General features: G+C 55.4%; 100 protein-coding genes (2 of these 100 only partly in view). 62 read left to right on the top strand and 38 right to left on the bottom strand.

Annotated features, from left to right (window positions below; all coding sequences use genetic code 11):
* Positions 1-302, bottom strand: the 5' portion of a protein-coding gene (zur, locus tag ACN0VL_RS00765; protein WP_417614151.1) for a zinc uptake transcriptional repressor Zur. Its footprint begins 133 nt before the window's first position; only the first 302 of its 435 coding nucleotides appear in the window; its start codon is at positions 300-302; its stop codon lies off the left edge, out of view.
* A 133-nt stretch (positions 303-435) separates the two neighbouring features.
* Between zur and dusA the strand changes: the two genes are divergently transcribed.
* From dusA to oxyR, 3 genes are all read left to right on the top strand, one after another.
* Complete coding sequence (gene dusA / locus ACN0VL_RS00760; RefSeq protein WP_417614150.1) at positions 436-1,419, top strand: tRNA dihydrouridine(20/20a) synthase DusA; 984 nt, start codon at positions 436-438, stop codon at positions 1,417-1,419.
* A gap of 351 nt (positions 1,420-1,770) precedes the next feature.
* Positions 1,771-2,499 (top strand): glutathione peroxidase, encoded by a 729-nt coding sequence (locus tag ACN0VL_RS00755; protein ID WP_417614149.1) that lies wholly within the window; start codon positions 1,771-1,773, stop codon positions 2,497-2,499.
* Positions 2,500-2,751: 252 nt separating this feature from the next.
* Entirely contained in the window at positions 2,752-3,651 is a 900-nt protein-coding gene (gene oxyR, locus ACN0VL_RS00750; RefSeq protein WP_417614148.1) for a DNA-binding transcriptional regulator OxyR, read from the top strand.
* A gap of 88 nt (positions 3,652-3,739) precedes the next feature.
* Here the strand turns inward: oxyR and ACN0VL_RS00745 are convergent, their stop codons facing one another.
* Positions 3,740-6,121: a penicillin-binding protein 1A gene (locus tag ACN0VL_RS00745; RefSeq protein ID WP_417614146.1), complete on the bottom strand. Its 2,382-nt coding sequence runs from the start codon at positions 6,119-6,121 to the stop codon at positions 3,740-3,742.
* A gap of 160 nt (positions 6,122-6,281) precedes the next feature.
* Between ACN0VL_RS00745 and pilM the strand changes: the two genes are divergently transcribed.
* The 8 genes from pilM (at position 6,282) to ACN0VL_RS00705 (ending at position 13,396) form a co-directional block, all read left to right on the top strand.
* On the top strand, positions 6,282-7,286 hold the full coding sequence (gene pilM / locus ACN0VL_RS00740) for a type IV pilus biogenesis protein PilM (RefSeq protein WP_417614144.1): 1,005 nt from the start codon (positions 6,282-6,284) through the stop codon (positions 7,284-7,286).
* Positions 7,274-7,864 (top strand): PilN domain-containing protein, encoded by a 591-nt coding sequence (locus ACN0VL_RS00735; RefSeq protein WP_417614142.1) that lies wholly within the window; start codon positions 7,274-7,276, stop codon positions 7,862-7,864. Before pilM ends, ACN0VL_RS00735 begins: the two co-directional genes overlap by 13 nt.
* A complete protein-coding gene (locus ACN0VL_RS00730; RefSeq protein ID WP_417614140.1) occupies positions 7,861-8,463 on the top strand; it encodes a type 4a pilus biogenesis protein PilO in 603 nt (200 codons plus the stop codon). The genes ACN0VL_RS00735 and ACN0VL_RS00730 overlap by 4 nt, the downstream gene beginning before the upstream one ends.
* Entirely contained in the window at positions 8,460-9,038 is a 579-nt protein-coding gene (locus tag ACN0VL_RS00725; RefSeq protein ID WP_417614138.1) for a pilus assembly protein PilP, read from the top strand. The genes ACN0VL_RS00730 and ACN0VL_RS00725 overlap by 4 nt, the downstream gene beginning before the upstream one ends.
* Positions 9,039-9,467: 429 nt before the next feature.
* Positions 9,468-9,986 carry a shikimate kinase AroK gene (gene aroK, locus ACN0VL_RS00720; RefSeq protein ID WP_417614136.1) on the top strand — a complete coding sequence of 173 codons (519 nt, stop codon included), beginning with the start codon at positions 9,468-9,470 and terminating at the stop codon, positions 9,984-9,986.
* Between the two features lie 14 nt (positions 9,987-10,000).
* Complete coding sequence (aroB, locus tag ACN0VL_RS00715; protein WP_417614134.1) at positions 10,001-11,080, top strand: 3-dehydroquinate synthase; 1,080 nt, start codon at positions 10,001-10,003, stop codon at positions 11,078-11,080.
* Positions 11,077-12,462: an SPOR domain-containing protein gene (locus tag ACN0VL_RS00710; RefSeq protein ID WP_417614132.1), complete on the top strand. Its 1,386-nt coding sequence runs from the start codon at positions 11,077-11,079 to the stop codon at positions 12,460-12,462. Before aroB ends, ACN0VL_RS00710 begins: the two co-directional genes overlap by 4 nt.
* Positions 12,463-12,523: 61 nt before the next feature.
* Positions 12,524-13,396 (top strand): Dam family site-specific DNA-(adenine-N6)-methyltransferase, encoded by an 873-nt coding sequence (locus ACN0VL_RS00705; protein ID WP_417614130.1) that lies wholly within the window; start codon positions 12,524-12,526, stop codon positions 13,394-13,396.
* Here ACN0VL_RS00705 and ACN0VL_RS00700 read toward each other — a convergent pair.
* Positions 13,359-13,535: a DUF2970 domain-containing protein gene (locus tag ACN0VL_RS00700; protein WP_417614128.1), complete on the bottom strand. Its 177-nt coding sequence runs from the start codon at positions 13,533-13,535 to the stop codon at positions 13,359-13,361. The genes ACN0VL_RS00705 and ACN0VL_RS00700 overlap by 38 nt on opposite strands.
* A gap of 343 nt (positions 13,536-13,878) precedes the next feature.
* Here ACN0VL_RS00700 and rpe point away from each other — a divergent pair, with 343 nt between their 5' ends.
* From rpe to bfr (ACN0VL_RS00665), 7 genes are all read left to right on the top strand, one after another.
* A complete protein-coding gene (rpe, locus tag ACN0VL_RS00695; RefSeq protein ID WP_417614126.1) occupies positions 13,879-14,553 on the top strand; it encodes a ribulose-phosphate 3-epimerase in 675 nt (224 codons plus the stop codon).
* Complete coding sequence (locus tag ACN0VL_RS00690) at positions 14,546-15,256, top strand: phosphoglycolate phosphatase (RefSeq protein ID WP_417614124.1); 711 nt, start codon at positions 14,546-14,548, stop codon at positions 15,254-15,256. Before rpe ends, ACN0VL_RS00690 begins: the two co-directional genes overlap by 8 nt.
* On the top strand, positions 15,249-16,280 hold the full coding sequence (trpS, locus tag ACN0VL_RS00685; RefSeq protein WP_417614122.1) for a tryptophan--tRNA ligase: 1,032 nt from the start codon (positions 15,249-15,251) through the stop codon (positions 16,278-16,280). Before ACN0VL_RS00690 ends, trpS begins: the two co-directional genes overlap by 8 nt.
* Before the next feature lie 56 nt (positions 16,281-16,336).
* On the top strand, positions 16,337-16,549 hold the full coding sequence (locus ACN0VL_RS00680; protein ID WP_417614120.1) for a hypothetical protein: 213 nt from the start codon (positions 16,337-16,339) through the stop codon (positions 16,547-16,549).
* 492 nt (positions 16,550-17,041) lie between these two features.
* Positions 17,042-18,232, top strand: a complete 1,191-nt coding sequence (locus ACN0VL_RS00675) for a hypothetical protein (protein ID WP_417614118.1) — start codon at positions 17,042-17,044, stop codon at positions 18,230-18,232.
* 391 nt (positions 18,233-18,623) lie between these two features.
* On the top strand, positions 18,624-19,088 hold the full coding sequence (gene bfr / locus ACN0VL_RS00670; RefSeq protein WP_417614116.1) for a bacterioferritin: 465 nt from the start codon (positions 18,624-18,626) through the stop codon (positions 19,086-19,088).
* Positions 19,089-19,100: 12 nt separating this feature from the next.
* The gene (gene bfr, locus ACN0VL_RS00665) at positions 19,101-19,568 is read left to right on the top strand and encodes a bacterioferritin (protein WP_417614114.1); all 468 of its coding nucleotides are present in this window, start codon (positions 19,101-19,103) and stop codon (positions 19,566-19,568) included.
* A 122-nt stretch (positions 19,569-19,690) separates the two neighbouring features.
* On the opposite strand, the gene putP is transcribed toward bfr (ACN0VL_RS00665), so the two are convergent.
* Positions 19,691-21,184: a sodium/proline symporter PutP gene (gene putP / locus ACN0VL_RS00660; RefSeq protein ID WP_417614112.1), complete on the bottom strand. Its 1,494-nt coding sequence runs from the start codon at positions 21,182-21,184 to the stop codon at positions 19,691-19,693.
* 324 nt (positions 21,185-21,508) lie between these two features.
* Here putP and ACN0VL_RS00655 point away from each other — a divergent pair, with 324 nt between their 5' ends.
* From ACN0VL_RS00655 to ACN0VL_RS00630, 6 genes are all read left to right on the top strand, one after another.
* The gene (locus ACN0VL_RS00655; RefSeq protein WP_417614315.1) at positions 21,509-22,627 is read left to right on the top strand and encodes an S-(hydroxymethyl)glutathione dehydrogenase/class III alcohol dehydrogenase; all 1,119 of its coding nucleotides are present in this window, start codon (positions 21,509-21,511) and stop codon (positions 22,625-22,627) included.
* Positions 22,628-22,827: 200 nt separating this feature from the next.
* Entirely contained in the window at positions 22,828-23,664 is an 837-nt protein-coding gene (gene fghA, locus ACN0VL_RS00650) for an S-formylglutathione hydrolase (RefSeq protein ID WP_417614110.1), read from the top strand.
* 1,014 nt (positions 23,665-24,678) lie between these two features.
* On the top strand, positions 24,679-27,234 hold the full coding sequence (locus tag ACN0VL_RS00645) for a beta-glucosidase family protein (protein ID WP_417614108.1): 2,556 nt from the start codon (positions 24,679-24,681) through the stop codon (positions 27,232-27,234).
* 216 nt (positions 27,235-27,450) lie between these two features.
* Positions 27,451-28,413, top strand: a complete 963-nt coding sequence (locus ACN0VL_RS00640; protein ID WP_417614106.1) for an HlyD family secretion protein — start codon at positions 27,451-27,453, stop codon at positions 28,411-28,413.
* Entirely contained in the window at positions 28,406-29,356 is a 951-nt protein-coding gene (locus tag ACN0VL_RS00635; protein WP_417614104.1) for an ATP-binding cassette domain-containing protein, read from the top strand. Before ACN0VL_RS00640 ends, ACN0VL_RS00635 begins: the two co-directional genes overlap by 8 nt.
* Positions 29,353-30,438 carry an ABC transporter permease gene (locus tag ACN0VL_RS00630; protein ID WP_417614102.1) on the top strand — a complete coding sequence of 362 codons (1,086 nt, stop codon included), beginning with the start codon at positions 29,353-29,355 and terminating at the stop codon, positions 30,436-30,438. The genes ACN0VL_RS00635 and ACN0VL_RS00630 overlap by 4 nt, the downstream gene beginning before the upstream one ends.
* On the opposite strand, the gene yjeH is transcribed toward ACN0VL_RS00630, so the two are convergent.
* Complete coding sequence (gene yjeH, locus ACN0VL_RS00625; RefSeq protein ID WP_417614100.1) at positions 30,388-31,647, bottom strand: L-methionine/branched-chain amino acid transporter; 1,260 nt, start codon at positions 31,645-31,647, stop codon at positions 30,388-30,390. The genes ACN0VL_RS00630 and yjeH overlap by 51 nt on opposite strands.
* A 383-nt stretch (positions 31,648-32,030) precedes the next feature.
* On the opposite strand from yjeH, the gene ACN0VL_RS00620 reads away from it, so the two are divergent.
* The 4 genes from ACN0VL_RS00620 (at position 32,031) to ACN0VL_RS00605 (ending at position 37,419) form a co-directional block, all read left to right on the top strand.
* A complete protein-coding gene (locus ACN0VL_RS00620; RefSeq protein WP_417614098.1) occupies positions 32,031-32,456 on the top strand; it encodes an Lrp/AsnC family transcriptional regulator in 426 nt (141 codons plus the stop codon).
* A gap of 31 nt (positions 32,457-32,487) precedes the next feature.
* Positions 32,488-34,503: a UvrD-helicase domain-containing protein gene (locus ACN0VL_RS00615; protein ID WP_417614096.1), complete on the top strand. Its 2,016-nt coding sequence runs from the start codon at positions 32,488-32,490 to the stop codon at positions 34,501-34,503.
* Positions 34,504-34,831: 328 nt separating this feature from the next.
* Positions 34,832-35,887, top strand: coding sequence for a 4-hydroxyphenylpyruvate dioxygenase (gene hppD / locus ACN0VL_RS00610; protein ID WP_417614314.1), 1,056 nt, complete (start codon positions 34,832-34,834; stop codon positions 35,885-35,887).
* Positions 35,888-36,051: 164 nt separating this feature from the next.
* Entirely contained in the window at positions 36,052-37,419 is a 1,368-nt protein-coding gene (locus ACN0VL_RS00605) for a sodium-dependent transporter (RefSeq protein ID WP_417614094.1), read from the top strand.
* A gap of 221 nt (positions 37,420-37,640) precedes the next feature.
* On the opposite strand, the gene ACN0VL_RS00600 is transcribed toward ACN0VL_RS00605, so the two are convergent.
* The 3 genes from ACN0VL_RS00600 to ACN0VL_RS00590 all read right to left on the bottom strand — a co-directional run bounded on the left by ACN0VL_RS00600 (position 37,641) and on the right by ACN0VL_RS00590 (position 41,690).
* Positions 37,641-38,252, bottom strand: a complete 612-nt coding sequence (locus ACN0VL_RS00600; RefSeq protein WP_417614092.1) for a LysE family translocator — start codon at positions 38,250-38,252, stop codon at positions 37,641-37,643.
* A gap of 208 nt (positions 38,253-38,460) precedes the next feature.
* Positions 38,461-39,831 carry a sigma-54-dependent transcriptional regulator gene (locus ACN0VL_RS00595; RefSeq protein ID WP_417614090.1) on the bottom strand — a complete coding sequence of 457 codons (1,371 nt, stop codon included), beginning with the start codon at positions 39,829-39,831 and terminating at the stop codon, positions 38,461-38,463.
* Positions 39,828-41,690, bottom strand: a complete 1,863-nt coding sequence (locus ACN0VL_RS00590) for an ATP-binding protein (RefSeq protein WP_417614088.1) — start codon at positions 41,688-41,690, stop codon at positions 39,828-39,830. The genes ACN0VL_RS00595 and ACN0VL_RS00590 overlap by 4 nt, the downstream gene beginning before the upstream one ends.
* 346 nt (positions 41,691-42,036) lie before the next feature.
* Here ACN0VL_RS00590 and ACN0VL_RS00585 point away from each other — a divergent pair, with 346 nt between their 5' ends.
* Together ACN0VL_RS00585 and cydB are read left to right on the top strand one after the other, a co-directional pair.
* On the top strand, positions 42,037-43,443 hold the full coding sequence (locus ACN0VL_RS00585) for a cytochrome ubiquinol oxidase subunit I (protein WP_417614086.1): 1,407 nt from the start codon (positions 42,037-42,039) through the stop codon (positions 43,441-43,443).
* Between the two features lies 1 nt (position 43,444).
* Positions 43,445-44,434 carry a cytochrome d ubiquinol oxidase subunit II gene (gene cydB, locus ACN0VL_RS00580; protein WP_417614084.1) on the top strand — a complete coding sequence of 330 codons (990 nt, stop codon included), beginning with the start codon at positions 43,445-43,447 and terminating at the stop codon, positions 44,432-44,434.
* Positions 44,435-44,590: 156 nt separating this feature from the next.
* Here the strand turns inward: cydB and ACN0VL_RS00575 are convergent, their stop codons facing one another.
* A complete protein-coding gene (locus tag ACN0VL_RS00575) occupies positions 44,591-46,072 on the bottom strand; it encodes a Na+/H+ antiporter NhaC family protein (RefSeq protein ID WP_417614082.1) in 1,482 nt (493 codons plus the stop codon).
* 130 nt (positions 46,073-46,202) lie between these two features.
* Positions 46,203-47,627, bottom strand: coding sequence for a glutamine synthetase family protein (locus ACN0VL_RS00570; protein WP_417614080.1), 1,425 nt, complete (start codon positions 47,625-47,627; stop codon positions 46,203-46,205).
* 187 nt (positions 47,628-47,814) lie between these two features.
* Between ACN0VL_RS00570 and puuD the strand changes: the two genes are divergently transcribed.
* The 6 genes from puuD (at position 47,815) to ACN0VL_RS00540 (ending at position 55,255) form a co-directional block, all read left to right on the top strand.
* Positions 47,815-48,579, top strand: a complete 765-nt coding sequence (gene puuD / locus ACN0VL_RS00565) for a gamma-glutamyl-gamma-aminobutyrate hydrolase (protein WP_417614078.1) — start codon at positions 47,815-47,817, stop codon at positions 48,577-48,579.
* Positions 48,576-49,142 (top strand): HTH-type transcriptional regulator PuuR, encoded by a 567-nt coding sequence (gene puuR / locus ACN0VL_RS00560; RefSeq protein WP_417614076.1) that lies wholly within the window; start codon positions 48,576-48,578, stop codon positions 49,140-49,142. The genes puuD and puuR overlap by 4 nt, the downstream gene beginning before the upstream one ends.
* Before the next feature lie 17 nt (positions 49,143-49,159).
* Positions 49,160-50,644, top strand: a complete 1,485-nt coding sequence (locus ACN0VL_RS00555; protein ID WP_417614074.1) for an aldehyde dehydrogenase family protein — start codon at positions 49,160-49,162, stop codon at positions 50,642-50,644.
* A gap of 10 nt (positions 50,645-50,654) precedes the next feature.
* Positions 50,655-51,929 (top strand): NAD(P)/FAD-dependent oxidoreductase, encoded by a 1,275-nt coding sequence (locus ACN0VL_RS00550; RefSeq protein ID WP_417614072.1) that lies wholly within the window; start codon positions 50,655-50,657, stop codon positions 51,927-51,929.
* A gap of 228 nt (positions 51,930-52,157) precedes the next feature.
* The gene (locus tag ACN0VL_RS00545) at positions 52,158-53,642 is read left to right on the top strand and encodes an aldehyde dehydrogenase (protein ID WP_417614313.1); all 1,485 of its coding nucleotides are present in this window, start codon (positions 52,158-52,160) and stop codon (positions 53,640-53,642) included.
* Positions 53,643-54,265: 623 nt separating this feature from the next.
* On the top strand, positions 54,266-55,255 hold the full coding sequence (locus tag ACN0VL_RS00540; protein ID WP_417614070.1) for an META domain-containing protein: 990 nt from the start codon (positions 54,266-54,268) through the stop codon (positions 55,253-55,255).
* Between the two features lie 95 nt (positions 55,256-55,350).
* Here the strand turns inward: ACN0VL_RS00540 and ACN0VL_RS00535 are convergent, their stop codons facing one another.
* The 4 genes from ACN0VL_RS00535 to ACN0VL_RS00520 all read right to left on the bottom strand — a co-directional run bounded on the left by ACN0VL_RS00535 (position 55,351) and on the right by ACN0VL_RS00520 (position 58,476).
* The gene (locus tag ACN0VL_RS00535; RefSeq protein ID WP_417614068.1) at positions 55,351-55,692 is read right to left on the bottom strand and encodes a 4a-hydroxytetrahydrobiopterin dehydratase; all 342 of its coding nucleotides are present in this window, start codon (positions 55,690-55,692) and stop codon (positions 55,351-55,353) included.
* A gap of 10 nt (positions 55,693-55,702) precedes the next feature.
* A complete protein-coding gene (phhA, locus tag ACN0VL_RS00530; RefSeq protein ID WP_417614066.1) occupies positions 55,703-56,497 on the bottom strand; it encodes a phenylalanine 4-monooxygenase in 795 nt (264 codons plus the stop codon).
* Positions 56,498-56,633: 136 nt separating this feature from the next.
* On the bottom strand, positions 56,634-57,836 hold the full coding sequence (pncB, locus tag ACN0VL_RS00525) for a nicotinate phosphoribosyltransferase (RefSeq protein ID WP_417614064.1): 1,203 nt from the start codon (positions 57,834-57,836) through the stop codon (positions 56,634-56,636).
* Positions 57,829-58,476, bottom strand: a complete 648-nt coding sequence (locus ACN0VL_RS00520) for an isochorismatase family protein (protein WP_417614062.1) — start codon at positions 58,474-58,476, stop codon at positions 57,829-57,831. Before ACN0VL_RS00520 ends, pncB begins: the two co-directional genes overlap by 8 nt.
* Positions 58,477-58,622: 146 nt before the next feature.
* On the opposite strand from ACN0VL_RS00520, the gene ACN0VL_RS00515 reads away from it, so the two are divergent.
* Entirely contained in the window at positions 58,623-58,964 is a 342-nt protein-coding gene (locus ACN0VL_RS00515; protein ID WP_417614060.1) for a DUF2750 domain-containing protein, read from the top strand.
* 318 nt (positions 58,965-59,282) lie between these two features.
* Positions 59,283-60,416 (top strand): cell division protein ZapE, encoded by a 1,134-nt coding sequence (gene zapE / locus ACN0VL_RS00510; RefSeq protein ID WP_417614058.1) that lies wholly within the window; start codon positions 59,283-59,285, stop codon positions 60,414-60,416.
* A gap of 28 nt (positions 60,417-60,444) precedes the next feature.
* Here the strand turns inward: zapE and ACN0VL_RS00505 are convergent, their stop codons facing one another.
* Positions 60,445-60,894 (bottom strand): DeoR family transcriptional regulator, encoded by a 450-nt coding sequence (locus ACN0VL_RS00505; protein ID WP_417614056.1) that lies wholly within the window; start codon positions 60,892-60,894, stop codon positions 60,445-60,447.
* Between the two features lie 166 nt (positions 60,895-61,060).
* On the opposite strand from ACN0VL_RS00505, the gene ACN0VL_RS00500 reads away from it, so the two are divergent.
* The 7 genes from ACN0VL_RS00500 (at position 61,061) to ACN0VL_RS00470 (ending at position 70,914) form a co-directional block, all read left to right on the top strand.
* Complete coding sequence (locus ACN0VL_RS00500; RefSeq protein WP_417614054.1) at positions 61,061-62,113, top strand: efflux RND transporter periplasmic adaptor subunit; 1,053 nt, start codon at positions 61,061-61,063, stop codon at positions 62,111-62,113.
* Between the two features lie 81 nt (positions 62,114-62,194).
* Positions 62,195-65,248, top strand: coding sequence for an efflux RND transporter permease subunit (locus tag ACN0VL_RS00495; protein WP_417614052.1), 3,054 nt, complete (start codon positions 62,195-62,197; stop codon positions 65,246-65,248).
* A gap of 215 nt (positions 65,249-65,463) precedes the next feature.
* Complete coding sequence (locus tag ACN0VL_RS00490; RefSeq protein WP_417614050.1) at positions 65,464-66,045, top strand: anthranilate synthase component II; 582 nt, start codon at positions 65,464-65,466, stop codon at positions 66,043-66,045.
* Between the two features lie 248 nt (positions 66,046-66,293).
* Positions 66,294-67,508 carry an aspartate aminotransferase family protein gene (locus ACN0VL_RS00485; protein ID WP_417614049.1) on the top strand — a complete coding sequence of 405 codons (1,215 nt, stop codon included), beginning with the start codon at positions 66,294-66,296 and terminating at the stop codon, positions 67,506-67,508.
* A gap of 76 nt (positions 67,509-67,584) precedes the next feature.
* The gene (gene astA, locus ACN0VL_RS00480; RefSeq protein ID WP_417614047.1) at positions 67,585-68,601 is read left to right on the top strand and encodes an arginine N-succinyltransferase; all 1,017 of its coding nucleotides are present in this window, start codon (positions 67,585-67,587) and stop codon (positions 68,599-68,601) included.
* Positions 68,602-70,089, top strand: a complete 1,488-nt coding sequence (gene astD / locus ACN0VL_RS00475) for a succinylglutamate-semialdehyde dehydrogenase (protein WP_417614045.1) — start codon at positions 68,602-68,604, stop codon at positions 70,087-70,089. It begins immediately after the preceding gene.
* Between the two features lie 225 nt (positions 70,090-70,314).
* Entirely contained in the window at positions 70,315-70,914 is a 600-nt protein-coding gene (locus ACN0VL_RS00470) for a DUF938 domain-containing protein (protein WP_417614043.1), read from the top strand.
* Positions 70,915-71,216: 302 nt separating this feature from the next.
* On the opposite strand, the gene ACN0VL_RS00465 is transcribed toward ACN0VL_RS00470, so the two are convergent.
* On the bottom strand, positions 71,217-72,365 hold the full coding sequence (locus ACN0VL_RS00465) for a GNAT family N-acetyltransferase (RefSeq protein ID WP_417614041.1): 1,149 nt from the start codon (positions 72,363-72,365) through the stop codon (positions 71,217-71,219).
* Positions 72,366-72,610: 245 nt separating this feature from the next.
* Here ACN0VL_RS00465 and ACN0VL_RS00460 point away from each other — a divergent pair, with 245 nt between their 5' ends.
* The 4 genes from ACN0VL_RS00460 to ACN0VL_RS00445 all read left to right on the top strand — a co-directional run bounded on the left by ACN0VL_RS00460 (position 72,611) and on the right by ACN0VL_RS00445 (position 75,024).
* Positions 72,611-73,474 carry an NAD(P)-dependent oxidoreductase gene (locus ACN0VL_RS00460; RefSeq protein ID WP_417614039.1) on the top strand — a complete coding sequence of 288 codons (864 nt, stop codon included), beginning with the start codon at positions 72,611-72,613 and terminating at the stop codon, positions 73,472-73,474.
* 386 nt (positions 73,475-73,860) lie between these two features.
* Positions 73,861-74,133, top strand: coding sequence for a nucleoid-associated protein HU-alpha (gene hupA / locus ACN0VL_RS00455; protein ID WP_188628235.1), 273 nt, complete (start codon positions 73,861-73,863; stop codon positions 74,131-74,133).
* Between the two features lie 107 nt (positions 74,134-74,240).
* A complete protein-coding gene (locus ACN0VL_RS00450; RefSeq protein WP_417614037.1) occupies positions 74,241-74,666 on the top strand; it encodes a hypothetical protein in 426 nt (141 codons plus the stop codon).
* Position 74,667: 1 nt separating this feature from the next.
* On the top strand, positions 74,668-75,024 hold the full coding sequence (locus tag ACN0VL_RS00445; protein ID WP_417614035.1) for a sirohydrochlorin chelatase: 357 nt from the start codon (positions 74,668-74,670) through the stop codon (positions 75,022-75,024).
* 53 nt (positions 75,025-75,077) lie between these two features.
* Here ACN0VL_RS00445 and ACN0VL_RS00440 read toward each other — a convergent pair whose 3' ends face one another.
* The 3 genes from ACN0VL_RS00440 to purH form a co-directional block, all read right to left on the bottom strand.
* Positions 75,078-75,446, bottom strand: a complete 369-nt coding sequence (locus tag ACN0VL_RS00440) for a hypothetical protein (protein WP_417614033.1) — start codon at positions 75,444-75,446, stop codon at positions 75,078-75,080.
* A gap of 548 nt (positions 75,447-75,994) precedes the next feature.
* Entirely contained in the window at positions 75,995-77,284 is a 1,290-nt protein-coding gene (gene purD / locus ACN0VL_RS00435; RefSeq protein ID WP_417614031.1) for a phosphoribosylamine--glycine ligase, read from the bottom strand.
* 222 nt (positions 77,285-77,506) lie between these two features.
* Positions 77,507-79,090, bottom strand: coding sequence for a bifunctional phosphoribosylaminoimidazolecarboxamide formyltransferase/IMP cyclohydrolase (purH, locus tag ACN0VL_RS00430; RefSeq protein ID WP_417614029.1), 1,584 nt, complete (start codon positions 79,088-79,090; stop codon positions 77,507-77,509).
* A gap of 207 nt (positions 79,091-79,297) precedes the next feature.
* Here purH and zntR point away from each other — a divergent pair, with 207 nt between their 5' ends.
* The 5 genes from zntR (at position 79,298) to ACN0VL_RS00405 (ending at position 84,619) form a co-directional block, all read left to right on the top strand.
* Entirely contained in the window at positions 79,298-79,726 is a 429-nt protein-coding gene (gene zntR, locus ACN0VL_RS00425) for a Zn(2+)-responsive transcriptional regulator (protein WP_417614027.1), read from the top strand.
* 40 nt (positions 79,727-79,766) lie between these two features.
* Positions 79,767-81,050: a purine/pyrimidine permease gene (locus tag ACN0VL_RS00420; RefSeq protein ID WP_417614025.1), complete on the top strand. Its 1,284-nt coding sequence runs from the start codon at positions 79,767-79,769 to the stop codon at positions 81,048-81,050.
* 87 nt (positions 81,051-81,137) lie between these two features.
* Positions 81,138-81,338: a heavy-metal-associated domain-containing protein gene (locus ACN0VL_RS00415; protein WP_417614023.1), complete on the top strand. Its 201-nt coding sequence runs from the start codon at positions 81,138-81,140 to the stop codon at positions 81,336-81,338.
* Positions 81,339-81,585: 247 nt separating this feature from the next.
* A complete protein-coding gene (cueR, locus tag ACN0VL_RS00410; protein ID WP_417614021.1) occupies positions 81,586-81,990 on the top strand; it encodes a Cu(I)-responsive transcriptional regulator in 405 nt (134 codons plus the stop codon).
* Positions 81,991-82,144: 154 nt separating this feature from the next.
* Positions 82,145-84,619: a heavy metal translocating P-type ATPase gene (locus ACN0VL_RS00405; protein WP_417614019.1), complete on the top strand. Its 2,475-nt coding sequence runs from the start codon at positions 82,145-82,147 to the stop codon at positions 84,617-84,619.
* Between the two features lie 122 nt (positions 84,620-84,741).
* On the opposite strand, the gene chrA is transcribed toward ACN0VL_RS00405, so the two are convergent.
* A complete protein-coding gene (gene chrA / locus ACN0VL_RS00400) occupies positions 84,742-85,887 on the bottom strand; it encodes a chromate efflux transporter (protein ID WP_417614017.1) in 1,146 nt (381 codons plus the stop codon).
* Between the two features lie 330 nt (positions 85,888-86,217).
* Here chrA and ACN0VL_RS00395 point away from each other — a divergent pair, with 330 nt between their 5' ends.
* From ACN0VL_RS00395 to ACN0VL_RS00380, 4 genes are all read left to right on the top strand, one after another.
* Positions 86,218-90,576 (top strand): ATP-binding protein, encoded by a 4,359-nt coding sequence (locus tag ACN0VL_RS00395; RefSeq protein ID WP_417614015.1) that lies wholly within the window; start codon positions 86,218-86,220, stop codon positions 90,574-90,576.
* Positions 90,577-90,591: 15 nt separating this feature from the next.
* A complete protein-coding gene (locus ACN0VL_RS00390; protein ID WP_417614013.1) occupies positions 90,592-91,809 on the top strand; it encodes an EAL domain-containing protein in 1,218 nt (405 codons plus the stop codon).
* Positions 91,752-92,954, top strand: a complete 1,203-nt coding sequence (locus ACN0VL_RS00385; RefSeq protein ID WP_417614012.1) for a response regulator — start codon at positions 91,752-91,754, stop codon at positions 92,952-92,954. The genes ACN0VL_RS00390 and ACN0VL_RS00385 overlap by 58 nt, the downstream gene beginning before the upstream one ends.
* Before the next feature lie 148 nt (positions 92,955-93,102).
* Positions 93,103-93,246 carry an entericidin A/B family lipoprotein gene (locus tag ACN0VL_RS00380; RefSeq protein ID WP_417614010.1) on the top strand — a complete coding sequence of 48 codons (144 nt, stop codon included), beginning with the start codon at positions 93,103-93,105 and terminating at the stop codon, positions 93,244-93,246.
* A gap of 96 nt (positions 93,247-93,342) precedes the next feature.
* On the opposite strand, the gene ACN0VL_RS00375 is transcribed toward ACN0VL_RS00380, so the two are convergent.
* From ACN0VL_RS00375 to ACN0VL_RS00335, 9 genes are all read right to left on the bottom strand, one after another.
* A complete protein-coding gene (locus ACN0VL_RS00375; protein WP_417614008.1) occupies positions 93,343-93,708 on the bottom strand; it encodes a glutathione S-transferase N-terminal domain-containing protein in 366 nt (121 codons plus the stop codon).
* An 88-nt stretch (positions 93,709-93,796) separates the two neighbouring features.
* Entirely contained in the window at positions 93,797-94,639 is an 843-nt protein-coding gene (locus tag ACN0VL_RS00370) for an HpcH/HpaI aldolase/citrate lyase family protein (protein ID WP_417614006.1), read from the bottom strand.
* A 351-nt stretch (positions 94,640-94,990) separates the two neighbouring features.
* Entirely contained in the window at positions 94,991-95,923 is a 933-nt protein-coding gene (gene catA / locus ACN0VL_RS00365) for a catechol 1,2-dioxygenase (protein ID WP_417614004.1), read from the bottom strand.
* Between the two features lie 95 nt (positions 95,924-96,018).
* Positions 96,019-97,080 (bottom strand): NADH:ubiquinone reductase (Na(+)-transporting) subunit F, encoded by a 1,062-nt coding sequence (locus ACN0VL_RS00360; RefSeq protein ID WP_417614002.1) that lies wholly within the window; start codon positions 97,078-97,080, stop codon positions 96,019-96,021.
* 9 nt (positions 97,081-97,089) lie between these two features.
* Positions 97,090-97,452, bottom strand: coding sequence for a phenol hydroxylase subunit P4 (locus ACN0VL_RS00355; RefSeq protein WP_417614000.1), 363 nt, complete (start codon positions 97,450-97,452; stop codon positions 97,090-97,092).
* Between the two features lie 58 nt (positions 97,453-97,510).
* Positions 97,511-99,016 (bottom strand): aromatic/alkene/methane monooxygenase hydroxylase/oxygenase subunit alpha, encoded by a 1,506-nt coding sequence (locus tag ACN0VL_RS00350; protein ID WP_417613998.1) that lies wholly within the window; start codon positions 99,014-99,016, stop codon positions 97,511-97,513.
* Positions 99,017-99,031: 15 nt separating this feature from the next.
* Positions 99,032-99,301, bottom strand: a complete 270-nt coding sequence (locus ACN0VL_RS00345) for an MmoB/DmpM family protein (RefSeq protein WP_417613996.1) — start codon at positions 99,299-99,301, stop codon at positions 99,032-99,034.
* A gap of 12 nt (positions 99,302-99,313) precedes the next feature.
* Positions 99,314-100,300 (bottom strand): aromatic/alkene monooxygenase hydroxylase subunit beta, encoded by a 987-nt coding sequence (locus tag ACN0VL_RS00340; RefSeq protein WP_417613994.1) that lies wholly within the window; start codon positions 100,298-100,300, stop codon positions 99,314-99,316.
* Between the two features lie 24 nt (positions 100,301-100,324).
* On the bottom strand, positions 100,325-100,627 hold the full coding sequence (locus ACN0VL_RS00335; protein WP_417613992.1) for a phenol hydroxylase subunit: 303 nt from the start codon (positions 100,625-100,627) through the stop codon (positions 100,325-100,327).
* Between the two features lie 360 nt (positions 100,628-100,987).
* On the opposite strand from ACN0VL_RS00335, the gene ACN0VL_RS00330 reads away from it, so the two are divergent.
* On the top strand, positions 100,988-102,691 hold the full coding sequence (locus tag ACN0VL_RS00330) for a sigma 54-interacting transcriptional regulator (protein WP_417613990.1): 1,704 nt from the start codon (positions 100,988-100,990) through the stop codon (positions 102,689-102,691).
* Between the two features lie 45 nt (positions 102,692-102,736).
* On the opposite strand, the gene ACN0VL_RS00325 is transcribed toward ACN0VL_RS00330, so the two are convergent.
* Positions 102,737-103,642, bottom strand: a complete 906-nt coding sequence (locus ACN0VL_RS00325) for a SphA family protein (RefSeq protein ID WP_417613988.1) — start codon at positions 103,640-103,642, stop codon at positions 102,737-102,739.
* A 272-nt stretch (positions 103,643-103,914) separates the two neighbouring features.
* Positions 103,915-105,111: an NO-inducible flavohemoprotein gene (hmpA, locus tag ACN0VL_RS00320; RefSeq protein WP_417613986.1), complete on the bottom strand. Its 1,197-nt coding sequence runs from the start codon at positions 105,109-105,111 to the stop codon at positions 103,915-103,917.
* A 190-nt stretch (positions 105,112-105,301) separates the two neighbouring features.
* Between hmpA and ACN0VL_RS00315 the strand changes: the two genes are divergently transcribed.
* Together ACN0VL_RS00315 and ACN0VL_RS00310 are read left to right on the top strand one after the other, a co-directional pair.
* Positions 105,302-105,889: a DUF4202 domain-containing protein gene (locus tag ACN0VL_RS00315; RefSeq protein WP_417613984.1), complete on the top strand. Its 588-nt coding sequence runs from the start codon at positions 105,302-105,304 to the stop codon at positions 105,887-105,889.
* Positions 105,890-106,344: 455 nt separating this feature from the next.
* Positions 106,345-107,685, top strand: coding sequence for a Na+/H+ antiporter family protein (locus ACN0VL_RS00310; protein WP_417613982.1), 1,341 nt, complete (start codon positions 106,345-106,347; stop codon positions 107,683-107,685).
* Positions 107,686-107,758: 73 nt separating this feature from the next.
* On the opposite strand, the gene ACN0VL_RS00305 is transcribed toward ACN0VL_RS00310, so the two are convergent.
* Entirely contained in the window at positions 107,759-108,664 is a 906-nt protein-coding gene (locus tag ACN0VL_RS00305; protein WP_417613980.1) for a LysR substrate-binding domain-containing protein, read from the bottom strand.
* Positions 108,665-108,756: 92 nt separating this feature from the next.
* Here ACN0VL_RS00305 and ACN0VL_RS00300 point away from each other — a divergent pair, with 92 nt between their 5' ends.
* The gene (locus ACN0VL_RS00300) at positions 108,757-109,572 is read left to right on the top strand and encodes a phytanoyl-CoA dioxygenase family protein (RefSeq protein WP_417613978.1); all 816 of its coding nucleotides are present in this window, start codon (positions 108,757-108,759) and stop codon (positions 109,570-109,572) included.
* Between the two features lie 329 nt (positions 109,573-109,901).
* On the opposite strand, the gene ACN0VL_RS00295 is transcribed toward ACN0VL_RS00300, so the two are convergent.
* From ACN0VL_RS00295 to ACN0VL_RS00270, 6 genes are all read right to left on the bottom strand, one after another.
* Positions 109,902-110,219, bottom strand: a complete 318-nt coding sequence (locus ACN0VL_RS00295) for an AzlD family protein (RefSeq protein ID WP_417613976.1) — start codon at positions 110,217-110,219, stop codon at positions 109,902-109,904.
* Positions 110,216-110,926 (bottom strand): AzlC family ABC transporter permease, encoded by a 711-nt coding sequence (locus ACN0VL_RS00290; protein ID WP_417613974.1) that lies wholly within the window; start codon positions 110,924-110,926, stop codon positions 110,216-110,218. Before ACN0VL_RS00290 ends, ACN0VL_RS00295 begins: the two co-directional genes overlap by 4 nt.
* A 109-nt stretch (positions 110,927-111,035) precedes the next feature.
* A complete protein-coding gene (locus tag ACN0VL_RS00285; RefSeq protein ID WP_417613972.1) occupies positions 111,036-111,395 on the bottom strand; it encodes a lysozyme inhibitor LprI family protein in 360 nt (119 codons plus the stop codon).
* A 100-nt stretch (positions 111,396-111,495) separates the two neighbouring features.
* Positions 111,496-113,163 (bottom strand): energy-dependent translational throttle protein EttA, encoded by a 1,668-nt coding sequence (gene ettA / locus ACN0VL_RS00280; protein WP_417613970.1) that lies wholly within the window; start codon positions 113,161-113,163, stop codon positions 111,496-111,498.
* Positions 113,164-113,359: 196 nt separating this feature from the next.
* Entirely contained in the window at positions 113,360-114,136 is a 777-nt protein-coding gene (locus ACN0VL_RS00275; RefSeq protein ID WP_417613968.1) for a heme ABC transporter ATP-binding protein, read from the bottom strand.
* Positions 114,133-114,928, bottom strand: the 3' portion of a protein-coding gene (locus ACN0VL_RS00270) for a FecCD family ABC transporter permease (protein ID WP_417613966.1). 221 nt of this gene lie beyond the right edge of the window; only the last 796 of its 1,017 coding nucleotides appear in the window; the start codon falls outside the window, past its right edge; the stop codon is at positions 114,133-114,135. Before ACN0VL_RS00270 ends, ACN0VL_RS00275 begins: the two co-directional genes overlap by 4 nt.

Below are 114,928 nucleotides of genomic sequence, written 5' to 3'. Positions count from 1 at the left end.
TGATTACAGATCAACAGCTGCATGGGATGATGTTCGTCGAAGTGTTCGCAGAATAAAAAGGCGTTTAACGACTCTACCTTGTGTATAAAACCCTGAGCCAGTAAAAAGTCCAGTGCCCGATACACAGTGGGGGGCTTGGCATTGGGTTCCAGCTCTTTGAGCCTATCCAGTAAATCATATGCGCTCACGGCGCCCTGATACCCAGCAATCAGCGTAAACACATTACGACGAGTAGGAGTAAAGCGTACGCCGCGCTGTTTGCACAGCAAATCGGCACGCTCAAGCTGATGTTGAATGGACATAAACGACGATGACCCTCTATGGTTACTGGCTGCATGTTAACACAGAGGTATTTAGCGTCACCTAAACAAGCTTGGGTGTGTGGGTGGGCTTGGGTATAATGCCCGTCCTTGTGTTCAAAAAGTCATCGTTTATATGAATCATTACCCCAGTGCCCGTTTTTCCGTCGCTCCGATGTTGGATTGGACCGATCGTCATTGCCGCTACTTTCATCGGCTGATGAGCCGACATGCCCAGCTGTATACCGAAATGGTGACCACGGGGGCCATTTTGTACGGCAAGGGCGATTACCTTGGTTTTAGCGAGCCGGAGCAGCCACTGGTGTTGCAACTGGGCGGAAGTGATCCTCAGGCGCTGGCTGCTTGTGCCGTGCTGGCCGAGCAGCGCGGCTACAATGAAATCAACCTCAATGTCGGTTGTCCGTCGGACAGAGTACAGAACGGCATGTTCGGTGCCTGTTTGATGGCAGAGCCACAGCGCGTGGCAGACAGCATAGCCGCCATGAAAGCCGCGGTGTCGATACCGGTGACGGTGAAAACCCGCATTGGTATCGATGAACAAGATAGCTATGAGTTTCTTTGCACCCTGGTCGATGGCTTGGTGGAAGTCGGCGTAGATGCGTTAATCGTGCATGCGCGCAAGGCCTGGCTCAAGGGCCTGAGCCCGAAGGAAAACCGCGAAATTCCCCCGCTGGATTACGAGCGCGTTTACCAGCTCAAGCGTGATTACCCGCAGCTGATCATGGCCGTAAACGGGGGTATCAAGACCCTGGATGAGGCCAAGCAACACCTGACCCAGCTCGATGGCGTCATGGTGGGCCGCGAAGCCTATCAAAACCCCTATATACTGGCCGAGGTGGATGCCGAGCTGTTTGGCGATCACTACCAAGTACCGAGTCGACATGAAGTGATCCGCCGGCTGTTGCCCTATATAGAGCAGCAACTGAGCCAGGGCACTTATCTGGGCAATGTGACTCGCCATACACTGGGTATTTTTCAAGGCTTGCCCGGTGCCCGCGCCTGGCGACGCCATTTAAGTGAAAACGCCCACAAAGCCGGCGCCGGCCCCGAGGTGGTGGAAGCCGCCATGGCCAAAGTCCCCGAGTTTTGTTACGTCTGATAGCAAAGCAGTGCTCGTATCAAGATAAAGAAGGATGCTTTGCTGGCACAGGGTTGGCCTTTTTCAGCTGAGCCCTGTAGTAGCTGCTTTGGCTGCTAAATCCGGCGACGCCGGATCTGATGCACGGGTTCCACCTTTGGCTACCCAATGTTGTGCGCAGAAGTAAGCAACAGGGTGCGATATCGGGCATCGGAGCATAGATGCCGCCTTGTGGTACTGTCTGTGGGTTAACCAGGAACTGTTGATAGCTTTCAACTATTGATGTGATAGATATTAACGGTTTAACTAATCAGCTGAGCTGGAGCATACTGAACCTATTAAAACAGAGCACACTCAATAAGGGGTTAGTTTATGTTGCAGGATAAAACCGGTCAGTCAGTTCCTCAGGTTACCTTTAGAACCCGTCGGGGCGAGCAGTGGATTGATGTCAGCACAGACGAGATTTTTAAAGGCAAAACCGTGGTGGTGTTTTCGTTACCCGGCGCCTTCACACCGACCTGTTCTTCTACCCACTTGCCGCGGTATAACGAACTGGCCTCGGTATTCGCCGAAAATGGCGTAGACGATATTGTGTGTTTAAGTGTGAACGACACCTTCGTCATGAACGCCTGGCTGGCCGATCAGGAAGCCGAGCATATTCATGTTCTACCCGATGGTAACGGTGAGTTCACCGACGGCATGGGCATGCTGGTCGACAAACAGGATCTGGGCTTTGGCAAGCGCTCCTGGCGTTACTCCATGCTGGTAAAAGACGGCATAATCGAAAAAATGTTTATCGAGCCCAACAAGCCTGGTGACCCCTTTGAAGTCTCAGACGCCGACACCATGCTGGCCTATATCAACCCGAAGGCAGCCAAACCGTCAGCCATTACCCTGTTCAGCAAGCCGGGCTGCCCTTTCTGTGAGCGTGCCAAGCACATGCTGCAGGAGCAAAACCTGGGTTACGAAGAGGTGGTACTGGGCAAAGGTGCGACCAGCACAACCCTGAAGGCCGTATCGGGTCGCAGCACAGTGCCGCAGATATTTATCGATGGTCGTCACATAGGTGGCAGCGAAGAGCTGGCAGAATATTTGGCATAACGACAGCTGTCTTCACAAGATTAATTTACAGCGCCGGTTAACAGCCGGCGCTGTGCTGTTATACAGGCAGCTATTGTTTGCTCTGCCTCGTTATTTGCCCATTCTTGTGCTGTCTTGATACCCGGTTAAAATGGGGTACCATCATAGAAGATCGCCCTATGGAATGCAGAGTAGTCACCCCCACATCGGCAATTTTGGTGTGTTGCACCTCACTCCTTATCTTTCTTCCTGTTGGCATGGATTAAGGAATATATGAATTTACGGGATTTGGAATATTTAGTGGCGCTCTCTCAAGAACGCCATTTTCGCAAGGCCGCTGAAAAGTGCTTTGTCAGTCAGCCCACGCTCAGTGGTCAGCTACGCAAGCTGGAAGAAGAACTGGGAATACTGCTGATAGAGCGCACCTCTCGCAAGGTCTTGTTTACGCCGGCGGGGGATGCCATTACCGCACAGGCGAAGCGCATACTGGCCGAAACCAAAGAGCTGCGGGATATTGCCCGTACCTTTACCGAGCCCATGTCGGGCGAGCTGCATATTGGCTTGATCCCAACGGTGGGGCCGTATCTGTTGCCGCACATTATTCCGGTGCTCAAGCAGCACTTTCCCGAGTTACAGCTTTATTTATACGAGGCGCAAACCCAGACACTGCTCAAGCAACTGGCCGACGGAGAGCTGGACTGCCTGATCCTGGCTCAGCTGGATCAGATGGACGACTTTGGCTCCTTGCCGCTATACGATGAGCCCATGGTGCTGGCTCTGCCCAGCGACCATGCCTGGGCGGGGCGCAAGCAGGTAGCCTTAAGCGAGCTGAAAGGAGAAAAGCTGCTAATGCTGGAAGATGGCCATTGCTTGCGTGATCAGGCGATGGGGTTTTGTTTTGCCGCCGGGATCTTTGAGGATCAGCACTTTAAAGGCACCAGCCTGGAAACCCTGCGCAACATGGTCGCCGCCGGCTCCGGCCTGACCCTGATGCCGCAGCTGGCCATTGGCTCGCCGCAGAGTGATCACGGCGTCCGTTATGTTCCCGTCACCGATCCCGAACCCAGTCGAACCATTACCCTGCTGCATCGGGTTCATTCGGTGCGCCGCCCCTGCTTCAACGAAATGGCCAAGGTGATCAAAAAAATAGCCATCAGCAGCTTGCTACAGTGAGGAGTAAGGCGAAAAGCGGGAAGCGACACTACCCTCTGCAAATTCGCTGTGTTACGCCTCACTCCTTACCGTTCACGCTTCACGTACTTTAAAACAGCTCATCGGTCACACTCACGCCACCAAACTGCTGCCGGGTACTGGGCGAGGCGTGGCGTCTGGGCTCGGTGCCTTTAACAAAAAACTCCGTCATGCCTTCGCCTCGGCTAAGCAGGCCGCTGCCGGTATCTATGGAAGCGGTCGTTATATTGTCGGGCACGGGGCGCTTTTGTTCGGGAAAGTCCTTCAACGCCACCTTCATGTAATCAGACCAGATGGGCAGAGCGGTACTGCCGCCAAACTCGCCGCCGGCCACCTGATTGTTGCCCAGATTGGGGTTATGGGCGGTGCGCCCCAGGGGCCGGCCAAAGTCATCAAACCCTACCCAGGCGGTGGCCACCCGATTCGGGTTAAAGCCGGAAAACCAGGCGTCGCGAGAATCGTTAGTGGTGCCGGTCTTGCCCGCAATGTCGCGACGATTCAGCGCGCGGCCAGCCCGCCAGCCGGTGCCATTCCAGCGGCGACCATTGCTGGTGCCCCCAAAAATAGCCGAATTCAAGGCTTCGCTGATTAAGAAGGAGGTTTCTTCACTGAGCACGGGGGTGATCTCGGGCTTGGCCTCGTACAGCACCACACCCTGGCTGTCTTCTATGCGTTGCACTACAAAGGGGGTGACCTTGTTGCCGCCATTGGCAAAGGCCGCAAAGCCGGTTGCCATTTGTAACGGCGTGGCAGAAGGGGAGCCCAGCGCCAGGCTGTCGGTTGCCGGAATATTATGGGTATCAAATCCCAGATCATTGAGTCGCTGCATTGCCGCGGGAATACCGGCATCGCGCAGCAAACGAATGGACACCACGTTCTTGGAGCGAGCCAGGGCTTCACGCACCCGAATCGGGCCATCGTACACATTGGGTGAATTGCGGGGTTTCCAGCTACTGCCGCTACCCGCATCCCAGTGATTGATGGGCGCGTCATTGACCATACTGGCCAGCGTAAAGCCGTTATCCAGGGCTGCCGAGTAGATAAAGGGCTTTATATTCGAACCCATCTGTCGCTGAGCCTGCTGCACCCGGTTAAACTTGTTCAGGCTGAAGTTAAAGCCGCCCACCAGGGCCGTCACGGCGCCATTGCCGGGATCCAGAGCCACCAGGGCACCGTTGATCTCGGGGATCTGTGCCAGCATCCAGTGATCGCCCTGGGGGCGGACCCAGATTTGCTCGCCGGACTTCAGTGCTTCGCTGGCTGTGCGCAGGGCTCTGCCCTGGCGGTTATCGGCAATATAACGGCGTGCCCACTTTATGCCGTCCCAATCCAGCCGGGCTTCACCCACGCCCTTGATGAACACCGTAGCGCTGCGCTCGGTCACCTGCTTCACCACGGCGGGCTCCAATGGCCAATAGCTGGGCAGTTGTGCCAGGTGCTGTTCAATTTGCTCCTGATCCCAGGCGGCGTTGCCTTGCCACAGCTGTGCTGCCGGACCGCGATAGCCATGGCGCAAATCATAAGCCAGCAAACCGTCAACCAGGGCGGTATTGGCTGCTTGCTGCTCTGCAGACTGCACTGTGGTATAGACATTCAATCCCTTGGTGTAGGCCTCGTCACCAAACATGGTCCGTGCAAACTGGTGTGCCATTTCCGCCAGGTAAGGGGCGCTCAGGGTAATTTCTGCGCCGTGATAGCGGGCGGCCACCGGCTCCGCCATGGCCTCACTGTATTGTTCCTGACTGATCTTGCCGGTATCCAGCATGCGACCCAGCACCAGGGCCCGACGTTCGGCGGCGCGTTTCGGGTTACTGATGGGGTTGAGTACGGAAGGCCCCTGGGGCAAGCCGGCAATCATCGCCATTTCAGCCAGGGTCAGATCGCTGACTTCCTTGCCGTAATAGACTTGCGCCGCGGCACCCACCCCATGAGAACGGTGGCCCAACGGGATCTTGTTGAGATACAGGGACAATATTTCATCTTTGCTGAGCAAGGACTCGATATGCAGGGCGATAAATATTTCTTTTATCTTGCGGGTAACGGTTTTTTCGCGGGTTAAAAAGAAGTTTCTGGCCACCTGCTGGGTAATGGTACTGGCTCCCTGGCGTTTTTCACCCGTAGTAAACCAGACGATGGCCGCACGGCTAATGCCAATGGGATCTATGCCCGGGTGTTCATAAAAGCGCGCATCTTCGGTGGCCAGAAAGGCATCAATCAACAGCGGGGGCATTTGCTCAATGGCAAGGGGAGTGCGGCGTTGCTCACCATATTGCGAAATCAACTCGCCATCCTGGCTCAGCACCCGCATGGGGGTTTCCAGGCGAATATCTTTAAGTTCGGATACATCGGGTAGCTCGGGCTTTACCTGCTGATAAAGCACAAATACGGCAGCCATGCCGCTTATGGCCAGGAACAGGCCGAATAAAAATAGACGAATTAGCCATTTAAGCATGAAGCATTAACCCAAAATCATTTATTACTGAATGAAACGCAAGTATATCCTGTGTCCATACCCTTATTCGAGCGCTTTATTTTTAAACAGCCGCCCCGGCGCCAGCTGCTCGTAAGCAGTCTATGCTGAGTAAGACTCTTCACAATAAAGCACGGATGATATGTTGAGCTTCAAAAGGCGCAGTCATGGCCAGGGGGTGATCGGCATTGATTTTGGCAACCACAGTATCAAGGCGCTGGCATTAAGCGGCACCCCCCAGAATTATCGTCTTGCCGCCATGGCCAGCGTTCCTACGCCGGGGGGCAGCATCCTTGAGCACCAGCTGCAAGACATACCCCAAGTGGTTGGTGCGCTCAAGCAGTTGCGGCGCCTGCTTGGTTGTCGCTATACCCGGGTTGCCACCGCCGTCACCGGCAGCAGTGTGACCACTAAAATCATAGCGGTGCCCAATACGCTGACCTCTGACGTATTAGCGCTCCACATTGAGCAGGAAGCGACGCAACACATTCCCTTTCCTCTGGATGAAATCAGCCTGGATTTTGAAGTTATCGGCCCCAGTGCGCGGTATCCAGAGCGAAACAAGGTGTTGCTCAGTGCGGCTCGTACCGACAACATCAATGCACGAGTCGACGCCTTGCAGCAGGCGGGGTGGCAAACACGAGTGGTTGATATCGGCAGTCATGCCCTGGCACGGGCGGTTTCCACTTTTTTAACGACACAGCCTCACCCTGCGCTTGCCCGGTCACAGCAAGCGACTCCCCACTTGCTGGCGGTAGTCGATATTGGCGCCCGGAGTCTCACCTTTATGGTGATGGCCGGCCACGAAGTCATTCACACCCGTTTGCAGCACCTGGCCGGTGAAGAGGCCTCGGCCAAGGCGGATCATGCAGATGGGGTCCCGCAAATAGTCGGCTACATACAGAGTAATCTGCAGCTGTTTTGCAGCAGCTCCGGCCATCCAGCCCCCGCGTTACTGTGTGTCTGTGGTGGCGGTAGTCTGTTGCCCGGGCTGACAGCTGCTTTGACCCAGGCATTAAGCCTGGCCGTGGTGCAGCCCGATTTTAGCGCCGTATTCGGAGGTGCCCCCGGAGATTACCCGGACGCAGCCGTCTATGGAACTGCGCTGGGGCTGGCCTTGCGGAGGTTTTCATCATGTCCAACATAAATCTGTTGCCCTGGCGCGAGCACGTGAAAGCCAGGCAGAAAAAGCAGTTTATGCAGCAAGTGGGCCTGGTGTGCGTGCTGACGGTGGTGGTGATCACCGGCGTCTATGGTTTTATCAGGCAGCAGCATCACTCCCAGCAGCAGCGTAATATGCAACTGGAGCGGGCCAGCGCCCGGCTGGTCCAAGACTTGCGGACCATTGAAATAGTTCGCCAGCGGCGCAATCAATTGCAGGCCCGAATGGACTTGATTGAGGAGTTTCAGCAGCGGCGCCCGCTGGCGGTACAGCTCTTTAATCAGCTGCCAGGCTGGATTCCTTCCGGTGTGTATGTCGAACGTATTCAGTTGGCCGGCCAGCAGCTGGAAATAAAAGGCCAGGCAACCGCCTATGGGCAGCTGGCGCTCATGGTGCAACAGATAGAGCACAGTGGCTGGCTGACGCAACCCCGGCTGCACGCCATGGCGGATCCTGACACCAGCCTGCCGCCGTCAAACCGGTTTTCATTGCAGCTTGCTCTGCAAGAGACGTCACTCCCGTTACCGCCGGGTCGGGCGCAGTCACAGGGGGGAGCACCATGAACTGGTCACTGCACGAGCTGGATCTTGAGCTGGTAGAGCAATGGCCAGCAACGGCCAGAATCATGCTCTTTGTTTTGCTATCGGGGGTGTTGTGTCTGGCAGGAGGGTATGTCTTTCTTGCCGATCACTGGACCCAGTGGCAGCAAAGCCGCCAGCAAGAGATCGAGTTAAAACGCATCTTCATACAAAAATCCCAAATGGCGGCGAGCTTGCCTGCCTACCAGCATCAGGTAGAGCAATTGCAAGAGCAGCTGCAAACGGGTTTACAGCAGCTGCCCAGCCAGCGAGATGCCGCCCGGGTGCTCAAGGATCTTAGCGAGTTGGCAGAGCGCAATGGCTTGAGTCTGGGCGGCTTTCAGTGGGAAGCGGAGCAGCAGTTAGACCTTGCTACCGAGCTACCGCTGCGTATCAAGGCCCGGGGCCAGTACCATCAGTTGGGGCATTTTATTGCCCAGGTGTCGGCACTGCCACGTATCGTGATCATTGACGGCATAGAGTTAACCCGTCCCGACACCCCAATATCGGCAGAAGGGCTGCACATGACGCTGTTAGCCAAAACCTATGCCTACAGGGCAGGGGAGGCATCCACAACACCATGAGTTTGCGTCGCGTAATATTATGTATCCGTCACGGGTGGTTATTGAGTGTCTGGCTGGCCCTTGCCGCCTGTGGCGAGCGCGAGCCGATTGAGGACTTTATTGTCGAGGTCACCGCCAGGCCCGGTAATATGCTCGAGCCTTTGCCGCCTTTGACCCCTTATCAATCGGTGTCCTATCAGGCCAGCATGCAGCGAAGTCCCTTTATGGCGTTCGCCGACGGGCTCTTGCACCCGGAGCAGGCGCCCCGGGCTGAGCCCGAGCAGTCACCTGATTGTCACCAGGGCGTGGCTGGGCCCGAGTCGCCAGAAAACCAGATGCTGCCAGCCCTGTCTTTACAGGCGACCTTTATCGGCAGTCACCGTGGTGGCAGCGCGGCTTCGGCTTTGATCCTGGTGGCGGGCGCCGACACGCAACTCGTGACGATAGGGCAGCAACTCGAGTTCGAGTCCGGCGAAGAAGCGGAAAATCAACTGGAAGTGATCGATATTAGCGCGCAACAGCTCACCCTGAGACAGCGCCTGGTTCAGGCTCAGGGGTGCGAGCAAGTCCACACCACCACATTGCAGCTGTATTAGGCGCGGGAGGTGCGATAAAGAGGAGCGATAAAAAGCCGGGCTGGCCGAGGTGTATTTTTATTACCGGAGTTTTCCGTTACGGAGCAAATATTTAAAATTCAGCGTGACAACAATCGCAAGCGCGAGTTGATTATCTTCGTCACCCACCGTATTGTGCACGGTAGTAGTTGAATTTCCAATATCCTTGGCACTGTCATAACAGTGACCAAGTCGACATCAAACAGACCGAAAACGGGAAGGCGGACGCGAAGCAAAGTAGCGAATAAAGTCTCGCTCAAGGCTTCTTTGACCCCTTGACGGGTGTTGTCCTTGCCAGCGACTGGCTCAGTTGCGATAATCCGGCGTCCAATTTCAGAAAGTTAAGGTTAGGTTCATCGTCGACCCTGCGGTGTTCGTGGGGCGCATTTGTTTGTGAGAATTTCGTGTAACATGGCTGAGAAACGCAATATCTTCCTTGTAGGGCCTATGGGTGCGGGCAAGAGCACCATTGGTAAATACCTGGCGCAGCAACTGCATATGGAGTTTTATGACTCCGATCATGAAATCGAGCGCCGCACCGGTGCCGATATCAGCTGGGTATTTGATGTCGAAGGCGAAGAAGGCTTCCGCCAACGCGAAGAAAAAGTAATCAACGACCTGAGCGAGCTGCAGGGCATAGTGTTGGCGACTGGCGGTGGTTCCATCAAGAGCAAAGAAAGCCGCAACCGGCTATCGGCCCGTGGCATAGTGGTCTATTTGGAAACGCCAGTAGAGAAACAACTGGCCCGGGTACAAAAAGACAAGCGTCGTCCGCTGCTGCAAACCGAAGAAGCACCCGAAGATGTACTGCAACGGCTGGCAGCCGAGCGCAACGAACTGTACCAGGAAATAGCCGACTATGTCGTACGTACCGACGAGCAAGGCGCCAAGCTGGTGGCTAATCAAATAGCCGAGTTGATCGGCCTGTAACGGACAGGAGACCCATGGAAAGGTTAACCGTTGATCTGGGTGAGCGCAGCTACCCCATTATTATTGCCGAACAACTGCTGGCGCAGGGCGACCTGCTGCGTAATGCGGTAAAGGGCAGCAAGGTATTGGTGGTCACCAACGAGGTGGTCGCGCCTTTGTATCTCAATACGCTGCTGGCCGCCCTGGCGCCGCTGCAGGTTGAGTCTTTGGTGCTGTCCGATGGCGAGCAGTTCAAGAATCTGGATACCTTTAACCAGATAATGGGTACCCTGCTGGCGGGCAATCATGGCCGAGACACCACCCTCATCGCCTTGGGGGGCGGCGTGATTGGCGATCTGACCGGCTTTGCCGCGGCTTGCTACCAGCGCGGGGTGCCGTTTATTCAGGTACCCACCACCTTGCTGGCTCAGGTTGACTCATCGGTCGGCGGCAAGACAGCGGTTAACCATCCCCTGGGTAAAAACATGATAGGGGCCTTCTATCAGCCGCAGCTGGTGCTGATAGACACCCTTTGTTTGCACACCCTGCCCGAGCGTGAGTTTGCGGCCGGCCTGGCCGAGGTCATTAAATATGGCATCATCTGGGACGCCGACTTTTTTGCCTGGTTAGAGCAAAATGTGTCACGGCTGCAGCAGCTGGACAGTGTCGCCTTGAGCTACGCCATCCGCCGTTGCTGCGAAATCAAAGCAGAGATGGTGGCTTGTGATGAGCGTGAGCACGGCGTGCGCGCCTTGCTTAACCTGGGCCATACCTTTGGTCATGCCATCGAGGCCGAAATGGGTTACGGTAACTGGCTGCACGGCGAAGCCGTGGCCGCCGGCACCATGCAAGCCTGCTATATGGCCAGGTTGCGTGGCGAGATGTCGGACGCCGATGTCTCCCGGGTTGAAAGCCTGCTGATCAAGGCGCATCTGCCGGTGCAGGGGCCTGATACCATGACGCTGAGTCAATACCTGCCGCACATGATGCGCGATAAAAAAGTGTTGGCTGGCCAGCTGCGGCTGGTGTTGCCCATGGGCATTGGCCGCGCGCAGGTCGTCAGTGATGTGACCGAACAACAGCTGGCTCAGGTGGTGTCGGAATCCACCCCGTGAGCCAAACGGTTAATCTGCCTTTTACTTCTCAGCAGCAGCTGCTGGCGCGGTTGCTGCACCTTTCCCGTCTCGATACCGATTTTATCCTTCTGACTGGTCCGCAAGGAGCAGGCAAGTCCCACCTGGGCAAGCTGTTGGTTGAGCAGTCCACCTTGATGCTGCCTGTCATGCTGGACGCGAAGGCGCTCGACAGTCATACCCGTTTTCGCGATGCCCTGTTTGGGCACTGGTTTCCCGATGCCATCTTCGATGCAGAAGACTCCCTCATCGACACCATGACGCGATTGTTGCCGGCCAGCCTGCATAAGCGCCTGCTGGTGGTGGACAATAGCGCCTGGTTAACCGATATTCAGCTGCAGGAACTGGTGCAGCTGTACGTCACCTTGCCTGCCGCCATTCGTCCATTTATGCTGCTCCTGGGAACGGCGGAATGGGCAGGGCAGGTTCGCCAGCAGCTGGATGATGCCATGCTGGCGAACCTGCTGGAGGTGGAAATACCGCCATTAACGGAGGCAGACAAGCGGCAATTATGGCAAGCGCTCGAGTTTCAGCCCTCTTTGGATGCCAGTCGGGATATCCAGTATCCTGGTGAGGTGATCGACACAATGGAGCCACAGATGAATACACAAGGTTATCGCCAGCTGTTAGAGCAAAAGTCGGTCAAAATATTGCTGACCACGCTAATCGTCGTGTTATTGCTCATTGTTATCGTCAGTCTGGTCGGTGGGCCCGACAAGACGGGAGCCGAGTTGACCCAGTCGAACCGCCAGGAGCAGGCCGCACTGCCGGCACCGATCCCGGACGGAGCCACTATATCAGGGGGGCAGTCAGCTGTGGCCTCGTCAGAAGCGGGGTCTGCTGTCGTGCAGGAGTGGCCAGCAGAAAGCTTGCCGGCAACGCCGGTCATCACCGCCACGGATACCCAGACTGCGGATGACAGTGATAAAGAGCGGGTGATCATAGAAGATGACGTGGTGACCCAGTTGATGCAGCGTGAATCACAGGCCCAGCAGCCCGCAGCACAGCCACAGCGGCCTGTTGAGGCGACGCCCCCCGAGCCCGCCACGCCAGTGACGGAGGCCACCGCGAATTTGGGGTCGGTAGAGAGCCTGATGCAGAAATCATCACAGCGTTACACGCTGCAGCTGATGGCCGGTCGTAACAGGAGTGTTCTGGAGGCCCTGGTGGCCAAGCACAACTTGAGCCCAGCCTGGATCTATCCTCGCAGTATTAACGGGCAACCCTGGTTCGTATTGGTGCAGGGCGACTACTTGTCGGCCGGCCTGGCGCGCAATGCCATCAGCGGCTTGGCGTCGGAGTTGCAGGCGGCCAAGCCCTGGCCCAAGCCGTTCTCCCAGGTGCAAAAAGAAGTCCAACCATAGCCATGACATCGGCTTACGGTTACAATGCGCGCCCTTTATCGGTTCGGCTTTAATGACAACAATGACTAAAACTCGGGCATTTTTAAAATGGGCAGGTGGAAAGTACGGCCTGGTAGAGAGTATTAATCAGCGTTTGCCCGAAGGTCGTGAGCTGGTAGAGCCCTTTATGGGGGCGGGATCGGTGTTTTTGAATTCCAACTTCGAGTCCTATTTGCTCGCCGACATTAACGCCGATCTGATTCATCTTTATCAGATACTCAAAACCAAGCCGGATCGGTTTATCCGTGAGGCGGCTGCCTTTTTTACCGCGGCCAATAACGATAAAGCTGCCTACTACGACCATAGGGTGGCCTTTAATCAGGAGCGGGATCGCTTTCGGCGCGCCTTGTTGTTCCTGTACCTGAACCGTCATGGTTACAACGGCCTGTGTCGTTATAACAAGAGCGGGGGCTTCAACGTGCCGTTTGGTGCCTATAAAAAGCCCTATTTTCCCGAGCGGGAGCTGTGGTTTTTTGCCGAAAAAGCCCAAAAAGCCACCTTCGTCTGCCAGGGGTACGATCAGATATTTGCGCAGGCCAAACCCGATCAGGTGTTTTACTGTGATCCGCCTTATGCTCCCCTGTCGACCACGGCCAGCTTTACCACCTATGCCGCCAACGGTTTTACTCTGGACGATCAGGCCATTCTCGCTCGCCTGGCCCGGGAAACCGCCGCCGCCGGCGTGCCGGTACTGGTCAGCAATCATGATATTCCACTGACCCGCGAATTGTATCGGGGAGCCGATCTGGAAGTGGTGTCCGTCAAGCGCACCATCAGCCGCCATGCCCATAATCGCAAGAAAGTCGATGAGCTGTTGGCGCTCTTTACCAAGGCGAGTCTGAGCGAGTCTTGCATGGTTACATCAGCACCAGCCGAACCACCTGCAGTAAAATAAGCACAAACAGCACAATGGCCGCCACGCCTATCAGCAGGTAGGGCCAGGGGCTGCCGCTAAACTGCAACTGCCGGTTCTTGTGCGACTGCACCCCAAACAAGGCTGCCGCCACCGCCTGTAGCCTGTGTTTCCAGTTCATGGTCAATCCTGATGTGCTGAATCCATACAACGAAGTAAAGCACAACCGGCAAACCCCGCCGGGCACAAAGCGCCTTTGTAGACACTGCTGTCGGCGCAGCTTCAGCTGCGCAATATCGCAGGGCGATATCCTGCAATGCCGCAACGCGGCATCTCAGCACCGATATTTCATGTCTCGTCGTATTACCAGATCCTGCTGCGCAGGATTTAGCAGCTAAAGCAGCGACTACATTCGTGCTGTATGCTGGCTGCCGTGCAATGCCGCAGCGCGGCATCTCAACATTTAGCGCTTGGCGCAGATCTGAGGTAGAATCGAACGGTTTTTTGCGTTTAAGGGAACCCCGATGACCGACTACCTGATTGCCCCCTCTATTCTGTCTGCCGACTTTGCCCGCTTGGGGGAAGAAGTAGACCGAGTGCTACAGGCGGGAGCCGACGTAGTGCACTTTGACGTAATGGATAACCATTATGTCCCCAACCTGACCATAGGGCCCATGGTGTGCAAGGCGTTGCGCGACTACGGCATTCAGGCCCCCATAGATGTGCATCTTATGGTGAAGCCCGTAGACAGCCTGGTACCGCAGTTTGCCGACGCCGGTGCCTCTATTATCACCTTTCACCCCGAAGCCTCCGATCATGTTGACCGCACCCTGAGTCTGATCAAGGAGCAGGGCTGTCAGGCCGGCCTGGTGTTCAATCCCGCCACGCCGCTCAGCCACCTCGATTACGTCATGGACAAGGTGGATGTCATCCTGCTGATGTCGGTCAACCCCGGCTTTGGTGGCCAGTCCTTTATTGACGGCACGCTCGACAAGTTGCGTGAGGCCCGCCGCCGCATCAACGACAGTGGCCGTGATATCCGCCTGGAAATTGATGGTGGCGTCAAGGTCGATAACATCCGCGCCATTGCCGAAGCCGGTGCCGATATGTTTGTGGCCGGCTCGGCCATCTTCAATCAGCCCGACTACAAGGCAGTCATCGACCAAATGCGCAGTGAACTGGCCCAAGCCAATGTGTAACATCGACTTGAGTCAGGTTCAGCTCATTCAGTTTGATCTGGACGGCACCCTCATCGACAGCGTGCCACAGCTGGGGCAGGCCGTTAATCAGATGCTGGTTGAATCCGGGCATCCGCCTGCCGATGAGCAGTTGGTGCGACACTGGGTGGGTAACGGTGCCGATATGCTGGTGCAGCGAGCCCTGACTCATGCTCTGGGTCGGGGGCCCAATGCTGCCGAGCAACAAGCCGCACGCCAGCTGTTCGACGCCGCCTACGAAGGGGTTGCCACCCATGAAACGGTGCTTTACCCCGGTGCCACCGACACGATTCGCCAGCTCTACCAGGCCGGCAAGACGCTGGCGCTGGTGACCAACAAGCCGTATCGCTTTGTGCCGGGTATTCTGGCGGCAACCGGCCTGGATGAGTATTTTTCACTGGTACTGGGTGGCGATAGTCTGGAGCAGAAAAAACCCCATCCAGCTCCTTTATTGCATGTGTGTACGACGCTCGACATAGCGCCGACGAACAGCATCATGGTGGGCGACTCCGAAAACGACGTCTTGTCCGCCAAGGCCGCAGGCATGGCGGTGGTGGGGCTGACTTATGGCTACAACTACGGCAAGGACATTGCCGATAGCCAGCCAGACTGGGTAATGAGCAACATCAGTGGCCTGCTTGAGCTACTGCTACCAATTGAACAAAAGGAACACCTCGATGGTTGAACAAGGGGCCAACACCACGGCCAAACCAATTGTATTCAGCGGCGCCCAGCCATCCGGGCAGCTGACTATCGGCAACTACATGGGCGCACTGCGTCAATGGGTGAAAATGCAACAGGATTATGACTGCCTGTACTGCATTGTCGACATGCACGCCATTACCGTGCGCCAGGATCCCAAGGCGCTGCGGGCTGCCTGCCTCGATGCTGCCGCCCTGTATATGGCCATAGGTCTGGATCCGGCCGAAAGTACTATTTTTATTCAATCTCACGTGCCAGAGCATGCCGAACTGGCCTGGGTCTTGAACTGTTATACCCAGTTTGGCGAACTGTCACGTATGACCCAGTTTAAAGACAAGTCCAGCCGTTATGCCGAAAACATCAACGCCGGTCTGTTTACCTACCCGGCGCTGATGGCGGCGGATATCTTGCTGTATCAAACCAGCCAGGTTCCCGTGGGCAACGATCAAAAGCAGCACCTGGAATTGTCCCGTGATGTGGCATATCGCTTTAACCAGTTGTATGGCGACGTGTTTACCGTGCCCGAACCCTTTATTCCAGCCGACGGCGCTCGCATCATGAGCCTGCAGGAGCCGACCAAGAAAATGTCGAAGTCGGACGATAACGTGAATAACTTTATCGGCTTGCTGGAAGACCCTAAAGTAATTGGCAAAAAGCTCAAGCGCGCCATGACCGACTCCGAAGATCCACCGGTCGTGCGATTCGACGTGGAAAACAAGCCGGGTGTCTCTAACCTGCTGACTCTGATGTCCGGTGCCAGTGGCCACAGCATTAAAGAGCTGGAGCAGCACTTTGAAGGCAAGATGTACGGTCACCTTAAAACCGAAACCGCCGATGCGGTACTGACCATGCTGGAGCCGATTCAGGCTCGCTTCCACGAGTTGCGCGCCGACGAGGCCGAGCTGGGCAAAGTGCTGACGCTGGGTGCCGATAAGGCACGCCAGAAAGCTGCGCAGACCCTGAAAAATGTATATGATGTGATTGGCTTTGTTCCCAGAAGTCGTTAACACCTAAGGGGCCGGCAGGCCCCTTTAACATTATCTATTTGGACTCATACCCTTTGATGAACGACAAACAACCCCTTGAAGGTGAACTCACCGACAAGTTGTACTGGTTGCGCAAGTTTCGCATGGCCAAAAATGAAAAAACCCTGGAGCTGATGGTATCCAAGGTCATTGATGATTATCACACCGACGCCGCCGTTGTCGCCGCTATTTATCTGGCCGAGTGTCAACGCGAACGCGAGCTTGCCCAGGGGCGCCTCCTCGGAAATTAACGTTTCTAGGCCAATCGCTATATTTATTTATCCTTTCAATTAATCGACTGTCAGCAGCCGATCGACTTCCTGTAGCTATCTGTAGGCACAGCTGAAGCAGTGCAATATTGCGCAGCGATATCCAGCCATGTCGTCGTTTCAGTTTTGCTGCGCAAAATCAGCCAGCTAAAGCAGACTTCTACAAGTGCGGTGGTATTTGTAAGCACGGTGACCGGATCTGGTTGAAAAGTGAACAGGTGCGACTCGGTTCGTCGCGCCGAGTGCAAGGTGACATGCTTGAAAACTTGTGTGGCAGATCCTGCTGCGCAGCACTTGGCAGCTAACGCCGCTACTACAGAATGGCACTTTATGCCGACACAGCGTTAACCGTGCAATATGGGTGTGTATTAAGCATTAAAAATTAAACATTGCCGTTTTCGGCTAAGCTTGAGTTCTGGTTAATAGCTGTCAGAATTCTAGTCTTAACGTCGTTTTTTACTCAGGGTTTCTAACATGCGCTTTTATAAAACGGGCCTGTCGCTGCTGGCCGCCATGGTGTTGTCAGCTTGCTCATCCAACACTGCACGAATTCCCACCCAAATTGAAGTGGCGCATGGCCCTACTCACATAGCGGGCGGCAATGCCCAGAGCGCTGACGATCTTACCGTGACCACACCGTACTTTGCCTTTGCCTTGTCGCAAGGCGAGCTGGTGGATCTGGCGATGATGGAAGACGGCGTATTCAGTAAAGACCTGATCAGGTCGGTTGATTTTGTGCCTGGTGAAGGGAAGCTGACGCTGGAAAAAACCGAAATCGTTACGCAAACCGCCAACGAACTGGTGATTGAAGTCACCCGCAGCTGGAACGGGCACCGCCTGTTAAGCCGTTACCAGGTCAACAAGGACTATCCCGGCATCAAGCTGACTACCCGGGTGCTGGATCCGGTAACAGACACCCTGTTTGCCGGCTATCGCCTGGAGCGTAACCAGCCTGTCAATCAGGATGTGGTCAGCTATAACGACATGACGCGCATGGTGCACAGCCATTGGACCTCGGGCCAGTTACAGAACAACCTCAGCGAATTATACGAAACCGACGATCTGCGCCGCTCCTATTCGGGTAAAGACAACGAATTTACTGCCTGGCTGAGCGCCGGGTCACTGGGGCGCCTGCACTCCGATACCCAGATGTACACCACCGCCAGTCCTCAGGCCGAACTGGGGTTGTTTGATCTTAAACCCGTCAGCGGTAACTTCGAAAACTACTTGTCGGTGATGCGCCAGCGCTGGAGCCGGGGAGAGCGGGTGTATCTGAACGCCGGGCCCATGCTGAAAGATGCCAGGCACAACAGCGGAAAAATCTACGCCTATACCCCCAAGGGGCGCATTACCGCCGACTTCGCTCGTGCCGCCGCTCGCGGCCACAGCTTTGTCAGCTTTGGCCCCGAGGTCTATCCCATTACCACCAACTTCGGGGGTGAAGCCACTCCCTATAACGAAACCCAGGTTGAGTTTCGCTCCGACATTGGCCTGGCAAAAGCCGAGGTGTGGCTGGATGGCAAACAGGTGGCCGGCTGGAAAATCAACGGTGCCAAGTGGTTTAGAACCGGTGTACCCGTGCCTCCCAACCGCACCTGGATGCAGTGGGTAGTTGAAGATCAGCAAGGCAATCGAGCCTATTCCAACCCGATCTGGATTAAATAAGCGCTGCGCGCAATGCTTAATTTTTAATGTTGAATAAAAAGCCGCTGCTGCGGCTTTTTTTATAGAAGCCTGCTGTAGGCGCTGCTTCAGCTGCGCAATGTGGCGAAGCCACATCTCAACACCGATATTTCATACCTCGCCGTATTATCTGAACCAATGCACCCATTCGGTGGCAAGGGGTGGAGCCTGTGCATCAGATCCTGCTGCGCAGGATTTAGCAGCTAAAGCAGCTACTACATCCGTGCCGTATGCTGGCTACAGTCTTGCTAATGATACTTGCTCTTATTAACACTACCTTATCCAAGTAAAATCAATAACTTATATTGAGTTTAGGTTTGTAAAAAAAGCGATTGTCGACTATGCTTATGGCCATTATTCAGAGGAGGAAGTTATGAAAGGCGATAAAAAAGTCATCGAGTACCTGAATCAGGTGCTGAGCATAGAGCTCACCTCCATCAATCAGTATTTTCTGCACGCCCGCATGTTTAAAAACTGGGGCCTGCACCAGTTAGACGAACGTGAATACAAGAAATCCATTAAAGACATGAAACAGGCCGACAAGCTGATAGAGCGAATCCTGTTTCTGGAAGGCCTGCCCAACCTGCAGCACCTGAACCGTCTGCGCATCGGTGAAAACACCGAAGAAATGCTGCAATGCGATAAACAGCAGGTAGAAGAGCAGCTGCAGGTGTTGAAGGATGCCATTACGTATTGCGAGTCGGTGCAGGAATACGTGTCTCGCGAGTTGTTAAGCGACATTGAAGAATACGAAGAAGCCCATCTCGACTGGATTGATAGCCAATTAGACCTGATTACTAGTGTCGGTCTGGAAAACTATCAGCAGTCGCAAATGTAAGGGAAGCCCAACATGAAAGGTAATGCAAAGGTAATAGCAGCATTGAACGAGCTGCTGGCGGGTGAACTGAGCGCCATGGATCAATACTTTATCCACTCTCGCATGTATGACGACTGGGGATTCAAAAAACTGTTCGAGCGTATCGATCACGAGTTTGAAGACGAAAAAGGCCATGCTTCGCAGTTGATCGAACGTATCCTGTTTTTGGGTGGCACCCCGGACATGGTGACGCGGGTACCGCTGAACATCGGCAAAGATGTGCCAGCCATGCTGAAAAGCGATCTGGATCTGGAATACAAGGTCATTGAAGATCTGCGCAACGTGATGGCCTTGTGCGAACAGGTACGCGACTATCAAACCCGCAAGATGTTGCAAGTCTTGCTGGAAGATACCGAAAACGACCACACCTACTGGCTGGAGCAACAGCTGGGGTTGATCGACCTGATTGGTCTGCCCAACTATCTGCAATCGCAGATGTAACCTGCTGTACTATGGGTCATCTTGAATAAAAAGCCGCCGCAGCGGCTTTTTTTATACCTGCGCTTTGTGCAATGCTTTGGCCTTTCATTCACCATTGCGCTCAGCGCCGGTCTGCTATGGGGCTAGTCCAGGGTATCCAGACTTTTCCGGTAGTGTTCGAAGGTTTTGACGACCGAGGCTTTGGCGCCGCCGGTCAGTTTGCTGACCAGCACGATGGCGATGGAGGCGAAGATGAAGCCGGGCACAATTTCATACAGGTCGAAAATGCCGCCGGTAAGCTGTTTCCAGATCACCACTGTGATGCCGCCAATCAGCACACCCGCCAGAGCGCCGTTGCGGTTCATGTTGCGCCAGTACAGGCTGAACAACAGGGCAGGACCAAAGGCGGCACCAAAGCCGGCCCAGGCGTAAGACACCAGCCCCAGTACGGTACTGTCCGGGTTCATCGCCAGCATCAGTGCCACCAGCGACAGGGCAACCACCGCAAAGCGACCTATGTTGACCAGGCTTCTGGCGCTGGTGTTGGGGAACATCTGTTTGTAGAAATCTTCGGCCAGCGCAGAAGATGACACCAGCAACTGGGAGTCGGCGGTACTCATGATGGCGGCAAGAATGGCGGCCAGCAGAATACCGGCAACCACAGGATGAAACACGGCGTTAACCAGCACCATGAAGATGGTTTCCGCATCGGCCAGTTCGCCACCCATATTGTTCTGCACATAGAGCAGACCGACCAGCCCGACCATAAGGGCGCCGGCCATGGACAGGAAGCTCCAGGTGACCGCGATGCGACGGGCGCTGGTGATGTCCCTGTTGCTGCGGGTGGCATTGAAGCGCGCCAGAATATGGGGCTGGCCAAAGTAGCCCAGCCCCCAGGCGGCCAGCGAAACAATGGCAATCACGGACAGCGGCTCGCCATCCATGTTGTGCCACAGGCTCAGCAGTTCGGGGTTAAGAGCGTGCAAATCGCTTTTCAGCTGGCCGAAACCGCCTTCCATCGCCGCAATCGGCACTATCATCAGGGCGGCGGCCATCATCAGGCCCTGCACCAGATCGGTCCAGGAGACCGCCAGAAAGCCGCCGAACATGGTGTAGGAGACTATGCAGAGGGTACCCAGCACCACGGCAATCTGGTAATCCAGGCCGAACACGGTTTCAAACAGCTTGCCACCGGCCACCAGGCCAGAGCTGGTATAGAACAAAAAGAACAGCAGTATCATCAGGGCAGAAATAATCTGCAGCAGCTTGGACTTGTCTTCGAAACGGCGAGACAGGTAGGCTGGTATCGTGATGGCGTTATCCACTTCCAGGGTGTAGGTGCGCAGGCGTTTGGCACAGAACAGCCAGTTGGCCCAGGTACCCAGCAACAGGCCGCCGGCCAGCCAGAAGGACTCGAAACCGGCGGCATAGGCGAAGCCGGGCAGCCCCAGCAGCAGCCAGCCACTCATGTCCGATGCACCGGCGGAGATGGCGGCGGGCCAGGGCCCCAGGGAACGGCCTCCCAGAAAGTAGTCGGCCGAGTTGGCGGTGCGTTTATAGGCGTAGTAGCCAATGGCCATCATGCCCACAAGATACACCAGAAAGGTGCCGGTAATCGCATAATTGGACTCAACCATTTTTTGTTACTCCTGTGAGGAACCCAGCCGGTAGCAAACGAGCATCATCTACCCAATTGTTCAAAGCATGGTTAAAGTTTGTTCGTTTAACAAATGCAGACGCAAGATTAACGGACTAAAGACGTTCCCGGTGTCGCTAATGAGGAAGATTGTTACCTTGTGGTAAAAATCATTTGCATTTTAGGTTGTTGTTACTTTCCAATGGTGTAATACAATGGATGCCATAAAAGTAGCGTCTGGTGCTTGCTTGAAACGCACCAAGCTTGTCATGCTGCTACTCCCTATTTTTACGACCCGTTATTTAACAGGAGCAAACAAATGGACATGATCAAAACTCGTGCTGCCGTCGCCTGGGAAGCTGGCAAACCGCTTTCTATTGAAGAAGTGGATCTCATGCCGCCACAAAAAGGCGAAGTGCTGGTACGCATTGTAGCCACTGGTGTGTGTCATACCGATGCCTTTACCCTGTCTGGTGACGATCCTGAAGGTATCTTCCCGGCCATTCTGGGCCACGAAGGTGGCGGTATTGTTGAGGCCGTCGGCGAAGGTGTGACCACGCTGGAAGTGGGCGATCATGTTATTCCGCTGTACACCGCCGAATGTGGCGAGTGCAAGTTCTGTACTTCTGGCAAAACCAACCTGTGCCAGGCCGTGCGCGTCACCCAGGGTCAGGGCTTGATGCCTGATGGCACCACCCGTTTCTTTAAAGACGGCAAGCCTATTTTCCACTACATGGGTTGCTCCACCTTTGCCGAGCGCACCGTAGTACCAGAAATTGCGCTGGCCAAAATCAGCAAAGAAGCCCCGCTGGAAAAAGTCTGTCTGCTGGGTTGTGGTGTCACCACCGGCATGGGCGCGGTTAAGAATACCGCCAATGTACAAGAAGGCGATACCGTTGCGGTATTTGGCCTGGGTGGCATCGGTCTGGCCGTGATCATCGGCGCCGTTATGGCCAAAGCCAGCCGTATCATTGCCATCGATATCAATGAAGATAAATTTGAAATCGCCAAGCAGCTGGGTGCTACCGATTGCATCAACCCCAACAACTTCGACAAGCCCATTCAGGATGTCATCGTTGAGATGACAGATGGCGGCGTCGATTTCTCTTTCGAGTGTATCGGCAGCGTTAAAGTCATGCGTTCCGCACTGGAAGCCTGTCATAAAGGGTGGGGCGAGTCGGTCATTATCGGTGTAGCCGGAGCCGGCCAGGAAATCTCTACCCGTCCGTTCCAGCTGGTAACCGGTCGCGTATGGAAAGGTTCTGCCTTTGGTGGCGTAAAAGGCCGCTCTCAGCTGCCAGGTATTGTTGAACAGTACCTGAACGGCGAGTTCGAGCTGGACACCTTTATCACCCACACCATGGGTCTGGAAGACATCAACCACGCCTTCGATCTGATGCACGAAGGCAAGTCGATCCGTTCCGTGATCCATTACGACAAGTAACATAGACAAAGCCTTAAGCCGCAAGCTGTAAGCGAACAGCTAGAGAGAAAGACCTGCAGCGGTGTCGATGTTTATATATGGCACGAATGTAGGCACTGCTTTAGCTGTGCAATCCGGCGCAGCCGGATCGGGTTAATGTGTTTATCTGACAGCTGAAAGCGTATCGCTGACAGCTGTCTTTTTTGTTTAAAGGAGCTTCCATGCAAATTGTTCAAGAGCAAAAATGCTTTGGTGGTCGTCAAATTCGCTACCAGCACGACTCCAATGTGCTCAATTGCAGCATGCAGTTTTCGGTGTTTCTGCCAGCCCAGGCAGAGCAGGGCCCGGTTCCAGCCGTGTACTGGCTGTCGGGCCTGACCTGTAGCGATGAAAACTTTTCCAGCAAGGCCGGTGCCCAGCGCGTCGCAGCAGAACTGGGACTGGCGCTGATCATCCCGGATACCAGTCCGCGTGGTGAAGGCGTAGCCGACGATGAAAACGCGGCGTACGACCTGGGACTGGGTGCCGGCTTTTACGTCAACGCCACCCAGGAGCCCTGGAAGCAGCACTACCAGATGTACGACTATGTGCTGAGCGAGTTGCCGACACTGGTTGAGGCCGAATTGCCACTCAATGGCAAACGCGCCATCAGCGGTCACTCTATGGGTGGTCATGGTGCTCTGGTGCTGGCCGTGCGTAATCCCGAGCGCTTCGTGTCGGTCTCGGCTTTCTCGCCGATTACCAACCCGAGCAATTGCCCTTGGGGTCACAAGGCATTGGGTGCCTACCTGGGGAACGATCGCCAGGCCTGGGCACAATACGATGCCAGCCTGCTGCTGAAAGAGCACGGCTGCACACTGCCGATACTGGTCGATCAGGGTGAGTCCGACAACTTCTTGAGCGAGCAGCTCAAACCGGAAGTGTTGGCTCAAGCCGCCGAACAGGCTGGTGCCAATCTGACCCTGCGCATGCAAGCCGGGTACGATCACAGCTACTACTTCATTGCCAGCTTCATCGAAGACCACCTGCGTTTTCATGCCGAGCACCTGGCCGGGTAACAGCACCGGTTTAATGTGTTTTCGTTCCCACGCGTCGCGTGGGAACTTCTCCTTTCTCCGTGTCAATCCAGATGTACTATTGAGCCTCGGTGTTTGCTGGCCCTTTCTGGTCGGCGGGTGCCGGACGCGAATCAGGCCCTTTGTCCGACGTTTACTCGAAAGTGAAATAGAGTATTTGTTTAATGGGATTGGTATAACCAGGTATTCGCTGGGAAATATATGATATGGAAACCATGAAAAATATTAATATGAATGTATTTATCGTCAAGCCGAAAGAAAAGAGCGGTCGATGCACCTGAGGGTGGGTTAATATCCGGTCGCCATGCGGCGACTTAAATGATGAAGGTTGTTTGTCTTGTATTCGTTGTCGTCGTCAGTCATTACTCTGGCAGAGCAGGGTAGAATGGAGCCGGTCATTATTGGGAAGTCTGTCAAGGCGGCAAAAACATTCATATTATATTTAGTTTCTTATAAATTATCATTATTCCTTTTTGTTTCTAATACCTTTATAACTGCTTGAGTTATAAGGGAGGGTGTTGCATTTCACACTGGAATAAATAAAACGCCCTGTTTATTTAAGTTGTAAATGCCATCCCACAAGCTGCCATTGGTTGATTCTGCTCGCGACCATAGTCTATTTTTATAAAGCTACATGTTAGAGAGGGCGGGGTGCCGGCGTAGCATTAACTACTATTCCGTCATGAGTCCCCCTCCACAATAATTTCTGCTCATGCTCCTGACGAGCATATAGGAGTGGGAGTTTAGGTCGTTCATAAATCGCCTCACCTCATGTACGAGCAAAAACAAGGTACAAGTAAAGAGGCTTTTTACGCTTTGTTTCATTGACGAGATCTCGGAAACCACCAAGTTTCAATGTGAAACTGACTGTATTACAAGATACTTTACTGCTACGGCCAGCAACCAGAAACTTCAGGTTTGATGTGCAACATGCTCAAACAGATTCGAGAGAGCAACAAGGAGGTTATCCGAAGCCTATATAGATAGGAGATCGTGATGAACCACCACATGTTAATATCGGCGATTGCGGCAGTGGTACTGCCCGTCGCGCTGGTCGCTCAGGAGGGCGGCCCCAGTCCGAACGAGAGTGCCGCCGATGCCTTGCTTGGCTCGATGACGCTCGAACAGAAAATCCAGCAGATCGGTAACCTGCCCAGAGAATCGGATCTGCCCAGTGGTCAATATCGTGCCGATGGCGGTGGAGTCCAGGATTGTGGCTTCTCGTTCGTGGGGCGAAGCATTCCAGGCATACCCGAGCTGGGTATTCCTACCATTCGCGAAATCAACGGCGGTAACGGTATTCGCGGCGGCTCCTGTACCCCCGAACCCGTGATGACCGCCGGCCCTTCCATGACGCTTGCTGCTGCCAGCTTTGACCCTGCACTGGTCGAAGGCTGGGGTGAAGTGGTGGGAGTCGAGGCTTTTGCCATGGCCAGCCAGGTATTGCTGGGTCCGGCGCTGAACCTTATCCGTACGCCTTATGCCGGTCGAGCTCAGGAATACCCTGGCGAGGACCCCTATCTGGCCGGTGTGATGGGGGCCGCACAGGTGCGGGGCATCCAGTCTCAGGGGGTGCAGAGTCAGATAAAACACTTCGTGGGTAATGAGCACGAATTTCAGTTCGAACGCTGGACTGCAGGGGTGCGCATTCCCAGTCGGGCGATGCACGAGCTGTATTTGCTGCCCTTCGAAATGGCGATCAAGGATGGAGGGGCCGCTTCCATCATGTGTGCCTTTCCCTACCTGAATGACACCGACTATATCTGTGACAACCATGAGGTACTGGTCAAGACCCTGCGTGAGCGCTGGGGCTTTGATGGCTGGATAGAGAGTGATCGCCGAGCGATGCACAATACCGTGCCTCCCCTGCTCGCGGGTGTGGGTTGGGAACTCGATTTTCAGCCCAAGTACTACACCGAAGCCAGGATCATGGCGGCCATCGAGAACGGTGATATTACGGAGGCTGATATAGATGCCGTGCTCAGACCTCGCTACATCAAGATGTACGAGTTCGGTCAGTTTGAGGACCAGTTCGATATGATCATCAATATTGATGAGGAACCCGCTATCGATCGAGTCGTCAACGCCCAAAAGGCGCGCGCTCTGGCCGAAGGCGGCATTACGCTGCTGAAGAACGAGGGAAACATGCTGCCCCTGGGCTCCGATGTCCAATCGATCGCCCTGATTGGCCATCCCTGGTTCGCGGGCTCCGCGAGCATAGCGCCGCGTAACGGAGATCCGGCGGCACTGGCCACCGTTGTGGCAGCCCCCGAGTTCACCGTGACCCCCGAACAAGGTCTGGCGGCATTTGTTTCTGAGGTGACATATAACGACGGCACCGACATCGCCGCGGCCGTTGAGCTGGCAGAAAATGCCGATGTCGTTATCCTGATGGTGGGCACCACCCCGCGGGAGAGCCGGGATCTGCTGGATATCAGGCTGCCCTCGATCTGTACCGATGTCACGGGCGGGGTCTGTGTTGAGCAGGACGAGCTTGTGAGCCAGGTCGCTGCGGCAAATCCCAGTACGGTAGTGGTATTGTACAGCGGTGCCGGCATAGTCATGGACTGGCTTGATCAGGTGCCGGCTCTGGTGGCAGCCTGGTTCCCCGGTCAGGAAGACGGCGCCATCATGGCCGATATACTGTTTGGTGAAATCAATCCGTCGGGCAAGCTGCCGGTGACCTTTCCCGCGAGTGACAGCGAGGCGGCATTTGCCACCGAGGCCCAGTATCCGGGTCTGCGTGAAGATACCGGGCAGCCCGGCGGCCCCGGCTTTCCCGGCGTCACCGTGGGTGATTGGGAAGACCTGGACGAAGACCAGCTGATCAGTAACTATACCGAGAACCTGGAGATGGGTTACCGCTGGTACGAGGCAAACGGTGTGACCCCGGTATTTCCGTTTGGTCACGGCCTGTCCTACACCAGCTTCGAATACAGCAACTTGAGGCTCCACAGATCGTTTCGGAAAGAGTTCACTCAGGTGCCTATTCCCGGCCTTGAAGCACTCCCGAATAGCCTGGTATCCATACGCTCCTTTCCTGCGCTCAAGAAATTGGTGCCGGTACTCACGGTCGAGTACACAGTCACCAATACGGGGGCCGTTGCAGGTGCCGAGGCCACACAGGTCTATCTGAAGCTGCCTCGACAGGCTGAGCAGCCTTCCAAACGTCTTGTGGGCTTCGATAAAGTCTATCTTGAACCGGGCGAGAGTACACGGGTTTCGGTCCAGATAGACGCCGGCGCCTCCAACCACCCATTCTCTTACTTCGTACCGGATAATCCGGACGATCTGGCTACCTGGGCAGATGGTGAATGGGCATCGGCAACTGGCCGGTACCGGGTGTATGTGGGCGGCTCATCGGCCGATACCCCTCTTGTTGGGCGTATTAATATGGTATTCCCGCGCGTCGGCAAGCATCACCACAGGTTTGTCCCAAGGCTCGGAGATCGCATAGGAGACACCATCAATAATAGTCTGAGTCTGGCTTTCCCGTTCTTCGGCAACCGTTTCGGTATTGCTTTGCCTGGGTTCGGCAGTCGGCAAAACTAGTCCGGACATTAGCGCCGGTTAACCAGGGTGCCTGGTCACTGCACACGAGCCGCAGTGGTCAGGCCCATCCATCGGTAACAAGCTCGGCGACATCCTGTCGCCGAGCAATCCTCGCCATCGGGGCGAAACCGCCACCATCTTTACTCAAAATCCATCACCACCTTTTCTCTTCGCACTTCGGCTAAGCTGAACTTATCAGTTCAATTGGATACCACTATGCCGAATGTTTTCCGCATGAGTGTGCTGCTCTGCTGCATCTGGCTGAGCGGCTGCGAACCTTCGCCGAGTGATCGCTGGCTGGGAACCCTGGAAAGGGATCGCATCCAGTTGACTGCCACCGCCGCCGAGTTGGTGCTGGAACAACCGCTAGCCGAGGGTGAACGGGTGGCGCAAGGGGCTTTGCTGGTGCGTTTGGATGATGCCAGACAACAGCTGGAAGTCAGCCGTCAGCGGGCCCGGTTGCGCCAGGCCGAAGCCGAGCTGGCACTCTTGCTGGCGGGGGCACGCGCCGAAGACATTAGTGCTGCCCGGGCCGATGTGACCCGGTTGCAGACATTACTGGCGGAAGCAAAACGCAATCTGAACCGTATTCGAACACTGGCATCCCGGCAGCTGGTCAGCCAGGCCGAACGGGATCGAGTACAGGCCGATCACGATCAACTGCAGGCACAGGCAGAAGCTGCTCGGCAAAGGCTGGCCAAAGCCACGGCGGGTAACCGAGTCGAGGACATAGATGCCGCCCAGGCTGCCCGGGATGCGGCGCAGGCAGAGCTGGCGATGGCACGTTATCGGCTGGATGAGCTGGCCATTCATGCCAGCCGGTCCGGCATGCTGGAAACGCTACCTTACCAGCCCGGCGACAGGGTAGCTCGGGGCGCAGTGGTCGCTGTGTTGCAGGCAGAAGGAGCGCCTTATGCACGTATTTATGTGCCAGCCAGCGCCCGAGTCGGGCTGAGCATAGGCGATCCGCTGCGGGTCTGGGTCGACGGTATCAAGGCGCCTTATGCCGGCCGTTTACGCTGGATTGCCACAGAACCAGCCTTTACGCCTTATTACGCGCTAACCGAAGGGGAGCGCAGTCGATTGATGTATCTGGCCAAGGTGCAGCTTCCCGACGCGGCGTTGGCGCTGCCATCGGGTGTGCCTGCTCAGGCGTTGCCGGAGGCAAGCCATGACTGAACTGGCCATAGTCACCAGAGGGCTGAGTCGCAACTTCGGCGAGCTGGTAGCGGTTAACCAGCTGGATCTGGCCATTCCCGCCGGTACTATCTATGGCTTTCTCGGACCCAATGGCAGCGGTAAATCCACCTGTATTCGCATGTTCACCGGCCTCTTGCTGCCCAGTGCCGGCGAAATGAGGGTGCTTGGGCTGGCGATCCCCGAGCAGGCCGAGGCGCTGCGCCGGCGGGTTGGCTACATGACGCAGACATTCTCTTTGTATGAGGATCTGTCGGTGCGCGAAAACCTGGAGTTTATCGCCCAAATCTACGGCCTGGATGCGAAACAGACACGGGATAGGCTGCGGGAACTCCTGGGGATCTATGAGCTGAATACCTTTGCCCATCGCTTTGCCGCCACCTTGAGTGGAGGGCAGAGACAGCGGCTGGCACTGGCCGCGGCCACCTTGCACCAACCGGACTTGTTGTTTCTCGACGAACCGACCTCGGCGGTGGATCCGGAAAATCGACGAGACTTTTGGGAGAAACTGTTTGATTTGTGCGAGGCGGGCACCAGCATACTGGTCAGCACCCACTACATGGACGAGGCGGAACGCTGTCACGGTCTGGCGATACTGGAAAACGGCATCAAGCGTGCCGACGGCTCGCCGGAGCAATTAATGAACGACATGGGCGCCACCGTGCTGGAAGTGTCTGCGCCCAACCTGCGGCAACTGAAAACCCGCTTGCTGGCGCTGGACTCGGTACGCTCGGCCGCCCAGCTGGGCATGCGATTGCGGGTGTTGGTGGACGGTGATATCGCCGACCCGGTCACCTGGTTGCGCCAGAGCTTGCCGGAGCTGGCCAGCGCAGCCGACATCAACCGGGTGCGGCCCAATCTGGAAGATGTGTTTGTCAGCTGTACGGGCACAGCGACCGCCCTGAATGGCAGCAGGCAACCATGAACAGCCTGCGCCGCATACGAGCCATCATGCTCAAGGAATTTCGCCAGCTGGCGCGGGACAGGCTCACCTTTGCCATGGTAGTGATGGTGCCGCTGCTTCAGTTGCTGCTGTTCGGTTATGCCATCAATACCAAGGTGCGGGATATTCCGGTGGCTTTGGTGGATCAGGCGGCGACCAGTCAGAGCCGAGATCTGGTGGCGAGGCTGGGGGCCAGCCAGCTGGTGGTGTTCAGCGAGCGCTTTACCCACCCTCATGAAGCCGAGGCCGCCATTATTGCCGGTCGGGTGCGGGCTGCGCTGATCCTGCCTGCAGATCTGGAACGGCGTCGCCAGGATGGCCGACCCAGAGGCCAGTGGCTGGTGGATGGCACCGACACCCTGATCGCCAGCACCATACTGCAACTGGCCTGCTTGCCGGACGATCCCGAGATAAACCGGCCGCAGGGCAACTTCGAGGTGGCGCTGTTTTTCAATCCCCAGCGCCGGGCGGCGGTCAATACCATTCCTGGCCTGATCGGGATTATTCTGACCATGACCATGGTGCTCTTTACCTCATCGGCGATAGTGCGCGAGCGGGAACGAGGCAATCTGGAGCTGTTGATCACCACGCCGGTCAGGCCGATGGAGCTGATGCTGGGCAAAATAGTGCCCTATGTGTTTGCCGGGCTGGTGCAGCTGGTGATTATCCTGAGCCTGGGGGTGCTCATCTTCGCGGTGCCGATCAATGGCAGTCTGCTGCAGCTGCTGCTGGTTACCCTGTTGTTTATCGCCGCCAGCCTGGTGTTGGGGCTGGTGATCTCCACCCTGGCTAAAAGCCAGCTGCAAGCCACCCAGATGGCGGTATTTGTGCTGATCCCCTCGATCTTGCTGTCCGGCTTTATGTTCCCTTACGAAGGTATGCCGGTGGCGGCCCAGTGGTTGGCCGAGGGGTTGCCCGCCACGCACTATATGCGCCTGTCTCGGGGCATACTGCTGCGCGATGCCAACTTGCAGGCACTGGCCCCCGACGTACTCTGGCTCGCCGTTTTTACCTTACTCGGTCTGGCCCTGGCGGCTCGGCGCTTCAGAAAGCGGCTGGATTAGCGTGCGGCTGAGTTTGGCTTTGCGCCAGTGGCGCCAACCGATAAAGGCCGCGCCCAGTACCAGCGCATAACCCGCTTCCAGCCCCAGTGAGATAAACACGCCCAGACAGAGCAGGCTGGCCAGGGCGGCTAACCAGCGGTGGCCGCCGTTCAGCAGTTTAACGCCGGCCACCATGGCGAGCAGATACACCAGAATAAAGTTGCCGTTGGCGTAGCGCATCAAGGTTTCCAGTGGCAGCCGGAACAACCAGGCGGCGAGGACGCACAGGGCGCTGGCGGCGACAACCCAACACAAGGCACGAAAGGGCGCACCCTTGCGGTTCAGCCTGGCCAAAGATGAAGGCAGCTTGCCTTCGTCGGCCATGCTCCACAGCAGGCGGGCAAAACCCTGCACATAGAGATTCAAACCGGCAAAGCAGGCTAGATACCCCACTATGGCCGCGGCCCAGCGACCCGGTTCACCAAACAGAGTGGCCATCATCACCGGAAACGAAGTGGTATTGGCCACTTCATTACCAAATACGCCGAACTTGACCACGGCGACGGCGTAGGCCAGATAAATCAGGCCCGCCAACAAGACGCCAAACAGCAGTGCCAGCGGAAAATCCCGCTCGGGGCGTTTGAACTCCTCCCCCATGTGGGTAAAGGCCTCCAGCCCCACAAAGCACCAGAACATCACCGCCAGGGTCGCGGGCAGGGCCTGCCACTGCACGCTGTGCACCGACGGAATAGCGCTTAAACCCGTGTTGACCAAATCCCCGCGTAACCAGACTGCGGCCAGCAGGCCGATAATAGCCAGAGCAATCAGCAGCTGGATCAAACCCGAAGCGCCACTGTTGCGGCTGCCCAGTACGAGCGCCAGCCCCAGGGTGCCCAGCTGTATCAACAGGTCGCCGTTGGGGCCAAGGGCAAACAGGGCATGCCAAAACCCCGTGGTTAGCGTTAGCATGGCGGGCAGGCCAACTGGCAGTACCGCCAAAAACAGAAAGGCCGCCAGTTTTTCCATGGGCGCCCCCAGGGCGCGCCCAATCAAGTGCGGTGCCCCGCCAGCATGAGGAAAGGCTCGGCCGAGGCGAGCGAAGGTAAAGGCGATGGGCAGCACCAATATCATCAGCAATAGCCAGGCCCATAAAGAATCGGCTCCGGCCAGGCTGGCCGCCACCGCAGGCACCACAAAAATACCACTGCCCAATAACGAGGTGGCCATCATGGCGGTGCCATAGCCTACCCCAGTTGTTTATGTAAACGGCCCATTTTGTTTTAATTCTCCCTGTTCGCGCTGTGCGTTTTTGTAGGCTCTGCTGTAGGCGCTGCGACCGCTGCGCAATATCGCGCAGCGATATCTCAACACCTATGTATCATGTATCGCCACATAACCTTGAACCTGTGCATCAGATCCGGCGTTGCCGGATTTAGCAGCTAAAGCAGCTACTACAAGTTCGGTGCTTTTGATTCAAGATTCCGCGTAGCTGATAGCAATTCTGATATATTAGCGCCTTATAAAGAGAAGTAGGCGTGCCACTCTGCCGCTTGAGCACGGCAAAGCGTCGTATTTGGCCGACGTTTGGTGGGTGGCGATAAAAAGGGGATGCAGTGGACAAGTTTGACCAAAAAATACTGGCGTTATTAACCGCGAACGCACGCATGGCGGTGGCCAGCATAGCGCGCGAGGTAAACCTGTCGCGCTCGGCGGTATCGGAACGCATTAAAAGCCTGGAAGAGCGCGGGATTATTCAAGGCTATCACGCACGAGTGGGACACGCTCCCGCCTTGGTGCGCGCCTATTTTGCTCTTTGTTATCATGTACGCCAGTGTGAGCAATATGCCGAGTCGTTACGCAGCGTGCCGGAAATAAAGCTTTGCTATACCATTAGTGGCGAAACCGACATGCTGGTATATGTTGAAGCGGCCTCCATGGAGCGCCTGGATGCCATTCGTCACCTAATTGAGCACACGCCCCATATTAAAACCGTGCGTACCCACATGATATTGGGCGAAGTGATCAACACCCTTGCTTGAGGCCACTATGCAGATCTTTAGGGCGCACTGGATGGCGCCTTGGTTCAATCACCCTTTTTTAGCCAGCGAACTCAACGCCAATGGACTGGTGCTACACCTTAAACGTGAGCGTTATTTGCTGGCATGGCAAGAGCTGAGTGCCCCCCCAAAGCTGGTTCAGGGGCGGCGCTTGTATCGGCTGCATTTATATTGTGCCCAGGGTGATATTGAGCTGGGTTGGCTACCCAGAGCCGTGGCTGAGTCATTACATGAAGCTGCCACCCTGGCCTGGTTTCGCTTTCAGGCGGCACGAATTTTGCCGCTGGCCGAATCGTGCTTGAAGGTGCTGGAGTCGGGCTACTTGCGACAGTCACGCTGGCAGCAACTAAAGCAGCTACTGGCTGAGGCGTGTCAGCCTGAGCCAAATCGCGAGGGCATAGACTGGACCGCGTTAACGCCACCGTCAGGCTTAAGTGATCGGGAAGCCGCCGCCATTGGCCTGGTGACCACCCTGATGGCGGCCGACGACACCTGGCGAGAGCAATGCTGCGATGAGTATTGCCAGCAAATGCTGACGGAGTTTAGCGCGCTGTTTGACTCGCTGGAGGCGCATCCGCTCACCGAGGCTCAACGGCTGGCCTGTGTGGTGGATGAAGATCATAACCTGGTACTGGCCGGTGCCGGCTGTGGTAAAACCAGCGTGATGACGGCGCGCGCCGCATTTTTGGTGGCCTCCCGGCAGGCCGCTCCCGATGAACTGCTGCTGCTGGCCTTTGGTAACGAGGCCGCCACCGAAATGGCCGAGCGGCTGGCCGCGCAGCCCCACACGGCGGCGGTGAAAACCAGTACCTTTCATGCACTGGGTTTGATGATCCTGACCAGGGTGAACGGCAGGGCACCTGTGCTTAGCCCGCTGGCACAGCAAGAAAGTGCGCGTATTCAGGCTCTGGCCCAGTGGCTCGAGCAGCTGGCCACCGAAGATGATGTTTACTGCCAGCAACTGCACGACTGGCTGCGCCATCATCGCTTTCAGGTGGTGCCGCAGCCGGATTATCGCCGGGTGGCCCGGGAATGGGCGCCCCTGGTGGCGGCGCTCAAGCTGTATGGCGAGCCCGATCCCGCTGACGTCACGCCGGCGCTTGCCGAACAGCTAACCCTGGTACTGCCGTTATTGCACCGTTATCAGCATGCCCTGGCCGAACAGGGCCAGATTGATTTTGACGACATGATAGAGCAGGCCACCGAGCTGGTGCGCCAGGGGCGCTTTGTGGTGCCCTGGCGTTATATTCTGGTGGACGAATTCCAGGATATTTCGGCGCCGCGCGCCGCCTTGTTGCAGGCACTGCGAGACGCCAGCCCCGGGCTGTCGTTGTTTTGTGTGGGCGACGACTGGCAGGCCATTTATCGCTTCAGCGGTGCCGACGTGACCCTGACCACCCGCTTTGCCGACTACTTTGGTGCCAGCCGCATCACTCGGCTTGACAAGACCTTTCGCTTTAATAACCAGATTGAGCAGGTCGCCAGCCGCTTTGTACAGCGTAATCCGGAGCAGTTGCCCAAAACCCTGGCTACCCATTTGCGCAGCAGTTCGCCCTGTGTGCATGTGTTGCCGATAGACAGCAACAGTCAGGTGGATGCCATTAGCCGCTTATTGGGGCAAATTGCCGCCGAACAGCCTGACGCCTCTGTCTATGTGCTGGCGCGGTTCCGTTTTAGCTTGCCCGATAACGCTCAGCTGGCTGCCTGGCATAAGCGTTTTCCGGCCCTGAATATTGCCGTGCAAACCTTGCACGGTGCCAAGGGCAAAGAAGCGGATCATGTGATCATGCTGGGCTTGAGTCGCGGTAAATACGGCTTTCCGCCCGAGCAAAACACCACCGCCTTGCTGGATCTGCTGCTGCCAGAAGCCGAGCACTTCCCCCACGCCGAAGAGCGCCGCCTGTTTTACGTGGGCCTGACCCGCGCCCGCCGGCAAGTCTTTCTGTTGGCCGACCAGCAGATCCCCTCGGTCTTCATCAAGGAGCTGCTCGAAGGCGGTTACCCGGGTGTCAGCCGCTGGGTGGGGTAAGCGCCGCGCGCTACATCGCAGCGGCTACAGGATGCGATGTTTTTTGTAGGCGCTGCTTTAGCTGCGCAATACCGCGCAGCGGTATTCTGAACCTGTGCATCAGATCCTGCTGTACAGGATTTAGCAGCTAAAGCAGCTACTACAGATTGATGTCCGAGGATTCATTCAACGTTACGCACCGCGGGTGATTTTGGCGCTGCCTCCGCTGTTTTTCCCCTATGCTCAATAGAGGTCGCATAAGTGCGATGCCAGCGAATAGGGGGAGATCATGGCCAACATTCGTTCTACCAACTTATCATCAACGACTTCACCCACCACAGACGCACCAATGTGGGATAACCCGCTGAATACAGATGGTTTTGAGTTTGTGGAATATGCCTCTCACCAGCCGGAGCAGCTGGCCGATCTGTTTGAGCGGCTGGGCTTTGTCGCCATTGCGCGCCACCGCAGTAAAAACGTGACTCTGTATCGTCAGGGGGACATTAACTTTATTTTAAATGCCGAGCCCAACAGCCAGGCGGCAGCGTTTTCTCGCCTCCATGGTCCCTGTGCCAACGCCATGGCCTTCAGGGTGAAAGATGCGGCGGCGGCCATTAGCCAGCTGGCAGACAAGGGGGCCAAGGTGGTGATGGCGGGAGCGGGCCCCATGGAACTGCAAATCCCGGCCATAGAAGGCATTGGCGGTTCGCTGATTTATCTGGTGGATCGCTATGGCGATCACAGCATTTATGATGTGGACTTCAAGCCCGTTCCCTGTGTGTATCAGTACCCCAAGGGGGTGGGGCTGACCTACATCGATCATTTAACCCATAACGTCGCCAGGGGCAACATGGATCTGTGGGCCGGATTCTACGAGCGCTTGTTCAACTTTCGGGAGATCCGCTACTTCGATATCGAGGGCAAGCTTACCGGCCTTAAATCCCGGGCCATGACCAGCCCCTGCGGCAAAATACGCATTCCCATTAACGAGTCGTCCGACGATAAAAGCCAGATTGAGGAGTTTTTGCGCCAGTATCAGGGGGAGGGCATTCAGCATATTGCGCTGGGCACGGCCGATATTTTTGCCACGGTGGAAACCCTGCGTGACGGCGGCATGAGCTTTATGGTCACCCCCGACACCTATTATGAGCAGCTGGACGCACGTCTACCCGGCCATGGTGAAGATGTGGTCCGGCTGCAAAAAAACAATATCCTGATCGACGGCGCGCCCACTCAGGGTCAGGGAATCTTGCTGCAAATTTTTACCGACACCGTGATTGGACCTATTTTCTTCGAAATTATTCAGCGCAAGGGCAACGAGGGCTTTGGTGAAGGTAACTTTCAGGCACTTTTTGAATCCATTGAGGAAGATCAAATCCGCCGAGGTGTATTAAAACGAGAGTGATAACCCACAAAACTGGGCTTAAAACTGACATTTTTACTGGCTGCCATTTTTTATTTTAGCCATTAGTGGCAAAATAGCAGGACATGCTGTCAGCTATCCTTTACACCTGTCGTTCAGGGGATGGCTGACATTTTTTATGGCCAGTAACAGGAGTAGCAGTTTCCGTGGCGGAGAATCATCAGCAGGCGGGCAACCCGGCCCTATGGTCCAGTCGTTTTGTGTTTATTATGGCGGCGGTCGGCTCGGCCGTGGGCCTGGGCAATATCTGGAAATTCCCCTACATAACCGGCGAAAACGGCGGTGGCGCCTTCGTGCTGGTGTATCTGGCCTGTATTGCCATTATTGGCCTGCCGCTGATGATGTCGGAAGTCATGCTGGGCCGGCGTGGCGGCAAGAGCCCCATTGCCACCATGGCGGCAGTAGCGGCAGCAGAAGGGCGGAGTAAAAGCTGGGTAGGCGTGGGCATCATCGCTACCCTGGCGGCATTCTTGATTTTGTCGTTTTACAGTGTGATTGCCGGCTGGACCATGCCTTATATCGTATCGGCGGTAAGTGGCGGCTTTAACGACATTAGCGCCGAACACTCCGGTGACCTGTTTGGCCAATTGCTGGCCTCTCCCGGCCAATTGTTATTGTGGCATTCCATCTTTATGGGCCTGACCGTACTGGTGTCGGCCGGTGGTGTGCGCCATGGACTAGAGCGTGCCGTCACCAAGCTGATGCCGGCGTTGTTCATCTTGCTGCTGATCCTGGTGGGGTATGCCACCACCACAGGTTACTTTGGTCAGGCGGTCAGCTTTCTGTTGAAGCCGAATTTTTCCGCGCTCACCGCCGAAGCGATTCTGACTGCCCTGGGCCATGCCTTCTTTACCCTGAGTCTGGCCAGTGGTGCCATGATGGCCTACGGGGCCTATTTGCCCAAACATGTTTCCATTGCCCGCACCGCCGTGGTGATCGCGGTCATGGATACCGGCGTCGCCTTGCTGGCGGGGCTGGCGATCTTTCCCATCGTATTTGCGCACGGCCTGGCCGCCGGTGAAGGCCCCGGCTTGATCTTTGTCACCCTGCCGGTGGCCTTTGGTCAGATGGCCGGCGGCGGCTTTTTTGCCACCCTGTTTTTTGTGCTGCTGTTGTTTGCCGCCTGGACTTCTTCCATCTCCATGCTGGAGTCTTTGGTGAGCTACCTGAACGAGAAGGGCGTCAGCCGAGTCAAAGCCGCCATTGGCGGTGGCTTCGCCGCCTGGCTGCTGGGCATTACCACCTTGCTGTCACTGAACCTGTGGGCCGACTTTACCCCGCTGGACATGTTTGCCCGTTTTGAAGGCAAAACCCTGTTCGACTTATACGACTATGCCACCGCCAACATCATGATGCCGGTCGTGGCCCTGCTGATTGCGCTGTTTGTGGGCTGGAAGATGAAGCCGGAACACTCGGCCAGCGAACTGGGAGCCTGTCACAAGCTGTGGTTCCCCGTTGTTCGCTACCTGTCACCCATCGCCCTGCTGATCGTGTTTTATTTCAACCTGAAATAAACATCGGCACCGAGCACCAATAAAACACACCCACACCCCAAACATCCATGCAGCAGCGTGGATGTTTGGTTTTGTAGGCACTGCGACCGCTGTGCAATGTAGCACAGCTACATCCCGCAATGCCGCGGAGCGATATCTTGAGCCCGTGCACCAGATCCTGCTGCGCAGGATTTAGCAGCTAAAGCAGCTACTACAGGGGGCGATGGGTTTACTCTGCGGGCTTAACGAGCCAGGGGCAGCCAGCCGCCGAGCAGCACGAACATGCTGGCGCAAATGCGGTTGAAGCGCTTTCCGCTACGGGCCAGCCAGGTGCGGGTGCGCTGGGCGAAGCTGGCAATCAGCACTTCGGTCACAAATTCGGTCAGCGCGAAGGTGGCCGCCATTACCACAAACTGGATCAACAGCTCGCGCTCCGGGTCGATGAACTGGGGCAGAAAGGCGGCGAAAAACAGTACCGCCTTGGGGTTGGTCAACGCAGACAGCAAGCCCTGACGAAACAAAGAGCCGCCGCTGCGAACACCGGCCTGCTCACCGGTATCGGCGCTGGGAGCCGGGGCCCGCCACAGCTGAATACCGAGCCAGACCAGATAGCCGCCGCCGATGATTTTGAGCGCCATAAACAGGGTGGTGGACGCCTGTAGCAGGGCACCGATGCCGAACAGCGACAGGGCGATGACGATGGCAAATCCGATGGCGCCGCCGGCCACGGTAAACAGGGTCTTGCGTCGGCCATAAAGGGCGCCGTGGGTCAGTGCCAGCAGGCTGTTGGGGCCGGGAGTGAGCGACAGACCAATCATGGCCGCCAGATAGATAAGCCAGGTGTCCAGTGCCATCTGTGGTTCTCCTTAGGATGGAAGGTGGTGCAATCATAAGAAACACTGCAAAATTAATGTGAATTCTGGGGCCAGTTTGCCTTTAAAGGCAAACGGCTGCTATCGCCACGACGCTTGGCAGTGAGAAGCACAGGCTCTAATAAATAGCATCTGCAGGCAGAGAAGCACAGTGCGGTGTTTTGGTTTTTCTTACAGCTTACCGCTTTGTTCAAATCCCATACCTCTCTATCTTCTTCAGCAGTCCCTGGCGGGATAAGCCCAGGGCTTGGGCGGCGTGGGTTCGGTTGTTGTCGTGTTGGGCCAGGGCCTGGCTGATCAGGGTGATCTCGAGGGCCCGAACCTGGGCGTCCAGACTTTGGCCGCTATGAGTGACCGCCGGGTTGCCTGCCTGGCTGCTGGTTTGCGCATCTGGGTAGAGCAGGGCGATGTCGTCTAGCGTGATCACGCCGTTGCGGGCGATGGCGGCCACGCTGTCGAGGGCGCTTTTCAGTTCGCGCACATTGCCGGGCCAGCGGCGCTGAATAAACCAGTTAAAAGCCTGGCTGTCAGGATGCTGGGGCGCTTGCTGAGCGGCTTTGGCCTGCAGTGCCAAAAAGTGGTTGATCAGTAAAGGAATGTCTTCGGGGCGATCGTCCAGCGGCCGGGTTTCTATGTTGACGCCCTTGATGCGGTAATAGAGATCTTCACGAAATTCACCCAGTCGTACTTTTTCTGCCAAATCTGCATTGGTCGCCGACACCAGCCGCACGTCTATGGTTTCCAGGCTGCGCCCCCCTACCGGATAAAAGCTGCCTTCTTGCAATACCCGCAGCAGCTTTACCTGCATGGCCAGAGGCATGTCGCCAATTTCATCCAGAAACAGGGTGCCGCCGTCGGCCAGTTTCAGCAGACCGTCGCGGGCCTTGTCGGCGCCGGTAAAGGCCCCCTTGGTGTGACCAAACAGCTCACTTTCCAGCAGATCGGCCGGAATGGCCCCGCAATGTACCGAAATAAAGGGCCGGTCGGCACGGTTGCTCAAGTCGTGAATGGCACGAGAAATCACTTCTTTACCGGTACCCGAGGGCCCGGTGACCAGCACCCGCACATCGGTGGGGGCAATGCGCTGCACCAAAGCGCGAATGGTGTCCATTGAGGCCGAAGCACCGATCAAGGTACTCACCGCCTGTTTGCTGCCCAGGTTGCTCTTGAGGCTGTTCAACTCGCGGACCAGTTGATGCTTGGTCAGCGCTCGCTTCACCACGACCGCCAGCATATCGGGATCTATGGGTTTGGCTAAAAAATCCCAGGCCCCCTGACGCAGCGCTTCCAGTGCCAGCTCGCGCTCGCCGTGGCCGGTCAGGATGATCACCGGGCGATCAATAAACTGCGGCAAGGCCGCCAGCGTGTGTTGCGGATCGAAATGCGGTGGCAGTGACAAATCGAGCAGAATCAAATCGGCATCAAACTCGCCGAGTCGGGCGCCAAGCTCGTCCAGGCTGGCGCCGGTCTGCACCAGATAGCCTTCGCTGGTCAGCCATTGCTGGCTTAAGGTACGAAAGGCCGGCTCGTCATCTATCAACAGAATACGGGGTTGGGTCATGATGGTTCCTCAGGAAAATACAGCTCGAAGGTGACGGGCCAGCCCAGGTCGTTGCGATGGGTAATGTGCCCACCGTGTGCATCCATAATGCGCCTGACGATGGACAGGCCCAGCCCGCAGCCGCCACTGCGTTTGCTGACGAAGGGGCGAAATAAATGCGCCAGCATGTCCGGGGGAATGGCCGGGCCGTTGTTGTGCACTCTCAGGGTGCCATTAGCGCCGGCTTCTATGCATATTTTCCCCTCGGGCTGGTTGCGTACAAACGACAGGGCATTGTCCAGCAGGTTAATCAGCACTTGCTGCAGTCGATAGGTATCCGCATAAAGGGTCGCTGTATCATCCAGCTGACAATCAAACTGGACACCTTGCCAGTCGAACTGCGGACGCAAGCTGTTGAGCAGTGACGGTAACGGCACCGGTTGGCACTGTATGCTGATGTTGCCCGAGTAGGTCAGCATGTCGGAAATCAGCCGGTCGGCGCGCTTGAGCTGGCTCTGGATCATGTCCTTGCGTTCGGCGGTCAGCCCCGCCGAAGCCATGGATATAATATTGAGAGGGTTGCGCAGCTCATGGGCCATGGCGGCCGACAGGCCACCCAGTTCCACCAGGTGTTGTTCGGACAAGCGCTTGCGTTCGGCTTCGGCCAGCTGCAATGAACGCTCGAGCAGGCTGCAGCGGGTAGTCAGCAGCGAGGCAAAGACTTCTGCCGCCAGTCGTACACTGGGGGTAACATCGTCAAATCCTTGCAGGTGCGATTGCCAGCCGCTCGGCTGATAATGGCAAATGATACAGGGGCCGGGTACGGGGTAGGCAACCTGCAGAACGGGCAGCAGCCGTACTCGAATGCTTTGCCCCATCTGGTCACTGAGCAACTGCTCGGCAATGGCACCCAGCTCGGGCCAGTCTCGCGCCTCGGCCAGGTGATGCAGCCAGCCGTCCAGCCGTTGTTCGTTCAGCTGGCTGCCGGGGTAAATCAGTCTGGCGACCAGACGGCAGACCGGCTGATACAGCGCCAGTGCCAGCGTCAGCAACAACATGGAGTACAGCCACAGTTGCCAGTTAGGCACGTTGGCCAGCGCCTGCATGCCAAACTGGCCAGCCACCGAACTCAGCAGGGCGATCAGGCCCAGTACCAGCAGTGTCATTAAAATCCACAGCAGGGCACGATTGGCCCAGGCGTTGACTTCCAGCATTTGATAACGCACTACACCGTACACCAGCAGCACCACATAGCTGGGCAACAGCAGCATGGGCCAGGGATACCAATACAGCCCCAGCGAGGGGAAAATAAAACTGCTGGCCAGCAACAGCCCCCAGGCACCGGCGGCAAACATGGCCGCTATGGAGCGGCGCCGGTTGCCGCTGTGAATGTGCCAGCCCCACAACAGCAGGGCATGGGCCAGCACACCAATGACGATGGTATAGGCAATGTTAAACCAGCCACTGCCGCTGAACACAAAGTAGTGGCTGAAGGGGCCGAACGAGATAATCTGGCCGCCATCGCCCATCAGGCTGATCCCCAGCACCAATAATGCGGCCAGATACAAGAACAGGCGCTGTCTGGCCAAACGATCCAGCCAGGGGCGTCGGCCTGGTCCCTGATTGACGAAGCCGATGGCAAAGTCGAGAAAAAAGGTCGGCATGAGCGGGTTGGCCAAAATGAGCATTGTGCCGAGCCGCTCCCATCCGTAAAACACCGACACATGGCCGCAGCACCACAGCGCCATCATGATGCCAAAGCCCGCCAGCGACTTCATGCTGCGCCGGCGACGGGCGCGCCAGAACAGCCAGGCCGAGACCAGTAATGCGCAGCCTGCGGTCAGCAGCATCATGAGTTCAAAGGCGAGATCGAGCGCCATGCAGTATCCTTGGGTCTGTGGGTGTCGTAGGGGTCAGGAAAACAGTCTCGCTGTCAACAAGGTTGACAGCCGGAGTGCGGAAAACTGTAAACCTTGTTGTCGGTTGGGGCAACTATTAGCGTGTAATTTGATCCAAGCCAAGGTAACTGCAGGTTTTTTTGTTTGTGGCACGCTTCATGCTTTGTTGAGGGCATTGTTTGATTGCATCCTTTGATCACATCACCCGGAGAGCTTTTTATGAGCATGACCACCTTAATACTTGAATTTTCTGCCATCTTTATTGTTCTACTCTTGGCTACTCTGCCTGCGGCAGTTAACCGTTTGCAACGCGCATAAAGGAGGAAATATGGACTTGGATGCGGCCATACTGTCGAGGATTCAATTCGCCTTTACCATCAGCTTTCATATTATTTTTCCGGCCATCACCATAGGTCTGGCGACCGCCATTGCCATCTGGGAAGGCCTGTGGCTGAAAACCCGTAACCCGGTTTACTTTCAGCTGGCCAAATTCTGGATCAAGCCCTTTGCCATTACCTTCGGCATGGGGGTGGTTAGCGGTATCGTGCTGTCTTACGAGTTTGGTACCAACTTTTCCAGGTTTTCCGAATTGGTGGGCCCGGTCCTGGGGCCCCTGCTGGCCTATGAAGTGCTGACCGCTTTCTTCCTGGAAGCCGGTTTCCTCGGCATCATGCTGTTTGGCTGGCAACGGGTGGGCGAAAAGCTGCACTATTTTGCGACCTGCGTGGTCGCCATCGGTACCTGGATCTCCTCTTTCTGGATTATTGCCGCCAACTCCTGGATGCAAACCCCCGCCGGTCACAAAATAGTGGATGGTCGCTTTGAAGTAGAAAGCTGGATGGAGGTTATTTTCAATCCCTCCATGCCCTACCGTCTGGCGCACATGCTGCTGGCCGCCATGCTGACGGCCACCTTCGTGATTGGTGGCGTCAGTGCCTGGTATTTGCGCAAGAATCGCGATGTAGCCTTTGCCCGCAAGGGCTTGTCGATGGCCCTGTGGGCGGCCTTGATACTGGCGCCCTTGCAGCTGGTGGTGGGTGACTTTCATGGCCTGAACGTGAAAGAGCATCAGCCCATTAAAGTGGCGGCCATGGAAGGTATCTGGCCGGCTCGGGAGGCCGGTGCCCCCTTGCTGCTGTTTGCCATCCCGGACATGGAAGCTGAAACCAACCACTTTGAAATAAAAGTCCCCAAGGTGGCTTCGCTGATTTTAACCCACTCGCTGGACGGTGAGTTGCAGGGCCTGAAGTCGGTGCCGGCGGACGAACGTCCCTATGTGCCTTTGGTGTTTTTCTCGTTTCGGATCATGGTGGGCCTGGGCATGATGATGATCGCCGCCGCCGCCTGGGGCTTGTGGCTGCGCCGCAAGGGCAGCCGCTTTGAAAGCAGGCCCTTCCTGTTGCTGATGAACATGATGATACCGGCGGGGGTGATCTCTACCCTGGCCGGTTGGTACGTGGCCGAGGTGGGGCGTCAGCCCTGGCTGGTACACGGGCTGGTGCGCACCATGGAGGTGGTAACGCCGTTGCCGGCCGAGCGAGTGCTGTTTTCACTCACGCTGTTTGTGCTCACTTACAGCACCCTGCTGCTGGTTTACCTGTACTTTATGGCCAAGCTGGTGCGCAAGGGGCCGCCGGATCTGGAGCGACTGGAGCAATACATGATTGGCGTGAATGCGCCCAGTTTTGCCCTGGAGTGGGTGAAGAAACTGCAACGCGACGTGGTGGAGGATTAACATGGATCTGGCGCTGTTTTATTATTTATTGCTGGGCTTTGCGGTGCTCATGTATGTGGTGCTGGATGGCTTCGATCTTGGCCTCGGCATCCTGTACCCCTGGTTTAAAAGCGAGGCCGAGCGTGACCACATGATGCGTTCTATCTCTCATGTGTGGGATGGCAACGAAACCTGGCTGGTGTTTGGCGGTGTGGTGCTGTTTGCCGCCTTTCCCGCCGCCTATGCGGGTATTCTGTCCACCATGTATACGCCCATTATCATCATGCTGATTGGGCTTATTTTTCGCGGGGTGGCCTTTGAATATCGCTTCAAGGCGCATCGCTCCAAGCCGTGGTGGGATTGGTCGTTCTTTCTGGGCTCGGCGGTGGCGACCTTTTGCCAGGGCACCATTCTGGGTGCCGTGGTACAGGGAGTCAAAGCCGGCGAGCAGGGCGCGCTGGACTGGCTGACGCCTTTTAGTATCTTTACCGGTTTTGCGCTGATGACGGCTTATGCCTTGCTGGCCTGCTGCTATCTGGTGATGAAGAGCCGGGGCGAGATAATGGCGCGCTCCGCTCACCTGGGGCGCAAACTGGTGATCACCCTGATGGTGATTCTGGTGATAGTGAGCCTGTGGACCCTGTATGCCAATACCGAAGTGCGTGCTCGCTGGTTTGACGGCATCAACTTTATTCTGCTGTTGCCGTTACCTCTGCTGAGTGCCCTGTTCGGCTGGTTGCTGTATCGGGATCTGGACGGCAAGCCCCACGAAACCCGGCCGTTCTGGCTGGCGACAGGCCTGTTTATTCTCGGCTTTGCCGGCCTGGTGGTGGGTTTGTTCCCTTATCTTATCCCCCATCAGTTAACCCTGTGGCAGGCTCAAGCGCCGGATAGCAGCCTGAAGTTCTTGCTGCCGGGCATTTTCATTTTCCTGCCGTTGATTTGTGCCTACACCTTATGGGGCTATCGCATTTTCTCGGGCAAGGTCGAGGACTTTGAAGAGGGTTACTGATTCATGGCCAACAAGAAAAGCTGGCTGTGGTTTGTGGCCATCTACCTGGGCGGCGTGCTGCTGCTGACCCTGGTGGGTGGCGCCATTAAGCTGCTGCTAACGGGGTTGTAATAAAAAAAGGCTTCCGAGGAAGCCTTTTTTACGTTGGACATGGGGTTAGACAAACAGGAAGCCGGCTACCAGCAGGCCAATGGTGGTGATGGCACCGCCAATCAGCGTATAAGGTAACTGGGTCATAGCGTGATCCATGGTGTCGCAACCCGCTCCCTGGGCCGACAATACCGTTGAATCACTGAAGAAACAGGCATGGCTGCCAAACGCGGAGGCAGACATGAGTGCGCCTACTGCCAATGGCATGGGGACGTCCATCGCTTGTGCCAACGGAATGACGATGGGCAGGGAAATTACAAACACCCCCCAGCTGGAGGCCGTGCTGAAGACCACTGCGGCCATCACCAAGAAGACTACGGCGGGTAATAAAGCCGGTGTCAGTATGGGGGTCACGGTATCAATTATGTAGCCGGTCATACCCAGTTGATCGTTGACCTCTTTCAGTATAAAGCCGGCACACACAGTCGCGATGGGGTACAGCATGACTTTAAACCCATCCAGAGTGGCCTCTACCTGGTCCTTGAAGGACAGCAGTTGCTGTACCGAATACAACAGCATGGTAAAGCATAACGCGACCAGAACGCCCTTGAGCAAGTCTATTTCGTAATACACGCTGGCAAACACCAGCACGAGCATCGGGAGAAGAAAGTTCATCAGACCAAGCCAGGCGGGGGTGTTGCTGGTTGACGTTGGCTCTGCGGGATCTTCCCAACCCGTGGGGATGGGTTGGCCTGCCTGGGCGCGCTGTTCTGCTTTTTTCATGGCGCCCAGATCCGGGAGCTTTCTGGAAGCCACCAGGGCGACGACCAACAAGGCTGCCCAGCCATAGAGCATATAAGGAATGCTGCTGATATAGAGCGACATCCCCTTGCCGGATGTAGTGGCTCCTGCATCTTCCAGTAATGAAGCAAAGTAAACCGCCCAGGTAGAGACGGGCACCAGAATACAGATAGGCGCGGCGGTGGAGTCGACAATATAAGCCAGTTTTTCGCGCGAAATCAAATAGGTGTCGGTGATCTTCTTCATTGAAGATGATACGGCCAGCGAGTTCAAATAATCGTCAATGAAGACTACCAGTCCCAACCCTACCGTGCCCATCATGGCGCCCCTGGGCGAGGTGATGATGCGAGTCATTACATTGCCAAAACTGAGCACACTCCCGCCGCGGGCCAGCAAGTTAATCAGGCCCCCCATCATGCCGCACACCAGAATGAGCCAGGCAATGGTTTCATTCATCATGACAGCCAGAGAAATATCAGCCAGTGGCGTGACGATATTACCGGGATCGATGAGCAGCAAACCGAGCAGGCTTCCCGCAAGCAGTGACTCTATGGTTTTACGAGTCACCACCGCCATGGTGATCACCAGTGCCGCGGGCAGCAAGCTGAGCGCGCCATAACTGGTGCCCGCTTCGTGGGTAAACCCTAGCCAGGCAAAGCACAATGCCGCGATCATGCTGACTATCAGCCCCCGTACTAACGGTGGCCATTTCTCCGTGTTATTCATTGCTAACGCGTTGTCTTTCATCGTCACTATCCTTAGTCGTCGGGGGACAAGCCCTTATACTCGGCGGCCAATACCGCACGGGGTGAGTGTGATGCTGCGGGGTAAATACGGGTTACCGGCCAGCAGCATCAAACCGGGTGTGATTGCCAGATCAGGCATTTTTCAGCATCCATTCCAATTCGATATCGGATACCTGGCGCTCGAAGGCCAGGAGTTCGTCGTATTTGCAGATACGATAGACATCGATAAATTCTTCACCCAGGTAGTGCTTCAACCGCTCGGAGTTCGCCAAGGCCTGCAGCGCTTCACTCTGTCTGGTAGGAAAAGCCACGCCTTCTTGTTCCATGCCGTTACCGATCACCGGATTAGGCAGGGGGATACTGTTATCCAGACCATGCAATAAACCGGCAAGCAGGGTGGCCATAATCAAATAGGGGTTGGCGTCTGCGCCGGCCACCCGGTATTCGATCCGTCTTGCGTCTGCATCACCACAGGGAATGCGCAGCGCGACGGTGCGGTTGTTGTGTCCCCAGGAGGCTTGAGTCGGCACAAACATACCCGGCTGAAAACGTCGAAACGAGTTCATGTTCGGTGCCAGCAGCGCCATGCTTTCCGGCATTAAATCCAGCATGCCCGATAGCGCACTGTGCAGCAGTGCAGAGTCATCGCCACCTGCGTTGGCAAACAAATTGTTATTCTGCTCATCCACCACACTGATGTGTACATGCAAGCCACTGCCGGCGTGCTCCTCATACGGCTTGGCCATAAAGGTCGCATCCATTTCGTGCTTTTCTGCCACCAGCTTGATGAGTCGCTTGAGTGCCAGCGCCTGATCACAGGCGGCCAATACATCGTCGGTATGAGTGAGGTTGATTTCAAACTGGCCCGGGGCAGCTTCGGCTACGGCGCCATCGGCAGGCAGGCCTTGCTGTACGGCCAGGTTGTCTATATCGGCCAGAATATCGGCAAAGTTGTTTAAGTTATCAACGGAGTAAACCTGGCTATAGGTGTCGCGCTTTTGAGTCAGAGGAGAGCGGGGAGGTTGCAGATAGCCTGCCTCATCTCGCTCTCGGTCAACCAGGTAGAATTCCACTTCCAGCGCCACGACCGGAGTCAGGCCTCTGGCTTTCACTTGCTCCCAGACCCGGGTCAGCACATTACGTGGCTCCAGCGGGAAAGGGGTGCCATCTTCCATCACCATGGTCAGTAATAACTGGGCCACGGTTTCCGGATCGCTCGCCGACGGCACCAGCGTATTGGGAATGGGGAAGCAGGGCAGATCGGGCTCACCTATATCCTGGCCGACACCGGTTTCTTCAACTACGTTACCGCGAAAATCCATGGCGAAGACAGAACCGGGGAAGAAGCAACCCGCTTCAAGCTTGTCGAGGGCACTGACCGGTAAGCGCTTGCCCCGGAAAATACCATTTAGATCAGTGAGTAATACATCCAGATACTGAGTGTCCGGGTACTTGGCCAGATATGCCGCTACTTCCTGGGCGAAGGGGCTGTCCGTGCTTTCGGGTGATGCCAGGTCCGTCACCGACAGAAATGAATTTAATGCTTCTGCTTCCATGAGATTATCGCCTTATGCTTGTTAAAAATATTCAACATCGATAAATGTAGATATGTTCATTATGTTTTGCAAGCGTTAAATATACATTCCAATATTGCGGTTTACTGGCGCTTTTGTTAGATTTTTATTACATGACGTCACATTGTTGGACGATTTATTGAACGTAACGCATCAGGGAGAAAGTTGCATGGTGAGTATTATCAACAAGCCGGTGGTGGGGGTCATCATGTGTGAGCAAGTGATTGGCGCACATCCAGTGATGACCTTGCAGCAGAAATATTTGAATGCCGTATGGGATGCAGGTGGCTTGCCTTTTCCTCTGGTGCATCGCGTGGCCGAAGATACGGCGGCCTTGCAGCAAACCTTGTCGCTGCTCGATGGCCTCTTGCTAACCGGTAGCCCGAGCAATATAGAGCCCCATCATTATGGGGCAGGCGGCAATGAGCCCGATGCGGATCCCGGCCGCGATGCCTTGAGTCTGACGCTGGTAACCCTGGCGCAACAACGACAACTGCCTTTATTGGGGATTTGTCGTGGCTTTCAGGAAATGGTGGTGGCCAGTGGCGGCAGCTTGTATCCGCGACTGCATGACACCGGTTTGTTTGATGAGCATAGAGAAGATAAATCTCAGCCCATCGCTCGGCAATACGGGCCTGCCCACTCTATTACCCCGACTGAAGATGGCTTGTTAAGTCAGCTGGCCGGGCCCGAGGTGCAATCGGTCAACTCTTTGCATACCCAGGGCGCGCATCTATTAGGGGCCGGCGTACGCATTGAGGCCACCGCCGCAGATGGGCTGGTTGAGGCCATCAGCTTTGTCGAGCATCCGTTTGCGCTGGGGGTGCAGTGGCATCCGGAGTGGCAGAGTCGGGATAACCCGCTGTCCCGCGCCTTGTTTGATGGTTTTATCCGGGCTTGTGGTCACTATCAGCAGCAGAAGGTCATGTCATGAAGACGTCCCCATACCAGGAAGTGGCGCCGGGTCGCCAGTTGGCGTTATTGCGTCAGCAAGCCGGTTTGAGTCAGCGCAAGGTCGCCGAGCTGGCAGGCCTTACCCACAGTGCCATTTGCACCATAGAGCAGGATAAAGTCAGCCCTGCAGTCAGTACCCTGCAAAAAATACTCAAGGTATATAACCGATCCTTATCCGAGTTTTTTACCGAGCTGGTGCCGGCACCTCGTCATCAGGTGGTGATCAACCCGGAAGAGTTAATCGAGATAGGCAGCCAGGGGGTGTCTTTCAAGCTGGTACATAACGGCAATAACCAGCGCTCTCTGGGTTTTTTGATTGAACACTATGCGCCAGGCACCACCACCGGCGGCCACATCAAGCACCAGGGTGAAGAAGTGGGCACAGTGCTGGAGGGAGAAATCGAGCTGATAGTGGATGGCGAACAGTACTGGCTCAAGGCCGGGCAAAGCTACGTTATTGATACCGGCTTGCCTCACACCTTTACCAATCATTCCGAGCAAGAGTGCCGCATCGTCAGTGCGCACACCCCTGCCAACTTTTAATGCACACGGAGCGCGATATGGACTACAAAAGCATCGACTACTGGCAGAGCCTGGCTCATGGCCTGACCCTGGAAACGCGACTGTTTATTGCCGGAGAGTATCAAGCTGCCGAACATGGTGCGTCATTTGCCAGCTATAACCCGGCAACCGGAGAGCAGCTCGCCGACATCAGCCGGGCGCAAGCCGCCGACGTCAATAAAGCAGTGCGTTCGGCCCGTGACTGTTTTGAGGCGGGTGACTGGTCTTTGGCCTCACCGGCGGAACGTAAATCGGTCTTGCTGCGCTTTGCCGAGCTCATTGAAGCGCATCGGGAAGAGCTGGCGCTATTGGAAACACTGGATACCGGCAAGCCGATCCGCCATAGCCTGCGTGATGATATTCCCGGGGCGGCGCGAGCCTTGCGCTGGTATGGCGAAGCCATCGACAAGGTATACGGTGAAATTGCCCCCACGGCGCACAATGCACTGGCACTGATCAGTAAAGAACCGGTAGGGGTGGTCGCGGCCATAGTCCCCTGGAACTTCCCGCTGTTATTAACCTGCTGGAAACTCGGTCCGGCGCTTGCGGCGGGTAACTCCGTTATTCTCAAGCCTTCGGAGAAATCTCCTTTAACTGCCATTCGACTGGGGGCCCTTGCCAACGAAGCCGGTTTACCCAAGGGGGCACTGCAGATTTTACCCGGTTTGGGCACAGAGGCCGGCGAAGCACTGGCCTTGCATAACGATGTTGACTGCTTGACCTTTACTGGCTCGACCGGCGTTGGTAAGCGGCTGCTGGAGTACGCAGGTCAGTCCAACATGAAGCGCGTGTGGCTGGAAGCGGGGGGCAAGAGCGCCAATATTATTTTTGCGGACTGCCCCGATCTGGTGAAAGCCGCCCGGGCGTCGGCGGCAGCCATTTTTTACAACCAGGGGCAAGTCTGTATAGCGGGCACCCGACTATTGGTAGAAGAGAGTATTAAGGCGCCTTTTCTTGCGGAGCTGAAAAAAGCGGCCGCGGCCTTCAAACCCAGGGATCCTCTGGATCCGGATTCGATCATGGGCACCCTGGTCGATGGCGAACATCACGCCACCGTCTCTCGAACTATTGAAGTGGCATTGGCCGAAGGGGCTGAACTCTATCTGGATGGTCGAGAGCAGGGCAGTAACTTTATGGGCCCGGTTGTACTGGACAAGGTCGAGCCGCAGATGAAAGTGGCTAAAGAAGAAATTTTTGGTCCCGTACTGGCCGTGTTCTCTTTTACGGATGAAGCTCAGGCGCTGAATCTGGCCAATGACAGTGAGTATGGCCTGGGAGCCGGCGTCTGGACACGGGACTTGGCGCGGGCGCACCGCTTGGCACGACAGCTGAAAGCGGGCTCGGTGTTTATTAACAACTATAACGATGGCGATATGACGGTGCCCTTTGGTGGCGTCAAGCAAAGTGGTAATGGCCGGGACAAATCCCTGCACGCCTTCGATAAATTCACGGAACTCAAAACCACCTGGCTGGCACTGGATTAAGGAGAATCAGATGCAACATGTAAACAGTTATTACGCGGCATCCGCAAACAAGCACCCGGCATGGCCACAACTGAACGAAGACATACAGTGTGATGTGTGCGTGGTGGGCGGCGGTTATACCGGCTTGTCGAGCGCCCTTTTTCTGGTGGAAGCCGGCTTTGATGTGGTGTTGCTGGAAGCCAGTCAGATTGGCTTTGGCGCCAGCGGCCGTAACGGTGGGCAAATCGTTAACTCCTATAGCCGTGATATCGATGTGATCGAATCCCGCTACAGCACGGACACTGCCCGTATGCTGGGCAGCATGATGTTTGAAGGGGGCGATATTATTCGCAGCCGTATCGAACAATATAATATTGACTGTGACTTTCGCCCGGGTGGCGTATTTGCGGCGTTGAATGGGCGGCAAATGGCCGCGCTCGATGAGCAAAAAGCCGGTTGGGAGCGTTATGGCCATCAGCATCTGGAACTGTTGGATGCCGGTCAGATACGTCAGGAAGTAGAAACCGAGGCCTATGTGGGCGGCTTGCTGGATCACAGGGGCGGTCATCTGCATCCCCTGAACCTGGCACTGGGTGAGGCGGAAGCCATTCGCCAACAGGGAGGCCGTATTTTTGAGCACTCGGCGGTGCTTGATATTCAGCACGGTGATCCCGCGACCGTCGTTACGGCCAAAGGGAAGGTTAAAGCGAATTTTGTGGTAATGGCCGGTAATGCCTATCTGGGCAACCTGGAGCCCAAGCTGGCCGCCAAAGCCATGCCGTGTGGTACTCAGGTGATTACGACCGAGCCGTTAAGCGAAGAGCAAGCAAATAGACTGATCCCCAAAAACTATTGTGTTGAAGACAGTAACTATCTGCTGGATTATTTTCGTTTAACCGCAGACCGACGGCTAATCTATGGCGGCGGTGTGGTGTATGGCGCACGGGATCCCGATGATATTGAACGCCTGGTGATGCCCAAACTTCTGAAAACCTTTCCGCAATTAAAAGGGGTCAAGGTCGATTATCGTTGGAGTGGTAACTTCTTGTTAACCTTGTCCCGGCTGCCTCAGTTCGGCCGACTGGAACCCAATGTCTACTATATGCAGGGGTATAGCGGCCATGGCGTAACCTGTACCCATCTGGCTGGCAAGTTGCTGTCGGAAGTATTGAAAGGCCAGGCCGAGCGTTTTGATGCCTTTGCCAACTTGCCGCATTTGCCATTTTTTGGCGGCCGCCGCTTCCAGGTCCCCTTTAGTGCCATGGGCGCCGTTTACTATAGCCTGCGTGATAAGTTGGGCGTGTAAAAATAACGGGCGCTTTGTATGTTGGACACGGCGCGTTTTTGTAGGTGCTGCTTTAGCTGCGCAATGTGGCGAAGCCACATCCTGCAATATTGCGCAGTGAGCCCAGGGTGGCAAAGTTCAGACAATGCACTATCTTGCAGTTTATTCGCTGTTTTTCAGCGGCTGGTATGCCATCTCGGGTTGGAGGTGAAGGCTTCTGAATCAGTCTGTGACAGGGAGAGGGTCATGATGGAATATAAAGACAAGGCGTATTGGCAAACACTGGCAGGCAAACTGACCCTGGAGCATAGATTGTTTATTGCCGGTAAATACCAGAAGGCACAGGCGAGTGAGAGTTTCAGTTGTATCAATCCGGCAACGGATCACCCGCTTGCCGAGGTCAGCCGAGCCCGGGAAGCGGATGTAAATAAAGCGGTCATGGCCGCCAGAAGCAGCTTTGAGTCGGGGGTGTGGTCTGAGGCATCTCCTGCCGAGCGCAAGGCAGTACTGCTACGTTTGGCGACACTGATAGAAAAGCATCAAGAAGAGCTGGCATTACTGGAAACCCTGAATACCGGCAAGCCGATTCGCCATAGCCTGCGTGATGATATTCCCGGTGCCGCACGAGCCATACGCTGGTATGCGGAGGCGATCGACAAGATTTACGGTGAAATTGCGCCCACTGCAAGCAATGCACTGGCATTAATCAGTCGCGAGCCGGTTGGTGTGGTGGCGGCGATTGTCCCCTGGAATTTCCCGCTGTTACTGGCGTGCTGGAAGCTGGGGCCGGCCCTGGCGGCGGGCAACTCTGTGGTGCTTAAACCCTCGGAAAAGTCGCCATTAAGCGCCATTCGCCTGGGCGCGCTGGCCAAAAAGGCGGGGCTGCCAGATGGTGTCTTGAATATTCTGCCCGGTTTGGGTCTGGAAGCCGGTAAGGCGTTGGGCTTGCATCCTGATGTGGATTGCCTGACCTTTACCGGATCGACCGGGGTAGGGCGGCGGTTACTGGAGTACGCAGGCAGCTCCAACATGAAGCGGGTATGGATTGAAGCCGGGGGCAAAAGCGCCAATATCGTATTTGCCGACTGCCCGGATCTGGGCAAAGCCGCAGCAAGCTGTGCCGCCGCTATTTTTTATAACCAGGGGGAGGTGTGCATTGCCGGTACCCGCTTGCTGGTGGAAGCGAGTATAAAAGATGCCTTCATGGCTGAATTCATCAAGGCCGCCGCCGTCTTTACCCCCATGGATCCGCTCGATCCCGATGCCATTATGGGTAGCCTGGTAGATCAAAGCCACCATGCCAGCGTCTGTCGCTACATCAAGCTGGGGCTGGAAGAAGGAGCTCAGCTAACCCTGGACGGTCGTGATCACGCGGGAAACTTCTTGGGGCCGACCGTACTGGAGCAGGTTACCCCGCACATGCGCATCGCCAACGAAGAAATATTCGGGCCCGTATTGGCGGTCACTCCCTTTAGCAGTGAAGAAGAAGCCTTGCACCTGGCCAACAGCAGTAAATACGGCCTGGGCGCCGGGGTGTGGACCTCCAACCTGCAGCGAGCGCACCGGTTGGCGCGCAAGCTCAAAGTAGGCACGGTATTTATTAATAACTATAACGAGGGTGACATGACGGTGCCGTTTGGCGGCGTGAAAAAAAGTGGCAACGGCCGGGACAAATCATTACACGCCTTCGACAAGTTTACCGAGTTGAAAACCACCTGGCTGGCCCTGGATTGAGCACACCTGCTTTGCGGAATGTTGAATGTTGAATGTTGAATGTTGAATGTTGAATGTTGAATGTTGAATTTTTAATGGTGAATGAAGAGCAAAGAGTGGCGTTGTAATTATGTTTTGTAGGCGCTGCGACCGCTGCGCAATGTGGCGGAGCCACATCTCAGCACCAGTGTTTCATACCTCACCGTATTGTCTCGAACCTGTGCCTCTATTCGGTGGAAAAGGGTGGGGCTGTGCATCAGATCCGGCGTTGCCGGATTTAGCAGCTAAAGCAGCTACTACAGGGGAGGTATATTCCCATTCCCCATTCCCCATTCCCCATTCCCATTTCCCGGTATTTTATTGGTTTTGTAGGCACTGGCTTCAGCTGTGCAATGTGGCGTAGCCACATCTCAACACAGATATTTCATATGTCGCCGTAATGCTTTGAACCTGTGCTCGTGGCAGTTTGTGTCGCAATGGCGGTGATTTGTGGGCGTGAGAGCGGGCTGAGAATGTTAGCGAGTGCTTTTATTTATAAAGCTCGCTACAGTTATTGTGCTTTTACTCTAACTCAACTCTTGGGACGCAAGCGGATGTGCTCTTATGTTCAGGGATGATAAAACCTTATTACTCGAGGTATTTTAATGAATCAACTGACTTCCCTTGCACTAACCTCCGTCGTTGCCATAACCGCGCTTAGCGGCTGTGTGGGGCAAAATGATGTTACCCAGCAGCACCAGATAACCGGTAGCTTGTCTTACTTGTCGCGCATTGCGCTGGCACCGAACAGCGTGGCCGAAGTCACGGTACGGGATACCAGCGTGGCCAACGGTGCCATTATTGCCCAGCAGCAGATCGATCTGGATAAACAGGGGCTGCCCGTTCCGTTTAATGTGACCCTTGATACCCGGGAGTTGAACGCAGGAGCCTACAGCTTGAGTGCGGTCATTAAAGAGCAGGGGCTCGAGAGCTGGCGCAGTGCCCCCATTGGGGTGTCCGCCGAGCCGGGCCTGACCGATTTGGGCAACTTGCAATTGCAGCAGGTAACCGACTACCAGTCGCTCAGTGTCATGCAATGTGGTGATCAGCGTATTCAGGTGAAATTTGCTGATGATCAGGCTCATTTGCAGCTTAACGATCAGACGCTGACTCTGGACTTGGTCAAGTCAGCCTCTGGCGCTCGCTTTCAGTTGGCCAACGACAGCAGTACCGAATTTTGGAGCAAGGCAGACTGGGCTCTGCTAACCGTAAACGGCAAGACCTACCCCGAGTGTGTGTCCGACCCCGTGGCTTTGCTGCAGAGCCGAGCATGGCAGGTGACCAACCTGAACGGTGAAGACGTCTCCGTGCCTGCAGGGGCTGCGGCGGATGCCGAAGCCAGCCTGCGCTTTGGTGACGACGGTCGCTTGTACGGCCGGGCGTTTTGCAACAGCTTTAATGGCAGCTATCAGTTGCAGGGCGACAAGTTAAGCGCCTCCGAACTGGCCAGTACCATGATGATGTGTACCGATCAGCAAATGCAGCACGAGCGCACCATGCTGACTGTGTTGGGGCATGCCCAGCGAATAGAGTGGAATACCAGCGGTGGCCTGGTTATTTTTGCCGAAGATGGCAAAACCTTAACGGCTCACTAGGCAATAAGATAATAGGGGTTAGGGGGTTCGAATCCCTTCCCCCCCTCTTTTTTACCCCTCACACCTCACACCTTACCCCTCACACCTCACACCTACTACGCAGTCAGCAGCTGGTCGGTTCTGGCGGCCATGATAAAGTCGTTGCGGTGCAGGCCGTTAATGGCGTGGGTCCACCAGGTGACGGTCACCTTGCCCCACTCCAGGGTAATGGTGGGATGGTGAAATTCGCTTTCTGCCAGCTCGGCCACCTTGTTGGCAAAGGCCCAGGCAAGTTTGAAGTTTTTAAAGGTAAACTCCCGCTCTAACTGCAGCACCCCCTCCCGGGCCATGGGCGTCCAGTCGGGTAGCGATTTCATGAAATCAGCCAGCTCGGCGTCGCTGACTTTAGGGGCGCCGGCCTGGCAGGCTTCACACTGTTGTTGGGCTAGTTCGGTCATCTTGATTCCTTTAACTGGCATTTTGTTTAGCAGCAAATGTAGGGGCAAACAGCCCCATACTGCGGGCTTGTTGTATGTTGGCCATTATGTCCATGTCGGCAATGGCAAACAGATCGTCGAGGGAGTCGAGCACGTAATAAATGGGTTGCATGATATCGATGCGATACGGAGTACGCAGCACATCCAGCATGTTAAAGGGCCGAAACTCGGGAATGTCGGACTCAAAAACGTGTTGTGTTTCACCGGGTGAAGACAGGATGCCGCCGCCGTAAATACGCCGGCCCTCGGGGCCGTTCAGCAGGCCAAACTCGACGGTAAACCAGTACAAGCGGGCGAGAAAACCACGATCTCCGGGGCTGGCATTCAGGCCAAGCTGACCGTAAGTATGGGTAAAACGGGCAAAGGCGGGATTGGTGAGCAGGGCGCAGTGGCCAAATAGCTCGTGGAATATATCCGGCTCTTGCAGGTAGTCCAGCTCGTCCTTGCGGCGAATAAAGGTAGCCACCGGGAACTGTCGATTGGCCAATAGCTCAAAAAAGTGATCGAACGAGATCAACGCCGGTACACGACGGACTTGCCAGCCCGTGGCTGGTTGCAGCACCTGATTGATGTCGTCCAGCTGAGGAATATGCCGATGAGGCAACGCCAGTTGCTCCAGGCCTGTCAGGTATTCGTTACAGGCTCGCCCTTTTATGCAGGCCAGCTGACGCTCGATCAAGATGTGCCAAATGGCATTTTCTTCATCGCTGTAATGAATCATGCCATTGGCGTCGGGCTTGTGAGCCACGTACTGGGTGCTGTTCATCAGGCGTTTACTTCCCAATCGGTTTCGGTTCAATCTTTAATGTAGAGAACCGGCAGCAAATAGAGAAGGAGCACGCCCGTATTGATGATAATACAGCTGTCAGTATAAGTTTACAGCTGCAGGTTGACGAGGCTGATTACTTGACTGCCGCTAAGTCCACGTTGAACACCTGGGCCAGATAGGCCATGTAGCCTTGGTCATCACTCATGGCCTTGCCCGGGCTGTCGGACAGCTTGGCCACGGCCTGGCCATTACAGCGAGTCATCTTCAGCACTATGTTCATGGGCGAATGGCTCATGATGTCGTTGGTTAAATGAGTGCCAATGCCAAAGGCGGGCCGGCACTGTTCACGAAACTGTCGATACAGCGCGAGTGCACTTTGCATGGTGAGGCCATCGCTATAGACAAAGGTTTTGCTGCGCGGATCTATCTTTAGCTGCCGATAATGCGCCAGTGCCTTTTCGGTCCACTCAACCGGATCGCCAGAGTCCTGGCGCAGGCCATCGAACAGCTTGGCAAAGTAGAGGTCGAAGTCCCGTAAAAAGGCGTCCATGCCCACCACGTCGGTGAGTGCTATGCCCAGCTGGCCGCGATATTCATGCACCCAGGCCTCGAGCGCCATCTTCTGGCTGTCGATAAGTCGTGGCCCCAGTGCCTGGAATGCCTGCATAAACTCGTGGGCCAGGGTCCCCACCGGCTTGAGGTTGAGTCGTCTTGCCAAATCCAGGTTGCTGGTGCCGGCAAACTGCACCGGCAATTGCCGAGATAGCTCCTCTACCACTTCCTGCTGCCACAGCCGGGAGTAACGGCGGCGGGTACCGAAGTCGGAAAAGCGAAAATCAGCATGCTCGGGGTCGCTTTGCACCAGACTGATTTTGTCTTTCAGCCGTGCTCTGGCGGCGGACCAGTCGGGAGCCGGATGATGGCGGCGGCAATAGACCTCGCTGATAATCGCCAGCAAGGGCACTTCGAACAAAATGGTGTGCAGCCAGGGGCCGTGAATCTTCAGCTCCAGGGTGCCCTGATGGCAGCTCAGGTGAATAAAACGCCGATCCAGCCTGAACAGTCGCAAAAAGTGAATGAAGTCGGGCTTGATGTAGTCGAGCTGCCCCAGGTAAGCCAGTTCGTCTTCCGTTAGGCGCAGCTGACACAGGTGGGCTATTTCTGCCTCTATTTCGTCGATGCAGTCGCTGAAGTCCAGATCGGGGTTGCGGCAGCGAAAATGGTATTCCACCTCGGCCGCAGGGTGTTGATGCAACACGGTTTGCATCATGGTGAATTTGTATAAATCGGTATCGAGTAAAGACTGGATCACAGGTTCGGTCATGGACTCACTCATCGGCTTGCTCCAGCTCCGCGCTGTGGTGCACAAAGTGGGCACCTTGCTGGATCATGTCGGCAATGGCATGGCGGCTGGTCTCATCGGCCACCCCACGGGTGGCGGCACGGTTAATAATCACCTCGAACCCGGCCCTCAGCAATTGCAAGACCGTATGATACACGCAATAGTCGGTGGCCAGGCCGCCGACCAGCACTGTGGTGACCTGTTTGCCGTGCAGATACTCGATAATGCCGGTGCTCATGCGATCGGACAAATCGTGATAGCAGGCACCGTAGGGGTGCATGTCCGGCTCAACCCCTTTCCAGACGAAAAAGTCGTAGTCGGCCGGGTGTGGCAGGCCAGCCAGCAGCTCGAAGCCCTTGGTACCGGGCACCGCATGGCTGGGCCAGCGGATGTCCATGTTCGCGCCCTCGATCGGGCTGAAGGGCGGTTGCTGCTCGTTGCTGACCCACAGAGCCTGGGGCGAGTGGGCGTCTTTGGAGCCCAGCCGATAGGCCGCAAATTGCGCCTGGCTGTTGAGTTCGTCGGCTATGGTGTCGCCACCGGGCACGGGAAGTTCGTTGGGGCAGATGGGGGTAAAGGTGTATTGGGCATCTACATCCAGGCTGGCAACGTGTTTTTTGGCGGGTAATTGCATACACCACCTCCTCTAGGTTGAATGTGGGCATTTGGCCCTTGTGTGGCGCTGTAGTACTATTGTTTTTGATTGAGTCTAGGGGAGATTTGGTTCAGTATCGCCCCATCCGGGGTATCTTCCCCGTTATCAGCCCAAAGGTGAAGAACATGAGCGATAGCCATCAGAAAAGTTACCAGCGTTTTCTCGACGAAGTAACCGCCAATCGAGTGATGTGGGGGTTGCGTTTCGGCGAGGAGTGGGTCGTTTGTGACTCCTCCGAGTATGAAGATACCGAAGTCATGCCGGTATGGTCTACCGAGAGTGAAGCAAAAGCACAGTGCCTGGACGAATGGGCCGAATATGTGCCTTTTGAAATTACCCTGGCCGAGTTTCTGGAAGTGTGGGTAGAAGATATGTCCGAAGACGGCGTACGCATCGGCCCTAACTGGGACGAAGATCTGGACGGCGTTGAGCTGGATGTACTGGAGCTGGTAAAAGCGCTGGCGTAATCGTCTCTGCTTTTGGGTTTACGGCCTGTTCTGATACCAGAACAGGCCGTTTTTGTTTGTACATTCCAGACTAAAAAGAATGAGAGCGAACATAGCGCAGGCCGCCCAGCAACCGAAAACCACCGTCCCCTGTAGTAGCTGCTTTAGCTGCTAAATCCTGCGGAGCAGGATCTGATGCACGGGTTCGCCCCGGCGATATACGCAACATCCGTGTTGAGATACCGCTGTGCTACAAGACCAATCACTACATTAGTACCGAATGCCAATTGTGCGGCAAATCTGGCTTAATGGGATGATGTTTCAGATACAGGGGGCTTAATGTCTGCACTTTCTCCTTATTTTGCCTATCAACAGGCGCTGAATGCCGGTTTTAAAGACGATGCGGCTCAACAACGGGCGGTTGAGTGCCTGGAGCATTGCTACCGGCAGCTAGAGGCTGGCGAGGCGGTGATCTCCGGCGTGTATTTATGGGGGCCGGTGGGGCGGGGCAAAACCTGGCTAATGGACCACTTTTATCAGAGCCTGACCCGCGGCTTGAGTGTGCCGGCCCGGCGGCTGCACTTTCATCACTTTATGCGCTGGGTGCACAAGCGGCTGTTTCAGCTGACCGGCCAGGAAGATCCGCTGGCCGTACTGGCGCAAGAATTGGCGAGCGAGGCCAGGGTACTGTGTCTGGATGAGCTGTTCATTAATGATATTGGCGATGTGATGTTGCTGAGCCGATTATTGCAGCAGCTGTTTGAAAAGGGGGTTATTTTGGTGACGACCTCTAACCAGCCACCCGAAAAACTCTACGAAAACGGCTTTAACCGAGAGCGCTTGTTGCCTGCCATAGCGGCGATGAATCGGCATATGCAGGTGTTGAGTGTGGATGGCAAACAAGATCATCGCCTGCATCCCGGCCAGCGCCAACCACGCTTTTGGATACAGGATCCCCAGGCGCTGGCGGCGGTATTCAGCGAGTTGGCTCCAGAGGGCGGGCATGATGAGCCGCTGCTGTTGGGGCACAAACACATTCAGGTAGTGCGGCGCAGCAAGCAGGTGTTGTGGTGTCGTTACGCCGACCTGTGCGAACAACCGCTGGCCGCACCGGACTTTATTGAATTGTGTGATGCGTTTTCGCATATTCTGCTGAGCGAGGTGCCCAAACTGACGGGGTCGGCCCGGCAAAACGGCATTGCCCGGGGCACCGAAGATGGCGTGGCCCAGGTGGTGGCAGGAGATCGACAGTTTCCAGCTTTATCTCGGCAGGACGATGGCGTCCGGCGCTTTATCGCCCTGGTGGACGAGTGTTACGACCGCCATATTCCCTTGTACCTGAGCGCCGCCGTACCGTTAAACGAGCTGTATAGCGAAGGCGCGCTGGCGTTTCCTTTTCGGCGCACCCTCAGCCGGTTACACGAGATGCAGCTGCAGCGCTTTGGACAACCCCTGGGCGCTGAGGCGACCTAAGTAATGCCGCCTGCGCGAGGGTGACGGATTAAGCGTGGCCTGTGCCCCGGGATATGTCACCCAGGGCGGCCAGATATTGCAAGCTGGCTTCGGTAGAGGACGACAGGGTGCTGGCGGCTTTGGCCGTGACGGTAAGCATGCCATTCTGGCTACGTTCAACCAGCCCCAGCGCTTCCAGCTTTTGAATTTTACGGCGCACCGTTTCCCGGGCGATGCCACTGCATTCAGACACGGATTGAATATTGATGGGCTGCCCTCGGGTGGCCTGTTTCTCGCTGGCCATAAACTCCTGGTAGGTCATGGTTGTGCTGTGGCGTGCGGGCAGGGTACGCGAGCCAATAATGGCCAAAATCAGCATTAAATCCAGATCACCAAAAAACTGCTTTCGTAACGAAATCAGCAGCTCACATAATTCCTGCACGTGAGCCGGGTAAATATGGCCAAAATGAGTGGTCAGTTGGTCGTAGTTGAATGGCATAACAATCTCGCATACACATAAAAGACACATCGCCGAGTTTTACGGCGGCGCCCATTTTGGGCGTAGGGTGCGTTGTCTGCAAGGGATGTTTCGCCGACACTGCCGTGTTGCCCTACTATAAAAGTCTTGGGCAACGGTATTTTCTTGATTGACTGGGAGTGACAGCTTGAAAAACTACGTCGGTTTATTCACAGGTCTGGTGCTGCTGAGCCTACTCGGCGGGTGCGGGGAACAGGCTCCCGAAACAGCGGTTGAAGAAGTGGTTCGCCCCGCACAGATAATGGAAGTGAGTGCGCAAAATGCCGCCTCCGGCCTGCGCTTTCCCGGCCGGGTACGAGCCGTGCAGCGAGCCGAACTGGCGTTTAACTTGCCCGGTCGCATTGTTGAAATGCCGGTACAGGAAGGGCAGCAAATAGAAAAAGGTGCCCTGGTGGCTCGCCTGGATGCGGAAAACGCCGAACTGCAGTTGGCCTCGGCCCAGGCGGAATACAACAAGGCCCGTACTGACTATAACCGCGTGCAACAAATCTGGCAGAAGAGCCAGGCGGTCGCCAAAGCCGAGGTGGACCAAAAGCGCACGGCCATGGAAGTGGCTCGCTCGCGTTACCTGGCAGCTAAAAAAGAGGTCGCCGACATGCGGTTAATCGCCCCGTTCGCGGGGGTGGTCGTCAAACGGCAGGTAGAAAACTTTAGCAATGTACAGGCTAAAGAGCCCATCGTTAGCCTGCAGGATACCAGCAACCTGGAAATCGTTATCAATGTTCCCGAGCGCGTGGTGCGCTCCGAGCCCAAGCAGGTAGCCGGTCTGGCCATATTTGCCGATTACCCCGACCAACCGCTGCCGGTAAGCCTGAAGTCCTTCTCTACCGAGGCCAATGCCCAGACTCAGAGCTATGAAGTGGTGCTGTCACTCGAGCCGGGATACAGCATTCGGGTCTTGCCGGGTATGTCGGTAGAAATTCAGCCTCGCCAAAACAATACCTCCGTGGCTGCGCAGCAGATAACTGTGCCTCTGCAGGCCATAGTGTCTACTGCCGATGGCGACACTCAGGTGTGGCTGGTTGACGCCGAAACGTCGCGGGTCCATGCCAAAACGGTCACGCTGGGTAAGGTTCAAGACTCCAGTGTGGTGGTGCTCGGTGGCTTGCAGGGCGGGGAGCGCATCGTCACTGCCGGTGTGAGTCAATTGCGGGAAAACATGCAGGTTCGGCCGTTATAAATACAAGCTGACGATGCTTGCCCTGGTTGATGGCACGCAGGGGCATTAGGCAGAAAGAAAAATAATGAAAAGGGTGACATTGTGAATATTGCTGAACAGACATTGGCTAAACGCACCATAGCGTGGCTGGCTTGTGTGATGCTGCTGGTCGGCGGATACATCAGTTATCAAAAGCTGGGGCGATTTGAAGACCCGGAATTCGTGATCCGTCAGGCGGTAATTTCCACCCCTTATCCGGGGGCGTTGCCGGCACAGGTGGCCGAAGAAGTCACCGAGGTGATAGAAAGCGCGGTGCAACAGCTGCAGGAATTGAAACAAGTCACCTCGGTGTCGCGCATGGGTGATTCACTGGTCAAAGTCGAAATAGACATGAAGTTTGCCCATGGCCGCGCCGAGCTGGAGCAGGTGTGGGACAAGCTAAGGCGCAAGATCAACGACGTACAGCGTCAGTTGCCGCCGGGTGCCGGGCCGTCTGTGGTCAACGATGACTTTGGCGATGTGTATGCCCTGTTTTTTGCTGTCACCGGAGAAGGCTATAGCCTGCAGCAGATCAAGGACTATATCGATGATCTGGAGCGCGAGTTACTGCTGGTGCCAGGGGTAGCACGCATTGCCACCCTGGGCGCGCCCCAGGAAGCCATTTTTCTGGAAATATCTGCCGCCAAGGCCACTCAGCTGGGCATTCCACTCTCCAATATCTATCACGCCCTGAAGCAGCAGAACGTCATTTCCGATGCGGGTAATCTGCAGATTGGCCCGCAGCGGGTGTATTTCAGCCCGCAGGGCCAGGCGGATTCGGTAGCGGCACTGAGCAATATTGCACTGGCCTCACCCAGCGGCGAGCAGGTGATCTTTTTAAAAGACGTGGCCACCATTACCCGCTCCCAAATCACTCCCCCACGAGCCTTGATGCAATACGATGGCCAGCCTGCCATTGGTCTGGGTATTTCCCAGGTGGCCGGCGGCAACGTGGTCAATATGGGCGATGCGGTCAAGGCGCGGCTGGATGAGCTGGAGTCCCAGCGACCGATAGGCATGGAGCTGCAGGTGATTTCCTACCAGTCCGACTCGGTACGAGAAGCGGTAGACGGCTTTGTGGCCAACCTGGCCGCGGCGGTGGCCATAGTGGTGCTGGTGTTGATCCTGTTTATGGGTTGGCGCAGCGGCATCATAGTGGGGGCCGTCCTCCTGCTTACGGTAGCCGGTACCCTGATTGCCATGATGCTGGATAACATTGCCATGCAGCGCGTGTCTTTGGGGGCCTTGATTATCGCCCTGGGCATGCTGGTCGATAATGCCATAGTGGTCACCGACGGCATTCTGGTGCGCATGCAAAAGGGCGAGCGGGCCGAATCTGCCGCCGCCAGCGTGGTCAAAGCCACCCAGTGGCCCTTGTTGGGCGGCACCCTGGTGGGCATATTGGCGTTCAGTGCCATCGGTTTATCGCCCACCGACATGGGAGAATACGCCGGCTCGCTGTTTTGGGTGATCCTGTATTCCATGTTGTTAAGCTGGTTGTTTGCGGTCACGCTCACGCCTTTGCTCTGCGTGGCCTTGCTCAAGGTCAAAGTGCAGGACCCGAACACCGTCAGTGAGTCCGGTATTTTACTGCGCTATCGCCGGGTGCTGCAGGGGGCGTTACGTCGGCGCCTGCTAACGGGTGGTATCCTGCTGGCGCTGCTTGCCAGTGCCATCTTCGGCTTTGGCTGGGTACAGCCGGGCTTTATGCCCGAGTCGGCGCGGCCCCAGTTTGTGGTCGACATGTATCTTCCTCAGGGAACGGACATCAATGAAACCAAAGCCGAGCTGGCCGAAATGGGCAAATATGTGCAAGGCAAAGACGGCGTTGATCACGTCACCAGTTTTATTGGCCAGGGTGGCCTGCGGTTTATGCTGACCTATGGCCCGGAAGATCCCAACAGCAGTTATGGTCAGTTGCTGGTTGATGTGACCGACCCGCAACTCATTGCCGGCATGGTGGCCGAGCTGCAAGAGGAATTGGTGGCGCGCCATCCGCTGGCAGAGGTAAAGGTATGGAAGTTTATGCTGGGCCGGGGCGGCGGCAAAAAGATAGAAGCCGCCTTTATGGGGCCGGATCCCGATGTATTGCGTCAGTTATCGGAGCAAGCCAAGGCGATAATGGCGCAAGACAGCGGGGCCATTGCCATACAGGATGATTGGCGGCAAAAAGTGCCCGTGCTACGCCCGGTAGTGGATGAAGTGGCGGCACGCCGTGCCGGCCTGGACATTACCGACATCAGCCAGGCCATTAACCGTGCCTATACCGGCGAGCGTATTGGTGTATACCGAGAAGCGGACAAGCTGATCCCCATTATTTCTCGCGCGCCAGTGGCCGAGCGTTCGGCGGCGCAAGACGTGAATAATGTGCTGGTATACAGCCCTACCGCAAAAGACTATTTACCGGTCAGCCAGCTGGTAAAAGAGGTCAAGGTGGAGTGGGTGAACGCCATTATCCGCCGTGTGGATCGTTTTCCGACCATCAAGGCTCAGGTTGATCCCTTGCCCGGCGAGCAATCCACCCCCTTGCTGGAACGCTTGCGGCCAGCAGTAGAAGCCATACCCCTGCCACCGGGCTATCGCCTGGAGTGGCACGGGGAATACAAGGCATCCAAAGAAGCCAACGACGGCCTGGCCATCTCGGCGCCCTATGGCTTCAGCGCCATGATACTGGCGGTGGTGGTGATGTTTAACGCACTGCGCCAACCGTTGGTTATCTGGTTAACGGCGCCCCTGGCCATTATTGGCGTGACCGTGGGGCTGGTGCTGTTTCAGGTGCCGTTTGAATTTATGGCCATTTTGGGCTGCCTCAGCCTTATCGGTATGCTGGTTAAAAACTCCATCGTGCTGGTGGACCAGGCCGATGCCGAAATACGCGAGGGGAAAGCGGGATATGCTGCGGTACTCGATGCGGCGGTCAGTCGGGCCCGGCCTGTCTTCCTGGGAGCCTTTACTACCATACTGGGGGTCGCGCCCTTGTTGCTCGATCCTTTCTTCAAAAGCATGGCGGTGACCATAATGTTTGGTCTGACCTTTGCCACCGCTCTTACCTTGATTGTGGTGCCACTGTTATACGCGGTGTTCTTCAGGATCAAGCCGGAAGATCAAGCGGCTTAATTAGGGTCAACAGACCCAGGCATTCCGAATCAGCGAGTCAATTCAGGCGCCCCAAAAGGGCGCCTTTCTTATCTCCGTTTCAAGTCTTTTTTTTACGGTGTCTGAAACGGCGGCTGGTTGTGCTTTGGCTGTGCGGGTATTATTGCGGGTATACAGGCTTGCTTGCGATTGCTCATTTACTCCTTTAATCACTAAATCATACGGATACAGCGCTCATGTTACTGATGCTCGATAATTACGATTCTTTTACCTACAACCTGGTGCAGTATTTTGGTGAGCTGGGGCAAGCGGTAACGGTGCGTCGTAATGATGACATCACCCTGGATGAGATCGCCGCCTTACAACCGGCGGGGCTGGTAATATCTCCCGGCCCTTGTACGCCGAACGAGGCGGGGGTATCGCTGGCGGCCATTAGCGAGTTTGCCGGTAAACTGCCGATCTTGGGTGTGTGTCTGGGGCATCAGGCCATCGCTCAGGCGTTTGGTGGGCAAGTCATCAGGGCGCGGCAGGTGATGCATGGCAAAACCTCGGCCATTCGCCATACGGGGGCCGGCTTGTTTGCTGGCTTGCCCGATCCCCTGACAGTCACCCGTTATCACTCGCTGATAGTGGAAGCGGCCAGCCTGCCGTCTTGTTTTACCGTGACCGCCTGGAGTGAAACCGAGACCGGTGAGCAAGACGAAATCATGGGCATGCAACATAAGGAGCTGCCGTTGCACAGCGTGCAGTTTCACCCCGAAAGCATTCTGACCGAAGGGGGTCATCAACTGCTGCAGAACTTTCTGCGCTTGTTGTAAGTGCTCGCGCTTTCTTGCTGCGCTTAAACTCATTTTTATGCACTATGGAGTGGTGTCAGGTGTGTACCTGACCTTTTGAGTGCGAGCTTATGCAATATCTTTGACTAACTCTTTTAAATCAGCCGGATAAACGACTGCACTGTTTGCTTTTTGTAGAGACAGGTCACAGGTTGTTTGCAATAATGCTTGTATATTCACATGGATTTAACTTTTGTCGCAGAGCAAACTGCGGTACTGGAGGAGTAAGCATGTCTGATATGGCAGTCACCCGCGAATGGTTCGATGAAGTGATGGTACCCAACTATGCCCCCGCCGAGGTGATTCCGGTGCGCGGCCTTGGGGCTCGCGTGTGGGATCAACAAAACCGGGAGTACATCGACTTTGCCGGTGGTATTGCGGTTAACTGTTTGGGCCACTGCCATCCGGCACTGGTTGGCGCCTTGAAAGAGCAGGGCGAAAAGCTCTGGCATGTGAGCAATGTGCTGACCAATGAGCCGGCATTGCGCCTGGCCAGCAAGATGGTGGATGCCACCTTTGCCGAAAAAGTCTATTTTTGTAACTCGGGTGCCGAGGCCAACGAAGCCGCATTAAAGCTGGCACGTCGTTACGCCCTGGAGCACTTCGGTGCCGAGAAAACACAGATTATTGCCTTCAATCAGGGCTTTCACGGCCGTACCTTCTTTACCGTGACCGTCGGCGGTCAGGCCGCCTACTCTGATGGTTTCGGCCCCAAGCCGGCCGACATTGACCATGTTGACTACAACGACATCACGGCGCTTAAAGCCATGATGTCCGACAACACCTGTGCCGTGGTCATGGAGCCCTTGCAGGGAGAAGGCGGCATTATCAGCCCGGATCCCGACTATGTGCGGGCAGTGCGCGAGCTATGCGATCAACACAATGCGCTGTTGATCTTCGACGAAGTGCAAACCGGAGTGGGCCGCACTGGTGCCCTGTACGCTTATATGGATTTGGGTGTGACTCCCGATATTCTGACCAGCGCCAAGTCATTGGGCGGCGGCTTCCCCATTGGTGCCATGCTCACCACCACCGCCATTGCGGCTTCACTCAAACCGGGCACTCATGGTTCCACCTATGGCGGCAACCCGCTGGCCTGTGCCGTGGCCGAAGCGGCATTTGATACGGTGAACACCACCGCCGTGTTAAATGGCGTGAAAGAGCGTGAAACCTGGTACCGCGAGGGCCTGACGGCCATTAACGGCAAATACCACTGTTTTGAAGAAATTCGAGGCAAAGGCTTGTTGCTGGGCTGCGTGTTGAACGAGCAGTTCAAAGACCGCTCGCGCGATTTTCTGCAAGCGGCCATGGCCGAGCAGCTCATGGTGCTGGTGGCGGGAGCCAACGTGGTGCGTTTTGCTCCTTCGCTGGTGATCAGCAAAGAAGACGTCATCGAAGGTCTGGCGCGGTTTGAACGGGCCGTGGCCAAGGTGGTCAACGGCTAATCTATTCAGGCGATAGCCATACAGAGCGGGGCAGGATGGCCTCGCTCTGGTCGCCATCTGAAACAAGGAGTGCTGCATGCTGGTGATCCGCCCCATAGAGCAAAATGATTTACCCACCCTCAAGCAGTTCGCTATTGAGTCTGGCCATGGTTTTACCTCACTGCCGGTAAACGACGAGCTGCTACAAAACAAGATAGATCTTTCCATCGCTTCCTTCGCCAGCCGACCGGCGGGCAAGGGCGAGTGCCTGTATTTTTTTGTGGCCGAAGACAGCAGTACCGGCGAAGTGGTGGGCACCTGTGCCATCGACGCCGCGGTAGGCTTGTCTGCTCCCTTTTATAATTACCTGCTGGGCAAGCAGGTGCACAGTTCGCCGCGGCTGGGTATTTACAATGTGGTAGACACCCTCACGCTCACCAATGATTACACCGGGGTCAGCGAACTCTGTACGCTGTTTTTGCGGGAATCGGCGCGCCACGGACTGAACGGGCGCCTCTTGTCCAAGTGCCGCTTCTTGTTCCTGGCGGAATTCAGCGAATTATTTGATCACCGGGTGCTGGCAGAAATGCGCGGCGTGTCCGATGAAAAAGGGAACAGCCCTTTTTGGTGTTGGCTGCAAGAGCACTTTTTTTCGATGGACTTTCCTACCGTCGACTATCTTACCGGTATTGGCCAGAAAGGTTTTATTGCCGATCTGATGCCAAAATTTCCGATCTACGTGAATTTGCTGTCTAAAGAAGCGAAATCCGTGATTGGGCTGACCCACGACAACACTCGGCCTGCCTTGCGCATGCTGGAAGAAGAAGGCTTTACCTGGCGTGGTTACGTCGACATTTTTGATGCGGGCCCCAGCGTAGAATGCGAGCTGTCGCAAATTCGTACCGTACGAACCAGTCGCCAGCTGAAGGTGCATGTTGGCAAGGTGACTCAGGGCAAGACGCACTTGATCAGTAATACCGAATTTACCCATTTTCGTGCCCTTGTTACCGAGGTGACGATTAATGAAGATAAAGCGCAGGCGGTGCTTGGCGAAGACGTGGCCCGCTTGCTCAAGGTGGAAGACGGCGATACCGTCCGGCTAGTGGAGATATAGATGACTCAAGCAATTCAAGCTAGTGAAGCGGTTCAATATATTAATGGGCAATGGCTAGCCGGTGAGGGGGCCTTGTTCACATCACGGGATCCGGCTAAAAATAAAGAAATCTGGCGTGGTGCTGCCGCCAGTGCCAGCCAGGTAGATGCTGCCATAACGGCGGCGCGCAACGCCAGTGTGGCCTGGGCCAAGCGAGACGTGAGTGAGCGCCTGACCATTGCCAAGCGTTATGGCGACTTGCTGGTAAAGCACAAGGAAAGACTGGCGCGACTGATAGCAGAAGAAACCGGTAAACCGCAGTGGGAAAGCCTGACCGAGGCCGCAGCCATGGCTGGCAAGATAGCGCTGTCGGAAAAAGCCTACTTCGAGCGCACCGGCACCACAGAAAACCCCATGGCCGGGGGGCGAGCCGTGCTTCGACACAAGCCCCATGGCGTGGTGGCGGTATTTGGCCCCTATAACTTTCCGGGACACTTGCCCAACGGACACATAGTGCCGGCCCTGATTGCCGGTAATACGGTGGTGTTCAAACCCTCCGAGCTCACGCCCAGGGTCGCCGAGGAAATGGTGAAATTGTGGGGGCAGGCCGGTTTGCCTTCCGGAGTGTTGAACCTGGTGCAGGGGGAAGTGAGCACCGGTCAGGCGCTGGCGTCGCACCCGAATATAGACGGCCTGTTTTTTACCGGATCGTCACGCACCGGTAATTTGCTGCACAGTCAGCTGGCCGGTCAGCCAGGCAAGATCCTGGCGCTGGAAATGGGCGGCAATAACCCGCTGGTGGTAGGCGAGGTCGCCGACACCGATGCCGCGGTGCACACCATAGTGCAATCGGCATTTATTACCGCCGGCCAGCGTTGCACCTGTGCCCGTCGCTTGCTGTTACCCAAGGGCGAAGCGGGGGATCGCATTCTGGCGCGATTGCTGGAGGTTACCAAGGCCATCAAGGTGGGGCTTTACGATGCCGAACCACAGCCGTTTATGGGCTCCCTGATTTCCCCTCAGGCCGCCAAGGGCATGATAGCGGCCCAGGCGCACTTGCTGGCGTTGGGGGGGCAATCGTTGCTGATGCTGAAATCATTGCAGGCAGATACCGGCCTGGTATCGCCGGGCATTATCGACGTGACGGCCATTACTGATTTGCCCGATGAAGAATACTTTGGCCCCTTGCTGCAGGTGATCCGCTATGGCGATCTGGCCGAGGCATTAACCGTGGCCAATAACACCCGTTATGGCTTGTCGGCGGGTTTGCTGTCGGATTATCAGCAAGACTGGGATTACTTCTTCCGCCGCATTCGTGCCGGCATTGTTAACTGGAACAAACCCATTACCGGTGCCTCGGGGGCCGCGCCTTTTGGCGGGGTGGGCGACAGTGGTAACCACAGGGCCAGCGCCTATTATGCCGCCGACTACTGTGCCTATCCGGTAGCCTCGGTAGAAGACGACAAGGTCAGCATGCCTGAGAATTTGTCTCCTGGGTTGCACTTTTAAGCTAGGGGTATGTTAGCCATCTTTTGTAACAACCGCAGGCCCGGCAGCTAAAGCGCCGGGCTACAAAAGACGGTTGCGGTTGGAATATCCTCATATACGACAATTTTCCGTTGCTGCAGGGGAGGCTGATAAAGTCAAGGTGCATCGGCATTTGGCCCAGCCGGTAGGCAGCGCTACCTATTACCATAAAGGGGATTTTGATTGAGAGATGAAGGAAATCTATTAATGACCAACAAGCCTTTTTCTCAGGCCTGTGAAAACAACAAACGGCCGATTCTGGCGGTGCTGGCACGGGTGTTTGACCGGCCGGGTACCGTGCTGGAGATAGGCAGTGGCACCGGCCAGCACGGGGTGTTTTTTGCCGAGGGCCTGCCCCATCTGCAGTGGCAGCCGAGCGACAGGGCCGAGAATATTCCCGGCATGTCGCTCTGGTTTGCCGAGGCGGATCTGCCTAATCTGCTGCGGCCGATGGTGCTGGATGTTACCCAGCCGCGGTGGCCGGCGGAGCAGTATCGGGGGGTATTTACCGCCAATACCCTGCATATCATGGCCTGGTCCGAGGTTAAGGCCATGTTCGCCGGGTTGGAAAGGGTGCTGGCACCTGGGGCGGCGGTCTGTATCTATGGCCCCTTCAATTACCAAGGTCGCTTTACCAGCCCGAGCAACCAGGCCTTTAACGCCATGCTGCAGAGCCAGACTCCCCATATGGGGATACGGGATATTGCGGATGTGACCGCGCTGGCCGGGCAGCACGGGTTAACCCTGCAGGCGGATCACGCCATGCCCGCCAACAACCGACTGCTGGTGTTTAACTATCTAGGGTAGGGCCGCTACAACACCGCACTCTGTAGATGCCTGCTTTAGCTGGCTGGTTTTGCGCAGCAAAACTGAAACGATGATCTATCAGAATGTCGCTACGCAACATTGCACAGCTAAAGCAGATCTACAAAACACATAATCACCATCACCACCCGGCGTGCTTTGTAGCCCGCCCATTTATTCGGCGGCCAGCGTAGCTGGAATAACATCAAATTCGCGCGAATAAATATGCGCCTACAAAACCCACCATCTGTTATGCGGCGTTTTATCCCCATTCCCCAATCCCCAATCCCCAACCCCCAACCCCCTCAGCTCTCACTCTTGAACGGTAACTGTTGCCGACATTGTGCCTGATACTGGTGCATCTGCTCTTCTTCCCGCCGGCAGTAGTCGGCAATGGCGTCATTGAAGCCCCGCTCGAAAAGCTTGAAGTAGCCGTAGCAGAGACGGGGCTCAAAGCCGCGTTGCAGCTTGTGCTCGCCCTGGGCCCCGGCATCGAAGCGGGTCAGCCCATGCTCGATACAGTATTCAATGCCCTGGTAATAGCAGGCTTCGAAGTGCAGAAATTCCAGCTCCTGTTCGCAGCCCCAGTAACGACCATAGAGGGTGTTGTGTGAGCGAAAGCACAGGGCGCCAGCCACCATGGTCTGATCTTGCCAGGCGGCAAACAGCACGCATTGATCCCGGCAATATTCGCCCCACAACAGCAGGGTTTTCTGGGTGAGGTAACCGTTATGACCGGCCCGTTTCTGGTAGGTGCGCCGATAAAAGCGATAGAACTGTTGCCAGACTTCCGGGGTGAGTGCATCGCCGCTCAGAGTGGTAAAACGGATGCCGCTGTTTTGCACCCGGGCCCGCTCTTTCAGCAGGTTCTTGCGCTTGCGGGAGCTGAACCGGGCAAGAAAGTCGTCCATATGACGATAGCCCCGGTTCAGCCAGTGAAACTGCACATTAACCCGCCGTTGCCAATGCTGGCGCTGTAACGGCTCTTCCAGCTCGGGCTCGCAGAACAGGCACTGGTAGCCGCTGGCGCCAATGCGCTCGCTCAGGGCAAGCAGGCCCTGTTCAAACCAGGGCATCACCTGTACCGGCTGATAACCGGGTGCCAGCCCCAGCCTGGGGCCGGTGGCAGGGGTAAAGGGGATGGCGCAGACCAGCTTGGGGTAATAGTCCAGCTGGTGGCGCTGGTAAGCCTCGGCAAAGGCCCAGTCGAACAGGTATTCCCCATAGGAGTGAGTCTTTATGTAGCAGGGCATGGCGGCAATCAGCCGTCCTTCCTGATACAGGCAGGCATGCTGCACCAGCCAGCCGGTGTCTTTGCCCAGGCTGCCGCCTTCCTCCAGCGCCTGCAGAAAACCGTGGCGGGTAAAGGGGTAGCCGTCGGTAAACAGCGCATCCCAGTGGTTGGCATCAATTTGAGTAATAGCGGGGATAAAAACCAATTCGGGGGAAGGCATAGCGACCTGCTTTATCAGTAAGATGGAAGACCCAAGAGTTTTTGCCACGACTCCTTACTGCGAGAGGCACGGATGAGTACGGGAAAATCGAGCTTACACAAGATCGAAAAATGACTAAAGGCTTATTAAGTTTAAGGTTTAACCATTAGATAGTTTTTTCAGATCTTATCTCTATTTTCCCGCGGGTTCAGTGGATTCCGTGGCAAAAACAGGTTTAATAGCATAAAAACCACAGGAGTAGAGTAATGAAACTGGCATTTATCGGATTGGGTGTCATGGGGTTTCCCATGGCGGGTCACCTGCAGCAGGCCGGGCATCAGGTGTGTGTGTATAACCGCAGCGCCGCCAAGGCGGCCGACTGGGTCGAGCGCCACGGGGGCACTCATGCCGCTACGCCTGCCCTGGCGGCAAAAGACGCCGACATGGTCATGGTGTGTGTGGGCAACGACGACGACGTGCGCTCCGTGGTATACGGCGAGGAAGGCGTATTGGCGGGCATGAAAGCCGGTGCACTGCTGGTGGATCACACCACTACCTCGGCTACGTTGGCCGAAGAGCTGGCGGCGGCGGCCGCAAAAACGGCAGTGCGTTTTATTGATGCGCCCGTGTCCGGCGGGCAACTGGGAGCCGAAAATGGCGCCCTGACCATAATGGTGGGCGGCACAGAGGCCGATGTGGCCGAGGCGGCAACCGTGTTGGCGGCCTACGGTAAAAAAGTGACTCGCTTAGGGCCTGTTGGTGCCGGTCAGCGCTGCAAGATGGTCAACCAGATCTGTGTGATTGGTGCCGTGCAGGGCATTGCCGAAGGTCTGATGATCGCCAAGAAGGCGGGGCTGGATATTCCAACCCTGATTGATGTGTTGGCCGGTGGTGCCGCCCAAAGCTGGCAGTTGCAAAACCGCGCGCAAACCATGGCGGAAGACAAGTTCGATTTTGGCTTTGCGGCGCAGTGGATGCACAAGGATCTGGGCATTTGTCTGGACGAAGCCGAGCAACAGGGGCTGACATTGCCACTGACCGAGCATGTACATCAGGTATACGAAAAACTGCTGGCCGAGGGCTTTGGCCGCTATGACTCTACCGTGGTCATCAAGGATCTGGAATCCTGACAGCCTATTAGGCCAGAACAGAGCGCGAGGCTAACATACAGCACGAATGTAGTAGCTGCTTTAGCTGCTAAATCCTGCTCAAGCAGTCGGGGCGGCAGTGAGGCTCGTTTATTGCCGGTCTGCTTTTGTCGGAATGGTGCCGGCAAACGGCTTGTATTGTGCCGAAAGTCGCGTGAGAGCTGGCAGCCTGTGGTGTCCTCGGCTATGCTGGATGCGTTATTAACCGCCGCCTGAGGGCATTTTTTGTGGTTGTTATGTGATGTTTTCCGCAATTATTGCACAAAACAACGACACTTGATGTTGGGCTGCAAGACAAAGGCTTTGCTTGACGCTTAAATTTGAATAGAGTGGGTAACCACTTAATGCCAAGTGAGAAAGGATCCCCTATGAATAAGACTCAGCTTGTTGATGCAATTGCCGCCAAGGCAGATTTGAATAAGGTACAGGCCAAGGCCGCGTTGGAAGAAGTTCTGAACGGTATCACCCAAAGCCTGAAAGAAGGTGATCCGGTGCAACTGGTCGGTTTTGGTACTTTCAAGGTTAATCACCGTGCTGCCCGTACCGGCCGTAACCCACAAACCGGCAATGAAATTCAGATTGCCGCTGCCAACGTTCCTGCTTTCGTTGCCGGCAAAGCATTAAAAGACGCTATCAAGTAATTGCTTCTCAACCCGGCTTTCGCCGGGTTTTTTCTTTCCTCTCTACTTGTACCCATGACCACTAGATTGTTATAACTAATCCTGTCTGTTCCCACGTTTGGGAGGCGATGATGGAAGTAAATACCATTCGACAAATGGCCACACCCTGGTCGGGCGCCCGTGGCTTAACCACAGGGCTCATGCTTACCGAGGTGTATCAGGATGTATGGACGGGGCAGTTGCTGCTGGCGATGGGCATGCCCACCAAAATGGACATTCCGCCTCGGGTCATTTATCAGTTACAGTTTGATCACCTGTTTGGTTATCGCGTACTGGCCGGGTCCGATGTGCTGGACTTGATGGACGATGACGAGTTCGGTTCCGACAGCCAGATTCAGTTGATTACCCCTTCCCGTTTTTTGATCTGGTTTCACCAGCAAAGCCAGGGCATGCATCTGGACAAGGATATTCAGCATTATCGTATTGCGAGCTGGGATTACTGTGTAGATGTACTGGCGGCACAGGAACCCGTGGTTAAGCGTAAAAAGGAGTAGTATGAACGGCTTTATTCTGGTTGCCCACGGCAGTCGCCGCGTGGCAGCCAACGAGGAAATTGCCACATTTTCCCAGAGTCTGTCTCAGGTAATGACAGTACGCTTCGATGTGATGGGTCATGCCTTTTGGGAGTTGGCCGAGCCCAGCCTGGAGCAGGCGATTGATCAACAGGTAGCGGTAGGGGCCAAAAATATCAGCGTGTTTCCGTATTTTTTGGCTCAGGGCAAGCATGTGGTCAACGATTTGCCTTCCGTGCTTGAGCAAAAACGCACGCAATATCCGGATGTTACCCTAACGCTATTACCTCATCTGGGGGCCTTGCCCGGCTTTGCCGACTGGCTGGCCGACCAGCTTTAAAAAGAGCCCAGAGGGCTCTTTTTATCTCACTTTTATATGATGGCCCGTCCGGCTCAGGGCTTGGCCAGATGCCATACATCAAATTTGCCATCACCGGAAATATCGCCTGCCCCCTTGTCTTGCTTCCACAGGTACAGGGGCTGATCCCGATAGCTCCACTGCAGGCTGCCATCGGCCCGAGTAATAATGCCGTAATTACCCTCGGCCTGGTCTGCTTTGCTGGCCATCAGGGGTGGCCAGTTATCGGCACAGCTGCCGTTACAGTTGCTGGTGCCGGCTTCGTCTTTATCGAACACATACAAGCTCATGCCCGCTTCATTCGTCAGGATCTCCCCTTCCGGGCTATCGGCGATGTGTATGGGGGCCGCCAGTACCTGCACACTGAACATGAGAGCACATCCGAGCAATGCCTTGGTAAACATATTTTATCTCCTTTGAAGTTTGACCAAAGGCTCACTGTGCGTGAGCAGCATCAAGATCAAGGGTAGATGAGAACAGCGTCGAGCGCCTGGCTGCCTGTGCAGGCACTGCGACCGCTGTGCAATGTGGCGTAGCCAAACCTCAGCACGGATATGTCATATCTTGCCGTAATGTTTTGAACCTGCGTTTCAGATCCTGCTGCGCAGGATTTAGCAGCTAAAGCAGCTACTACAAGTAGATGATTGGACACAAAAAAGCCGCCCTGTTGCGAGGGCGGCCTGCTCTGTCTTGCAGCTGATAGGTAATGCCGCATAACAGGTGTGGCTCTGTCGTTACTCCTGCGCCCCTCTCCGTCATTCCCGCGAAGGCGGGAATCTAGGACTTGTGGTGCAAAACTGTCAGACTGCGAGTCGCCTGCAAAGTCACTGGACCCCCGGCCCCGCCTGCGCGAGGATGACGTTCCTTCGCGAGGGTGACGATAAAGGCAAACCAGCCTCATAATCCACATCAGTTATGAGCTATTGCTCAGCTTATGGCTTAGCGCTTTGGTTTAAGACGCTTCGTTTTCACGTTCAATGGCGCGGTAGGCGATGTCGTGGCGATAGAATACGCCTTCCCACTCTACCTGGCGGGCAACCGCGTAGGCGTTAGCCTGAGCGTCGGTTACCGTGTTGCCGAGAGCGGTGGCACACAGCACCCGGCCACCGGAGGTGAGCAACTCGCCGTCTTTGAATTTGCTGCCGGCATGAAAGACCTTGCTGATGTCGGTTTCGGCCGGGATACCGCTGATCACATCATTCTGGCGATAGTGGCCAGGATAACCACCGGCCGCCAGCACCACACCCACAGAGGCGCGCGGGTCAAACTCGGCGGTTACCTTGTCCAGCTCACCCTTGCAGCCGGCCAGGCACAACTCAACCAGATCGGATTGCAGGCGCAGCATAATCGGCTGGGTTTCCGGGTCGCCAAAGCGACAGTTAAACTCGATCACCTTGGGCTGACCGGCCTTGTCTATCATCAGGCCGGCATACAAAAAGCCTTTGTAAACATGACCTTCATCGGCCATACCGCGCACGGTAGGCATGATCACCTGCTCCATAATGCGATCATGGATTTCGGGGGTCACCACAGGCGCCGGGCTATAAGCACCCATGCCGCCGGTGTTGGGGCCGGTGTCGCCATCGCCAACGCGCTTGTGATCCTGGCTGGTGGCCATGGGGAGCACATGCTCGCCGTCGACCATCACGATAAAGGAGGCTTCTTCGCCATCCAGAAACTCTTCGATCACCACACGGCTGCCGGCATCACCAAAGGCGTTGCCAGACAACATGTCGCGCACCGCGGCTTCGGCTTCTTCCAGCGTCATGGCCACGATTACGCCTTTACCGGCTGCCAGACCGTCGGCTTTAACCACGATAGGCGCGCCTTTTTCCCGTAAATAGGCCAGGGCTGGCTCTACTTCGGTAAAGTTCTGATAGTCGGCGCTGGGGATCTGCTGACGAGCCAAAAAGTCTTTGGTAAAGGCCTTGGAACCTTCCAGCTGGGCGGCGGCCGCGCTGGGGCCGAAAATGGCCATGTTTTCGGCTTCAAAAAGATCCACTACACCGGCAACCAGGGGGGCTTCCGGGCCGACTATGGTGAGGGCGACCTGTTCTTTTTTGGCAAACGCCAGCAAGTCCTGAATATCGGTGGCGGCAATGGCCACGTTGGTCAGGCTGGGTTCGAGCTCGGTGCCGGCGTTGCCGGGTGCCACGAATACCTGGCTGACGTTAGGTGATTGGGCGGCTTTCCAGGCCAGGGCGTGTTCACGACCGCCACCGCCAATGACTAATACCTTCATGGTCTGTTCCTCTAAATTATTAAAGCAAACGAAGGAAACTACGGGCCTGTAAAGTACCGCTCAGTCGATTAGAGAGGGGTAGGGGATATCTCTAAGTCGACCATCACATGGCAGGGATGCCATGTGCTGAGCGTCACAGGGACGTGCTTGAAGCGTGTCGGCGTGAGATACCCCTACCCCGATGACGACCAACCGCTCAGCAGTACCGCCCGTATCTTCTTATCAGTGGCGGAAGTGGCGTATGCCGGTGAAGACCATGGTCATGCCATGCTCGTCGGCGGCCTGAATCACTTCGTCGTCGCGCATAGAGCCACCCGGCTGGATCACACAGCTGATACCGGCAGCGGCAGCGGCGTCTATGCCATCACGGAACGGGAAGAAGGCGTCGGATGCCATTACGGAACCCGCAACCTGCAGATCTTCGTCGGCGGCTTTAATGCCGGCAATTTTGGCTGAGTAAACACGGCTCATCTGACCTGCACCCACACCTATGGTTTGTGCGCCCTTGGCGTAAACGATGGCGTTGGACTTGACGTACTTGGCCACTTTCCAGCAGAACAGCAAGTCTTGCAGCTCAGCTTCGGTAGGCTGACGCTTGCTGACCACTTTAAGGTCATCCAGGCCGACCATTCCCTGATCCCGGTCTTGTACCAGAATACCGCCGTTCACGCGCTTGATGTCACGGCCCTGGGTGCGATCGCCCCATTGTCCGCATTCCAGCAAACGAATGTTTTTCTTGTCGGCTACGGCTGCCTTGGCGGCATCGGAGATGCTGGGAGCAATAATGACTTCTACAAACTGGCGCTCGACAATGGCCTTGGCCGTGGCTTCGTCCAGCTCACGGTTAAAGGCAATAATGCCACCAAAAGCCGAGGTTGGGTCGGTTTGATAAGCGCGATCGTAGGCTTCCAGCAGGTTGTCGCCCAGCGCCACACCACAAGGGTTGGCGTGCTTGACGATCACACAGGCTGGCACGTCGAATTCTTTCACGCATTCCAGAGCCGCATCGGTATCATTGATGTTGTTGAACGACAGCTCTTTGCCTTGCAGCTGAGTGGCGGTCGCAACGGAGGCTTCATCGATATCGTTTTCCACGTAGAAAGCCGCATTCTGGTGACTGTTTTCGCCGTAGCGCAGATCCTGCTTCTTGGTGAACTGGTAGTTGATGGTACGCGGAAAGGCAGAGCCTTCGCTGGCCGAGTGATAGGCCGGTACCATGGTGCCAAAGTAGTTGGCAATCATGCCATCGTACTGGGCGGTATGTTCAAAGGCGGCAATGGCCAGATCGAAACGGGTAGCCTGGGTGAGGCTGTTGTTACCGGCATCCATTTCGGACAGCAGACGGTCGTAATCACGGGCGTTAACCACGATAGCAACATCGTTGTGGTTTTTGGCGGCGGCACGTACCATGGTGGGACCACCAATATCGATGTTTTCGATGGCATCTTCGAGGCTGCAATCGGCCTTGGCTACGGTATTGGCGAACGGGTAGAGGTTAACCACCACCATGTCGATGGGCTGGATGGCATGCTCGGCCATAATTGCGTCGTCCTGGCCGCGACGACCAAGAATGCCACCATGCACCTTGGGGTGCAGGGTTTTAACACGGCCATCCATCATTTCCGGAAAACCGGTATAGTCGGATACTTCGGTGACGGGCAGGCCTTGTTCGGCCAGCAGTCGGGCGGTGCCACCGGTAGACAGCAGTTCTACGCCGCGGGCGTGCAGGCCTTGTGCAAAAGCGACGATGCCGTTTTTGTCAGACACACTCAGTAGAGCACGGCGAATGGGTCGAGCAGTTTCCATGGGTTCTCGTTCCTTTAACGATCAATCGGGGGGTTTGGTAAAACCGGCGATCGATCGTCGACTTTACCAAACCGCCTGGTACGCCAGAACGGAGGCGGCATATTCTACTTTATTTTGTCCCGGCTTGTGTGACTATTTATTTTAGTATAAAGAGTTTTCAGGTGTAACAAGTTTGGGAGTTGGAGTCAGCTAGCAGGAGCCGAACAAATGTTTCGAATTGGTGAACTGGCAAAGCACTTTGGCGTAAAAGCCGATACGCTGCGCTTTTATGAAAAGGAAGGCCTGCTTTCCCCCAGCCTGCGTAGCCCGGCCGGGTATCGTTTGTATAACGAGGAAGACAAGCGACGCTTGCATTTTATTCTGCGGTGCAAGCGGGTGGGCTTTACCTTGAAAGAAATCGATGAGCTGTTATCGCTGCGAGTAAGCAGTTGCCAGGTCACCTGCCGCGAGGTAAAAGCCGTGGCCGATGCAAAAATTCAGGATGTGGCCGAGCGCATTGCCGAGCTGGAGCAGTTTCGCCAGTCGTTGAAGCAGCTGTCCGACGCCTGCTGTGGCGGCCTGGAAAGTGCCGAACACTGTTCTATTTTAGAAGCGCTGGATGGCAAGCAGCTCACCGCCGACAATAACGCCCGCTAGCGCGGAGCTGTCAGCTATTCGAAGGGGGATGGAGTTACCTATGCAGTCTCGTTTTGGCTGGGGCCTCAGTGTCAGCCAGTGGTTTGTTTTTTTACTCGCCAATGCCCTGGCGCTGCCCATAGTGCTGGGCCAGGCCTTTGGCCTGGAAAGCGCAGACATTACCGGCTTGATGCAGCGCACTCTGCTGCTGGTGGGGCTGAGCTCTTTGTTACAAGTCACCCTGGGGCACCGTTATCCGATCGCCGACGGTCCGGCCGGATCCTGGGCGATTGTGTTTGTGGTCATGGCCTATATTGGCCGCGCGCAGGGTTATGAGGGCGGTGAAATATTGCGCTTGCTGGCCGGTGGCGTAATGGTGGCCGGGGCCATCATGTTGGTGCTGGGGTTGGCAAAACAAACCCACCGTTTACTGTTTTTGTTTACGCCGCTGGTGACGGGCTGCTTTATGTTGCTGTTGGTGATTCAGCTGTCCGGAGTGTTTGTGCGGGGCATGGTGACCGACCCGAGCAGTGGCGTAATGACCATGCCGGTGGCCTTGATTGGCCTGCTGGTATTTATCGGCGTCTTGCTGTGCTCGTTCAGTCGTCATGCCCTGATACGCACCTATGCCATGCTGGTGGGCATAGTGCTGGGATGGGGTGCCTTTGCGCTGTTTGGCTTAAGTGCAGCCGCCTTGCCGAATGTCGGCTCTGGCATGCAATGGCCCGAGGTGTTTGCCTTTGGCGCGCCCCGGCTCGACACCGGCATGCTGGTGGTGGCGGTGTTGTTTTCGCTGTTATTGATTTCCAATCAGGTGGCGGCGATAACCGCGGTTTCCTCTGTGGTAAGCGGGCCGCAGCCGACGATGAAAGACGCGCTGAATCGCAGTAGCTGGACCTCGGGAGTGAGTCATATGATGGCCGGTGGCCTGTCGACCATCGCCGTGGTGCCGTTGCCGGTCACGGCGGGCTTTGTTCAGCTTACCGGCGATCAAAGGCGGGCCCCCTTTATGCTGGCCTGTGTCTTGCTGGCGCTGGTGAGTCTGTTTCCTGCTGCGGTGGGCTTGTTATCTTTGCTACCGGCACCGGTGGCCAACGCCGCCTTGCTGGCCACCTTTGTCAAGCTGGTGGTGCTGGCTTTTCAGCTATTGACCCGGTATCCGCTCGACCAGAGAGCCGGCACTATTTTAGGTGTGACCATGCTGTTAGGCGTAGGCTGTATGTTTTTGCCACCCGACTTGTATCGTGACTGGCCAGGCCTGGCGCAATATCTGTTGGGTAATGGCTTGTTGACCGGAACCCTGATTGCCCTGACCATGGAGCAGCTGTGGCGTAAAACCCCTTGACCTTACCCTGATGGTAAGGTCAATAATAACCCGAATGTTAGCCATTATTTTACTGGGTAAAAATCACCCTAATTTAAGGAAATGAACATGACTGAGTTTACCTTGCCCGACATGACCTGTGGCCACTGTGTAGGTGTGATCAACGACACGTTAACGGCACTGGACGCCGAGTGTGAAATCGAGTTTGATTTGCTTAACCACACCATTACCGTAAACAGCCGTTGCACCCCGCAGCAGCTTGTTAATGCGTTGACCGACGCGGGCTATCCACCGAAACAAAGCGACTAAAAGCGAAAGTACATTTTTGCCACGGAATCCACGGAACCCACAGAAGTAGAGCGACAAGACCAGAGCGAAAGTACATACCTCTGGTAAAATCTTACTAATAAGGTGTTTTCTTAAGCTCAATTTTTTCTTAATGTTTTTTCGTGGGTTCTGTGGATTCCGTGGCGAGATAGTTTTTAAGATCTCTTTTGCCACGGTACTCACATCACTAAACGTACTCCCTTCAATGATTTAAACAGCAGGGAATGAGATGAACATAGGTGAGGCGGCAAAGCTAAGCGGCCTGTCGGCCAAAATGATCCGCCATTACGAACAGATAAAGCTGCTTAAGCCGGCAAAGCGCAGCGCGGCGGGCTACCGCCAGTACGATGGGCACAATATTGACGTGCTTAAATTTATTCGCCAGGCGCGAGTGCTGGGTTTTTCCATCGCCCAGATTGATGCGCTGCTGTGCCTGTGGCAAGACCCGGAGCGATCCAGTCGCGCGGTCAAACAGGTGGCGCAGCAGCACTTGCAGGAAGTGGAGCACAAGATGCGCGAGTTGGCGGCCATGCAAGCCACGCTGCAGCAAATGATCAACGCCTGCCCCGGTGACGAGGGCCCCGCCTGCGCCATTCTCGAACAGCTTTCGACCGCAACTGATCGTAAGGGGTGAGGCGTAACGAGCAAGGCATCTAACCCACCGGCAAGTTCAGTGTCTTTCGTCTCACTCCTCACACTTCACCCCTCACGTTTATTACAGAAGGCTTGACCTTCCCCTTGTGGGAAGCTTTAAGCTCGGGTCATAAACCCTATCGAGGAGTCGGATCATGACCATTGCCAAAGTTCATACCCTTTCCCCCGACGAGCAACACATACAGCTGCCCATTACCGGCATGAGCTGTGCTTCTTGCGTGCGTCGCGTAGAACAAGCCTTGCTCAAGACACCGGGCGTGACGGCGGCCAACGTTAATCTGGCGAGCGAAAAAGCAGACGTCAGTTTGACCGCGGGCACCTCGGTGACGGCATTAACCGACACCATCACCCAGGCCGGTTATCAAATCCGCAGCGAGCAGTTTGAACTCACCATTATCGGCATGAGCTGCGCCTCTTGTGTGGGGCGGGTAGAAAAAGCCTTGCTGCGTCTGCCCGGGGTGATCTCGGCCAATGTGAATCTGGCCGCAGAAAGTGCACAGGTGAGTGCCCTGGTGGGCAATGTGGAACAAGCCCAGTTGGTGGCCGCTATCAAACAAGCCGGTTATCAGGCCAAGCCACTATCGGAACAGCGCGAAGACGATGACGAGCGCCACGCGCTCGAGCAACAAAGCCTGAAGCGCGACTTTGGCTGGTCGCTGGCGCTGGCGTTGCCGGTTTTCATACTGGAAATGGGCGCGCATATCATCCCTGGTATGGCACAGTGGATTCAGGCCACCCTGGGGCAATCGCTCAACTGGGGGATTCAGTTTGTGTTAACCACCCTGGTGCTGTTGGGGCCGGGCCGGCGCTTTTTACGTCTTGGCATCCCTGCCTTGTTGCGTGCCACGCCGGATATGAACTCGCTGGTCGCGCTGGGCAGCGTCTCGGCCTGGGGCTTTTCGGTGGTGGTACTGTTTGCCGGCCACATCTTGCCTGCCGGCACTCAGCATGTGTATTTTGAAGCCGCCGCCGTGATTATCACCCTGATTTTGCTGGGACGTTTTCTGGAAGCCAGGGCCAAAGGCCGCACCGGCGAAGCCATACAGCGCTTGTTGAGCCTGCAGGTCAACACGGCGCGGGTACAACGCAATGGTAGCAGCCAGGAAGTGCCCCTGAACGAGGTGCAAGTAGGCGACTGCCTGCTGGTGCGACCCGGTGAGCGCATACCGCTGGATGGCACAGTGCTGTCGGGCAGCTCTTATGTGGACGAGTCCATGCTTACCGGCGAGCCGATACCGGTAGAAAAAAAGCAGGGCGATGAGGTGGTAGGCGGCACTATCAACAAAAATGGCGCCTTGAGCATTACCACCACCAAGATCGGCAAAGACACCTTGCTGGCACAAATCATTCGCATGGTCGAACAGGCCCAGGGCGCCAAACTGCCCATTCAGGCCCTGGTCGATAAAGTGACGGCGGTGTTTGTGCCGCTGGTCATGGCCATTGCCGCATTAACCTTTGCGGCCTGGCTGTGGCTGGGTCCCACACCGGCACTCAGCTTTGCCTTGATTAACGCCGTGGCGGTGCTGATCATCGCCTGCCCTTGTGCCATGGGTCTGGCGACACCCACCTCCATTATGGTGGGTACGGGCCGTGCCGCCGAGCTGGGAGTCCTGTTTCGTAAAGGCCAGGCCCTGCAAACCCTGCGCAATACCCAAGTGGTGGCGCTGGATAAAACCGGTACCCTTACCAAAGGCCGGCCGGAGTTAACCGACCTGCAGCTGATGCCCGACTTTGCAGAAAACGACACCCTGGCGCTCATCGCCGCGGTCGAGCAGCACTCCGAGCACCCGATTGCCGAGGCCATAGTGGCGGTGGCCCGGGCGCGCGAGCTCACCTTGGCGAGCCCGGAAGACTTTCAGTCGCACTCCGGCCTGGGTGTCAGCGCCAGGGTGGAAGGTAAAAAAGTCGAAGTGGGGGCCGACCGTTATCTTACCCAACTTGGCTATGACCTGAGTGCACTCGGCAACAGGGCACAACTGCTGGCCAAAGAAGGAAAAAGCCCGCTGTATGCGGCCATCGATGGCCAGCTGGCCGCCATTATTGCGGTGGCCGACCCCATTAAAGAGGGCACACCGGATGCCATCAAGGCCTTGCATGATCTGGGGCTGAAAGTGGCCATGATCACGGGGGATAACCGCCATACCGCCGAGGCCATTGCCCGCCAGTTGGGGATAGATGAAGTAGCAGCCGAAGTCATGCCCGACGGTAAAGTGGCGGCCTTGCAGCGCTTGCGCAAGCAGCATGGCCCGGTGGCGTTTGTGGGGGACGGTATTAACGACGCGCCGGCCCTCGCCGAGGCGGACGTGGGCCTGGCCATCGGCACTGGTACCGACATTGCGATAGAGGCGGCCGAAGTGGTTCTTATGGGCGGCGACTTGCGGGCGGTGCCCAATGCGCTGGCCATCAGTCAGGCTACCCTGACCAACATTCGGCAAAACCTGTTTTGGGCCTTTGCCTACAACGCCTGTCTGATCCCGGTGGCGGCCGGGGTGTTATATCCGTTATACGGCATTTTGCTTTCGCCTATGCTGGCCGCCGGCGCCATGGCCATGTCGAGCGTATTTGTGGTCGCGAACGCATTGAGACTGAAGCGTTTTCAGCCCCGTTAGTGGCAAAGCGTGAGGTGTGAGGTGTGAGGTGTGAGGTGTGGGGTGTGGGTATAGCGCAAAACACTGAGTTTGCAGACTCGCGTATTACACCTCACCACTCACCATTTCCTCTTTACTGTCCTTTACAGCCAAAACCCCAGCAGCATGAACAGGGGGATCAGTACCAGAACCGGGCAGCGCAAGGTGCGCAGTGCCAGCAAGCCGATGGCGGCCGCGGCGAGTGCCGGAGCGGCGGTCTCGCTGTTCACACTAATGCTGCTCACAAAAACCGGTTGATACAAGGCCGAGAGCAACAATCCCACCACGGCGGCATTAATGCCGCGAGCCGCGCCTGCCATTAAAGGTCGTGAGGCCAAGGCATGCCAGCTGTTCTGCAGCGCCAATACCAATAAAAAGCCGGGCAGAAAAATGCCCAGGGTCGCCGCCAGCGCGCCCAGAATTGGGGAGGTAGGGTAAAGCTCGGCGCCTAAAAAACTGGCCAGGCTGAACATGGGGCCCGGCATGGCCTGGGCGGCGCCGTAACCGGTTAAAAATACATCCTCGGAAAGTGTCTCGGGTAGCGTGTTTTGCAACAGGGGCAACACCACGTGTCCCCCACCAAACACCAGACTACCCGCCTGATAAAAGTCGGCAAAAATGGCGGCGGTATCGGTCAGGCTCAGCAAGGGCATCAGCAGCAACAAGCCAAAAAACAGCAGTAAAAACGGCCAGTTTACGCCCAGCGCTTGCGTGTGTTCGGCGGGCTCGCCCTTGAGCAAGGCGATACCCACCAGGGCGGCGGCGATTAACACCACAAACTGAGTGGCAAGGCCCGGGAATAGCCATAACAAGGCCGCGCCGAGCACGGCCAGAGTGAGCGTGGTTTTCTGGCGGCAAAACTGTCTGGCCATGGACAACACCGCATCGGCGACCACTACCAGAGCCAATAGCTTAAGCCCGGTGACGATGGCCAGTGCCGCGGGCTGACTGGCCCAGGCATTACCCGCCAGGGCCAGAGCAAGCATCAACAGGAAAGAGGGCAGGGTAAAGCCGATAAAGGCGGCCACGGCGCCCCAAAGTCCGGCACGTTGATAGCCCAGCGCAAATCCCAGCTGGCTGGATGCCGGGCCCGGTAAAAATTGACACAGCGCCAACGTAGAGGCGAAGCGGTCCTGGGGCATCCACCCCAGTTTGTGAATGAAATGACGCTGAAAATAGCCGATATGCGCAGCCGGTCCGCCAAAGCTTATCCAGCCCAGTTTGAAGAATTGCCAGAATACGTGAAGCATGCGTGAAGTCACCAAGAAGAAAAATATATTCATGATAACAATTTGACGTGAAAAACGCGTGACAATGAAAAGGTAAAAACGATTGCGCGTTTATTTTTATCTGTCTCAGGTGAGATCTTCTGATTTACTGCTTTGCCTGGCGTTTATGCTGGTGTTTCTGTGTTGCCAGAAGGTATCTGGGTAATATTTTGTAAGGTAAAATTGACCCATGTTCATTATCCATAATATTAAACGGCTCACAACCCATTCATTTTAACTGGTTTTTGTATGGTTAGATGTCTAATCTAACGAGTATTACTTTAGTCATCATATAAAGTCGGGTAAACAGGGATGTTAATTCTTCGGCGAGCAGTCATTGTATTTGTTGGTTATTTCCTGCTGGCTGAGTTTGGCAGACTGTTGGCTATTCCTCCGGCATATACCTCTCCTGTCTGGCCTGCGGCGGGCCTGGGGGTATTTTATCTATTGATGTGGGGATGGCGTTACTGGCCCATGATCTGGCTGGGCTCTGTTGCATCCGACGTACTGCACCGCTTCGTGCTGGCGGAACATGACCTTGAGCTGACTGTGCTCACCATGACGGCCGTGGACGGAGTGGGGGCCAGTCTGTCTGCCATCGTTGGCGCCTGTGCCATGGTGGCGCTTGTCGCGGATAAAAAGCGTGTCATCAGCGAGCGCAGGGTATTCAAGGCAATATTGATAGCCGTGCCAGTGGCCGGCGCCATAGCACCCACTCTTAGCTTAGGCACCCTGTATCTGTTATCCAGGATCCCGGTTGAATCTATTGCCGGAAGCTGGATTTACTGGTGGATGGGAGACAGCCTGGGAGTGATGTTGCTTGCCCCGCTCATGCTGCCTCTGACATCCCGCTCGCTCTCTCACCTTGGCTTTAACAAGCACATCAGGCAGTTACAAATCGTTCCTCTGCTCGTCATAGTGGTGCTGATTCTCGCTTTTCACGCTCTGGGGCGCATAGAAAAACTGGACTTCCAGCAGCGGCATGAGGCACGCAGCGAGGTGTTACAGGACAACCTCAGGCAGACGTTGTTCGCTTTAAGCGAAACCGTGAAGGCGACTGGCGATTTCATCATCAGTAGTCAGCAGGTTGATCTGGGTGAGTTTCGACGTTTTACGCAGCGCTCTTTGGATAGCGGTTTGGTTAAAGAAATAGGCTGGACTCCCAGCGTATCAGGGGCGCAAGGCGACGGCTACCGAGCGCTAATATCCGGCTTCGATAGGGGGATAGAGAATGAATATTCGGAAAGGCTGGAATATGCCATCTCCAACAGGCAAAGCATCTTCATCAACCAGAGGCTCTTGAACGGCAGCAATATCGACAGAGAAGATGCCTGGCATTATGTTCTTCCTGTGTATAACAGCGAGTTAACGCCAGCGCTAGACAGCCAAAGTGAAAGAAAAAAGGCGTTTATCGGATTTGTGAGCGGCTTGATATATTTCGATGACGTTACGACTCTGTTCAGTGAAAGGTTGGCCGCGTCCGGTGTTCACTTCAGGCTCACGCTTTCTTCTCTTGATGAGGAAGAAACTGTCCTGTTGTCGGATAACAGAACGGATATCAACAAGGAAAGTGCGCCGGACTGGAGTAATGACTATGAATACATTGGCGATAAAAAAATAAAGCTGGAAACCTGGCCCTCCAGCCCCTGGCAGGCGGGCCAGTCGGCAAACATGAAAGCTTACGCCGTCAGTGCCACCTTGCTGGCATTTTTTGTTACTTTTTATGTCATTTATATCGCCAAGCAAAACGCACATATTGCCCGGCGAATAAAACGTCGTACAAAGATGTTGAATGACTCGAGAAGAGAGTTCTCGGAAATACTGGATAACATGACCAGCTACATTGTAGAGCTGGATAGTAGTGGGCGTATTAACTGGTTAAACAATACAGTTAAAGATGCTTATCACTTGTCAATAGCCGAGGTGGTTGGCAAGAGCTTTGTCTCGAGTCCCTGGTTGCGTGACTTGCCACAAGAACAGACTTGGTTAAGTGACGATCTTAATGTGGCATTACTAGGTACCAATGTCAGAAGGGATCTAGAGCTACGAAGAATGAATGGGGATATTTTCTCACTGGATCTCAATATTATTCCTGTTTTTGATGATGCCTATAACGTCAGAAAGCTGATAGTGGCTGCACACGACATCACCGAAAGAAAAATAGCCGAGAAAAAGCTGGAGCAAAATGAAAAAGTACTGAATCGTATTGTGGATGGCAGTGAGCTGGGCTACTGGGATTGGAACGTTGTAACCAATAAGCTGGTGGTAAAAGGCTCTTATGCCAGCATGCTGGGGTACAAGCTGGAACAGTTTACTTGCATAGACGACTGGATCACATTAATTCACCCGGAAGACAAAGGTGAAGTGCTACAGCAGCTCGAAAGCCACCTGCAGCGGCATAATGACAATTACATGGCTGAATATCGGGTGTTATCAAGCAGCGGTGAATGGCACTGGATCCGTGCCCGAGGAAAGGTATCGCAATACGACGATGAAAGAGCGCCGATAACCATGTCCGGTGTGCATGTGGATGTGCACCAGGAAAAACTGATAGCAGTGGAGTTGCATAAGAAAGAAGCCTTGTTGCTTGAGTTGAATCAGTCACTGGAAGAAAAAGTAGACAGAAGAACGCAAGAGCTGCAACAGCTGACCGAGCAACTTGAAGACAGGGTTGTCGAGCGCACGGCCGAGCTGCAAGAGTCTCGTTTAGAGGCGGAAAAAGCGAACCAGGCCAAATCCTACTTTCTGGCAACCATGAGCCACGAGATACGCACACCATTAAATGGCGTGGTCGGCATGATTGATGTATTGGCACAAACGGAGCTGAGCCACCGGCAGCATGAAATGCTGGAGTTGATCAATTACTCTGCAATATCGCTATCTGAATTGATTGACTCGATACTGGAGTTCTCAAAGATAGAGGCGGGGAAAATAGAAGTTGAACACCAGGTTTTTTCAATCAGGGATATTATTGAAAAAACCTGTGACATGCTGGACTACCAGGCAGTAAAAGAAGGGGTAGAGTTGACCTTGTTTATTGACCCCTTATTACCGGATAACCTGATTGGTGATGACTTTAGGGTTCGCCAAATCATCATTAATCTGGTTAACAATGCCATCAAATTTTCCAGCGGAAGAAAACCGGGCAAGGTGAGAGTCGGTGTCATGCTTGCCAGTAAGAATGATCGGGAGCTGAGCGCGAGCTTCACCGTCTCCGACAATGGTGTTGGGATAAATGAAAAGGCGCAGAAAACAATATTTAATGCCTTTACTCAGGCGGATGTATCAACCACGAGAAACTTTGGGGGAACCGGCCTCGGCCTGGCGATAACCAGCCGCCTTGTTCAATTACTGGGGGGCAGTATCAGCCTGCAAAGTGAGGAGGCCTGTGGTGCCTGCTTCACTGTACAGTTGCCCTTTGCACAGGATGAAATGGCGAGCAAGGATACTTCATTGGTCTCTCCGATAAACGGAGTGCCTTGTCTGGTTATCGGAGGGATAGACGACATAAGTGATGATCTGCTCTGTTACCTTCGTCATGAAGGCGCTCAGGTCAATTATGTGTCAGATCTGGAGGCTGCCATACAGGCAAGTGATCTCTATGCTCCCGGGCTCTGTATCTGGATATATGATGCCATCGAGCAGGGCTTTTCCGTTGAGGGATTAAGGGAGGCTGCTCGCCTGTGGCCACAGCACCAGATTCGATTTGTTATTTTGGAACGCGGCAGACGAAGATCCCCCCGCCGGGTAGATGAAGACCATGTGGTCATGGATGCCAACGTACTCAAACGTGATGTCTTTGTGCAGGCAGTTGCTGGGGCTGCCGGAGTCGTTCCCATACCGGAAAAGACCGCCATTTTAGACGTGAAGTACAGTAATGAAAAGTTACCGGACGTTGTTGGTAATGAAGCTTCGATATTGATTGCCGAAGATAATGTTGTGAATCAGAAGGTGATTAATAAACAGCTGTCGCTGTTAGGATACCAGGCCGAGATAGTGAGCAATGGGCAGCAAGCGCTGCATTTGTTACGTGAAAAAAACTATGACTTGCTCATTACCGATCTTAGCATGCCGGAAATGGATGGATACCAGCTAACTCGATTCGTCCGCAGCGAGTTGGGGCTGAACAAGGATATTCCCATTATTGCGATTTCAGCCAATGCCTTCAAAGAAGAAAAGGAGCGTTGTCTTGAGCTTGGTATGAATGACTACCTGACCAAACCTCTGGAACTCAACAAGTTTCATGCCGTGATATCACGTTGGCTTTCAAACCAGTTGCCTGAACAATCCTCAGGTGATATATCTGTTTCTCTTGATAGTGCATTGCAAAAAAGCCATCAATCTGTCGATATTAATATATTCAAATCTTTGATTGGTGACGATGAAGCCCTGCTTCATGAATTGCTCGGCGAGTACTTGCGCACGATAAATGAGCAAAGCAAGCTGATACTGGATGCATGGGAAAGTAAAGATAATCGACGCCTGGCCGATATTGCCCACTCATTGAAATCATCATCACGCTCCATTGGGGCCATACGGTTGGGAGCCCTGTGCGAAGAAATGGAAAGCCTTTGTAATCACACTCAGGGGGGAGTTGCTTCCCGTTTGATTGAGCTATTCAAGATGGAAGTGGACGCCGTAATTGACTTTGTTGAAAAGACAGTCGGTTAATGGTTAGGGATATTTATGAAAAATGACTCGGGAAAAAAAGTTTATATTGTTGATGATGATTTATTTTCATTGAAGTTAATGGCGAGCCTGTTGGTGCGACATGATTTTCCTGTCGTTGAAATCTACCAGGATGCCAAGTTGGTTCTCGATGTGCTTGCCGCGGAGGACGGGTTTCCGGATCTTGTCTTTCTAGACTTGAACATGCCAGGCATGGATGGTCTGGAAATGATAAGAAGGTTGGGAGAGTGCGGCTACTCCGGGGGGCTTATATTGGTGAGTGGCCAAAGTGAAAGGATCATAAACTCATCGGCTGAGCTGTCCAGAGTACATCAGGTGAATATCATCGGGACCTTGAAAAAACCGGTTAATACGGATGCACTGTCGAAGCTGCTTGGTAAGTTTAAAAGTCATGGCGAAGTGGTTGTTAAAAGAGAATGTCACTATTCGGTTGATGACATAATATCTGCATTAGAGCACAAGCAGTTCATCAATTACTATCAACCCAAGGTATCCATGAAGGATGGCACCGTCAAGGGCTTTGAAGCACTGGTCCGTTGGGCGCACCCTGAACATGGCCTCGTATATCCCGATCAGTTTATTTACCTGGTTGAACGGTATGGGTATATAGATGACTTAACCAAGCTGGTTGTTAAAAACGCCATTGATGACTTTAAAGTTATCGGTGGCAGAGACAAGTTGCAGCTCTCAATCAACCTGTCGATGTTGAGCTTGATCAACCCGGGCTTCATGGACGAAGTTTGTCGTATCATAGATGCCGAGGGAATGTCGCCGCATCATTTTTTGTTTGAAATAACAGAAGGTAAAGTACTGGATGATAAGCGGCAGCCGCTGGAAATATTGACGAGACTCAGACTGAGGGGGTTTGGGTTGGCCATCGATGACTTTGGCACCGCGTATTCAAACCTGGACAGCTTGAATGACTTTCCATTTGAAGAGCTGAAGCTGGATAGAAAGTTTGTTCATAATGTCAGCCAGGGAGGGGTGAACCTTGAGTTTTATAATGCGACACTTTCACTGGCAAGAAGGTATGCAATGAATATTGTTGCTGAAGGAGTAGAGCATCATGAAGACTGGCTTTTTCTGAAGAATACTGGTTGTGACTTTGCTCAGGGATACTTGATTGCCAGGCCCATGCCCATGAATGATATCAACTCATGGCTGATGCAGTGGAAAGAGCAGTTTTCAATCATATCATTAAAGCAGAGAGGCTGAACGATATGAATAGAAGAACTGTTATTTATATTGCTACAGACAATAAAAGTTCGGCAGAGTTGATAAAAGAATCAATATCTGATGAGTTTAGTGATGTTGTGTTTTCAACATCTTTTGCTTCTGTGGCTGAGGGGTTTGATCAATCTGGCGCCAGTATTATATTGCTTGCATATAACAGCGTTACACAGTCTGATGAAGTATATGATGATTTTCTTCTTCATAGTAAGCAAATACACCTGCTGCCTTGCAGGGTGTTGCTACTCTGTGGAAAAAATGAAGCCAGTGTAGCCTACAAGCTATGTCATGCTAAAAAGTATGATAACTATATCGTATTTTGGCCTTTGCATTATGACCCGTTTCGTTTGATGATATCTATTACTCAGGCTGTCACTGAACTCGAAGAGTTATACAATATGAGAGGGAAGTTGGCAGAGCTGGCTGATAAAGAGCGAATAAACACCGAGCTGGAAGCTCTGGTGATTAAGCAGGCCGAAGGTGCGATTCGCTATGCAACAGGGATTAATGATAATGCCAGTAAGATCAAGGTCTCGGTAGAAGAGGCCCTGGATAATATCGACCGCCAGACACGGGAAGGCGTAAGTGTTGACCAGTATAACAAGGGGCTGGAGCTAAGCGCCAAGATTAAAGATGCCTTTAACCTTGAAAAGGTAAGGAAGAAAATCGAAGAAATAAAGGCCTTGTCCAGGGACTTTGATGCCTTTTTTTTCGGACACATCAACTTGTCTAAACGTATAGGTGATCAGGCTAAAACGTTAAAGAAAAATATACTGGTTGTTGATGATGATGCTTTTCAGAGAAATGTACTCGTATCCTTGCTAAAGGCAGAAAATTACGATGTTGAAGTTGCTTCCTCGGGAGCCGAAGCGATAAAAGTGTTACATGATAACACGCCGGATGTTATTCTGATGGATATACTCATGCCTGGAATTAGTGGCATTGAAACAACAAAGTATATAAAGAGCAACGCATGGAGCAAGGATATACCTGTAATTATTATTAGTGGCCAGAGTCAAAAAGATATCATTGTTGATTGTATAAAAATGGGGGCTGACAGCTTTGTTCTCAAGCCTTTCGATCGACAGACTATCATAAAGAAAATCTCGACGGCGCTTAATAATAAATGAGAAGTTTATCATTCATTGTAAGTAACGTCCGTGATTGAGCCGGTTATCAATGCAGCGGCGTGACTCCGTTCCCCTTGATCTGACGTCGTTAGGCTCTGCAACCGAGTCTATACTGAAATGGTTTACTCACCCAAAGAAGGACGAAATCATGGTTAAGAAAATAATGGCAGTCTTGATGGTGGTCGGTTTGGCAGCTGGCTTGGCCGGGTGCAATACCTTCGCCGGTGCCGGTAAGGATATTCAGCGTGGTGGTGAAGCGGTAGAAGACGCCGCCCGCGATGTGCAATATTAAATACGGTTGGTAGAGAGGTGTGAGGGGCAGGCGACAAACACCACATCTGCAGGTTTGTTTTTACACCTCGCTCCTCACACCTTACGCTCTACAGTCTCAAGCAAAGCGCTGTTGCAGATAGGCAATAATATCGTTGGATTCATACATCCAACGGCTTTCTCCGTGCTCTTCTATACGCAGGCAGGGAGAGGTGACGCGTCCACCGCCGGCTTGCAGTTCATCCCGGTGGGGTGATCCAGGCTGAACATTACGCAGCTCTATAGGCAGATTCAGCTTGTGCATTTGTCTGCGCACCTTGATGCAGAACGGGCAGCGCGGCAGTTGATACAACGCCAGCTGTTTGCAGGCGTTATCCACTTCAAGCTGTGCCTCGGGAGATCTGCGCATCTTGGTAGGGCGAGTGATGAAATCGCCCAGCTGCCAAATTCCCCCGACCCCATTACGTAATATTTTTACTAGCATGACGGCTCCCTTATTTGATGAGCAAAAGCAGTTGCTCGATATACAGTGCTCAGCAAAGGATTGTATCTGAAAGCGCCACGTTTTTTTGCTATTTATGCAAGGCGCTGGCCAACTCCATGATGCGCTTGGCTCTGGCCATCACCGGGATGTCGACCATGTTCCCGCTCACCGCCACCACGGCGCCATTTTCCCGCCGCTCCGCTGCCAGAATATGTCTAGCCCAGGAGATCTGGGCACTGGTGGGGGCTAACGCTCGCTGCGCCGGCGCCACTTGAGCGGGGTGGATCAGCAATAAACCACTAAAGCCCAGCCGCATGCCCTGGCGGGCATAGTCGGTCAGTCCCTTGGGATCGTGAATGGCGGTGTAAATGGCATCAATGGGGGCTGCCAGACCATGGACTCGCGAGCACATCACCAGCTGGCTACGGGTATATAAAAAAGCGGATTCATCCAAGGGCTCACCGGCAGGAGGCGGGTAGTCCATGCCCAGATCCAGAGCCAGATCAAGCTTGCCAAACAGCAAGCGGCTAACACCCGGGGCGGCGGCAATCTCGTTAAGCCGCGTGAAGGCAAGAGCGGATTCAATAAAAGGCAACAAGGGTTTTTCGGTAATGTGAGCCAGCTCTTTCAGCGCCACGGGGTCATCGGCTTTTGGTACCACAATGCCGGCGACGGCGGCCGAACGGCACAGGTTGGTGTCCTGGCTGAACCAGGGACTGCCGGTGGCATTGATGCGAATTAATACCGAGTTGGCGGGTTGGCTGTCGAGCCAGGTACTGAGGGTGCTGCTGGCGGCATCTTTTTCTGCTGCCGGCACGGCGTCTTCCAGATCGATAATGATGGCATCGGCCCCGCTGGCCAAGGCTTTATTAAAGCGTTCCGGCCGGTTGGCTGGAACGAAGAGCAAGGTTTGTAGCGCATTGATGTCCATAATAACCCCTGTTAACCCGGGCAACCTGGCCCGGGGAGATGCAACGGAGTCTTCTATGTAAACCAGTGTGCCAGCCCTGTAAACCACCATAGTCAGAGAGTGGGATCTGTGTGCGTTTACCGGCTGTTATTGGCGGATAATGCCTCTTAAATCATCAGATATAGCCGATGTGAGGCTCATATGCCGCCTTGGGAGCAGGATCTGTCCGGTGAGCCTGTGATGGTGATGCAGGACTGGAGGGAGGCGCTTTCAAGTCATCACAGGGGGGCGGGTCCTTGCAGGCAGGAGCAGGAACGCACATAGGCCCGCCACTGGCGAGCCGAAATTTTTAGCAGGCTTATATCTCCAGGCTTATTGGGCCAGCAAGGCACGTTTTCGTTCATGCGGCTGTTGCTGGTTGGGATTATCTGTGGTCAGCAGCTGGATATTGAACTCCATTTGGGTGAACGGCTGGCTCAATCCGTACTGTTCGGCCAGAACCGGATCCTCGATGCGCTTGCCTTCCACGACCAGCTCGTCCCGGGTGGCGAAGGCGAAGTCATCAAAGGTGTATTCGTCACCGGCCAGGTTGATCTGGGTGGTCAGGTGACGGTAGCCCGGCTTGGAGATGAAGTAGTGGATATGTGCCGGGCGCTGGCCGTGGCGACCCAGCTGGTTGAGCAGTTTCTGGGTGGCGCCTTCGGACGGGCAGCCGTAGCCAGACGGAATGATGCTCTGGGCGGTGTAGCGACCTTCGGCATCGGTCTTGATGCGGCGCCGCAGGTTGTACTCGCTCTGGGAGGGATCGAAGTAGGAGTAGGCGCCTTTCAGATCGGCGTGCCAGATATCGACGATGGCATCCGCCAGCGGTTGACCGGCCTCGTCGGTCACCTGACCCGTGATGATCAGGGGTTCACCCTCTTGGGTACCGTCGTCCATACGGGCGAAACCCTCACTCAGGGGGGCGCCGGCCACGTACAGCGGACCTTCTATGGTACGTGGCGTACCGCCGGTCAAACCCGCTTCGGCATCGGCGGCATCCATGCGGATATCCAGGTAATGATCCATGCCCAGTCCCGGGGCCAGCAGACCGGCCTCGCCATTTTCGCCCAGCTCGTTGATGTAGTAGACGGCACTCCAGAACTCTTCCGGGGTAACGTCCAGATCCTCGATGATCTGGAACACGTCTTTCATGATGCGGTGTATCAGTACCTTGGTGCGCTGGTTACCGCCTTCCTGATCGAAGCCGGCGATTTTTTCCAGTAATGCCTGCACCTGGGCGGTATGTACGGTTTTAACGGTCATTGTCTTGCTCCTTGACGTTGGATCTGGGTGTTAAACTATGGGGCCTGTTTCCGATAACACTGGCTCACAGTATTGTTTCTGCATGGCCATGTTCCCTATATACGCTTGAACAGGGCGGAGCGGTTTTGTTCCTGAACACCGTCGGCGGCAGTCAGAAATGACTCCATATGGATGTCACGCTCGAACAGCCGACTGTGCATCAGGGTGGTAATGGCGGCATCGATCATCGGGGGCGGACCACAGAGGTAGGCTTTGTTGCCCGCACAGCGTTCCTTGAAGTAATCGGCCACGGCCTGGTGCACAAAGCCGCTAAAGCCCTGCCAGTCGTCTTCCGGCAAGGGGGCGTTCAGGGCGGGTATGTAGTGAAAGTTGTCATGTTCGGCGGTCAGCCGCTCAAACAACTCACGGTTATAGAGCTCGGCCAGGTTACGGGCGCCCTGGAACAGATAGATGGGGCGGTGATCGCCCTCGGCCAGCATATCCAGGATCATCGACTGGGGGCTGGACAGGCCCGACCCACCGGCGATAAAGATGGCGCCCTGCTCATCGGATTTACGCACGAAGAACTGGCCATAGGGGCCGGACAGCTCGAGCGAGTCGCCCACCTGCAGCTCGTCATGCAGCCAGCTGGTGGCCTTGCCGCCTTCGACCTTGCGCACGTGCAGTTCTATCTCCTGGGAGGAAGAGGGGGGATTGGCCAGGGAGAAGGCACGGCTGCCCTCCACCCCGGGCACCTGCAGGTTGATGTACTGACCGGCCTGAAAGTCCATGTCCCGATCCAGCCTGATGCGAAGGCCGCGAATGGTGGGAGACAGGGCCAGGATCTCGGTGACGGTGCCGCTGTAATCCTGCACCGGGTGGCCCGCAAAATCCGGATCCACGTCGATGTCGGCCTCGATCACCAGATCGGATTCGGGCATGCAGCAGCAGGCCAGTACCTTGCCTTCATCCCGCTCTACATCCATCAGGGCAAAGGACGAGGCCGCGCCCACATCGGCAAAGCCATCGGTGACTTGCACCTTGCAGGTGCCGCAGGTGCCGTGGCCGCAGGCGAAGGGCAGCCACACTCCCTGACGCAGGGCGGCATCCAGTATGGTCTGTCCTTCTTCTACCTCGATGACATCGCCGGTAGGCTCAATGGTGACTTCGTAGCTCATAAAACCTCCTTAAACGCCGGTGCCTTTGTAACCGTTCAAACCCGGCGTTTTGAAGCGCAGCAACGACTTGTGATCGAAACCCTGCTGTTCCAGCGTCAGCTCGCGAGAGGGCGACAGCGGTTGGCCGTTGAGGGTCCACTGTACGCCGGACCAGTCAATATGCTCGAAGTCGGGATGCTGGCTGAACCCTTCGCTCAGGATCCTGTCCTGCAGCTCGGCAAAAAGCATGGCCGGAGACAGTAGAAACGTCTTGGCCGAACAGAACAGCAGGTGCTCGTCCCATCCAATATGCACCAGAATATTGCCGCCAAAGTTGGCTTTGGCATCCCTGACTTCGCCCTTGTAGTCTTTGTTGAGTGCGATAACCGGCATGATGTGTTTCTCCTTGATATTGGGGACAGGATCCGTCCCCTGTTAAGACGGTTTGGGGTCAGGCCATGCCTTTCCATTGGTTCCAGCGTTGTTCGTCCGGCGAGCCCTTGAAGTCCATGTTGTCGGCGCCGACGTTCATGCGGTAATAGTCACTGAGGATCTGCTCCAGATCGGGACCGCCACAATTACCCTGCAGTATCTGGTTAACCGGCAGCCAGGCCTGGACGTACTTCTCCGGCTCGTCACGGAAGATGTCGTGGCAGCCATCGGAGCACATGTGATAACGCTCGCCCTCGTGAATGGCCTCCCGGTAACTGATCTGACCCGGATCCTTGTCCATTTCGGTGAAGGTCATGGGGACCTGACACACCTGGCACAGCTGGGGCAGGCCGCTGCTGTAGAAGCGCTTGCCTTCCGCTTCCATTTTCTTGGCCAGCTCCCAGCGCGGACGGTAGTATTTGTCGAAGGTGTCCGGGTACTTCTCACTCAGCCAGTCCAGCTCCTCATCGCTGGGGATCCAGGTATGGAAGCCGGCGGCATGGCCGTAGTTGTAGAAAATCCACCAGGCCTGGTGCGACACATGTTCTTTTTCTTTTTCAATGACTTCGCTGTATTTCGGCATCCGGATGCCGTAGCGGGCCAGATCCTTGAACAGGGCGCCACCGGCCTCCTCGAAGTACATTTCCCAGGCTTCCTTCCAGGACATCACCTTGTTGGGCAGCATGTAATCCATCATCATGCCGACGATGGACAGCAGCCGGGTACCACGCCAGAACCACTTGTCGATCCATTTCTGTACTATCGGCAGGTTGTCCTCGTGCTGCTCGAGCAGGAACTTGATGATCTCCAGACCCAGAGTCATATGGCGGGCTTCGTCGGACTGGGCACTGAACCCGAAGGTAACGGTGGCCAGATCGCCGTTGTGGGCGGCGCCGGACATGAAAGGCACGAACAGCAAATTGGTCAATACGTATTCAAAAGAGAAGCTGATGGCCAGCAGAAACTCGAAAGGGCCGGCACTGCGGGCATCTTCGAAGAAGGACTTGGGCACCGACAGATACCAGACCCGGTCGTGCATGTGGCTCCAGTCCTGAAAACCATCAAAATGCTTGTTGTAGTGGCTCATGGCGTGGATCTGGGTTTGCACATGACGCAGTTCATCGATGGACTGCATCTGGGAGGCGATGCGTGCGCCTATGCCGCCAAATTGCCGGCCGGCGTGGGCATATCCCTGGTAGGCCTGATACTCCAGCGGGGTCACCGCCGTCAGGAACAGCTTGATGGCGTTGACATAGCGCGGGTCGGAGACGTTGAGCTGGCCGTTGTTCTGGGCAAAGGCATCGAAAATCGCGTACAGCTTCTTTTCTTTTTCCGACTGATATTTCCAGTAGGCATCCATGGTCAGGCGGAAGGGATCTTCCCATTTTGACCAGTCGGTGATCTTGATGCCTTCGAACTCTTCGAACGGAAAGGCGTCCTTGCGATCCTGATAGGAAAACTCCCAGTCCAGATCGCGGGTCAGCAGTCGGTATTTATCCTTGAGGTTCAGTTTTTTAGCAGCCATGAGTCACTCCTTTTCTCAGCTTTTCCAGCACAATGTGAGTTGATCTTCGTCTTCATCCACGTTGCCGCCCAGGGTAATCAGGTTGAGGTGCAGTTCCTGCACATCCCAGTCACGGCCCAGCTTGTCTTCGACGGTTTCACGCCGTATCACCAGCAGATCCTCATTTTCAATGCGGATCATCGCCGGCATGTGCTGGATGCTGGCATCCGGGTTGTCTTCTTCGATGGCCTCGACGATATAGCGGGAGATATCGTTGTCCTGCAGGGCCAGGTACACTTTTGACATGTGATGGTTTCCTTATTTACTGATGCCAGCCTTGGCGATACGTTTGTCGAGTTCGGTGAGCGCCTGGTGCAGGGCGTCGTCATCCAGCATTTCCCGCACCAGAGGTGACAGGGCATCGGCGACCTTGCCACGCCACTTTTCGGTCCATTGCTGCAATTGCTGTCGGTTAGACTCGCTTTCGGCGGCGGCAATCTTGAAGGCACTGTCGCTCCAGCGGCCGAGATCCTTGTTACATTCCTTCATGAACTCGGTCAGCAGGCCGATATCACGGCCGTCGTTGGCCACCAGCCAGGCATCGAACTGACGGTATACGACGTCATTGAGCAGGGTATCCAGCACCAGGCTTTGCGCGATGAACAGCTCGAACCAGTCCTTGGTGACCAGCGTCTCTTCGCACAAGGCACGCAGCCCCTGCCAGACCGGATCCGTCATCCAGTATTCTTTGGCCTCGGCCAGGGAATCGGCACTGTTGCCATCGATCAGCAGACCGATACGGGAGAGGTACTGAGCCATGCCCAGTCGGTCCATGCCGGCAAACAGCAGGGCCTGGGTAATGGCGGTGCCGTAGCCGTAGTCGGCGCCAAACAGGTGGTTGAGGTTGGCGGTTTGCTCCACATGACGCAGAGGTAGCAGGAAGCGGGTGAGCTTGGACTTCAATTCATCGCTCAGGTTGGCAGCCAGCTCGCGCTTTTCAAAGAAGGTATAGTTGTTTTCGGCGCCTTCCTGCATGCGGGCTCGCTGCTGCACATAGGCACCGTAGTAGAACTGGCGCGGGTCACGAAAGCTGTACCAGTCGGTCATTTCGATGACGGTACGGCTTTTGTCGTTCAGCTGTTTTTCCTGATCCCACAGCGGACGGTAGTGGAAGTTGGCTTCCCCCTGTACGTCGTAGGTGGCTTCCTGATAGCGGCTGGCCGGCTTGTCGCCGAAGCGACGGCTGATATTGGCAAACGTCTGTCGTATCGGCTCTATGCCGGCGGTTTTGATTTCCAGTGTCATCTTGCTTCCTCTTTCCTGAGTATCTTATTTGTGCGAGTGAGCCTGATTACGGCTGAGCAGGGTTTCCTCGCCGTATCGCCATTTGTCCATTTCGGCATCGACGGCATCGCTCTGGGCCCTGGTCATTTCCACCACCTGATTGGCCTGGCAAAAGCGCTTGAATGCATCTTTGGGCATGACCAACTCCACGAACAGGCCGGGATCATTGATGGCAAAGTCGAACTCGACAAAGCGGGCATCCTGCGGACTGCGTACGCGGATATACTTGGTCAGGCTTGTGGTGGGAGCCTGAGTGGGTGATACCGGCCGTGGCCTGGGTGCATCCATGGTATTAACCTCCAGCGTATTGATAACAGTGTGTAATCACTTGGTTTCATCCTTGTGTTAACTTGGTTGCAACCCGGGTGCCAGCTTTAAGTTTGATGATTGTGTTTATCTTTAAGGTATTGTTTTTAAAAGATAAGTTTTTATTTTTGACCTTGTTTTTTCGCTGTGAGTGTCTTGCCGTGTATTTACAGGCTTGAGCAAATGGTTAATATTGTTGTCTTTGTGTTGATCATTTGATGGGGCGAGATGCGAGAGCTGCAGGCCAAATTACACCCGTGTGTAACCTGACTGCCGGATTTCGCACCCGGGATCCGGATGGCGGCGATTGATATGGACCATGGACAGGGGCACGCATAGACAATGAACGATCTGGATAGCCTGAAAATACTCGACCCGGAAGATTTGATTTCCGGTATTCGCTTTAGCAGCGACCAGGGAAAAATCTGGTTCAATGAGCAACGTATGCTGCTTATCCATGCGAATGTGATGGGACAACTACGCAAGGAATTGATCGAAACGCTGGGCGTGCAGAGGGCCAAACGTTTTCTGATGCGCTTTGGTTATCACTCCGGGCTGAAGGATGCGGAAGTTGCCCGTAAGGTCAGGCCGCATATCACCAAGGAAGAAATGTTCATGGCGGGGCCCCAGCTGCACGCCATCAGGGGCATGGTCAAGGTGGTTCCTACCCGGCTGGAAATCGACATGGAGTCGGGTCATTTTCTGGGAGAATTCGACTGGTTCAACTCCTATGAAGCGGATGTGCATCAGCATTACTTTGGTCATGCCGAAGAGCCGGTCTGCTGGAGCCTGCTGGGGTATTCCAGTGGCTACACCAGCTATTTCATGGGGCAAACCATTATCTATAAGGAAACCAGCTGTGTTGCCCAGGGCGATGAGGGTTGTCGTATTGTTGGCAAGCCCCTTGACGAATGGGAAGACAAGGCGGAAATAGAGAAGTTCATGTTGCCGGATCCCGTTGCCGAAGAGCTGTTCGCGCTGAGAAACGAATTGCTCAGGTTAAGAGATACGGTGGGAGATGACAGCGAATACGACTATAAAATATTCAATTCCATCGGTCAGTCTGCCGCCTTTATCAAGGTGTGCAAGCTGATAAAGAAAGCAGCCAACAGCCGCGCGACTGTCTTGCTGCAAGGGGAAACCGGGGTCGGCAAAGAGGTATTTGCCCGGGGGCTGCATGTTTCCAGCGATCGGGCCGAGCAACCCTTTGTGGCCGTGAACTGTGCCTGTATTCCCCCAGAGCTGATTGAAGCCGAGTTGTTCGGGGTGGAAAAGGGCGCCTATACAGGCGCAAACCAGTCCCGCGAAGGCAAATTTGAACGGGCCGACGGGGGGACCATTTTTCTGGATGAGGTTATCGAGCTGTCCCCCCGGGCCCAGGCCACTCTGCTACGGGTCTTGCAGGAAGGCGAGCTGGAAAGGGTGGGAGACACCCAGACCCGAAAGGTGGATGTTCGGGTCGTCACCGCCACCAACGAGGATTTGCAACAGGCGGTGCAGGAAGGCCGTTTTCGAGCCGACCTGTTTTATCGGCTGAATATTTTTCCTGTTCATATACCCCCTCTGCGTGAGCGTAAAGAAGACATTCCCTTGCTGACCCAGCACTTTCTGGATCGCTACCAGACCCTTTACAACAAACGCATTCTCGGGGTGACCGACAAGGCGCGCGAGGCCCTGCTGGAATATGATTGGCCCGGCAATATTCGCGAGCTGGAAAACCTGATCGAGCGCGGTATTATTCTGACCGACAACAACAACGAAATAGAGGTATGCAGCTTCTTTCCCAGTTTCAAGGACAGCGAGCCGACCGTGGGGCGGGTGTGCCAGGATGGCTCCCTGCGAGAGGAGAAAACCGTTGACGGTGACGATCAGGAAACCTGGTGCGAGCGGCTGCTGACCGAAAACTTCAGCCTGGAAAACCTGGAGCAAAGCCTGATCCGCCATGCGCTCAAGGCGGCAGACGGCAATGTGTCCAAGGCTGCCCGTACGCTGGGCCTGACCCGGCCCGCGCTGGCCTACCGGATGAAAAAGCTGACGCCATCATGAAAGGAGCCGGCAGCCGCCGGCTCCTGCACTGTCTTTATTCAAACATTAAAAGACCTTGGTCAGGGTGAGGCGAAACAGATCGCCCCTGGGGCCGTTCTTTACGTCGTACTCGCTGATATAAGCGGCGTTCAGCCCCATCATCAGCGATGGCCAGAAATAGCCGGCCTCCACCCCGAGGCCGTGCTTCTCCACTTTTCCGGCCGGCGCTTGCTGGCTGTTTTCCAGTTGCCAGGCATTGTAGCCAATCAGCCCCAGCTCCAGGCCGGTATCCAGTTTTTTGGCGATGCCCCATTCCACCAGCCAGCTGTCACCCGGTGTAATACGGGTTTCGTCCTGTTTTGACTTGATCTCGTAGCGGGACAGGGCCGATACCGACCAGGTCTTTTCGGCATCCGGGTAATAGTTGCCGCCCAGGGTCAGCATGGTGGTCTTGAAGCCCTTGCCAATGGAGGCCGGCTCGGTACTGCTGTAGTCGCCGGTATCAAGCCAGAGGCCGGCGCCAAACACCGCATCCCACTGCTGGCCGTGCCAGCCCAGCACGAGCGGACTGACAAAAATGTCGGCCACGCCATGCTCGGTGCTGTCGATGCCGGCAATATCAAAGTCGAGGGAGGTACGTTGCAGGGGGATAATGGCTTCCATGCCGTAGTCGGCGTTGAACAGCTTTTTGTCGGTCACCCACACGAAACGATTGACCAGCGCCGTGACCGAGGCGGTGTTGCTGGCCGGCAGGGAGTGTCCCTTGTCGTTTCTGAGTGAGTTCATATCGTAATGGGCCAGGTAACCGCGGTAGTAAACGCCGGGCGGAGGAACCACTGCCCCCTTGATGCCTTCCACCCCGGGCACATAGTGTCCGTTGGCGGCCAGGGCAGAGCCGGACAGTACGGTTAGAGCGGCCGTCGTTAGCCCGCCAATATGCTGTCGCGCCTTTCTGGTGCGTGCCTGCGTCATAACATCTCCTTGTTGTAAAAGTGAACGCCGGGTTCGGATAAACCGGGCGCGCGGCCCGAGCGGCTGAAATACAGCGGCCAAAGTGGGCTGTTAACCTTTTATCAACATTTGTGCCATTTATGACTGTGGTTAATTTACTGTTTTATATGTCTTTTTTAAAACGAGTTGCGGCAGGGGGAGAGCGGACTTGGTGAAATAATGAAATGGTGGGAGACATATTAATGAAATGGTAAAGCCGCCATGCCACCGCTGGGTGGCATGGCGGCAGAATTTTACAGAGTCTGATGGGGCCCGAATACCTCGTAATGCAGGCGGGAATCCTCTATGCCCCAGGCCGAGAGCTGTTCCTTGACCATGGCCATGAAGGGCATGGGGCCGCAGAAGTAATAATGGGCACCGTCCATCGTGATGGCGTCTTTTATCTGGCTCAGGTCCATCAGACCATCGGCGTGATAGTCCTCCGCCGGTTGATCGTTTTCCCCCGGGGTGCGATACCAGACATGGGTCGTTAAATTGGCATTGGCCTGACGCAGGCCTTGAATGTGATCCTTGAAGGCATGCTGGGCACCGTTTTCACAGGCATGCAGCCAGTGAATATCGGCCTGATGCTCATGCTTGATTAACTGGTCGAGCATGGCGCGCATGGGGGTCTGGCCGACACCGCCGGAAATCAGTACCACAGGGGTCTCTGTGCTGACTTCCATGAAGAAGTCACCCGCCGGAGGCAGCACCTGCAGGGTATCGCCGACTTGCACTTCGTCGTGCATGAAGTTGGAGGCCACGCCATTAGGCTCGCGTTTTACGGCAATGCGGTAGTCTTGGCCATTGGCCGCCTGGCACAAGGAATATTGGCGAATTTCCTTATGAGCCAGCTTGGGGCTGCTTAAATGCAGGTTGAGATATTGGCCTGGCAAAAAGTCGAGCACGGCTTCACCGTCTGCCGGGGCCAGCAAAAAGCTGGTGATGTGCTCGCTTTCCACTTGTTTTTCCTTGACCACAAAGGCGCGTTGCCCACGCCAGCCACCGGTTTTTTGCTCGCTTTGCTGATAAATCTGCTCTTCGCGGCCAATGAAAATCCCGGCCAGAGCACCGTAGGCCTGGGCCCAGGCGTCAATCACCTCGGGGGTAGCGGCATCGGGGGCCAGCTCCTTGATGGTTTCCAGCAGGTGATGACCCACTATGTCGTACTGCGCGGGTTGAATGGAAAAGCCGGTGTGCTTTTGGGCTATTCGCTCTACCGCACTGCTCAGTACGGCAGGGTTGTCGATATTTTTGGCATAGGCCAATACCGCAGAAAACAAGGCGGCGGGCTGACGACCAGAGGCCTGGTGACTGAGGTTGAAGACGTCTTTCAGCTCGGGATTGTCACGAAACATACGTTTATAAAAGTGTTCGGTCAGTGCGGTGTTGGCTGACTCGAGCAAAGGAACTGTGCTTTTTACGATTTCTATGGTGCGACTATCCAGCATGCTTAACGCCTCTTTAATGTGTATTCATGATGCAACTTAAGGCGCATATTATAGTGTCATTTGATTTGCATCAATAAAAAATTACGGTTTTTGTCTGGTCGATCACCTTGTTCTCTCCCAGAGCAATGGCTTGCATTTTCGGAGGTAAAGGTAACAATGCGAGTCGGACACTTTCAGCGGATATTGACTAATGACGGAACATTCTCGATTACAACGGGTACTGGCCTTGATTGATGCCGAAAATCGGCAAGATCCCAATCAAGAGCTGGCTGATGGACAGCACTGGCCAAAAGAATATTTGTACAGCGTGCGCATGAGTGCCAGACAGGCCGAATTTGTGCCCGAGGCCAGCGAATTACTGCAGATAGCCTGCCGCGCCCAGCACATCAAGCGCTGGCACATTGCCAGATCCGGTTACCCCATGGACAGAGCCGGTTACAAGCGCTGGCGCACCGACCTGGGGCAGTTTCACGGTGATTTAACCGCAGAGTTGATGGCCAGAGTGGGCTATAGCGACGCAGAGCAACAGCACATTAAAGATCTCTTGCTGAAAAAGCAGCTCAAGCGCGATCCTGAAGTTCAGGCGCTGGAGGACGTGATTTGTCTGGTGTTTATCGAGTTTTACCTGGCGGACTTTGCCACCCGCCACAGTGAAGAGAAGCTGCTGGATATTATTCGTAAAACCTGGGGCAAGATGTCGGCTGCCGGACAGGCTGCGGCGTTGCGCTTGTCGTTGACCCCCGAAGTGCAGGCGCTGGTAGGCAAGGCCCTGAGCTGAAAGCTTTTTGTAGTCTTCCGCGGAGCAAAGATGCCGCTTCGCGGCATTGCGCAGCTAAAGCAGCGCCATCCGTGTAACATATTGGCAGCACAGATATTTGCATGGTGTACGAATGTAGTAGCTGCTTTAGCTGCTAAATCCTGCGGAGCTGGATGGTGTTAATAATATCCCGCTGAGGCGGGAGTGCCAGCTAAAGCGGCACGCTACAAAAACTGTGGTTCTCTGAATGCATATATCCAGAAAATCGGATGATGGAAAAAGGAGAGAGTTTCTTGAGTTGGCAAGCCAGGCTACTTACCATGGCGGAGTTACTACATAGCTAAAACCATATACAACATATATATAAAATGTATGGATAATAAATGTGTAGAAAATGTTAAGTTTTTGTAAGTGTCGGACGAGGGTCGGACATGGGAACCAATAAAGGGACGTAATAACATGAGGGAGAGGATCCTATGAATGCCATTGTTCTGGCCATCCTGGTGATGGTAGCGCTATGTTTGGCTCGGGTATCTGTTGTATTTTCGCTGGTGGCTGCCGCACTTGTGGGGGGGCTCTGGGCCGGAATGTCGGTAGAACAGGTAATCGGTGCCTTTAATGAAGGCCTGGGCAGCGGTGCCACCGTGGCTCTGGCCTATGCCACCCTGGGGGCGTTTGCCGTGGCGCTGTCGCGTACCGGCATTACCGATTTGGTGGCCAGCAAGGCACTGGGCTGGGTCGGCTCCCGGCGTGATCCTGGCCAGCTGAGCAGCGTCAAGTGGTTCATGTTTGGCGCCTTGGTCATCATAGGCGCCGCTTCCGGTACCGTGGTGCCGGTACATATCGCCTTCATTCCCATTCTGGTGCCGCCGCTGCTGGGGCTGATGAGTATGCTCAAGCTGGACAGGCGCGCCGTGGCCTGTGTGATTACTTTCAGTATCACCATCATGTACATGACCACGCCGGTGGGGTTTGGCACCATCTTTCTTAACGACATACTGACGAACAGCGTCAATCAGGCCGGTAATGACCTGGGTATGGTGGTCACGCCAGCCATGGCACCCAAGGCCATGCTGCTGCCTGCACTGGGCATGCTGCTCGGGCTGCTGGTGGCGGTGTTGTTCAGCTATCGTCGTCCGCGGGAGTACCAGCAGCAGACGGCGGCGAGCGTCGACAGTACCAAGAAGCAAACCCGACTCAGCCGCAAGCAGCTGACCATGATAGTAGCGGCCATCCTGGGTGCGCTGATCGTACAGTTGATGACGGGCTCCATGGTATTGGGCGGTCTGCTGGGCTTTGCCCTGCTGTCGATGAACGGCCTGTTCAAGTGGAAAGATCAGGACGATGTCTTTACCCAGGGCATGCGCCTGATGGCGTTGGTGGGCTTCATCATGATTGCCGCCTCCGGTTTTGCCGGGGTCATGAAGGCCTCGGGTGCGATTCCCGAGCTGGTAGCCGGTTCGGGCGCGCTGATTGGTAACAGCCCGGCGTTGGCGGCACTGGTCATGTTGCTGGTGGGGCTGTTCATCACCATGGGCATAGGGTCGTCCTTTTCTACCATTCCGATAATTGCCGCCATCTATGTGCCGCTGGCGATAAGCTTTGGCTTCTCACCATTGGCGACGCTGGCACTGGTAGGCACCGCCGGCGCCCTGGGGGATGCAGGCTCGCCGGCATCCGACTCGACTCTGGGGCCGACCGCGGGATTGAATGCGGATGGTCAGCACGATCATATTCGTGACTCAGTGATCCCCACCTTCATTCACTACAACATTCCACTGGTGATCTTCGGCTGGGTTGCGGCCCAGGTACTCTAGACCGTAAGACAGGCCATAAGCCGTAAGCCGGGAGACTTCGGGTTCAATGCGAACCCGGAGTCTCCCGGCTTTTTTATGGGTGCTTGGCCTGCCCGGCGATCTGCTCGAGAAACAGCTGGGCGGGAATGGAGAGCGGAAAGGCGCGGGAGTGGGCCAAGACCACCCGCTGGGGAGGGAACTCATCGAGTAGCGGTCGACAGGCCAGAGGAGCGCCGTCGTAGCTTTGATCGCCAGCCGGGCGGGTACAGGACAGGGCCACCCCATGTCCGTGGGCCACCAACCCCCGTTGCATCTCGAAGGAGGCGGTGGTGTGGATATGAGCGGGTTGCAGATCCTGATGCCAGAATAGCGACATGAAATACTCCTGGGTAAGCGGCATATCCTGCAAGATCAGGGTCTCTTTCGCTATTTCCGCCAGGCTTAACGTCGGTTGTTCGGCCAGTTTATGCCCGGCAGGTAACAGGGCATAAGGTCGCAGTTCGTCCAGTACCTGAATATCGACCTCTTGCGGCAGCCCCAGGGCATAGCTGAGCGCCAGTTCGGCCTTGCCCTGTTTAAGGGCCTGCTTGACGCCAGCCAAATCCTGCTCCTGCATCAAGACTCTTATTTTGGGATAACGGCGCTCGAACTCGCTGACCAGTCGGGGCAAATAGTAGGGCGCTATGTCCCGAAAACAGCAAATGACCAGCTGCCCCTCCACCCGGGTGTCGTCCTGTTCCAGCCGGGCCAGCAGATTGTGAGACAGGGTAAGAATTTGGCGGGCTTCCTTAAGCAAGCCCTCTCCTCTGGGGGTCAGACTCACTCCCTGGCCGCGATGACGCTGAAATAGTGGCTGGTTGAGCAGGCTTTCCAACTGATGAATGGCGATGGATACCGAGGGCTGAGAGACATGCAATGTTTCGGCCGCCTTGCTGATGCTGCCGTGCTGGGCCACGGACACAAAATAACTTAGCTGACGAAAAGTAAATGGTATAGTCATTTTGCTATGCATCCTATATAGAAAATATATTTATATACTATGTAGTAAGAATGTTAAAGTCGATGTACTTAATTAAAGGGAAGGGGAGCAACATGACTACGCCGGTAGCTTTGCAGCAGTGGCTGACACCAGAACAGAAGATTGCCTACGAGCGCGATGGTGCCATCGTGATCAAGGGCGTGTTTAAGGATTGGATTGAGACCCTGCGTGCGGGCTTCGACAAGGTATTGAATGACCCCAGCGAGCACGGTCGTGAAAACGTGACCGGTACCGATACCGGCCGCTTTTTTGAAGATTACTGCAACTGGCAGCGCATTCCCGAGTTCAAACAATGGATTGAGCAGTCGCCGGGTGCGGCTATCGTCGGTGAAGCCACCGGTTCCGAGCGGGTGCAGGTGTTTCACGAGCACATTCTGGTGAAAGAGCCGGGCACTTCCAAGGCGACGCCCTGGCACCAGGATCTGCCCTATTACTGTGTTGAAGGCGATCAGACCGGCAGCTACTGGATACCGCTGGACCCCATTACACCGGAAAACGCCCTGCAGGTGGTGTTGGGATCACATCGCTGGCCCAAGTTGATCCGCCCGAGCAAATGGTCGACCAATGCTTCCTGGTACGAGGAAGACAGCCACTTCATGGAAATGCCGGACATCGACAGCGGTGACTTTGAAATCCTGATCCCCGAGATGGAACTGGGCGATGCCTTGCTGTTCAACTTCAAGACGGTACACGGTGCGCCGGGCAACCAGACAATGAACCGTCGCCGTGCCTTTTCTACCCGCTTCATGGGCGACGACGTACGTTACGTGGATCGTGGTGGCGCCACTTCACCGCCTTTTGACGGCATTAACCTGAAAACCGGTGACACTATGCGGGAAGACTGGTTCCCGGTGGTGTGGCAACGCTAAACCTGGTTGAACATCAAAAAAAGCCCGCCATTCGGCGGGCTTTTGCATTGAACTACGGCAATTGGCAGTGATACCAAACTGATTAAATAACAGATCTATTTTGTTTCTCTGTAAAGGTCGGACAAAGAGCCTACTCCACCGACACGCTGCAAGCACATCCCTGTGACGCTCAGCACATGACGTCCCTGTCATGTGATGGTCGGCGGAGCAGATCTCTTTATCCTCCTTGATGCTGCAGAGCTGCCTGTTAATGCTGCGCGCAGGCAACTCGGTGCTTGATAAGAGGCATCACAGGCTTAATTATGATCAGAACTTTATTCAAACTGGTATTAACCACCAAAAAACTGTCGGCTGAGCGCGGCGGCGATAATACCGGCGGTAATGGCGGGCAGGGGCTTTTTCAACACCAGCATGGTGAGCGCCGTGGCCAACAGCGCCATTCGGGCGCCAATATCACCGTTGACCGCCATGGGCGTTAAAATGGCGACCAGCACGGAGCCGGACATGGCACTGATAAATTGCTGCACCCTGTGATTGATGGGGATCAGCGACATCACGAAGACGCCGCCCCAGCGGGTGGCCAGGGTCACTATGGCCATCACGCCGATAATCAGCAGGGTGCCGGAGCCGGCGGTTTCCAGATTCATTTGTTGTTTTTCTCCATCCACAATGCACCCACCAGGCCACCCGACAGGGCGCCAACCACCACATGACTGTTGGCTGGCAGCCACCAGTAGGCCAGCATCGCCGAGACCCCCGCCACTGTCCAGATCATCAGGGTACGCAGATCCTTTCGCCCCCCCAGGGTCATGGACAGCAGGAAACAGCCCAGCACCATGTCCAGCCCTATGCTGAACGGGTCTTCGATGGCACTGCCAAAATACAGGCCGAGCCAGGTGCCCAGCATCCAGAATGACCAGATGGCCAGGCCGCCGCCAAACAGTATGCCCAGCGCCCGCTCACCCTTGTGAAAGCCCTGCATCGCCATGGCCCAGTTGGCATCGGAGGCAAACAGCATAATGCCGTAACGCTTGAGCGGGGGCAGATGCTGCAGCCAGGGATAGAGGCTGGCACCCATCAGCAGGTGACGGGCATTGATGGCGAAGGTGGTGATGATCAGGGGCACCAGTGGCACCTGAGTACCCCACAGCTCCAGCGCGGCAAACTGCGAGGTGCCGGCAAACACCAGGGCGCTCATCAGTACTATGTTACCTTCGCTCAGGCCTTCCTGGGCGGCGGCCAGTCCGAACGCCAGCCCGAAGGCGGCCACGAAAAAGGAGAGCGGTAACAACTGCTTGAAACCAAACCAGGTATCGGCAGGCTCTAGTCGTGCCTGTTCGGCATAGGTGTCCATTTCAGTATTAGACTCATACGTTTAAGGGCCAGCTAGAATAACATCATGCTCACAGAGGGGCGAGTACGGGGAGGAGACAAGGCCGTATTCGGTATGGCAGTCGGCACGTTCAGTGTGCAGATTGCTCCCGATACAGCTCGCTCAGTTGCCTGGTTCTGTATTCGGTCAGCTCAATCAAGGCCTGGCTATAAATCAACGGCTGAATGGATCCCCCTCGATAAGCGCCGGCTTTAAACTCGGCGTCAGCATCCCGGTATTTCAACCAGGCTCTTTGTGCCAGTTTGAGCTGCTGCTGGCGCTCGGGTGACAAGACGCTCATTAATCGAGCGTAGGCGGTATTCAGTGCCGCATCGGCACTTTGATAGCGCAGATGAGCGGATTGATTAAGCTCAGCCTGGGTGTCACCGGCAGCATGGGCAAATCCGGTTAACGACAGGCTGAACACTAGCAAGAGCAGGGTGTTGTACATAGGGCCCCCTTGGCTGTCGGTTGCAGATAGTCACCAGTCTAGCAGCCATAAAAAAACACCGCCGATAAGGCGGTGTTTTATAGAGTGAGTAACCAGGGGCTTATTTGGTTACTTTCTTGTATTTAATACGCTTGGGCTGTACGGATTCGGCGCCGTAGGTTTTCTTCTTCCAGTCTTCGTATTCGGTGAAGTTACCTTCAAAGAATTCCACCTTGCCTTCATCCTTATAATCCAGAATATGAGTGGCAATACGGTCGAGGAACCAGCGGTCGTGGGAGATGACCATGGCACAGCCCGGGAATTCCAGCAGGGCGTTTTCCAGCGCGCGCAGGGTTTCAATGTCCAGATCGTTGGTCGGTTCATCCAGCAGGATCACGTTGCCGCCGGTTTGCAGCAGCTTGGCCATGTGCAAGCGACCGCGCTCACCACCGGATAACTCACCCACACGCTTTTGTTGATCCACGCCTTTAAAGTTAAAGCGGCCCAAATAAGCGCGGCTGGGGATTTCCAGGTTGCCGATGCGCAGCATGTCCTGGCCGTTGGCTACTTCTTCCCACACGGTTTTGGTGTCGTCCATGCTGTCACGGAACTGTTCAACCGAGGCCAGCTGAACCGATTCACCCAGGGTGATCTTGCCCGAGTCTGGCTGCTCTGCGCCGGTGAGCATGCGGAACAGGGTCGATTTACCTGCGCCGTTGGGGCCGATAATACCGACGATGGCGCCTTTGGGAATGCTGAACGACAGATCGTCAATCAGCATGCGATCGCCATAGGACTTGGTCAGGTTTTCTACGTCGATGACCTGATCGCCCAGGCGAGGTCCTGGCGGAATAAACAGTTCGTTGGTTTCGTTACGCTTCTGGAAGTCCTGGTTTTGCAGCTCTTCAAAGCGGGCCATACGGGCCTTTGACTTCGCCTGACGACCTTTAGGGTTCTGGCGTACCCACTCCAGTTCCTTTTGAATCGACTTCTGGCGCGCAGCCTCGGAAGATTGCTCTTGCGACAGACGGGCGTCTTTCTGCTCCAGCCAGGAAGAGTAGTTACCTTCCCAGGGAATACCTTCACCCCGGTCCAGCTCCAGGATCCAGCCGGCCACGTTATCCAGGAAGTAACGGTCGTGGGTAATGGCGACCACTGTGCCTTCGTAGTCGTGCAGGAATCGCTCCAGCCAGGCCACGGATTCCGCATCCAGGTGGTTGGTGGGTTCGTCCAGCAGCAGCATGTCGGGCTTTTCCAGCAACAGCTGACACATGGCCACGCGGCGGCGCTCACCCCCGGACAGCTTGTCTATGGTGGCTTCCCAGGGGGGCAGGCGCAGTGCGTCGGCGGCCCGCTCCAGCTGGTTGTCCAGGTTATGGCCGTCGTGAGCCTGAATGATGGCTTCCAGCTCGCCCTGGCGCTTGGCCAGCTTGTCGAAGTCGGCATCCGGATCTGCATAGGCGGTGTAGACCTCGTCCAGCTCTTTCAGCGCCCCGGCCACTTCCGATACGGCTTCTTCAATGGCCTCGCGGACGGTTTGCTTGGGCTTTAGTTTCGGTTCCTGGGGGAGGTAGCCGATGTTAATGCCGGGCTGGGGGCGCGCTTCGCCCTCAATTTCGGTATCTATGCCGGCCATAATGCGCAGCAAGGTCGATTTACCGGCGCCGTTCAAGCCCAGTACACCAATTTTGGCACCGGGGAAAAACGACAAAGAGATATTCTTCAGAATATGACGCTTGGGCGGAACCACCTTGCCCACGCGATTCATACTGTAAACAAATTGAGCCATATCTATTTATCCTGATATTTCAGAAGGTTAACAAGCTGACTGCCAGGCTGTCCATCAAGCGGCAGTCAACCGAACAGCAATGGCGTATATGGTACTTGCCTGAGCGGGGAAATCCAGCTGCAACTGAGAGTGAGCCGTGAGTAGACATCATGAGCCGTACAGCCGATTTCTGTCAGCTATTCACACCCGACGATGATCATACCAATACCTGATGGCCGTCAGGGGCGTGCAGGATCCGGGCTCTATAGCCGAAATATTGCTCGACGTTGGCAGGGGTCAATACCCGTGTCGGGCTACCTGTGCTGACAATGCGACCATCATGTAGCAGCACCAGTTGATCCCCGTAACGTGCCGCCAGATTCAGGTCGTGCACTATTACCAGCACGGCGCAACCCTCACTCGCCAGGCGCCGGGCCTCCGTTAACAACATGTGTTGCTGGCCCAGATCGAGGGCCGAGGTGGGTTCATCGAGCAGCAGGATACGTTGTTTTTCATCACCGCTTAACTGGGCCAGAATACGGGCAAAGTGGACCCGTTGTTTTTCACCGCCCGACAACCTGGGATAGGGTGCATCGCGCAGGTGCCAGACCCGGGCCCGCTGCATGGCCTGTTCAATTATCGGTCGGTTTTCGCGCTCGCTGCCGTTGTGGGGAATCCGCCCCAGGCCAACCACCTCAAAGGCAGAAAAAGGAAACTGCAGGCCAGACTGTTGCGGTAAGACCGCCAGTTGGCGGGCCAGGGCCTGGCGGGGCCAACGTGCCCGTTCGTGACCAAAAAAACGCATTTCTCCCCGGGGGGAGTGTTCACCGGCAATGCACTTGAACAAGGTGCTTTTACCGGCACCATTAGCACCTATCAACAGGGTTACCTGGCCGGCGTGCAGCCGCAGGTTGATATCGGTTAACAGTTGGCGGTGCCGTAGTGACAGTGATAACTGCTTGATATCCAGTAATACTGTGCCCGTGTCCTTCATGCCAGTCCCATCCCCCGTTTTTGTTGCAACAGCAGCCACAAGAAGAAGGGGGCGCCCAGCAGGGCGGTGACTATGCCAACCGGCATTTCGGCGGGGGCGGCCAGGGTGCGTGCCAGCATGTCGGCCAGTAATAATAACCAGGCACCCAACAGGGCAGACAAGGGCAGTAACCGACGGTGGTCGGGCCCCGCCAGCAAGCGTACCAGGTGTGGCACCACCAGGCCGACGAAGCCGATAATTCCCACGGCCGCCACGCTGACGCCGACGGCCAGGGCCGCCATGCAGACCAGCTTTCGCTTGAGCGACTGTACATCTATGCCCAGGTGGCTGGCCTCGGCCTCGCCCAGTGCCAGCGCATTCAAGCTGTGGGCATGATGACGCAATAAAAGGGTGAGCACCATGGCGGTGGCGCATACCAATCCCAACTGAACGGGATCGCTTCGGGCCATGGTTCCCATTTGCCAGAGAGTGAGATCTCTCAGGGTCTGATCATCGGCCAGATAGTTGAGCAGTCCGAGCACACCGCCGCTCAAGGCGGCAATGGCCACCCCTGCCAGTAGCAGTATGCTCACCGAGGTCCCTTGTGAGGTACGTGCCAGCCGATACACCACCAGGGTGGTGATTAAGCCGCCGACAAAAGCCATGAGTGAGGTCAAGCTGGCACTCAGCCAGGCGGGCAGCCAGAGCGCAAGCGGCGTCAGTAGTACCATGGACAGTGCCGCGCCCAGGGCGGCACCGCTGGAGACACCGATAATGCCCGGATCGGCCAGGGGATTTCTGAACAGCCCCTGC

Origin of the sequence: Oceanisphaera sp. (assembly GCF_048268965.1) — a bacterium.
Classification (GTDB): Bacteria; Pseudomonadota; Gammaproteobacteria; order Enterobacterales; family Aeromonadaceae; genus Oceanimonas.
The sequence above is the reverse complement of the archived record's forward strand: the minus strand, read 5'-3'. Positions and strand labels throughout refer to the sequence as shown.

What these genes read in the sequence shown, in the direction of transcription:
- dusA (WP_417614150.1), top strand. Translation starts at nt 436, where the DNA reads ATGAATCATTACCCCAGTGCCCGTTTTTCCGTCGCTCCGATGTTGGAT.
- ACN0VL_RS00755 (WP_417614149.1), top strand. Translation starts at nt 1,771, where the DNA reads ATGTTGCAGGATAAAACCGGTCAGTCAGTTCCTCAGGTTACCTTTAGA.
- oxyR (WP_417614148.1), top strand. Translation starts at nt 2,752, where the DNA reads ATGAATTTACGGGATTTGGAATATTTAGTGGCGCTCTCTCAAGAACGC.
- ACN0VL_RS00745 (WP_417614146.1), bottom strand. Translation starts at nt 6,121, where the DNA reads ATGCTTAAATGGCTAATTCGTCTATTTTTATTCGGCCTGTTCCTGGCC.
- pilM (WP_417614144.1), top strand. Translation starts at nt 6,282, where the DNA reads ATGTTGAGCTTCAAAAGGCGCAGTCATGGCCAGGGGGTGATCGGCATT.
- ACN0VL_RS00735 (WP_417614142.1), top strand. Translation starts at nt 7,274, where the DNA reads ATGTCCAACATAAATCTGTTGCCCTGGCGCGAGCACGTGAAAGCCAGG.
- ACN0VL_RS00730 (WP_417614140.1), top strand. Translation starts at nt 7,861, where the DNA reads ATGAACTGGTCACTGCACGAGCTGGATCTTGAGCTGGTAGAGCAATGG.
- ACN0VL_RS00725 (WP_417614138.1), top strand. Translation starts at nt 8,460, where the DNA reads ATGAGTTTGCGTCGCGTAATATTATGTATCCGTCACGGGTGGTTATTG.
- aroK (WP_417614136.1), top strand. Translation starts at nt 9,468, where the DNA reads ATGGCTGAGAAACGCAATATCTTCCTTGTAGGGCCTATGGGTGCGGGC.
- aroB (WP_417614134.1), top strand. Translation starts at nt 10,001, where the DNA reads ATGGAAAGGTTAACCGTTGATCTGGGTGAGCGCAGCTACCCCATTATT.
- ACN0VL_RS00705 (WP_417614130.1), top strand. Translation starts at nt 12,524, where the DNA reads ATGACTAAAACTCGGGCATTTTTAAAATGGGCAGGTGGAAAGTACGGC.
- ACN0VL_RS00700 (WP_417614128.1), bottom strand. Translation starts at nt 13,535, where the DNA reads ATGAACTGGAAACACAGGCTACAGGCGGTGGCGGCAGCCTTGTTTGGG.
- rpe (WP_417614126.1), top strand. Translation starts at nt 13,879, where the DNA reads ATGACCGACTACCTGATTGCCCCCTCTATTCTGTCTGCCGACTTTGCC.
- ACN0VL_RS00690 (WP_417614124.1), top strand. Translation starts at nt 14,546, where the DNA reads ATGTGTAACATCGACTTGAGTCAGGTTCAGCTCATTCAGTTTGATCTG.
- trpS (WP_417614122.1), top strand. Translation starts at nt 15,249, where the DNA reads ATGGTTGAACAAGGGGCCAACACCACGGCCAAACCAATTGTATTCAGC.
- ACN0VL_RS00680 (WP_417614120.1), top strand. Translation starts at nt 16,337, where the DNA reads ATGAACGACAAACAACCCCTTGAAGGTGAACTCACCGACAAGTTGTAC.
- ACN0VL_RS00675 (WP_417614118.1), top strand. Translation starts at nt 17,042, where the DNA reads ATGCGCTTTTATAAAACGGGCCTGTCGCTGCTGGCCGCCATGGTGTTG.
- bfr (WP_417614116.1), top strand. Translation starts at nt 18,624, where the DNA reads ATGAAAGGCGATAAAAAAGTCATCGAGTACCTGAATCAGGTGCTGAGC.
- bfr (WP_417614114.1), top strand. Translation starts at nt 19,101, where the DNA reads ATGAAAGGTAATGCAAAGGTAATAGCAGCATTGAACGAGCTGCTGGCG.
- putP (WP_417614112.1), bottom strand. Translation starts at nt 21,184, where the DNA reads ATGGTTGAGTCCAATTATGCGATTACCGGCACCTTTCTGGTGTATCTT.
- ACN0VL_RS00655 (WP_417614315.1), top strand. Translation starts at nt 21,509, where the DNA reads ATGATCAAAACTCGTGCTGCCGTCGCCTGGGAAGCTGGCAAACCGCTT.
- fghA (WP_417614110.1), top strand. Translation starts at nt 22,828, where the DNA reads ATGCAAATTGTTCAAGAGCAAAAATGCTTTGGTGGTCGTCAAATTCGC.
- ACN0VL_RS00645 (WP_417614108.1), top strand. Translation starts at nt 24,679, where the DNA reads ATGAACCACCACATGTTAATATCGGCGATTGCGGCAGTGGTACTGCCC.
- ACN0VL_RS00640 (WP_417614106.1), top strand. Translation starts at nt 27,451, where the DNA reads ATGCCGAATGTTTTCCGCATGAGTGTGCTGCTCTGCTGCATCTGGCTG.
- ACN0VL_RS00635 (WP_417614104.1), top strand. Translation starts at nt 28,406, where the DNA reads ATGACTGAACTGGCCATAGTCACCAGAGGGCTGAGTCGCAACTTCGGC.
- ACN0VL_RS00630 (WP_417614102.1), top strand. Translation starts at nt 29,353, where the DNA reads ATGAACAGCCTGCGCCGCATACGAGCCATCATGCTCAAGGAATTTCGC.
- yjeH (WP_417614100.1), bottom strand. Translation starts at nt 31,647, where the DNA reads ATGATGGCCACCTCGTTATTGGGCAGTGGTATTTTTGTGGTGCCTGCG.
- ACN0VL_RS00615 (WP_417614096.1), top strand. Translation starts at nt 32,488, where the DNA reads ATGGCGCCTTGGTTCAATCACCCTTTTTTAGCCAGCGAACTCAACGCC.
- hppD (WP_417614314.1), top strand. Translation starts at nt 34,832, where the DNA reads ATGTGGGATAACCCGCTGAATACAGATGGTTTTGAGTTTGTGGAATAT.
- ACN0VL_RS00600 (WP_417614092.1), bottom strand. Translation starts at nt 38,252, where the DNA reads ATGGCACTGGACACCTGGCTTATCTATCTGGCGGCCATGATTGGTCTG.
- ACN0VL_RS00595 (WP_417614090.1), bottom strand. Translation starts at nt 39,831, where the DNA reads ATGACCCAACCCCGTATTCTGTTGATAGATGACGAGCCGGCCTTTCGT.
- ACN0VL_RS00590 (WP_417614088.1), bottom strand. Translation starts at nt 41,690, where the DNA reads ATGGCGCTCGATCTCGCCTTTGAACTCATGATGCTGCTGACCGCAGGC.
- ACN0VL_RS00585 (WP_417614086.1), top strand. Translation starts at nt 42,037, where the DNA reads ATGGACTTGGATGCGGCCATACTGTCGAGGATTCAATTCGCCTTTACC.
- cydB (WP_417614084.1), top strand. Translation starts at nt 43,445, where the DNA reads ATGGATCTGGCGCTGTTTTATTATTTATTGCTGGGCTTTGCGGTGCTC.
- ACN0VL_RS00575 (WP_417614082.1), bottom strand. Translation starts at nt 46,072, where the DNA reads ATGAAAGACAACGCGTTAGCAATGAATAACACGGAGAAATGGCCACCG.
- ACN0VL_RS00570 (WP_417614080.1), bottom strand. Translation starts at nt 47,627, where the DNA reads ATGGAAGCAGAAGCATTAAATTCATTTCTGTCGGTGACGGACCTGGCA.
- puuD (WP_417614078.1), top strand. Translation starts at nt 47,815, where the DNA reads ATGGTGAGTATTATCAACAAGCCGGTGGTGGGGGTCATCATGTGTGAG.
- puuR (WP_417614076.1), top strand. Translation starts at nt 48,576, where the DNA reads ATGAAGACGTCCCCATACCAGGAAGTGGCGCCGGGTCGCCAGTTGGCG.
- ACN0VL_RS00555 (WP_417614074.1), top strand. Translation starts at nt 49,160, where the DNA reads ATGGACTACAAAAGCATCGACTACTGGCAGAGCCTGGCTCATGGCCTG.
- ACN0VL_RS00550 (WP_417614072.1), top strand. Translation starts at nt 50,655, where the DNA reads ATGCAACATGTAAACAGTTATTACGCGGCATCCGCAAACAAGCACCCG.
- ACN0VL_RS00545 (WP_417614313.1), top strand. Translation starts at nt 52,158, where the DNA reads ATGGAATATAAAGACAAGGCGTATTGGCAAACACTGGCAGGCAAACTG.
- ACN0VL_RS00540 (WP_417614070.1), top strand. Translation starts at nt 54,266, where the DNA reads ATGAATCAACTGACTTCCCTTGCACTAACCTCCGTCGTTGCCATAACC.
- ACN0VL_RS00535 (WP_417614068.1), bottom strand. Translation starts at nt 55,692, where the DNA reads ATGACCGAACTAGCCCAACAACAGTGTGAAGCCTGCCAGGCCGGCGCC.
- phhA (WP_417614066.1), bottom strand. Translation starts at nt 56,497, where the DNA reads ATGAACAGCACCCAGTACGTGGCTCACAAGCCCGACGCCAATGGCATG.
- pncB (WP_417614064.1), bottom strand. Translation starts at nt 57,836, where the DNA reads ATGAGTGAGTCCATGACCGAACCTGTGATCCAGTCTTTACTCGATACC.
- ACN0VL_RS00520 (WP_417614062.1), bottom strand. Translation starts at nt 58,476, where the DNA reads ATGCAATTACCCGCCAAAAAACACGTTGCCAGCCTGGATGTAGATGCC.
- ACN0VL_RS00515 (WP_417614060.1), top strand. Translation starts at nt 58,623, where the DNA reads ATGAGCGATAGCCATCAGAAAAGTTACCAGCGTTTTCTCGACGAAGTA.
- zapE (WP_417614058.1), top strand. Translation starts at nt 59,283, where the DNA reads ATGTCTGCACTTTCTCCTTATTTTGCCTATCAACAGGCGCTGAATGCC.
- ACN0VL_RS00505 (WP_417614056.1), bottom strand. Translation starts at nt 60,894, where the DNA reads ATGCCATTCAACTACGACCAACTGACCACTCATTTTGGCCATATTTAC.
- ACN0VL_RS00490 (WP_417614050.1), top strand. Translation starts at nt 65,464, where the DNA reads ATGTTACTGATGCTCGATAATTACGATTCTTTTACCTACAACCTGGTG.
- ACN0VL_RS00485 (WP_417614049.1), top strand. Translation starts at nt 66,294, where the DNA reads ATGTCTGATATGGCAGTCACCCGCGAATGGTTCGATGAAGTGATGGTA.
- astA (WP_417614047.1), top strand. Translation starts at nt 67,585, where the DNA reads ATGCTGGTGATCCGCCCCATAGAGCAAAATGATTTACCCACCCTCAAG.
- astD (WP_417614045.1), top strand. Translation starts at nt 68,602, where the DNA reads ATGACTCAAGCAATTCAAGCTAGTGAAGCGGTTCAATATATTAATGGG.
- ACN0VL_RS00470 (WP_417614043.1), top strand. Translation starts at nt 70,315, where the DNA reads ATGACCAACAAGCCTTTTTCTCAGGCCTGTGAAAACAACAAACGGCCG.
- ACN0VL_RS00465 (WP_417614041.1), bottom strand. Translation starts at nt 72,365, where the DNA reads ATGCCTTCCCCCGAATTGGTTTTTATCCCCGCTATTACTCAAATTGAT.
- ACN0VL_RS00460 (WP_417614039.1), top strand. Translation starts at nt 72,611, where the DNA reads ATGAAACTGGCATTTATCGGATTGGGTGTCATGGGGTTTCCCATGGCG.
- hupA (WP_188628235.1), top strand. Translation starts at nt 73,861, where the DNA reads ATGAATAAGACTCAGCTTGTTGATGCAATTGCCGCCAAGGCAGATTTG.
- ACN0VL_RS00450 (WP_417614037.1), top strand. Translation starts at nt 74,241, where the DNA reads ATGATGGAAGTAAATACCATTCGACAAATGGCCACACCCTGGTCGGGC.
- ACN0VL_RS00445 (WP_417614035.1), top strand. Translation starts at nt 74,668, where the DNA reads ATGAACGGCTTTATTCTGGTTGCCCACGGCAGTCGCCGCGTGGCAGCC.
- ACN0VL_RS00440 (WP_417614033.1), bottom strand. Translation starts at nt 75,446, where the DNA reads ATGTTTACCAAGGCATTGCTCGGATGTGCTCTCATGTTCAGTGTGCAG.
- purD (WP_417614031.1), bottom strand. Translation starts at nt 77,284, where the DNA reads ATGAAGGTATTAGTCATTGGCGGTGGCGGTCGTGAACACGCCCTGGCC.
- purH (WP_417614029.1), bottom strand. Translation starts at nt 79,090, where the DNA reads ATGGAAACTGCTCGACCCATTCGCCGTGCTCTACTGAGTGTGTCTGAC.
- zntR (WP_417614027.1), top strand. Translation starts at nt 79,298, where the DNA reads ATGTTTCGAATTGGTGAACTGGCAAAGCACTTTGGCGTAAAAGCCGAT.
- ACN0VL_RS00420 (WP_417614025.1), top strand. Translation starts at nt 79,767, where the DNA reads ATGCAGTCTCGTTTTGGCTGGGGCCTCAGTGTCAGCCAGTGGTTTGTT.
- ACN0VL_RS00415 (WP_417614023.1), top strand. Translation starts at nt 81,138, where the DNA reads ATGACTGAGTTTACCTTGCCCGACATGACCTGTGGCCACTGTGTAGGT.
- cueR (WP_417614021.1), top strand. Translation starts at nt 81,586, where the DNA reads ATGAACATAGGTGAGGCGGCAAAGCTAAGCGGCCTGTCGGCCAAAATG.
- ACN0VL_RS00405 (WP_417614019.1), top strand. Translation starts at nt 82,145, where the DNA reads ATGACCATTGCCAAAGTTCATACCCTTTCCCCCGACGAGCAACACATA.
- chrA (WP_417614017.1), bottom strand. Translation starts at nt 85,887, where the DNA reads ATGCTTCACGTATTCTGGCAATTCTTCAAACTGGGCTGGATAAGCTTT.
- ACN0VL_RS00395 (WP_417614015.1), top strand. Translation starts at nt 86,218, where the DNA reads ATGTTAATTCTTCGGCGAGCAGTCATTGTATTTGTTGGTTATTTCCTG.
- ACN0VL_RS00390 (WP_417614013.1), top strand. Translation starts at nt 90,592, where the DNA reads ATGAAAAATGACTCGGGAAAAAAAGTTTATATTGTTGATGATGATTTA.
- ACN0VL_RS00385 (WP_417614012.1), top strand. Translation starts at nt 91,752, where the DNA reads ATGGCTGATGCAGTGGAAAGAGCAGTTTTCAATCATATCATTAAAGCA.
- ACN0VL_RS00380 (WP_417614010.1), top strand. Translation starts at nt 93,103, where the DNA reads ATGGTTAAGAAAATAATGGCAGTCTTGATGGTGGTCGGTTTGGCAGCT.
- ACN0VL_RS00375 (WP_417614008.1), bottom strand. Translation starts at nt 93,708, where the DNA reads ATGCTAGTAAAAATATTACGTAATGGGGTCGGGGGAATTTGGCAGCTG.
- ACN0VL_RS00370 (WP_417614006.1), bottom strand. Translation starts at nt 94,639, where the DNA reads ATGGACATCAATGCGCTACAAACCTTGCTCTTCGTTCCAGCCAACCGG.
- catA (WP_417614004.1), bottom strand. Translation starts at nt 95,923, where the DNA reads ATGACCGTTAAAACCGTACATACCGCCCAGGTGCAGGCATTACTGGAA.
- ACN0VL_RS00360 (WP_417614002.1), bottom strand. Translation starts at nt 97,080, where the DNA reads ATGAGCTACGAAGTCACCATTGAGCCTACCGGCGATGTCATCGAGGTA.
- ACN0VL_RS00355 (WP_417614000.1), bottom strand. Translation starts at nt 97,452, where the DNA reads ATGCCGGTTATCGCACTCAACAAAGACTACAAGGGCGAAGTCAGGGAT.
- ACN0VL_RS00350 (WP_417613998.1), bottom strand. Translation starts at nt 99,016, where the DNA reads ATGGCTGCTAAAAAACTGAACCTCAAGGATAAATACCGACTGCTGACC.
- ACN0VL_RS00345 (WP_417613996.1), bottom strand. Translation starts at nt 99,301, where the DNA reads ATGTCAAAAGTGTACCTGGCCCTGCAGGACAACGATATCTCCCGCTAT.
- ACN0VL_RS00340 (WP_417613994.1), bottom strand. Translation starts at nt 100,300, where the DNA reads ATGACACTGGAAATCAAAACCGCCGGCATAGAGCCGATACGACAGACG.
- ACN0VL_RS00335 (WP_417613992.1), bottom strand. Translation starts at nt 100,627, where the DNA reads ATGGATGCACCCAGGCCACGGCCGGTATCACCCACTCAGGCTCCCACC.
- ACN0VL_RS00330 (WP_417613990.1), top strand. Translation starts at nt 100,988, where the DNA reads ATGAACGATCTGGATAGCCTGAAAATACTCGACCCGGAAGATTTGATT.
- ACN0VL_RS00325 (WP_417613988.1), bottom strand. Translation starts at nt 103,642, where the DNA reads ATGACGCAGGCACGCACCAGAAAGGCGCGACAGCATATTGGCGGGCTA.
- hmpA (WP_417613986.1), bottom strand. Translation starts at nt 105,111, where the DNA reads ATGCTGGATAGTCGCACCATAGAAATCGTAAAAAGCACAGTTCCTTTG.
- ACN0VL_RS00315 (WP_417613984.1), top strand. Translation starts at nt 105,302, where the DNA reads ATGACGGAACATTCTCGATTACAACGGGTACTGGCCTTGATTGATGCC.
- ACN0VL_RS00310 (WP_417613982.1), top strand. Translation starts at nt 106,345, where the DNA reads ATGAATGCCATTGTTCTGGCCATCCTGGTGATGGTAGCGCTATGTTTG.
- ACN0VL_RS00305 (WP_417613980.1), bottom strand. Translation starts at nt 108,664, where the DNA reads ATGACTATACCATTTACTTTTCGTCAGCTAAGTTATTTTGTGTCCGTG.
- ACN0VL_RS00300 (WP_417613978.1), top strand. Translation starts at nt 108,757, where the DNA reads ATGACTACGCCGGTAGCTTTGCAGCAGTGGCTGACACCAGAACAGAAG.
- ACN0VL_RS00295 (WP_417613976.1), bottom strand. Translation starts at nt 110,219, where the DNA reads ATGAATCTGGAAACCGCCGGCTCCGGCACCCTGCTGATTATCGGCGTG.
- ACN0VL_RS00290 (WP_417613974.1), bottom strand. Translation starts at nt 110,926, where the DNA reads ATGGACACCTATGCCGAACAGGCACGACTAGAGCCTGCCGATACCTGG.
- ACN0VL_RS00285 (WP_417613972.1), bottom strand. Translation starts at nt 111,395, where the DNA reads ATGTACAACACCCTGCTCTTGCTAGTGTTCAGCCTGTCGTTAACCGGA.
- ettA (WP_417613970.1), bottom strand. Translation starts at nt 113,163, where the DNA reads ATGGCTCAATTTGTTTACAGTATGAATCGCGTGGGCAAGGTGGTTCCG.
- ACN0VL_RS00275 (WP_417613968.1), bottom strand. Translation starts at nt 114,136, where the DNA reads ATGAAGGACACGGGCACAGTATTACTGGATATCAAGCAGTTATCACTG.